The sequence below is a fragment of the Clostridium aminobutyricum genome, assembly GCF_017255415.1.
Lineage (GTDB): Bacteria > Bacillota > Clostridia > Peptostreptococcales > Anaerovoracaceae > Aminipila > Aminipila aminobutyrica.
Map to the genome: position 1 here is coordinate 1 of NZ_JAFJZZ010000010.1, position 82,658 is coordinate 82,658.

Here is an 82,658-nt window from a genome sequence, read left to right on the forward strand (position 1 = left end):
GGCTGACATCAAGATGTCAGCCTTTTATGTTTGGAAAAGGGTCTTTAGAGAAAAACCCTGTCACCTTATAGATTTAAAAGACCCGCACCTTGTGCATTTGTTGGCACTTCACTTAAAGGTACGGCACTGGACATGAGGATTCTTTTAACTTGTGCCGGTGATAGCTTTGGATAGGCTGCATGCAGGCACGCAGCAGCACCGGCAACTGCGGGAGCAGACATAGAGGTGCCGGACTGTCTCAAATACTGTTTACCGGTATTTGCGGACAGGGAAAGGATCTCTACACCGGGGGCAACTATGTCCGGTTTGGTCGTTCCGTTTGCGGTGGGGCCCCTGCTTGAGAATTCCGGAATGGACCATTTCCAAGAATCAGAGTCTTTTCCTTTATCGTAAGCTGCAGAGCCCACCGTGATCACGTAGGGGCTGGTTCCCGGTGAGGAGATCGTCCCGCCCTCAGGCCCGCCGTTTCCGGCAGCGGTTACCACTGTAATCCCTTTGTTCACAAGGGCATTTGCACCTAAAACTAAGGGATCCGCTACATCGTCAATGCCGTCTCCGTTTATGTCAAAGCTGGTCGCATCAATACCTAAGGAAAGGTTCACAACGCGAATATTGTATTTAAGATGGTTATCAGCAACCCATTGCATAGCCGCTAAAATATCTGAAGTACTCCCATTGCCTTCTTGATCTAAAGCTTTTAACGCCACGATTTTTGCATTGGGGGCTGTTCCCATGCAAGCGATGTTACACACTTGCTCCGGTGAAAGCATTTTGAGCAATTCAAAAATATCCGGACCGCCCAATAGATAGCCGCTTCCTGCCGCGATTCCGGCTACATGCGTTCCGTGTCCGTCATCGTCATAAGGAATAAAAGCATTATTGACAAAATCTTTAAAAGCAAGGATTCTGTTGGTAGGCTTGATCACATCATAATGAGGAGCTAATCCCGTATCTATAATAGCAATCGTAACGCCGTCTCCCCCGCAAGAATTGCTGAACGTGCATTTTGTTGCTTTCGGTTTGGAACTGTTAAGCTTTTTAAAAAGCTTTGATAAATTATTATTTAAGCTTGAAATACCGAATCTGGAAAGCTCGGTTTCTGTATCGGTTTCGGGAATCGGAAGCTTTGAGACAACCGCATCCTTGGATATCAGAGCAATGTCCGCATTGCATTTTATATATCCAAGTTTTTTAGCGGGGACCTCAACACAGAGTGCATTAATAAAAGGTAATTCATATTTAATTGTTCCGTAATTCTCGAGTACACAATCTCTTATAGAATCAATCGTACGTTTTGAATATATAATCACGGGCATTGTGCCCTTGCCTGATTTCATAAGGAACCTCCTTGTTGAACATTCCATATCGGAATGGATATATCATAGTATGCAGAAAGATTCTATTCTGTTAGCGCAGCTTATTGATTGGCGGGAACGTTTAGTGAATAAGTTTACGGGTAAAGATAATAAAAATAGAGATCATTTCATACCACATCAAAGTAAGGCTATACCAATACAGTGATACAATTTTAAAATGTATATAATAAATATACGATTAATAAAAACAAAGAAAAGAATAGTTTTGGGGGTTTTGCATATACCTAATTAAAAAGCGGGAGGGAAAAAATGAAAAATGTAAAAGCTTTCGTGATAAGTCTACTGATCAGTTTAGGAATAGGGGCCTTGTCAGGATTTTTGACCAGAAATTCGATGGAACTTTATAATCAGCTGATTATACCGAAATATGCACCGCCAGGATTTGTATTTCCGGTTGTGTGGACAATACTATATACATTGATGGGAATTTCTGCATATTTGGTTTTTATTTCAAATTCACCTTATAAAAAGAAGGCCTTACTTATGTACGCTCTTCAGCTTATGCTAAACTTTATATGGCCGATTATTTTTTTCAATTTAAAAATGTATTTTCCGGCTTTTTTTGTATTATTGCTGTTGTTAATTACTATTGTGCTAATGATAAAGCGTTTTTATAGAGTAAACAAAACGGCGGCGTTCTTACAGATTCCTTATTTGTTATGGATACTATTTGCCACCTATTTAAACTTTGAAATTGCCATGTTTAATTAAAAGATAAAGCAAGAAGAGGCAGGAAGAATCATTCTGCCTATTGCTTTTTAGTTGGGGTTTACAGGATAAAGACAAAATCATATTGACAAACAAAAAGGAATCAGTTATAGTCTAATTCGTATAAAACAAATACGTTTTATATATTTAACGTGATCGAGCGAATAAAATAAATTACATAAATAAGCAATAGTACCTTACAAATTTGATAATGAAGGGGAGAAACAGAATGATTGTACTAGAAAATATAAGCAAAACTTTCGATACTGAGAAACAGACCGTTTATGCAGTGAATAATGTTTCTCTTACCATTCAGCAAGGTGAAATTTATGGTATCATCGGTTTTTCCGGAGCCGGTAAATCAACCTTGGTTCGGTGTATCAATCTGCTTGAAGTTCCCACATCAGGAAAGGTTTTCGTAAATGATACAGAGTTGACAGGGTTGTCTGAAAAAGAGCTGCGCAAGGCCCGAAAAAAAATTGGTATGATCTTTCAGCAGTTTAACCTCTTCGCGTCTAGAACCGTGTTTCAAAATATTGCCTACCCGCTGAAAAGCAGCGGACTCACGAAAAGCGAAATTCGAGCGAAGGTGTATTCCTTATTGGATTTGGTGGATTTAAAGGATAAAGAAACAGCCTATCCTTCTCAGCTTTCCGGCGGTCAGAAACAGAGAGTCGCCATAGCCCGTGCCCTTGCCAACGATCCTCAGATCTTGCTTTGTGATGAGGCGACCAGTGCACTGGACCCTCAGACGACACTGTCCATTTTAAAGTTGTTGAAAAAATTAAATCAGGAGCTGGGACTGACTATCGTGATCATCACGCATGAAATGCAGGTCGTAAAAGAAATTTGCGATAAAGTAGCCGTCATGGAAAAAGGAAGTGTTGTAGAAAAGGGAGATGTTTTTTCTGTATTTGCAACGGCAAAGCAAAAAATCACTCAAGATTTTATTGATACAACGTCTAATTTATCTAAAATTTATTCGTTGATAGAGGAAGAAGCCCCTATAACAAACTTAAAGGCAGGGCAGTGCATTTTAAAACTGAAATATTTAGAGAGAAATGTTTCGGAAGCGCTGATATCCCAAATATCAAGACAGTTTCATATAGATGCAAATATTATCTTTGGAAACATTGAATTAATCGGCGAAGAGCCGCTGGGCGGTTTAGTAGCAATCATCAGCGGTGAAAAGCAGAATATCGACGAAGCGATTTCTTATCTGCAAAGTAAAAATGTTGGAGTGGAGGTGATTTTAGATGCAAGAACTCTTACTTAATCTTATTCCAAATGTGATGTCAAAGCTGCCGGTGTTTTACGCGAGTATTGAACAAACGCTAATCATGCTCGTTTGGTCCGGATCGATGTCCTTCCTTTTAGGACTTTTATTTGGGATGGCGATTACAGTGACAAAGAAAGACGGCGTTTTAGAAAATGCGTTTATTTATCAGATTCTCGATAAAACAACGAATTTTTTCCGTTCCATTCCTTTCATTATTTTACTGGCAGCGTTGGTTCCTTTGACCAGATGGATTGCAGGAACTGCCATAGGTGTTGAAGGTGCTATTGTTCCGTTGGTATTTGGAACGGTTCCCTTTTTTACCAGACAAATTGAAAGTGCACTGGCGGAAATGGATTATGGTTTGATTGAAGCAGCTCAATCCATGGGATCAAGTCCGATAGAAATTATCTTTCGCGTTTATTTAAAGGAAAGTGTGGCAGCAATCACCAGAGCAACCACAATCATGTTGATTTTTTTGATTGGATTGACGGCCATGGCAGGAGCTGTGGGAGCTGGAGGGCTTGGAGACTTCGCTATAAGATTTGGGCATCAACGAAACCAAATCGATGTCACCTATGTCACTGTACTGGTGCTTGTTCTCCTTGTTACGTTGATTCAAATTACAGGAAATTTCATTGAGAGAAAGAGTACGCACTAGAATAAATATAAAATGTTGTATAGGAAAGGAAGATAAGATGACCAAAGAAGAATATCGAAATTGGATATCTGAGTATTTGGATATCGGAAAAGAAGTGTTATATCTGACACAAGAAGATGTTCGGAAAATACCCCTCTCACCAAGTGAGGTGCTGGAACTGACCGAAAAGGCCCTAATTGCTTATAGTGCAAAAAAGACCGATATGCCTGCCAAAATAGGAATTCATCCTTTACCGGAGACCTTTTTCCATGCGATGCCGGCTTACGTTCCGGAAGCTTATGCGGCAGGGATTAAGTGGGGCTCTTGTTATCCGGAGAATAAAAAACGCTATGGATACAGTCAGGCAAACGGCTTAATCCTATTTAACGACCATTTATCGGGGGTTCCCCTTTCTATTCTGGATTGTATCTATGTCACGGAAATTCGAACTGCGGCGGTAAGCTATGCCTCTGCGAAAGTATTGGCGGATTCCAATGCAACGACCTTCGGAATGATCGGCTGCGGTGTAGAAGGCAGACAACATGTGAAAAACATCAGTGACGTACTTCCAAAATTAGAGAAAATCATCATTTATGATATTTGGGAAGAAGCTGCCGACCGTCTCATTCAAGACTTCCAACCGGAGATTCAGGCAAAGATCATAAAGGCAAAGTCCTTTGAAGAAATTGCGAAGAGTTCAGAGGTTCTGACTTCGGCGACGGTTATCACTGAAAAGCCGGAACCTAAGATTAAAGATGAATGGATCGGCGCAGGGCAAACCCTTCTATTGTGCGATTGCCACTCGCTCTATGAAGACAAAACCATTAAACGTGCGGATAAATATTTGGTGGATAGTATTGAACAGCATCAATTATTGCAAGGCTATGGTTATTATCCGGACGGGCTTCCGGCGATTTACGCGGAAACCGGAGAAGTGGTCGGCGGAACGAAGAAAGGCAGAGAGAGCGGAGATGAACTCATTGTGTGCAACAATGTTGGTATGGCGGTTGAAGATATGTTCGTCGTACGGTCGCTGTTTGACAGAGCCTTGGAAACCGGAATCGGACGAAAACTGCCGCTATAAATAGTAAATGTTTATATAGAAAAAGGAGGAAATGAAAATGAAACTTAAGAAATTATTGGCACTAGCTTTAGTGCTTACGTTAGCTGTGAGTGTAGCAGCCTGCGGAAAGAGTTCAAAAGACAGTGAAGAAAATGCTGACAAGGTAACCGTAAAGGTAGGGGTAGTAGGAGAAGACAACGCGATGTGGACTCCGATCATTGAAAACCTTGCCAAAGAAGGAATCGACGTTCAGCTGGTAAGCTTTTCCGATTACACCACACCGAACCAAGCCTTAGACAATGGTGAAATCGATCTGAATGCGTTCCAGCACCATGCGTATCTGGATAGTGAAGTACAAAATAACGGGTATAAAATTACCTCAATCGGCGATACGTACATCTCCGCGATGAATATCTATTCTAAGAATATTAAAGATATCAGCGAAATCAAGAAAGGGGATAAGATCGCCGTACCGAATGATGCATCCAACGAAGGAAGAGCGCTAAAGGTAGTGGCATCGGCCGGACTCATTAAATTGGATCCAAACGCAGGCGACAGCCCTGAATTAACAGATATTACCGAAAATCCGCTGAACCTTGAGTTCGTAGAAGTAGACGCTGCCAACGTGTATACTTTACTTCCGGACGTGGCTGCCGGCGTTATTAATTGCAACTATGCATTAGACAGCGGATTAAATCCGGGAAAAGATTCGATTTTCCATGATGATGTGAATTTTTATACCGGTAACAGCTATAACAATCTGATTGCTGCAAGAACGGAAGATGCAGACAATGAAGTATATAAGAAAGTGGTAGACGCATACCAGTCGGAAGAAGTAAAGGCCGTATTTGCGGATGTATTCAAGGGTGCATACATTGCAGCTTGGAAGTAAATTGATAATCGACTAAGAAAAAGGGGGATCAGTAATAAAATTTTTCTGATTCCCCTTTTGATTTCCGTAAAAATATCGTAAGATGGTCCTATGACGATTCAATTCAATGACTTTTTAGCGCGTGTAAGTTTTCTCAATTTTAATTTAATCAGGAGGAATGACTATGCCACAACTTTCAGATAGAACGAAAAATTTTACCGATTCGGTTATTCGGCGAATGACTCGGATCTCCTTGCAATACGATGCCGTCAATCTTTCTCAAGGATTTCCGGATTTTGCACCGCCCCGAGAGATTTTAGAGCGGCTGGCGGAGCTATCACCGGATGGCCCGCATCAATATTCGCTGACTTGGGGGGCACAAAATTTCAGAGAAGCACTTGCCGAAAAACAAATCCCGCGGATGGGCATTCCACTGGACCCGAACAGTGAGATGGTGGTTACCTGCGGAAGCACGGAAGCGATGATGGCGGCGATGATTACGGTAACGAATCCGGGGGATAAGGTGATTGTCTTTTCCCCGTTTTATGAAAACTACACAGCCGATACGATTTTATCCGGAGCGGAACCGATTTATGTTTCCCTGCACCCGCCTACTTTTGAATTCCGTGTAGATGAATTGGAGGCGGCCTTTAAACAGCGTCCCAAAGCATTGATTTTGTGTAATCCCTCTAATCCTTGCGGTAAAGTTTTCACCTATGATGAGTTGAAAATCATTGCTGATTTCGCAGAAAAATACGATACGTTTGTGATTACAGATGAGGTGTATGAGCACATCATTTATGAGCCGCACAAGCACGTGTATTTTGCCTCTCTTCCGGGTATGTTTGAACGAACGATTTCCTGCAGCTCTTTGTCAAAGACATACTCCATCACCGGATGGCGTCTTGGGTATATTATTGCACCGGCCCGCGTTATTGACGTCGCTAAAAAGGTACATGACTTTTTGACCGTCGGTGCGGCTGCACCGCTGCAAGAAGCGGCCATTGTCGGGCTCAAATTCGGAGAGGAATATTACCTTGACTTACAGAAGAAATATACACAGAAAAGAGAGTTGCTTATCAGCGGACTAGACTCCATTGGTATTACACATACAAATCCGGAGGGTGCGTATTATATATTGTTGGACGTATCTGAATTTGGCTATACAAACGATTTGGAGTTTTGTGAAGTACTTGCCCGGGAGGTAGGGGTTGGAGCCGTTCCGGGGTCAAGCTTCTTTAAAGAGGATATTCATCACTTAATACGGCTTCATTTTGCCAAAAAAGAGGATACATTGAACGAAGCATTAAACCGATTGCAGCATATTCGGACCAAGCTTTTGAAGTAAAAATACCCATAAAAGAAAATCTTGTTTATAATGGAAGAAATTCCTTTCCGTTGAGATCGCAGTATTTTTTGACGAAATGGCGTTTATTTGATATAATTATGTCGGTTGCGCAGACAATCTAGTATTGGGGAATAAAGGGAGGTCGCATTATATGGACTCAAAAAAGGTATTGATTATTGAAGATGAGAAGGCTATTTCAGATATCATCCGATTTAATCTGACGAAAGAAGGATTTGACGTAGAGGCTGCTTATGATGGGCAAGAGGGGTTAGACAAGGCCGTGAGAATGGAACCGGATCTGATCTTATTGGATGTCATGCTTCCTTTAATGGATGGATTTCAAGTATGCAAGCGTGTAAGGGAGTCCAGTGTTGTACCGATTATCATGCTGACAGCCAAGGAAGAAGAAGTCGATAAGGTTTTGGGACTGGAGCTGGGGGCAGACGATTACATAACAAAGCCTTTTGGTATGAGAGAATTGATCGCACGAATCAAAGCCAACCTAAGAAGAACGGATTTGACTGCTGGTGTAAAGGGTGAACCTTCCAATGTTCAAGACTTTGCTAATTTGTCCATAGATATGAACCGGTATGAAGTAAGAAAGAACGAGCAGGTTCTGGAATTGACTTTAAGAGAATTTGAACTGTTAAGATACTTGGCAGAGAGAGAAAATAAGGTGTTTTCGAGAGAGCAGCTTTTGGAAGAAGTATGGGGTTATGAGTATTACGGCGACATTCGAACGGTAGATGTAACAGTAAGAAGACTCCGGGAAAAGCTGGAGGACGATTCCAGCGATCCAAAGTATATTATGACAAAGCGAGGAATCGGATATTACTTTAGGAGGCCTTAATTGATGGATGTTAAAAACTTCGGCCGTAGTATGCGTTGGAAGCTCGTATTGATCTACTGTTTACTGGTTTTTATTGCGATGACCATTATTGGGGTCTTTATTATTAATCAGCTGGAAGCCTATTATATTGATTCCACAAAGAACAATCTGACGAATACCGTAAAAGAAGGTACGCTGATTACTTCGTTGAAGAGCTATAAAAACTTGAGCCAGCATCAACAGGAAATTCAGTCCAATATCGACGCGTGGAAAAAGACCCTGCAAGAGGACATTTTCGTGGTAGATGATAACTATATGATTGTTGCTTCCACCAATGTCAATCAAGGTCAAAGTGCCATTGATGTACTGGATTCAAAAATAATTCTAACGGCTTTAGACGGACAGGTATCACAGTCTCAAGGCAATATCATGAGTCAGAATTCAACTATTCCCGTCATGAATATGGCGTTTCCTATAGAACGTGGAGATATTATTTCGGGTGTTATTTATATCCGTGCAGACATGAGCAGTATTTATGAGAATATTACATACTCTAAACTAATTTTTGTAAAAGCGATGGCAATCGGCTTAGTGATTACCGTATTGCTTGGGGTTTTTATTGCAAGAAGCATCACAACGCCTATTAACGATGTGACGGAAAAGGCGGAGAAAATGGCCAAAGGCGACTTTTCGCAGGAGGTCAGCGTCAAATCAAATGATGAAATCGGTCGACTGGCAGAGATGTTCAATCTGCTCCGAACCCAGCTCGATGCGACGCTTTCGGAAATTTCCAGTGAAAAGAATAAAATGGAGACGATTCTTCAGCACATGGGCGATGGCTTGATTGCGGTGAACCTTTCCGGGCAGATTATTCATGCCAATCCGGCCGCATTAAATATGCTTCGGACGACGGCCGCAGAGCTGAACCTGCGAAGCTATGACAGTTTGATTCAAGAATTAAGTGAAGAACTGACGTTAGAGCAGCTCATGAAAAAATGTACAGAAGGAGATCTTTCAGGGATATTTGAAAAAGGCGGATTTACCTATGCCACCCGATATGATTGGTTTAAAGATGAAAGCGGGAATGACATGGGCATTATCCTGCTCCTGCAGGATATTACCCAGAGGCAGAAGCTGGAAAATATACAGATGGACTTTGTCGCAAATGTTTCTCATGAGTTAAAAACTCCGTTGACCACCATAAAAAGTTATACGGAGACGTTATTGGACGGCTGTGTGGAGGATGCAGAGACCGTAAGCAATTTCTTGGAAATTATCAATGCCGAAGCAGATCGAATGAATCGATTGGTGAAAGACTTGCTTCAGCTTTCCAGACTGGATAACAATCAAGAAATCCTCAATCGAAAAGAAACTAATTTGGTCAGCTTGATTAAAGCGGCAGTGAAGAAGGTTGAGATCACAGCGAACAATAAGAAACAACACTTAAATTGTTTGTTCAATCTAGAGGAGCGAATTCCTGTTGACATGGATAAGGATCGGATTGAACAAGTGATTTTGAATATATTGAGCAATGCCATCAAATACACAAAAGAGGGCGGAAGAATCGATATTGATGTGTTGAAACTGGGGAAAAATGCAGTGGTCACTGTTACGGATAATGGAATCGGGATCCCGGTAACGGAACAGTCCAGAGTATTTGAACGGTTTTTCCGTGTGGATAAAGCACGTTCCAGAGATCTTGGCGGTACCGGCTTGGGACTCGCTATATCCAAGCAGATCGTGGAAGCGCATCAAGGAACCATCAAACTGGAAAGTAAAGACGGCAAGGGAACAAAGGTTACTATTGCCCTTCCGCTTTCCTTAAAAAAAGGTGTTCGTAATATAGAGTAAAAAATCCCATATGAAAAATCAAGGCTGTCTTTAAAGGCAGCTTTTGCTCTTGCCGAGAGAAATTGTGCTTACGATAGGTAATCGTTCTATTTTCCTCTCTTTTTGAATAGTATAAAAATAGAGGGGGCGATTGTATGGAAAACCATGTTTTAAATATTGATAATCGTGAGCGGTTGACGGTAACGGAAGTCGCAGACGTAGACAGTTTCAATGAAGACACGATCTTAATTACGTTAAAAAACGGGGGATTAGTTGTAAAAGGACAAAAATTGCATATTCAAAAGCTCGATCTTGCAGAAGGAAAGGTGATTATCACCGGAGAGTTCAATTCGGCATCCTATACAGAGAAAAAGAATAAGAGTGAAAAAAGCTTGTTAAGAAGGATTTTAGAATGACGGAATCCGCTATTAGCGCAGGATTTGTGATGACTGACCTGATACGGTCTCAGGTTCTTGAGAGCGGCATAATGCTTTGTGCGGGGATGACAATCGCGTTGCTCTATCAGCTTTTTTGCCGCTTTAAACTATTGATTATAACGAGAAGATGGATGGCTGCCTTTTTTGAAATCCTCTTTTGGGTTGCAGCTGGTGTCATTACCAGCGAATTCTTGTATTACTGCAGTTTCGGAGAGCTAAGTGTACATGTAATATGTTCATTTATCGTTGGAGTTTTGTTGTGGACTTTTTTCTTTTGTGGTAAAATATCAAAGGGTGACTGCAAATGTTTAAACAAAGGAAAAAGAGAAGAAGCAGGGAATTCAAGAACTTAAACAAAGTAATCGATCTGGAGCAAGCCAGAGAAGAAAGAAGAAACAGAAGAAAAGAAATTGTTCAGAAGCGGCAAAGCAAAGATCGACCAAATGAGAAGGAAGAACTCTCCGAAAGAAAAATCGTTAAAAGGAATCGAAAGAGACTGATCTATATGGGGATATTGCTTGGCATTATCGCAGTTATAGGTGTCTCTGCTTTTCATGTCATTTCGCTGCAAAATGAATATAGAGACATCGTTGCTCAAAATAAAGAGCTGAAAGATAAACGGACTGAATTAAACGAAGAATTAGGGAAAGTAAATGATCTTGAGTATATAGAGCAGCAAGCGAGGGAACAGCTAAAAATGGTCAAGCCGGGTGAGGTCTTGTATATTCTCCCAGATGAGAATTCGACAGGAGCTGCGGTAAGTACAAAACCTGCTGTCACCGATACGCTGCCGGGCAGCGGCGGGGGAACGACTCAAGATAACACCGTGCCGGCTGAAGAGGATATTCTGTAAGCAGAGCTGCCGGAGAGCATGAGGTAAAAATGGAAAGCATCAAAGAAGTCATTGTAGTAGAGGGCAGGGATGATCAGGCAGCGATAAAAAGGGCACTTGATACGGAGACCATCGCTACCCATGGATATGGAATAAAAAAGTCAACATGGGAACTGATCGAAAAAGCTTATCTCACCCGGGGCATTATTATATTTACGGATCCGGATTTTGCCGGTGAAGAAATTCGAAAAAAAATAAAGGCGAAATTTCCAAATGCGAAAGAGGCCTTTCTATCCCGTGCCGATGCCACAAAGGATGGAGATATCGGAATTGAAAATGCTCGGCCTGAGTCGATTATTGAAGCACTGGAGAAAGCACAATGTACGATGGGACAAGTACTCATCGAATTTGACATGTCGGATTTAATACGCTATGGTTTGGTCGGCGGAAGCGGTTCCTCTGAAAAAAGGGCAAAGCTTGGCAAGGCACTAGGTATCGGATACGGAAATGGTGCTGCATTTTTGAACAAATTAAATCAATACGGTATTTCAAGAGAACAGTTTGAAGAAAAGGCACAACGGCTTTAGAACCGTATTAAATACGCATAAAAGAGGAGAAATGCATGAAATTATATGCACCATCAACCATTAAGCAAATTAAGGAACAATATGATTTTAAGCTGTCTAAAAGTTTAGGTCAGAATTTCCTGACAGATAAAAATATTATAGATAAGATCATCGAGGATTCTTTCATCGGAGAGGACGATTTGGTGATTGAAATAGGCCCGGGTATCGGTGTATTGACAGCGGCCGCCGCAGAAGTGGCAGGCAAAGTGATTGCGATTGAGATCGATCGAAATCTTATCCCGATTTTGAAGGATACGCTGACGGAATATGACAACATAGAGATCTTGAATCAGGATATTTTGAAGACGGATTTAAATCAAATCATTGAGAGCAATACAGAAATAGATGGCAGAAAGACAAAGAGCGTACGCATCATCGGAAATTTACCGTATTATATTACCACCCCCATTATCATGAAAATTCTTGAAGAGGGTGTAAAGGCGGATAGCATCACCATTATGATGCAGAAAGAGGTTGCGGACCGTATCAAGGCAGAAGCCGGCAAAAAGGCATATGGGGCGCTTTCGGTGGCTGTTCAATATTACTGCAGTGTTGCATCCGTTGCAAATGTACCGAAAGAAGTATTTGTTCCTCAGCCTAAGGTGGATTCTTCTGTAATAAGATTGGATATTCGAAAAGACAAACCGGTGGAGCTTTTTGATGAAAGAGTTTTTTTTGAGTGTGTAAGAGCAGGGTTTGGGCAAAGACGAAAGACGATGCTCAATTCGCTGTCGGGTGTATGTGGTTTATCGAAGGAAGCAATCGCTCAGGTAATGCAATCAATCCATATTGATTCAATGAGAAGGGCTGAGACGATGAATATAGAAGAGTTTGCATTATTGGCAAACGAAATTTACAATTACCAAAGGGGCTAAGCGGCAGCTTAGAAGGTAAAATGGGAAAAAGAAGAGGAAAAGGTAGTGGAAAAGTTAAAAGTATTTTATAAGAAATATTTGCATAATGCAGGGGTTTTATGCATTGTACTAGCATTTGTATTAAATCTTTTTATTGAATCGTTTGCTAGACATTCTTTGGCTGGCGGTTTATTGTTTTTTGTGCATTCTCCATTAGTGTTTATGTACAATGTGTCGATTATATTTACAACGTTAACCATAGGATTGATCATTAAGCGCAGAGTGTTTACGTATATTATAGTATCTATTTTGTGGGTAACCCTGGGGGTAGTCAATGGGGTCATTTTAAGAGAACGTATGACACCGTTTACCACAAAAGACCTCGCTGTATTTGATGATGGTTTATCCATCGTGACAAACTATTTATCGAAAGTTGAGATTGGTTTAATCATTGGCGCAGTTGTTTTAGTAATGATTGTTGTAAGCCTGCTTTTTAAGTTTGCACCAAGGAAAAAAGAAGCGATCAATTATAAGAAGAATTTAATCGTGCTGTTGGCCATCTGCCTAGGATTGGCGGGTGTTTCGGATTTAGCCGTAAAGACAAAAGTAGTGGATACGTTCTTTGGAAACTTAGCGTATGCTTATCGGGACTATGGCGTGCCTTATTGCTTTATTAATACATGGCTCAATACCGGGATTCGCAGACCTCCGGGCTATTCGGACCAGAATGTGCTCAATACCTTTAATAAAGGGGAATTGGGGCCGAATAATTATTCTCAGCCAACCGTGAAGGATGATGGAGAAACACATCCGAATGTAATATATTTACAGATGGAATCCTTTATTGACCCAACCATGGTGAAGGATTATACATATTCACAGGATCCGATTCCGAATTTCAGAGACTTATTGGAAAATTATTCGTCCGGTTATTTGACGGTACCGGCTGTAGGTGCGGGAACCGCCAATACAGAGTTTGAAGTGTTAACGGGAATGAATGTAAAATTTTTCGGCCCAGGAGAGTATCCCTATAAATCCATTCTTACCGAAGAAACCTGTGAGAGTATACCGTATGATCTGAAGAGTATCGGCTACTCTACTCATGCGATCCATAATCACAGAGCCGTTTTTTATGGAAGAAATGTAGTATTTAGGAATTTAGGATTTGATACCTTTACCTCTGTAGAGTATATGAATCACGTCGTTAAAACGCCAAAGAATTGGGCGAAAGACAGCGTATTGACGGAACAGATATTAGATGCACTGAATTCAACAAAATCCGAAGACTTTATTTATACTTGTTCGGTGCAGGGACATGGAAAATATCCAACGGAGCAGGTGATCCAAGATCCTGCGGTCCAAGTTCTTTCCGCACCGACGCAAGAGTTGAAGTGGCAATATGAGTACTATGTGAATCAAATATATGAAATGGATCAGTTTATCGGAAAATTAACGGAAATCCTTAAGAATTATGACGAGAAAGTGGTTCTGGTTATTTACGGAGATCATTTACCGGCCCTTGAAATGACAGAAGACGAGATGAAGGATGGTTCTTTGTTCCAGACACAATATGTGATTTGGAGCAACTACAAGATGAAGCAGGAAAACAAGGATCTGTCCTCCTATCAATTATCTGCTGAAGTATTTGACCGGTTGGGCTATCACATGGGCGTAACCACAAAATATCATCAGGAGTATAAAGACAGCCCGACCTATTTACGGGGATTGAAGATGATTCAATACGATATGCTTTACGGAAAGAATTATATTTTTAACGAGAAGAACCCGTATGAACCTATTGACATGAAGATGGGTGTGAAACCAATCAAGGTAGACGAAGTAGTGAGAGTTGGAGACAGCCTCTATATTAAGGGTGAAAACTTTACAGAATATAGTAAGATTTCTTTAGACGGCAAAATCTTGAAGACTATTTTCTTAGGGCCTTCGGTTTTAGGTTTAAAAGAAGAAGTGGACCCTTCTGCTGCAAGCAGAATGAAAGTAAGCCAAGTAGAAAAGAACAAAGAAATTTTAAGTACAACAGAATAGGAGTTCATATGGTGAAAACACTTGAGACGGAAAGACTAATTTTAAGGGCTTTTAGCAGAAAGGATGCAGAGGCGTTATTTGCCTATGCAAAGAACCCAAATGTAGGACCGCATGCGGGATGGAAACCCCATGCAAATGCAAGAGAATCCAGAAGGATCATCGTTGGTCTGTTCCTGTCCAGTCAAGTGTGGGCTATCGTAGATAAAGAAACGGGAACCTTAATAGGAAGTATCGGCTTAGAAGCCGATAAGAGAAGACCGGGAATTAACAGCAAGGAATTAGGTTATTCGTTGGCGGAAGAATACTGGGGAAGAGGAATTATGACCGAAGCAGCCAAGAGAGTAATCCAGTATGCTTTTGAAGAAATGCAGCTTGACATCGTCGCTATTTGCACCGGAACGTTCAATGACCGGTCGTCCAGAGTGATTGAAAAATGTGGATTTAAATATGAGGGGACAGAGCGGTATTGTTATCTGATATATGATGGAAACGTTAGAAGTTCTAAGTGCTATTCGCTTTTAAGAAGCGAATGGGAAGAACAAAATAATTAAGGTTGTGGTTGTATGCCAATAAAAGTGGAAGGGTTAACGAGAATTAAAGAAAAAGAGAAAATTTTCTCTGTCTTGCTGGAAGCCTTTGAACGATATCCCAGAGTATCCGGCGTTTTTCCGGATAAAGATCGCAGGCAGCTGGTGACAGAAGCCTCGTTAAGATATCATGCTTCTTATGATATGCGATATGGAAGGGCATATTCTTTAGACAGCAGTTGTAAAGAAGTTGTGCTGCTGTTAGACTCTAAAAAATTGCAGCATTCAAAGCTTCGGGAACTGCTGGCTGGCTGCAATTCTTCAAGATACAGATCGTTAATTCATCAATTAACCGAAGAAGAAAAGGCTTGCCGAACAGAACTTTTTCGGGAAATGGAAGAAATGCAGCGGGACTTGAGCTTTCCTGACCACTTTATTTATATTGATTTTTTAGCCGTCAGAACTCCTTATCAAAGGCAGGGCAGGGGGAAGATGCTGCTGGAAGAGATTATTTCATATTCGGAGAAAGTTCATCTTCCTCTCATGTTATTTACCGATGCGACAGAACAAGTTCATTATTATCAAAATCTTGGTTTTCGTGCTGTAGGCATAACCAGTTCAAAAAAATTTAAGTATATAAATACCTATCTTGTGAGGGAGGTTCACAGTGGCAACGATTAAAACAAATGCCGTAAGAAAGCTAGATGCGAAGAAAATAAAACATCAAGTATACGAATACGAAGCTCCTGAGGGATTTCTGGATGGTGTTTCCGTAGCAAAAGCAACCGGGATGCCGGTGGAACGAGTGTATAAGACCTTAGTGACTCAAGGAACCAGCAAAGAGCACTATGTTTGTGTAATACCGGTTGCCGAAGAATTGGACTTAAAAAAAGCAGCCAAGCACTTTGGAGAAAAGAAAATTGAAATGATTCCGGCGAAGGATATTACTGTTGTGACGGGATATATCAAAGGCGGCTGTTCTCCAATCGGTATGAAGAAGCAATTTAAAACGGCTATCGATAAGAGTGCGGAAAATATGGATCAAATTATCGTCAGTGCAGGGAAAGTGGGACTCCAGATGGAGCTGGCGGTAAGTGATTTATTGTCAGCAGCCAATGCAGAATTGGCCGATTTAATTGTTGAGAAGCAGTAGAGAGTCGATTCGGAACAAAGGAGAAAAAAATGACTGGAATATGGATTTTGATTGTTGGTTTGATTTTGCTGTTAATCGTCTTTTTTTGCGCGACAAAATCAGATAAAAAGAAACCATCAGCAGATATTTCTCCTGAACTACAGGCAGCCTTTAAATCTTTCGCGGAAGATGTGGTAAAACCGCTTGGGATAGGAATAGAGGAATCACGCATAGAAAATTTAAAGCTTCTGTCGGAAGTGCCTTTTGAAGATGGGGTCTTCCGGTACTATAGCTTTGAATACGGTATTATTCCAACGAATGCAGTGGAAAATGAACAAGGAATTGTACTAAACTCTCAAGAAATACTGGAACAGGCGGGGTTAGCCGGGAATCCTGTATTGCTTTATTTTGAAGTAAATAACAAAATCTCTGAGATATCCGTGCTGCCAGACAGCAGAATCGCAGAGGCTGGCTTTGTCGGGTACATAGAAAACCGATATGCCCATATAAAAGATTGGGAGATTAAAGAAGAGTACTCGTTTCTGATAGAAGATGATAAGTTTTCATTGTGGGAGAACTTGGCAGCAACTTCTTTGCTTTCGGAAGCGTCGAAGATACGGGAGCGTACGACACCTCCGCTGAGTTATTCCGCACAATATATAGATACTTGGGAAACAGAAGACATAGAAATTCAGTCCATGGTATTTTTTGAGGGTAAAAAAGAACTGATCTACTCCATGAAGACAACCAGCTCGAGGACAAGCACATTCAGGGGCATTTGTGTAGGCTGCTCGGTGGATGAATTAAAAGAAAAATACCCTAAGTTTTTATCTTACAGCGAATTGTTTATGGAAAAGGGCCCTTGTTATGGGTTTATTCCCAGAGATCAAACCGCTCGATATATTGCCTTTTTCGTAGATGAGAAAAAAGTCTGTGAGATTTGGATCGCCGACGCTTTTGATGAGAGATCCTTTGAGGAACAAAACGGATATGTGGACGAAGACATCGAATGGGTGAATTATGATTATTCGGATAAATTAACTGAACGATATGCCAGAGAGATTTATTTAGGAAAACATAGGGATGTTTTTGACCCATGGCAAGTTTTTCATAATTATATTATACATGAAATCGGTACAGCGGATATTACAGATAAGGGCTTATGGCGGGGCAGCGATGATGAAAAACTTTTTTTTATTGTTTATAGAGAAACAGCGATAGATAAGAAAACCGCCGTAGAAGTAAAAATGAAGAAAATTACGTTGGAGAAAACGACGAACAATGCGCAGATATGGGTAGTCACAAAGCATCGAAGACAAGAAGACTATAAGTGAAATAGTGGGCAGTTGCCCACTATTTCTTTAATCACTATACGTATGCAATGGTTTCGATTTCCACAAGAACATCCTTTGGAAGTCTTGCAACTTCTACAGCGGAGCGGGAAGGATAAGCCCCTTCACCAAAGTAATTGGCATAGATGGCATTCATTTTGGCGAAGTCATTCATATCTTTGATAAATACGGTTGTTTTTAATACTTTATCGAAGGAACTTCCGGCTTCTTCAAGGATTGCTTGAATATTCTTAAAAACTTGTTCAGTCTGTTCCTCAATGGTTGTACCAACAATTTCACCCGTTGCAGGATGTAAAGGAATCTGACCTGAAGTAAAAATTAAATTCCCGAAAATATTCCCCTGTGAATAAGGCCCGATCGCAGCAGGAGCTGCTGTTGTACTGACAATCTTTCTCATTACGATTTCCTCCCAATATTATAGCTTGTATAAATTTTTAAATAAAAAACAAGCAAAATGCAGATAAAAAGTTTATCTACTTTCCATTATATAAAGAAGGGCTGGAAGATTCAAGAAAAACGTTTCAGTTAATGATGTCTTATCGATGAAATGCTTCTATTCATATTGACCGGGATGGATATTTTAATAAGCGAGGAGAATTCAGATAAAATGAAAGAAATGAAAATTCTAGAAAAAAAGAACAACAAAAAGGCGCAGATAAAACCTTTATTTTCACACAGCATTTATCTGATTGGATTTATGGGCTGCGGGAAATCAACAGTGGCATCCTATCTAAGCGATTTGCTTGTTTTGGATATGGTTGAATTGGATGAGCTGCTTGCAGAAAAAGAAGGGTTGAGCATTGCGGATATTTTTTCCCAATACGGAGAAGAGTATTTTAGAGATCAAGAGAGCAAGCTGATTATGGACCTGGAAGGGGTAACGCAACGCATTGTCTCGTGCGGCGGCGGTGCCGTACTCAGAGAAGCCAATGTAAAAAGCATGAAGCAAAACGGACGAGTTGTTTTGCTGACCGCATCCCCGCAGACTATTTATGAAAGGGTAAAAAATACGGCAGAACGTCCTCTTTTAAATGACAATATGAGTGTAGAACATATTTCCGAGCTAATTGAGAGAAGACGTGAGAAATACGAACGAGCAGCAGACCTTGTTGTGACAACCGATGACAAATCGATTCCTGAAATTTGTCAGGAGATCATGGATAAAATGACTGAGCTGGAAGGTTAACAGTTGGATTATAGAACAATAAGAGAAAGAGGACTGAGGGATAGGAGGATTTCATGATAACTTATCGGGAACATATTACAGTGGAAGAATACAGCAGATTAAGAGAGGCTGTAGGCTGGCATAAATTGGACGAGAAACAGGCTGAAAGGAGCCTTCAACATTCTTTTTATTTGATTGCTGCGTATGAGGAAAACAGGGCGATCGCGTCTGCCAGGGTAATCAGTGATAGCGGCTATATGGCGTTGATTGCGGACGTTATGGTGGCTCCCGACTATCAGCGAAAAGGGATCGGCACGGAGATGCTGGAGAGAATCATGAAACACCTAGAAAGTTCTATTTCAGAGGAAGAAATCTTAATGATCAATTTAATGTCCGTTCCGGGTAGAGAAAAATTCTACAGTAAGTTCGGATTTGTGGAACGGCCGAATGAGACAATGGGTGCCGGCATGGTGAAGTGGCTTCATGTGTAACCTTTAAAAGGGAGAAACAATAAATCCAATAAAGAGAGTGTGAATGAATATGAACATAGTACAGGTAAGAAATATCAAGCTTGGTGAAGGGTTGCCTAAGATTTGTGTGCCGATTGTGGGGAGTACAAAAGAAGAAATCTTGCAGCAAGCGGAAGAAATCGTAAAGTTGGACATAGACATCATCGAATGGAGAGCAGATTGGTTTGACGGCGTGTTTGACGCTGAAGCAGTGCACGAAGTTCTTTGTGCATTAAGAAAGCTTCTTGAGGAAACTCCTCTTTTGTTTACTTTCAGGACAGCAAAGGAAGGCGGGGAGAAAGAGATTTCTTCAAGTGACTATTTAGACCTGAACAGGAAGGTGGCGGGAACAACGCTGGCCGACCTGATCGACGTGGAGGCTTTCTTTGAAGAGGAGACGGTCAGAACATTGATAAAACTCGCTCACGAAAAAGGGGTGAAAGTCGTTGCATCGAATCACGATTTTGAGAAGACCCCCGTTAAAGAAGAAATTATAAACAGGCTAAGGAAAATGCAGGAGTTAGGCGCAGATCTACCGAAGCTAGCGGTTATGCCTCAATGTAAGCAAGATGTTTTAACTTTGCTTTCAGCCACCTTAGAGATGCATGAAAAGTATGCGGACAGGCCGATCATTACCATGTCGATGGCAGATGACGGAGCGATCAGCCGGATGGTGGGAGAAATTTTCGGGTCTGCACTGACGTTTGGTTCAGCGAAAAAAGCTTCTGCACCCGGCCAGTGGGAAGTCAGTGAGCTAAAGCAGGTTCTGGAAATCATTCATAATCGATTAAAGGGATAAATATAAAAAGACTAGCATTGAGCTGACCTCCCAAAAGTTAGATTTTTAGGTCTACCTTTTGGGGATCAGTTCACGATTCAATCGTCGCTAGTCTTTTTTTATAACAGAAATAAAGCGGAAGACCCATGAAACAGCCATAAATCATTGGTGGTGTAAATGAACTGTAAATTTCAATGGGCTGCCGTCTTTATGAACTGTAGCGATTACAAATGCTTATAAGGAGGCCCTAAGCTCCTCAATGATCTGTTCGTTCTTTGTACTCCACCCATCCTGTCCGGTAAAGTATTTTGCGGCTTCGGTAGCTTGAGCAACCAGCATGGAGAGTCCGTTTGCATGAGGAATTCCCAGATCTTTTGCCTGCTTTAGAAGTGTCGTATAATACGGATTGTATACGACATCAAATACGCCGGAGCAAAGAGGAAAGTCTCTGAGATCAATCAAGGAACCGCCCACATTGGGAAACATGCCGATGGGGGTTGTGTTTATGACGATTTCCACATCCCTGTGAAGGGATAAGTTTTCGTAGTTGGTGGTAGTGCAGGAAATCGCCTGACCCCTTGCAATAAAGGTATCTTTCTTATCGGCTGAGATTTTTCTCGATCCGATGATGACTTCCTTTGCACCGCTGTCAAGAACGGCTTTTAAAATCGTTTTGCAGGTTCCGCCGTCACCGAGAATTAATATTTTTTTGCCCTCAAACGTAATATGTGCCATTGCTGCGGCCTGCAGAAAACCGATATAATCCGTATTGGTACCGCAAAGGCGGCCTTCCGGATCAAAGTACAACGTATTGACTGCTCCGATCTCCTGTGCAAGGGGAGAAACATAGTCGCAATAGGGAATAACGGTTTCCTTGTAGGGAATTGTTACATTCAGCCCGTCAAATTTTCTTTCTTTCAGAAACCGATCTAACTCTTCTACGGTTAGCGGAATCAGTTCGTACGAATATGCTTTCAGTTTTTCATGTATTATTTTGGAATAGCTGTGACCCAGCTTCGCTCCGATTAATCCGAACATGATGTTAAACCTCGATGTAGCTTCCCAGGAATACGAATAATTCCGGTTCTTGTTCCAGTTCACAAAGGAGACTGATGACCTCCGACGAATATAAAGACGCTTCCATGTCGAAGTAAAACATGAACTCGAAGTCGCTTCCCGGAATCGGCCTGGATTCAAGTTTCGTTAAATTCAGACCTAAAGCAGAAAATTTAGCGATCATATGGTATAACGATAAGGGACGATGCGGTACAGATAACATCAAACTTAATTTATTGGAACCCGGATAGATTTCAAGATTCTTGGAAATACAGATAAAACGAGTATAGTTGTTATCACTGATTTGAATGTCTTCTGTCAAGATATCAAGCTGATATAATCCCGCACAGTTCTTAGAAGAAATGGCAGCGACATCGTGGCGGTGGCTGTTGGCCACTAGTTCTGCAGCCATTGCTGTATTTTCGCATACTGTGACCTTTACGTCTTTTAAGCCCTTCAGAAACTCAGCGCATTGACCGATGGCCTGCTCGTGAGAATAAATTTCCCTGATGTCGGAAAGTTTCGTACCGGGCTTTACAAGGAGAGCATGAGAAATTCGAAGCTTGATACCACGGGCAATATGGAAATTGTAATTTTTCATTAAATCATAGACTTCACCCACCGAACCGAAAGAACTGTTTTCAATAGGAAGAACACCATACTGGCAAAGTCCTTTTTCTACTGCATTGAACACATCCTTCCAACTGTTAAAATACATGATGCTGGGGAACTCAAACAGCTTGTCGGTTGCGATCTGAGAATAAGCGCCGGGAATGCCTTGACAAGCAACCACCGCTTTTTTCGGAAATAGATTCGGCGTTTCTGCCAGAGCAGTTTCGATCCTCTTTTTCAACTCCGTTTCAGGATGTAAGAATCTGGTTTGATAGGAACGGCTGAGATCAAAAACGGTGTTAAATAGGATTCGGACATAGCCTTCCAGCTCTTCGCCGGACTGATCGGAAACTCTGGTGAGGATATCTTTTTCTCTTGCAGAATTCAAGACAGCGGAATTAGAGCCCAACTTTTCTTCTGCGATTTTCTTGACTACTTGCATTCGCTGAGTGAATAAGTCCACCACCTGTGTATCGATCGCATCAATTTCTTTTCTCAATTCTTCTAAATTCATTTTTAATAATCCTTTCTTGTGACGATATGTTAGCATTTATGAATTCATCTCCCTTTCGGAGTTCCATTCAAAAATAAATCCAGCAATCCGATCGCTGTAGCTGCTTCTACAACAGGCACTGCACGAAGAACAACGCAAGGATCGTGTCTTCCTACTATTTCCAGTTGTTCATCGGTGCGCTTGCTTAAGCTTACAGAATCTTGTTTTTTTGAGATGGAAGGAGTGGGTTTAAAGGCCAATCTGCAGATAATCGGCATGCCGGAGGATATACCGCCCAGGATGCCGCCATGGTGATTGGTTTTTGTTTTAACCGTATTTCCATCCATATAAAATGCATCATTATTGACAGAACCGCGAAGTTTTGTGCTTTCAAATCCTGCACCGAATTCGACTCCTTTGACAGCCGGAATGCCGAAATAAATGGAGGATAGAAATCCCTCGATGCCGTCATACATCGGACCGCCGATTCCAACAGGAAGGCCTAAAGCACAGCATTCCACGACTCCGCCTACAGAATCCCCTTCCGCCATAGCGGATTGGATAACTTCTTTCATCTTCTCTCCTTGGATTTCATCTAATACCGGGAAATCACTGTTTTTCAGCGCATTTAAAGAAGATACGGCGATGTTTACCGGATCAAAAGGGGTATCATGCACCTTTTCAATGGAAGAAATGTGAGCACCAATTTGTATTCCGTGCTCCTCTAAAAGCTGCAAGGCAATCGCACCTGCAATGCAAAGAGGGGCGGTGAGCCTAGCCGAGAATGGACCGCCGCCGGCCATATTGACCGACTTTCCGAATTTAACCGAAGCGGTATAATCTGCATGAGCCGGGCGGGGGATATCACGATGCTTGCCGTAATCTTGTGATCTCGTATTGGTATTTTCTATAATAATGGTCAGAGGCTCTCCGGTGGTTTTGCCGCCATCAAGTCCCGCTTGAACGATTGGTTTATCCGCTTCCTTGCGAGGCGTCGCATAGATGCTGTTGCCAGGCGCTCTTCGCGCAAGAAATGCTTCCATTTTGTTAAAATCTATAGCAACACCTGCCGGAAGTCCCCGCAGGGTCACTCCTATAAAGGGCTCATGAGAGCCGCCGAATATCGTCACGCTGAGGTTGCGGCCAAAAGTGGAAGCAACGCTATGGGTGTGCTGATTTACATTAGACAAGTTGGTATTCACCTCCTAAAGATGCAAAATCTTCAAAAAATGTCGGATACGATTTGTTCACTGCTTCCGCACCGTTTATGATGACCGGTTCTTCGCACAGGATGGAAGCGATCGCCATGGACATCACCATTCGATGATCGTTGTAACCACTCACCCGGCCGCCTTTCAATGTTCCTGTCCCCCGGATAATTAATCCATCGGGCAGTTCGGTCACATCCGCGCCAAGGATCTGCAAACAATCTGCCACAGCCAGTAATCGGTCACTTTCTTTGATTCGTAATCTGCCGGCATTGATAATGCGGGTGGTCCCCTTATGAGAAGCGGCTAATACGGATAAGATCGGAACCAAATCCGGAATATTAGAGGCATCGATGATGTGCTCCTCGGTGTCTGAAATGCTACGGTTCTTTTCGGTCGTTACAGCAGTCGGCTCGAGTTTTACCTTATGGTGATAGCTTTTTACGATATCCACAACAGCCTTATCTCCCTGGAACGAATCTTGAATTATATTTTCACACCGAAGTGCACCGCCTAGAGCACCGGCGACTACCCAAAATGCTGCATTCGACCAATCGCCCTCGGCCGTTACTTCTTTTGGGGCCCGGTATGATTGATTCCCTCTGATGTCAAAGGTATAGGCTTTTTTATCTTCGATGGAAGGTTCTTTCTTTATTTGTACATCAATGTGAATGCCAAAGGTCTCTAAAACCTTTAACGTGAGAATCACATAATCTACGGATTCCAATTTGGACGTGATAATGATTTTACTATCTTCTTCTAATAATGGCAGGGCGAATAACAAGCCTGTGATATATTGGGAACTCACATTTCCTGCTAATCTAAATTCACCGCCTCGAAGCCTGCCGCTGACGGTATAGATTTCGCGTGTTTCTTTCTCACCTGAAAAAGCAGGTGAGATAATCTGCTTTTCAAAGGTACAGCCGTGTGCTTCCATTTCTTCTTTCAGCGGAGAAAGCGGACGCTCCGGAAGTCTGCCTGACCCAAGGAAAACAGCCTTTTCTTTCAGCACCATTGCGATGGGCAGCAGAAAGCGCAAGGTTGAACCGCTCTCTTGGCAGTTCAGAATCGGCACTTCATCGTTCAATGACGATAAACAGTCTGATGTGGCCTTCAAATCTTCATTGGTATTTTTAATATGCACCATGCAAGGCTCTTTACAAAGAGCTGACGCAATTAAAAGCCGATGTGCATGGGATTTTGAGGTGATGGAATGAATCGTGCCGGATAAGGGCCTTGGATTTATTTTTACATTCATACTATTTCCCTATTCCTATTATTCAGATAAACCTTGAGCAATAAAGTGTTCCAGTTCCGATATCTTTGTTTTTTGGAGATAACATTCTCCTATGACCGAAGGAAGCACCAATGTGATCTCTTGACCGGAACGCTTTTTGTCGTTGAGCGCAACGGCGGCCAGTTCTTTGGCCGTATACGGACAGTGAAGCGGATAGCGATATTTTTTTAAACTTTCTTCGATTGCCGGGGCACAGTTTTCTTTGGAATAGCCAAGCTTAAAAGCGGCTCTTGCGGCAATCAGCATACCGATCGCTACCGCATGACCATGCGAGATAGTATAATGGCTGCATTTTTCAATCGCGTGACCGACCGTATGGCCAAAATTCAAGAGCTGCCTGCGACCGGTTTCTTTTTCATCTTCTTCTACCACCTCACTTTTTATACGAACACAGTGAGCGGTGATTTGCTCTAAGACCGAATCGGAGAAAATGTCTTCCTGCGCAATAAAATCAAACAAAACAGAATCAACAATAGCGCCATATTTGATGGCTTCGGAAATACCGTCAAGCATCAAATCGTAGGAGAGGCTTTTAAACGTATCGCAGTCACAGAGAACCAAAGAGGGCTGCCAGAAGGCACCGACTAAGTTTTTCCCGCTTTCCAGATTGACTCCTGTCTTACCGCCTACGGACGAATCGACCGCGGCGAGTAAAGTGGTAGGAATCTGAATAAACGGAATTCCTCTGAGATAGCTGGCGGCCGCAAAGCCCGCCATGTCTCCTGTCACTCCGCCTCCAAGCGCAACGACGGCATCGGTACGGGTCAGATTCTCACTCGCCATATACTCTAAAATCTGAGAATAAGTCGTCACGTTCTTTGACAGTTCTCCATGGGCAAAAACATATTGGCAGAGTTCAAAACCCTCTTCCTTTAGGGAAGCGTGCAAAGGTTCGGCATAAAGCTTCGCCACGGTGTCATCCGTGATGATGCACAGTTTACAAGGCTTTAGAACGTTTGCTATCCATTTTCCGGCATCTTTTAATAGATTCCTGCCGATGAGTACTTCGTAGTTTCGAGATGCATTAATTTGTATGTGTTTCATATCTACTCCTTCGGTTTGTGATTAGAACTTTTCGCCGTCGATTAACGCTTTTCTTTCGCGACCTTCCTTTAATAATTCTCTTAGGGAAGGCGCATCCTTTGATTTGAGAGCGTTGCTGTATTCCGTCAATCGATTGATGATGCCATCAATTTCCTCTTCTAAGAATTCGGAGTTGTCGAGAAACAATTCGGTCCACATGTCTTCATTCAGCGTTGCGACCCTCGTCATATCCTTGTAGCTCCCTGCTGAGAACCCCTTATGCTCCAACGCGGAAGGGCTCTTGATATAGGCACTGGACACTACGTGAGCGAGCTGAGAAGTAAAAGCGATGACTCGATCGTGTTCTTCAGGAGAGGCAATCTGGGTATTGGTAAAACCAATCTGCATGCAAAGCAGTTTAATTTTCTGTACCACTTCAATTTGCGTACCGGTTGCCGGAGTGAGAATCATCGAAGCATTGTTAAACAGCGCTTTTTTGGAATGGGTAAACCCTCCGTGAGCGACCCCGGCCATCGGATGACCGCCCATGAAAAGAAATCCTTTTTCTTTGGCAAGAGGTTCTAATGAAGCGCATACTACTGCTTTTACACCGCTGCAATCCATTACGATAGCCCCTTTTTTTATCTGGTCACAATGGGCATGAACATAGTCAATGGTGGCCTGTGGATATAATGCAATGATTAATAAATCACAATCCGGGAGAATTTCTTCTGTCAGCGGTTCGTCGATGGCCCCCACTAAAATCGCCTTTTTGATAACCGTTTCCTGGAGGTCATAGCCATATATTGTATGGGGCGTGTTTTGTTTCAATGCCTTCGCCATGGAACCGCCGATAAGGCCAAGACCGATAATTCCTATATTCATGGGCGTTTCAAGATTTTTCATATAAATTCTCCTACTCTATTAACCTTTGTAGCTGAACGGCAAAATTTGCTGAACGGCATCGGCGACATCCTTAAATGCTGCCGGAGTCAGGGACTGCGCTCCGTCGCAAAGGGCGTGGGCGGGGTCATTATGAACTTCAATCATCAGACCATCTGCGCCGCAAGCAGTGGCTGCAAGAGACATTGGCTTCACGAGTTTGGAAATTCCTGTTGCATGACTTGGATCTACAATAATAGGAAGATGTGTCATGGACCGGAGAAGAGGAACACTTGCTAAGTCTAATGTATTTCTGGTAGCTGTTTCAAAAGTACGGATACCTCTTTCACAAAGAATAACCCGTTCATTACCGCCGGCCATGATGTATTCCGCACTCATCAGAAATTCCTGCAATGTATTGGATAACCCTCGCTTTAAAAGGATTGGTTTATCTAATTTTCCGACTTCCTTCAGTAACTCAAAGTTCTGCATGTTTCTTGCGCCTACTTGAATAACATCAACGTCTTCAAAAAGTGGAAGGTGAGAAAGATCCATAACTTCCGTTACGACAGGTAATCCGGAAGCTTTTTTGGCTTCAAGAAGAAGTTCGATTCCTTCTTCTCTCATGCCCTGGAATGCATAAGGAGAGGTTCTTGGCTTGAAAGCGCCGCCTCGGTATAGACTTGCGCCGGCTGCCTTTACATCTAAGGCAATCTGGCAAACTTGCTCTCTGGACTCAATGGAGCAAGGACCTGCGATAATTTGAAAATGTCCGCCGCCGATTTTTACACCGGCAATATCCACAATGGTGTCTTCCGGATGGAATTTTCTGTTGGCATTTTTGTAGGGTTCCTGAATACGTCTGACGGCTTCTACTATATCCAGTGCATTGATCAGCTCCATATCCACTGCCGTAGTGTCTCCGATGAGCCCTATAATCGTAGTACTAGCACCCTGACTCATATGAATGTCAAGGTCCATACTTCTTAACCATGAAATTAAGTTCTCCAACTGTTTCTGGTCTGGATTGTTTTTCAAAATAATAACCATAATTTTCTCTCCTCTACATTGTGCTTACTTTTGTAAGATGCAATTGCATCTGATCCACTATTAAAATCTTCTAGGTAATTAAAAAAGCCCCGCAAGTGAATTTCACCTGCGGAGCTTAAACGTCATCCTGATTGTTTTATAAACCTACTTAACCAGAGTGCCCATATTTGCAGAGAAATTCAAATAAGCCTTACTTCTAAAATAGAATGTAAAGCTAAACCAAAAATATTCTACTGCCAAAATTAAATTCTTTAACATGGGTTTTTTCCTCTCGTTTTTTTATTATTGTAGTTCATATTATCACCAACTAGAACGGTTGTAAAGCATTTTTTTTAATTTTACACAAAAAAACAATAATATTTTGGTATTTTCCCTAATAAGGCAAGGTGATTTCGCCTGTTACAGCCGCAGCTGCCGCGGAAGCAGGCGAAGCCAAATAGATTTCAACTTTCGAAGTCCCCATTCGGCCGAGGAAATTTCGGTTATTTGTTGCTACCACACGCTCCCCGTCACTTAAAATACCTCCGGTGCGACCGCAGCAAAGTCCGCAGCCCGGATGCGTTACGATTGCTCCGGCTTCGGTCAATGTCTTAATAATACCTTGCTGAGCAGCTTCGGTGAATACTTTACGGCTGGCAGGGGTTACGATCAGTTTTACAAAAGGCGAAACTTGTTTACCTTTTAAAATTTCTGCCGCAACCGCTAAATCCTCTAAACGGCCGTTTGTGCAGGAACCGATAAACACTTGATCGATTTTCGTGCCTTGAAGTTCACTTACCGGTTTGATATTGTCAACCTGAGAAGGACAAGCCATCACCGGTACAAAATCCTCCGCTTTATATTCCATTACTTTAAAATAAGTTGCATCCGTATCGCTTTTTAAATCACGGTCTTCATCCGTCAAAGAAATCTGACAGTATTCTGCGGTCTTCTCATCCGGTGTGAACAATGCACATTTTGCACCCGCTTCAATGGCCATATTGGCAATGGTCATGCGGCTGGAAATGCTCATATTTTCAACGGTGTTTCCGGTAAACTCGAGGGCTCTGTAAGTGGCTCCGTCTGCTCCTAAATCACCGATTAAACGCAGGATAATATCTTTTGAAGATACATTGGCAGGGAGGTTCCCTTCAATATTTACCTTTATGGTTTCAGGAACTTTAATCCACATAGTTCCGGTACCTAAGATGCTGGCCATTTCCGTATAGCCGATTCCGGATGAAAATGCGCCCACACAGCCATATGTTGTCGTATGGCTGTCTGTACCGAAAACTACATTGCCGGGTTTTACATAAAGCGCTTCGGTCATCAATTGATGGCAAATCCCGTCAGAACGATGAACATTCTTCAAGCCATATTTTTCAGCGAAAGCATCACCGATTTTAAAATGGCGGACATCATCTACTTGACTGGCAGGTACCAGATGGTCATAGATCAAAACAACCCGATCTGGATCCCAAAGCTTGCTAAAGCCCATTTCTTCAAACTTCTCTGCTACAAAAGGGATAAAAATATCGTGAATCATGACACGGTCTACCTGAACGGTTACGATATCTCCTGCTTTTACGGAGTCTGCCTGTATATTTCTCTTTACTAACTTTTCAATAAATGTATATCCCATTTCGCCCCTCCTATTCTAAACCGTTTTTCTTGCGCATCGCTTGTACCAGACCGCCGGCATTGATGATATCCATCAGATTCTGCGGAAGGGAAGTGATTTCATAATCGATGCCTTTATGGCTGATCGAATGGTTCACATGAACTTCGATTTCATCCCCTTCTGTTACGGCATCGCGAAGGGTAGGGTTTTCAATAAGCAGAAGGCCATTGTTGATGGCATTTCTAAAAAATATTCGCGCAAATGATTTAGCGATTACGCATTTAACGTGGAGGGCCTTGATAATTTCAGGAGCCTGCTCCCGGGAGGAGCCGCAGCCAAAATTTTTCCCCGCAACGATGATATCGCCGTCTTGAATCAATCCGGCCAGTTCCGGTCGAAGGGGGGAGAAGGCATATTGTTTCATATCATCAATGGTTTTAAGGGCGAGATAGTCGGTGGGAATAATGATGTCCGTATCGATATCATCACCCAAAACCCATACGTTACCTTTAAAAGTTTCCATGGTATAGCTCCTTTATAGTATATTTATAGAATTCAAAAAACAAATCCGGAAGGCTTTGATGAACTAATGTAATTCCTTTAAGGCTCCTTACTAAAGTTGATCCTCTGTGGCAATGGCCCCTTTAATGGCAGAGGCTGTTACGGTTGCCGCAGAACCAAGATAAACCTTGGAGCTTGGATGTCCTGCGCGGCCCTTGAAGTTTCGGGTTCCGGTACTGATAAGCACTTCATTTTCACCGATGACCCCTTGGCAGCTTCCCCAGCAAACACTGCAGTTGGCATTCATCACGATTGCGCCGGATTCCATGAACGTTTCTATCAGCCCTTCTTCGAGAGCTTGAAGATACACTTCGTTACTAGCCGGAACGATCAGGAAACGAACATGCGGATGAACTTTACGTCCTTTGAGCAACCTTGCAGCGACGCGCATTTCATCAATCCGGCCGTTATTGCAAGAGCCTAAAAATGCTTCATCGATAGAAATCCCGCAAGCCTCTGAAGCCGGAATAACATCATCTACAAAATCAGGCTTTGCCACGATCGGCTGCACTTCAGAGAGGTCAAAGGTATATTCATTGAAATAAACGGCATCCGGATCACTTTGGAATACATGTTTCGGCTTACGTCCGCGTTCTTCCAGCCACTTAAGTGCGATTTCATCCGCTTCGAAAACAGCAGACTTGGCACCGGCTTCAACCGCCAGATTGCAAAGCACCATTCGGTCGTTGACGCTCAATGTCTTTGCGCCTTCTCCGGTAAATTCCATCACTTGATAATTGACGCCGTTTGCTCCGATCTTTCCGATGATGTGGAGCATCAAGTCTCTGGCATATACCCCATCACGGAGCTTTCCAGTTAAGTTAAATTTGACGGTTTCAGGAACAAGTACCCAGGACGTTCCGGTTACCATGCCATATAAGAAGTCGGTACAGCCAACGCCCGTTCCGAAAGCACCAAGCGCACCATAGGTGCAAGTATGGCTGTCTGCGCCGAAAATCAATTCCCCCGGACATACGTAGTTCTCCATCATAATTTGGTGACAAACCCCTTTGCCTTCCCAGAAATCAATATGGTGTTCCCGTGCAAAATCACGCATTTTTTTATGAGAAGCAGCCGTCTTCGGGTTGTCAGCAGGCACATTATGATCGACGATAAAAACAAGTTTTTTACTGTCTGCAATCATCGGATGTTTCAGCTGCTGATTGTACATATCGATGGTTAAATGAGTAGTGCCGTCGTTACTCATCATTCTGTCAAGCGTTACAGTGTGAATATCGCCCGGTTTGACGTTTTCCACTCCTGCCGCTGCAGCGATTATTTTTTCTGCAATCGTCATACCCATGATTACTCTTCCTCCTTATTCAAAAATGAGATCAATCCGCCGTTGTTCAGGATATTTTGCATATATTCCGGTAGCTTTGTACAGGGATAGGTCTTTCCTCCGTAGGTCGCAAGACCTTCGCTCAGAGAAAGCTCCATGGCATCGCCATCCTTTACATCGTCGTAAAGGTCTTTGCAGACGATAACAGGAAGGCCTATGTTGATGGCATTTCTGTAAAAAATGCGGGCAAAGGATTTAGCGATGACTGCCTGAACCCCTACGGCTTTCAGTACACTGGGTGCCTGCTCCCGGGAAGAACCGCAGCCGAAATTTTCTCCGCCTACGATAAAATCACCGGGGTTTACCTTCTTTGAGAAATCCGGATCGACGGATTCAAAGGTATGTGCCTTCATCTCTTCAATAGTCGGCAACAACAAATATTGTGAAGCAATAATCTGGTCTGTATCCAAATCATTGTGGAATTTAAAAATACTACCCATGAAAAAACCTCCTTATAAGTAGACCCGAAATAAAGTAAAACCATTTTTGGGATAAAAAATGAAATTTTTCCTACTATTATATATGTCCCTTTTTATCTATTTTAAAAAAAGCGCTAGTGGCAAAGCCAAACAGCGCATTAATTTTTTGCCCGAAAAGCAGGCTAGATTTCTGCTGCGATTAAATCTCCGGCTTCTCTTGTGCCGATTGCTTTCATTCCCTCCGTAAAGATATCGGGTGTACGATATCCTTTTGCCAGAACGGATTTTACGGCAGTTTCCATATCATCTGCTTCCGCAGAAAGCCCAAACGTATAACGAAGCATCATGGCAGCGGATAATATAGTAGCCATCGGATTTGCTTTGTTTTGACCTGCGATATCCGGTGCGGAACCGTGAACCGGCTCATACATACCGAAATTGCCTTTTGCTAAGCTTGCGGAAGGAAGCATACCGATGGAACCGGTAATCATGCTGGCTTCATCGGAAAGGATATCCCCGAAGATATTGCTTGTTACGATGACATCAAACTGCTTCGGATTCTTTACAAGCTGCATGGTAGCATTATCGATATATAAGTTTTCCAGCGTCACTTCCGGATAATCCTTTGCAACTTCCGCAACCACTCGTCTCCAAAGTCTGGAGCTTTCCAAGACATTGGCTTTATCGACGCTGGTCACTTTCTTGTTTCTCTTCATGGCCATGTCAAAAGCAACGACAGCGATTCGGCGAACTTCTTCTTCCGCATATTGTTCTACATCGTAGGCAGCAAGACCTAAATCGGTTTGTTTGAAGCCTTTTTCTCCGAAATAAATCCCTCCGGTCAATTCTCTGACTACGACAATGTCAAGTCCGCCCTCCACAATCTCCGGTTTAAGCGGGCAAGCGTCAGCTAGTTCATCAAACAAGATGGCCGGTCTGAGGTTTGCAAATAAACCGAGCTCTTTACGAAGACCGAGCAAGGCTCTTTCCGGCCTCTGGTCACCGGGAAGCGTATCCCATTTCCAACCGCCGACGGCACCAAGCAGTACGGCATCACTTTCTTTACAAGTATCGATGGTTTCCTGGGGCAGGCAAGCACCGGTTTCATCGATGGCGCAGCCGCCGGCCAATACTTTTGTATAGTCAAATTGGTGCTGATATTTTTCAGCGATTTTATCTAATACTTTTACTGTTTCAGTCACAACCTCCGGGCCTATTCCGTCGCCGGGGATTAGGGCTATTCTATAATTCATATTTCCTCCTTTGTTGTTGCTTGCCTTTGTTTCCGTATTAGCCGGGTTTATCTCATATCATGCTCAGTTACGTACCTTATGTACGCGCCTTCGCATTCAATCGATAAATCCGGCTAATACGAAAAAAATTCTGCGCAACAAATATCTTATCAATTGGTTGTTGCTTTTATTATTTTGCCGTTAAGGGCTGAACCTTTTTCTGGCGGTTAATGGCACTAACCAGTGCATTAATGGAAGCAAGAATAATATCTTCATGAATCCCTACGCCCCAGAAGATTTTTCCGTCCTTATCGGCAATGGCGACATAAGCAACGGCTCTGGAGCTTGAATTTGCTTCCAATGCATGCTCAGAATACGTTACAAATGTATAGTCAAAAGCATAAGGGCTCTCTTTCAGCGCATTGCTTACCGCATCCAATCGGCCGTTTCCGGAGGCTGTCAGATCGTAGTCAACGCCGTCTATGGTGACCTTGATATCAACAATCATTCCATCATCGCTTTTGTACGTGGACGCTTTTCTAAAGGTAGCATCCGTGATGTCCACCGGCGTAAATACATTGATATACTCTGTTCTAAAGGCTTCCAGAATTTCCTCATGGGATAATTCTTTATGCTGACGATCGGAAACGTTCTTGATGAAGTAACCGACTTCTTCCCGCATTTTCTGAGGAATTTCATAGCCATAACTCTGTTCCAGGATGTAAGCGATGCCGCCTTTACCGGACTGACTGTTGATCCGGATGACGTCGGTTTCATATTCACGGCCTACATCCCGGGGATCGATTGGCAGGTAAGGGACCGTCCATTCAATGAGATTTTTCTTATTCCGCCAATCCATACCTTTGGCAATGGCATCCTGATGGGACCCTGAAAATGCGGCAAATACCAATTGCCCGCCGTAAGGCTGTCTTGGATGCACTTTTAAATCGGTATACTGTTCATATTTATCTACGACTTCCGGCATATTTGAGAAATCAAGTCCCGGATCCACACCGTGTGCAAACATATTCATCGCAACCGTAATGATATCTACATTTCCTGTTCGTTCGCCGTTTCCGAATAAGGTTCCTTCCACTCGATCACCGCCTGCCAACAGGCCAAGCTCAGCATCTGCAACGGCAGTACCTCTGTCGTTGTGAGGATGAAGAGAAATAAGTACATTGTCTCGATCGTGTAAATGATCGCTCATATATTCAATCTGGCTTGCGTAAACGTGCGGCATGGACATGGATACGGTCGCCGGCAGGTTAATAATCACCTTGTTTTTTGGGGTTGGCTTCCAGATGTCGATAACGGCATTGCAAATGTCCAGTGCAAACTCCATTTCCGTACCGGTGAAGCTCTCCGGTGAATATTCAAAAGAAAAATCGGTTTCCGGCATCGTTTCCTTGTACTTGTTTAGCAGTTTTGCTCCGATTGTTGCGATCTCAATGATTTCTTCCTTCGACTTTTTAAATACCTGCTCACGCTGAGCGTAAGAAGTAGAATTATATAGATGGACAATCGCTTTCTTTACACCCTTTAAAGACTCAAAGGTCTTTTTGATAATATGTTCTCTCGATTGAGTCAGAACCTGGATCGTTACATCATCCGGAATAAGATTCTTTTCAATCAATGTTCGTAAAAATCGATACTCTGTTTTAGAAGCGGCCGGGAAGCCAACCTCTATTTCTTTAAATCCGAGGCTGAGGAGGAACTGAAAATACTCAACTTTTTCTTCCAGACTCATGGGTACGATAAGAGCCTGATTGCCGTCACGCAAATCCACACTGCACCAAACAGGCGGTTTCTTAACGTGGTCTTTTTTTACCCATTTCATTTCGTTGATCGGCGGCATATAATAGCCTACCTTGTACTTTTCATAATTTTTCATAATCTTGCCTCTCCTTGAATTTAAAAATCTATAAAATCGTCTTCGACGAATTTTAAAACAAAAACAAAAAACCTTCGTCAATTGCATATTACAAGAGACGAAGGCTAAATACATAGAAATATTAAAGCTTCCGCGGTACCACTCTTCTTGGTATCTATCAATACCCACTCATCAGTGTTCTTGCTCCAGGGTGAGACACTATATGAACGCATGTGATTTCACACCGACCAATCACTCTCTATAATGCGTAGACAACAGCTTATTCCTATCATCGCAAGTCTATTTAATTGTATGTGACGGCCTAAAAAATAGACCGCACACGTCTGCTTAATTTATTACTATAATAGAACGATACGGCTTTGTCAACAACTATTTTGCATTTTTTGTGAATTATCACAAAAAAGCGTTGACTTTTTAAGTGATAACTATATAATTAGAGTTAATTATCATTTTAACCGACACAATTTAACCGATTTTTTGCGATGAGACTATTGTATGGAATGTATCATTCCATGGTTGAAAAAAATCTCATGAACGGTGTAAGGTTATAAAGTAATGGGCAAAGTATTTAGGCAGACAGAAATGAAATGTATTGAGAAAAGGAAGAGATGAAAATGAAACGAAAAGGATCTGAGATTGTAGCAGAAGTATTGCTGGAACAAGGCGTTGACACTGTATTTGGTTACCCGGGAGGTACTATTTTGAATGTCTATGATACGCTCTACAACTATCAGGACAAAATTAAACACATCTTAGCTTCCCATGAACAGCATGCGGCCCATGCTGCAGACGGCTATGCCAGAGCGACCGGAAAGACAGGTGTTGTATTTGCAACAAGCGGTCCGGGAGCGACGAATCTTGTAACAGGTATTGCGACTGCATTTATGGACAGTATTCCGATGGTGGCTATCACTTGTAATGTACCGGATACGCTGATCGGCAGAGACGCATTTCAGGAGATTTGCATTACAGGAGTTACGATGCCTATTACAAAGCATAATTACTTTGTGAACAAGATAGAAGATTTGGCAGACACTCTGCGAAACGCTTTCAGAATCGCTGAGAGCGGAAGAAAGGGACCTGTTTTAGTAGATATTACGAAGGATGTTACGGCCGGATTTGCTGAATTTGTAAATAAGGCACCTTTCATAGTGAAGGAGCTTCCGAAGGCGGAAATGAGCGATATCGAAGAAATTGCAAGGCTTATCAATAAGGCGCACCGTCCTGTTGCCTATTTTGGAGGGGGCGTGGCAGCTTCCGGAGCATCCAAAGAATTGGCAGAATTATTACAGAAGGCAGATATGCCGGGTACATATACGATGATGGCAGCCGGCGTCTTAGGCTATGATGATAAAAAGAACCTGGGACTGATCGGTATGCATGGAAGTATTGCTTCCAATAAGGCTGTCGACCGAGCCGATTTAGTTCTTGCTCTTGGAACCCGATTCAGTGACCGTGTAGCCTTGAATATGAGCAACTTTGCGAAAGGCGCGAAGATCATTCAAATAGACATTGATAAGAGTGAAATTAACAAGAATGTTTTGGTTGATCTCAGCGTTGTAAGTGACGTAAAAGATGCGTTAATGAAGCTGATTCCATTAGTGGAAAAGGCCGATAGAAGCGAATGGATCGAAAAGGTTTCCGAATGGAAAAAGACGAAAGGGGATTGCAAGGTAGAAGGTGCGGAATTACATCCAAGTGAGATCATCTCTTCCGTTTGTGAGTTAACCGACAAGGAAACCATCTATGTGACGGACGTTGGACAGCATCAGATGTGGGCTGCTCAGTATCTGAAACATGAAAATACAAAATGCTTTTTAACCAGCGGCGGGCTTGGAACGATGGGATTCGGCTATGGCGCCGCCATCGGTGCACAGATTGGCTGCCCTGAAAAAAGAGTCATTCACTTCACCGGGGACGGATCCTTCCATATGAATTTAACAGAGGCGTGTACAGCCGTAAGCAACAAGCTGCCGATTATAACCGTCATCATGAATAATAGCGTTCTCGGAATGGTATATCAATGGCAAACGACTTTCTATGGCAGACGTTTCTCTTCCACGACGCCGGAGCGATGCACCGATTTTGTAAAAGTGATAGAAGGCTTCGGCGGAAAAGGATACAGAGCCAGAACACCGCAAGAATTTGAAGAGGCATTTACAAAAGCATTGAAGGAAAACGGTCCTGTCTGGATTGATGCAATCATTGATCGGGAAGAACGGGTTCTGCCGATGATTCCAAACGGCGGGACGGTTGAGGATATGATAATAGGTTAAGGAAAGGAGCATATTGCCATGACCATGAAGAAGGAAGTAATCAGTATTTTTGTAGATAATCAGGCAAATGTACTTACCAGAGTGGTGAGCCTATTTGGAAGAAGGGGTTTCAATATCGACTCCCTGACTGTATCTGCAACAGATAATCCGGCTATTTCAAGGATCACCATTGTATTTACCGGCAATGACCAGTCCTTGAACCAAATTCTGACTCAGACTGAGAAATTGGAAGTTGTAAAAGAAATATTTATGCTGGAAGAACAAAACAGCTTGTACAGAGAGCTGTTGCTTGTTAAGATTAAATCAGACAAGACGAATCGAACGGCACTCCGAGAAATCGTGGAAATTTACAGAGGTAAAATTATTGATTTGTCTAAAAACAGCATGATTGTAGAGCTGACAGGTGCGCCTGAAAAGCTGGATGGCTTTATGCGCATGATTAACTGCTATGAAGTAGTGGAAATGTGCAGAACGGGTATCACCGGCATAAAAAGAGGCACGGAGGACGGTATTTGTTCTGATGATTAAGAGACAGTCATCACCCCCGTTTTTGTACACAGGCTGGTAAGATCACCGGTCACGTTAAATTTGTCATATCACACAAGCGGCATCGCCGTGTGATTCAATAAACGCTACCTTACGGAAATACCAGATTTGATTTGTAGCGTTTATTATACTATATTGTTTTTTAATACTGCCAAGTATATTTTAAAGGAGATAGAGGAAATGATTAAAAAGTATTATGAACCTGATTGCAATTTAGGACTATTAGATGGAAAAACCGTTGCGATTCTTGGCTTTGGTAGCCAGGGACATGCGCATGCACAGAATCTTCATGACAGTGGAGTGAATGTGGTAGTTGGCCTTAGAAAGGGTTCAGCCCACACTGCAAAAGCGGAAGCGGCCGGACTAAAGGTAATGGAAATTGAAGAAGCTGCTGAAGCCGGAGATGTTGTTATGATGCTGGTACCGGATGAAATGGCTGCAAATATTTATAAGACACAGGTTGCTCAGCACATGAAAGAAGGCAATGTGCTTGCCTTTGCTCATGGCTTTAACATTCATTACAATCAGGTTAAGCCTGCTGCGAACATCGATGTTATCATGATTGCACCAAAGGGACCTGGACATACTGTAAGAACTCAGTATCAGGAAGGAAAGGGTGTTCCGAGCTTGATCGCTGTTCATCAGGATGCAACAGGAAAGGCAAAGGATGTTGCACTCGCTTATGCTGCCGGAATCGGTGCTGGCCGTGCAGGTATTCTTGAAACGTCCTTTAAGGAAGAAACAGAAACAGACTTATTCGGTGAACAGGCGGTACTTTGCGGTGGCGTAACGGAATTGATGAAGGCTGGGTTTGATACATTGGTAGAAGCCGGATATGAACCGGAAATGGCATACTTTGAATGTATTCACGAAATGAAGCTGATTGTTGACTTAATCAACAGCGGTGGATTTGAAATGATGCGATACTCCATCTCCAACACGGCTGAATACGGCGACTACAGAACAGGAAAGAGAATCATCACGGAAGAAACTCGTAAGGAAATGAAAAAGGTTCTTTCTGAAATCCAGGATGGTACTTTTGCAAGTGAATTCATTCAAGAATTCAACGCGGGCGGTCAGGCGAAGTTCTTAGCAACAAGAAGAAAGGAAACCGAACATCTTCTTGTAAAGGTTGGCGGAGAATTAAGAAAGATGATGAGCTGGCTTAAGAAATAACGTATAGAGTAAGTATAGGTTGTATCAAAAAACGGTAGTGCACTTAAGCTTTCGTCTTGATGCAACCTTTTTTGCATCTTTTAAAATTAGGGTATTGTGCAATAAACTGCGCGGTGCCTAGATCTAATAGGATAAAAAATGCTCCATTAAAGATAAAGAATATACGGAGGTAAATGAGATGGCATTGAGAAGTGCAAACGTAACGCAAGGCATTGAGAAAGCTCCTATGAGAAGCTTGTTCTATGCGATGGGTTACACAAAAGAAGAATTAGACAGACCTCTGATCGGCGTAGTATCTGCACACAGTGAAATCGTACCGGGTCATTATCATTTGGATAAAATTGCAGAAGCCGTAAAAGCAGGGGTAAGAATGGCAGGCGGAACGCCGATCCTGATTCCTTCCATCGGTGTCTGTGACGGAATTGCAATGGGCCATATCGGAATGAAATACAGCTTAGCCAGCAGAGAGCTAATTGCGGACAGTGTGGAAACCATGACGATGGCCCATGCCCTTGATGGATTGGTACTCGTTCCAAACTGTGATAAAATCGTTCCCGGTATGGTCATGGCCGCAGTAAGAATGAATATTCCGGCGGTCGTATGTTCCGGCGGGCCGATGATGGCAGGGCTTGTAGATGAAGAAGAAATCAGCTTGTCTAAAATCTTTGAAGCAGTTGGAGCAAGAAAAGCAAATTTAATTGACGATGCAAAGTTAGAAGAATTTGAACAGGGCTGCTGTCCGGGCTGTGGTTCTTGCGCAGGTATGTATACGGCAAACAGCATGAATTGTTTATGTGAAGCGTTAGGAATTGCTCTTCCAGGTAACGGAACCATTCCGGCAGTACACAACGGGAGAATCCGTCTTGCAAAGATGGCAGGTCAAGCAATTATGCAACTGGTAGAAAAAGACATCAAGGCAAGAGACATCATTAATGAAAGATCGATCAAGAATGCCCTAACATGTGATATGGCACTTGGATGTTCTTCTAACAGCGTACTTCACTTACTGGCGATTGCCAATGAAGCAGGAGTGCCCCTTGATCTGAATATGTTTAATCAGACCAGTGAGAAGACGCCAAACCTTTGTCATTTGGCACCTGCAGGAGATACCCATATGCAGGATTTAAATATTGCAGGCGGTATTCCGGCGGTTCAGACAGAACTGGCGAAGAAGGGGCTGTTGGACTTGAGCGTGATTACCGCAACAGGGAAAACTCTTGGTGAAAATATCGAGGGCGCCAGAAATAAGAATCCGGAAGCGATCCGACCGATTGAAACGCCATTCAGTGAAACAGGCGGCATTGCGATTTTATTTGGTAACTTAGCACCGGAAGGCTGCGTGGTAAAAAGAAGTGCGGTTGCTCCGGAGATGTTAAAGCATTCCGGACCAGCAAGAGTATTCAACTCCGAAGAAGAAGCCATTGCTTCCATCTATGCCGGAAAGATTGTGCAGGGCGATGTTGTGGTGATTCGCTACGAAGGACCAAAAGGCGGACCAGGTATGAGAGAAATGCTCGGTCCTACCAGTGCCTTAGCCGGCATGAAGCTGGATAAATCGGTGGCACTGATTACAGACGGACGTTTCAGCGGCGCAAGCAGAGGGGCTTCCATCGGACACGTTTGTCCGGAGGCTGCAAGCGGCGGAAGCATCGGCTTGATTGAGGAAGGCGACATCATTGAGATTAATATTCCTGAATATGCGATCAATGTGCAGGTTTCCGATGAAGAGCTTGCGAAGAGAAAAGCTGCGTATGTTGCGCCTGAACCAAAGGTAAGAAGCGGTTGGCTTGGACGATATGCAAAATTGGTGGATTCCGCCGCAAAAGGCGCCATCATGAAGCAGGATTTATAAGATTTTATACAAAGGAAGGAACTCTCTTTGATAAAAAGAACGGCTGAATAAAAATAAAAAGGAGATGATTAGCTCAAAATTAAGCTCATTATCTCCTTTTATCATGCTGTTTTTCAATGGCTGTTTAGGCGTAAGTTTTATCCGGAATCATTTTCAGCTGTATCTCTAAAATCTGTTCGGAAAGTTTGTTCGGGTCTGCCTGATCTAACCAATAGAGATATGTCGCAGGGTAATGCATTTCAGTAACGGATTTCTTTATAAAATCACCGTGCAAAAGAATCAGTGCCAGATTATCATTATAGAAATCCTGAATAGTCGGGGCCATACTCTCAAGATCCGATAAAAGCTTCTGAGAAGCCGCTAGGCTTTCTGCCTGAATCTTAGACTCTTCCGGTAAGCTATAAGTAACCCCATATTTGCTGTAACCCCATTTTTCTAACGGAATCTGGGTGATGATATCAGCCGGATTTACCCCATTAAAGATGTTTGGATAGTTGTTCTCGTTTATTTTAGCAACATTCGGCGTTGCAAAGGTATAACCGTAAATATTCGATTGATCCGCCAACTGCTCTGTTTCAGACAAATCGGCCGCCAGTAAGTTGGCAACGGCAGCTCCTCTGCTGTGTCCGGTTATTAAAAACTTTGTCGTGGCTCTGTTCAAATGCAAGCTTTCTGCGTATTGGTTTAAATGAACAAGCAGCGATTTTTCTGCTAGGCTGAAACCTTCATGTACAAAAGGATTGTCACCTGAGTTATTGATATTAAAGTTACTGATCCATTCGTTATCTCCGCTGGTACCTCGGATCACGACGGCTACGAGGGTATATTCTTTATTGTTTACTTTTATTTTTTTACTGGCAAAAGAATATCCTACCGCATCATGGCCTTCTTTTGCGCTCGCCTGATACGAGTCACTGTCATAGATGCTGTCATTGGTGAAGCCAAACGCCGACAGCGCATTCTCTATAAATGACGGCGTACTTCCGTAAGCGGCAGTGCTGAAAGCTAAGGATAATGCTGCAGGTCCTTGCCCATAGTTGGAGGAATCATCGCTAAAAAAGGAATCACTATAGGTCACCTTTTCTATTGTCGTATCTTCACCGTTTGGGCCCAGTATGGTTACATCTTTGCTCAGTGTGCTTGCTGCAAAAGCTTCATTTTGGCTGAGGGGAAAACGGGTCAAGGTCATCAGCAGTAAAAGAACAAATGATAGACATAAAATTTTTCGTCTCATTAGGAGTCTCCTTTCTTCTATGGTTTTTTAATCATGTAACGTTAGGGCTGTAAAATCCCTTCACTCTTCTGTAAAATGCTCTGCGTTTGTACAAACTGTTTCGCCGTTCTTGGACTTCTGCCGCCATTTCGAATGGCAAAGGCCTCTGCTTTTACAAACAAACTGTCCTGAGGCAAAGTCAGACCACTTTCCTTCGCAAGATGAAGCACGATATCCAGATAGTCTTGTTTATCCGGTACTTGAAATGTGATTTTAAGGCCAAAACGGGCAGACAAGCTCAATGTTTCCTGTAAAGTATCGTTCAGGTGAAGGTCGTCCCCATTTCTATCGGACATATTTTCTTTCACCAAGTGACGTCGGTTACTGGTTGCATAAATGGCGACATTATGACTTCGGGAAGCTACACTGCCTTCAAGCACCGCTTTTAACGTGGAAAAACTGTCATCATTGCTGCTAAAACTTAAATCGTCAATAAACAATATGAATTTTAGCGGGTTAACGGACAGCTCTTCTAAGAGATTCGGCAGTTGAAGCAACTGATCTTTTTTTATTTCGATGAGCCGCAGCCCCTGATCTTTAAATTCGTTTAAAATAGCTTTAATGGTAGAGCTCTTACCCGTTCCTGCATCCCCATAAAGCAGCACATTATTGGCACCTGTCCCATGGAGAAGCGAAAGTGTATTTTGAATGACAAGGTTTCTTTCTCTTTCATATCCTTGGAGCTGTGAAAGGGATTGAGGATCCGGATATTTTACAGGCATGATCCCTTCTTCTGTCAGAACAAAAGCGGCATAACGCACATAAATCCCGTAGCCGGTGACCGGTAAATTTTTAATTCGCTCGTAATATAATGAGCGGATATCGATATCTTTATTGATCCATTCTGGTAAATAATCCGCGTATGGAATAGTCGTTTTTGTTTCTTTGGCGGTTAGTGCGGCTAGCTGATTCAAAATATGAAGTTCATTTTCGAGACAGTCCTCCACAACAGGGTCAAATTCTTTTCCGGCGCCTTTTCCAACGATATAAAAATTCTCATCGTTCATAGCAAGCTCGACAATATAGTCGCTGAGGCAGCAGGTGTTGTTAAAAAGCGCGGATACAAAGCTGCCATAGGACTTAATGATTTCCTCGGAAGATTTTAAATGATAGGTTTCTCCTGCGAGAGTTTGCAGGGATTTAATTACAGGATTTTCTAATAAATTTCTAAAAATCACGAGGGTATTTAGCTTTGTAGATAGGCTGTATAGTTTATTCATTTTAATGTACTCCTGTTTACAATTGGGTTATTTGGAACACAATTATAATGATTGCTGAAAGCGTGCGGAAAGGAATGGCCATGCTGCGGATACTTTCTCAGGCAATCCGTCATTGTGCTTATTCACATTAGTGTATATCTGTGATAAAATGGTAAAATAATTATAATAAAGTTATGTGATGTTCAAATTCATAGTATACCACATTTAAATAAAGGAGTAAATTGTTATGCTTACGTTAGATAAAATATACCATGCCGCTTTTGTCCTAAAAGAAGTGGCAAGGAAAACCGATTTAATCGTAGCTCCCGCCTTGAGCGGAGAAAATACGGTCTATCTAAAAACAGAAAATCTTCAAGTGACAGGAAGCTTTAAGCTGAGAGGGTCGTATTACAAAATCAGTCAGCTGACGGAAGAGGAAAAAGAGCGAGGGATTATCGCCTGCAGTGCGGGCAATCATGCACAAGGGGTGGCACTGGCTTCTCAAAAAAGTAATATTCCTTGCCTGATTTGCATGCCGGACGGCGCCCCTATCAGCAAGGTAGAAGCCACAAAGCAATATGGTGCAGAGGTTTGTCTGGTAAAGGATACGTATGATGATGCGTATGCGAAAGCAATCGAAATACAGAAAGAAGAAGGCAAAACCTTAATTCATCCGTTTGATGATGATGATGTCATCGCAGGGCAGGGTACGATTGGGCTTGAAATATTAGACCAGTTGGCCGATGCGGATGCGGTTATCGTTCCAATCGGCGGAGGCGGATTAATAAGCGGAGTCTCTTTTGCCATTAAAAGCCTGAATCCGAATTGTAAAGTGTATGGTGTTCAGGCAGCAGGGGCTGCCAGTATGTATAACTCGGTAAAAGGCGGTGAACTTCTTACGCTGGATTCTGCTAATACGTTTGCAGACGGAATCGCGGTAAAACGTCCGGGGGATAAAACCTTTGAATTGATTTCAACATACGTAGATGACATCGCAACCGTTTCTGATGATGAGATTGCGGCAGCTATCTTAGCACTAATGGAAAAGCAAAAGCTGGTTTCAGAGGGTGCAGGCGCTGTTTCTGTCGCTGCTGCCATGTTTAATAAGTTTGATTTACATGGAAAGAAAATTGTTTGTTTAGTAAGCGGCGGAAATATTGATGTAAACATTTTAAACAGAGTGATCACCAGAGGTCTGATTATGAGCGGAAGAAGAAGTACCTTAACGGTTGCTTTAGTGGACAAACCGGGCCAGCTTCTTGGTGTGAGTGAAATAATCAGTCATCTTGGCGGAAATGTAATTGCCGTTCATCATGACAGCAGTGATCCGAATATGGACATTAACAGCTGTTTCCTTCGAATTGTTATGGAAACCAGGGATGAAGCACAGGTTCAGCAGATCAAGACTGAGTTGATAAGCGCAGGCTTCCATTTGGTATAAGCAGGGTAAGGAGATTTATCTAAAGTGGTATTATATAGGGGGAAAATAAATAAATAATGATCGTAGTAATGAATATTATCGTTGTGCTCTTGCTTGTCTTCATGAATGGCTTTTTCGTGGCTACAGAGTTTGCGGTAGTAAAAGTAAGAAAATCCAGAATAGAAACATTAGTGCTGCAAGGAAATAAGAGCGCAAGACATACGTTAAAAGTGGTGAATGACTTGAATTCGTACCTATCAGCGTGTCAGTTAGGCATAACGTTAGCCTCTTTAGGGCTAGGTTGGGTAGGAGAACCTGCCGTTTCGAGGATGTTAATGCCGATTTTTAATTTGTTTCATGTCCCTGAAAGTGTTCTGCATTCCGTTTCCTTTATCGTGGCATTTTCCATTATAACGGCGTTCCACATCGTATTGGGAGAATTGGTTCCTAAATCACTGGCTATTATTAATGCCGAAAAGATTGCGATGCATACAGCTCTGCCTCTCATCCTTTTTTATAAAATAACGTATCCCATCATGTGGACCTTTAATCACAGCACGAATCTGGTTTTAAAATTGTTTCATATGTCTCAAGTGAATGAACATGAGGCGGCACATACCGATCAAGAAATCAAGCTGCTGGTTGAGGAAAGTTATAAGCATGGTTTAATCGACCAGACGGAATTAACCTTTGTGGATAATATCTTTGATTTTTCAGAGACAACTGTTAAAGAAATTATGATTCCGCGTACGGATATGGAATGCATTTATCTGGATCATTCTTTCGAAGATATATTATCGTATGCCTTAGAAAAACAGCTGACAAGATATCCGGTATGTAATGGCAATAAAGATCATGTGATTGGTTTTATACACATTAAAGACTTATATAAGATGAAAATTGAAGGCACTACTCAGAACCTTGAAGGAATCATCCGCAGCCTTAACTTTATCCCGGAATCCTTTTCAATCAATCAATTGCTAAAAATGTTTAAAGAAGAAAAATCACAAATAGCGATCGTTATTGATGAATATGGAGGCACTGCGGGATTAGTAACCGTTGAAGATATTTTGGAAGAAATTGTTGGGAATCTTACGGATGAGTTCGATGAGGAAGAGGACGAGATCTCAACGGATAAAGACGGCAATTATATTCTGGATGGAAAGGTTATGATTGAAGATGTGAACGATCTGCTGCACATTAACATCGAGGCAGAGCATATTGATACGATAGGCGGATGGCTATATTCAAGACTCGAATCGGATCCTCAAATCAGTGAGAAAACCTTCTATGGGGATTATGAATTTATTATTTTGGAATGCGACAGAAAAAGGATAAGCAAACTGCTGGTTAAAAAAGTGACTTAAAGACAAGCAAAAATAGGAAACTCTTAAAACACTGTAATAAGTTTTAGGAGTTTTTTTGTTTGTCGTAAACCGTGCGCTAAATCCAGCAATCAGGGACGATTTGTTCAATGCTGCATAAACTGTTACGGTGACTAAATAATTGGAGGGTCTTGACATGTATGCATTTTTCCTTGCATTATCATTAAATATTGATAGCCTCAGTATCGGAGTAAACTATGGGCTAAGAAAAATTAAAATAAGTATTCCGGCCGTATTGACCATTATAATGATTTCCTTAGGGGCCCTTACCCTTTCTTATTTAGCAGGCTATGTTGTATTTTCATTTATTTCAATTTTTGCATCCAAAATAATAAGCTCATTCCTGCTAATGGCCTTAGGCTTTTTTTTGTTTGTTCAAACAATCATCAACATCCGCTATCCGATAGAAAGCGAAGCGTTTATTATTAAAAAAATCAGAATAAAACCTCTCCATCTCATTGTAAACATAGTGCGGGAACCTTCCGCCGCGGATATGGATCATTCGGAGGTTATAGACATGAAAGAAGCGGCCTATATCGGCGCGGCACTTTCGATAGATGCCTTAACGGTAGGTTTATCTTTAGCCGCTTACCAAATAAATCTGCTCGGGTTTTTACTGTTGTCAGCGGTGATAAATTCTTCCTTTCTAATCGCCGGAGAGCTAGCGGGCAGATTAGCAGGAAGATTTATCTCTGAAAATAAGCTGAAGTTAGCAGCAAGCTTAACGATTATCCTATTGGGATTAACGAAACTCGCGTAAATAACCAATGACAGGCTGAAAAAAAAGCCCTGACCGTAGAGTTTTGTAATCAATTTATATACTTCCTTTGCGTCCGGCCATTCGTATAAGCATTTTTCTTGTCAAGTCAACAGGAATAACGGTAAAGGCAAGCAGCAATACGATTTGCAGTTCAATGAAGGTTAGCCCTGCTGTTCGGAAAACGGAACCGCCTAAGTAAATCAATAATAACTGTACGACAAAAATAAAGGATACGACAGATAAAAATAATTTATTCTTCCCGATATAGGCCAGTAAATTTAATCGATAGGTACGTGCATTAAAACTATTAAAGATACTAGCAAAGATAAATAGGCTGAAGAAAGCGGTCATTAAATAGTGACGGCCTTCAGAACCGCGGAATAATTCGCTGAAAATAGGCAGCTTTAAGAAAATCAAGCATAAAAAAGCGGTGTATATTCCTGTAAACAGTATTTGATTCCACATGTATGAATTGATAATCGGTGTATCTCGGCGCTTAGGCGGTTCATGCATGTACTCTTCCAGTGCAATTTCTCCGGAAAAGGCAAGTCCGGCTAAGGTATCCATCACCATGTTGATCCATAACATTTGGATGACGGTAATCGGTGCGGCCACCCCTATAAATGGGCCGATGATAGAGATAATAACGGCACAGAAATTATTCGTCAGCTGAAATATGATAAACTTACGAATACTTTTAAATATGGTTCGGCCATAAAGAATTGCTTTGGAGATGGAGAGAAAATTATCATCCAATACCACAATGTCACTGGCCTCTTTTGCGATTTCCGTGCCGCTGCCCATGGAAAATCCCACATCTGCTTTTTTTAATGCAGGTGCATCGTTTACCCCGTCGCCGGTCATTCCGGCAACCAGTCCCATTTCCTGAGATACATTTATAAGCCTGCTTTTATCGGAGGGAAGAGCTCTTGCTATGACCCTTAAGTTTGGCAGAATCCCCTTTAATTCATCGTCACTCAGCTGAGATAATTCGCTGCTTGTGATAATCGCCTGATCTTGTCCGTCCCGGATCAATCCCGCTTCTTTAGCAATTGCTGCTGCGGTATCCCTATTGTCACCGGTTATCATGACGACTTGAATGCCGGCATGCGTAACCTGGTGGATGGCTTCCACCGCTTCACGCCGGAGCTCATCCTTAATGCAAATAATTCCTACCAAAGTCAACTCGTTTAAATCAGAGGCTTTTCTCACCGTAGATTCGCTTATTGCCAATGCGAGCAGCCGGACTGACCGATTAGACATGTTGTCCATCGTTTTGCGAAGAGCGGATAATCCGGACAGCGGACGAACCACACCTTGTTCATCGTAATAGCTCGTACAATTTGCAAGGATCAACTCAGGGGCACCTTTAATAAACACCAGTTGCTTATCCTCCGAGATGATCTCAGCCGCAGAAAATTTATCGGTGCTGTTAAAAGGTATTCGAGTGAGTACCTTACCGCCTTTCGGTGCAGAGGAATGGTTTAAAACAAAGTCAAGGATAGCTCTTTCGGTTGCATTTCCGCCAATAACTTGTCTCGTATTTTCTTTCGTACTGATTGATGCGCTGGTATTATAGAGCGCCGATAAGTAAAATAAATGACAAAGCTCTTGTGAATCCGCCAGTTCAGACATAGAATTATATTCCATGCCATTGGCAGTGATAAAGGCTGTCACTTCAAGCTTTCCTTTTGTAATGGTTCCGGTTTTATCTGTAAATAAGATGTTCAGGCTGCCGGCAGTCTCTATTCCGACTAATTTTCGAACCAGCACATGATCCTTCAGCATCCGCTTCATATTAGAAGACAAAACAACGGTAATCATCATCGGGAGGCCCTCCGGAACGGCAACTACGATGATTGTAATTCCCAAGGTCAACGCATGCAGAAGAGCCCCGACAATAATGGCGGGTGTTGTAACAACTTCCATTATTTTAACGGGATCGAAGCCCTGACTGAGTACGACAGAATTAAACAGATCGGCTGCGGCCACTATTATTGCCCCAACGTAGCCGAAATTGCTAATCGTCTCAGCCAGTTTTCTTAATCGGAATTTAAGCGGGCTGTCTCGCGTTTCATCCTGTATTTCATGAGCAATTCTTCCGTAGAACGTATTGTTTCCGACGTGTGTTACCTCTAGGACTCCTTCCCCTGAGCAAACGATGCTGCCCCGAAAAAGTTTGTTTTTCTGCATGAAATTGGAGCCAACGAGGGAAGCGGCGCCTGACGGTATTTTCGTGGTTTCTTTTGATTCACCGTTTAAGGCGGATTGATCTACTTTTAACTCGCCGGATAGAAGGATTCCGTCTGCGGCTATCTTTTCACCCGCTTGTAATACGATGTAATCCCCAACGACTATCTCCTGAATGGGCAATTCCAATAACCCTTCGGCCCGTTTTACTCTGCATGTCATCTTGTCCGCTTCTTCCTGAAGCTTTTCAAACGCAGATTCGCTGCCGTATTCAGATAAAGTAGAGACAAAGGTCGCTATAAAAATAGCAGCAGCAATACCTGCCGATTCATACCATTCAAAGTTTTTAAATAATAGGATAAGATTAACGGCAAGCACTATAAGCAGAATTTTGATAATGGGATCATCAAAATTCTCAATAAATTTTCTAATAAAGGTTTTCGTTTTTCTGCGGCCTAATTGGTTGTCTCCATATTTTTCTCTCGAAATGGATACTTCGTCAGCAGTAAGTCCCATTATAGAATTTGGTTGAACAGGTACCGAGTTTAACATAATTTAAATCCACCTCCTTCGAAAAAGATATTCAGACAAGCCTAGATATATAACCGAAGTTTATGCTTTTCTGTTTTTTACTTCCCATTCGTTCCATGCAAACGAAAGCAACAAGGAGGACCTGCAACAACAATAAAAAAGCTTTGAAAATAGCACATTTCAAAGCTTTTTATTCATACATTATATATTTAAATTATACCATGAAAGCGCTAGGATTCGGTTCTAGAAACCTGTTTATTTCGTTTTGCATGAGGGCTAACGCAATAATGGAAAAGCCTATAAGGCAGAAGATTAAATAGAGGGCACCATTTGCGGAACCGCCTGCTAAGCCATGTTTTTGCCGAAGCCTATAAATACGGTCTCCCATTATATAAGACCAATAAAGTCCGTAAATACCAAGCGTTATAATGGTAAAAATAAGCACCCAGCCGCCGTTGGTACCCCGTTCTGAAGATAATTCCAAAGAATCATTGGTGAGGCAAATGATCCAATAAAGTCCGTAAATACCAAACGTTATAATTGTAAAGAGAATGCACAGCGCAATATTTTTTTCTCTCATGAAGAAACTCCTTTCAAAAATGGCGCAAAATAGTATAGTACATCACACTCTTAATTTACAATACAAGTGTAAAAACACCATATGCTATTATATTGTCATTTAGTGAAAAGATACTATAAAGTACATCATAGATTGTCCGGTTTGTGGTGTTATTTTTAATGTATCAAGCTCATGACGAGGTATAATTATTCATGATAAAGCGATGTCGTAATAAAGCGAAAAATAATTAATGAGACAACATAATATTGTTGTGAAAAAAGAAAGAGAAAAAGTTATAAACCGTTGATATGGTAAGACGATATGGACGGATTGAATTAATTTTTAGAAAATTTAAAAATAATTTTTGCAAAGATATTGACAAGTTTGTCATAATGCGTGATGATAGAAATAGAATAGATAATATGTATAAAAATTCATAAACAATGAATAAATATTTATATTTATTCATAAAAACTTAAATTTATTCATTCGGGATTCCAAGAGGGCTTTGCTGATTGCCTTCGAATAGTAAGAACGCTAGGAAAGACAGCTTTTATAAAAGGGAGAGGATAACAATATGTCTATTATTATTAATGGAATGAAGTTGACGGTTGAAGAAGTCATCCGTGTCGCAAGAAATGGCGAAGAGGTTTTGATTGCACCTGAAGCGCAGGAGGCTGTCAAAAAGGCCAGAGCGTATGTAGATAAAAAACTGAAAGAGGGTGCTGTCATTTACGGACTCACCACTGGTTTCGGAAAGTTCGCCGATACTTATATATCAACTGAGGAAGCGGCAGATCTTCAGAGAAATCTGATCATCAGCCATACTTGCGCGATGGGTCAAGCACTTCCAAAAGAAGTGGTAAGGGCAGCTATGCTTCTGCGTTGCAATGCCCTTTCAAGAGGACATTCGGGCATCCGTCCTGAAACGTTGCATACCTTGCTGGACATGTTAAACAAAGGGGTTCATCCGATCATTCCGGAGAAAGGGTCACTGGGTGCAAGCGGAGATTTAGCACCGCTGTCACACATGGTATTAACCATGATCGGGGAAGGCGAGGCAGAATATAAAGGAGAGCTATTGCCAAGTAAAGAAGCGATGGAAAAAGCAGGCATACCTCTCGTTCAGCTGGCTGCCAAAGAAGGGCTTGCCTTAATTAACGGAACTCAGATCATGACCGCTATCGGGATTAACGTACTGTGGGATGCGATGGACTTAGCAAAAACAGCGGATATCGTTGCTGCAATGACAGCAGAGGCACTGAATGGAATTACAAAAGCATATGATCATAAGGTGCACGATGTCAGAGGACATCAGGGGCAAAAAGAGTCAGCGGCCAATATGTTACAGATATTAAATGGCAGTGAAAATACGAAACCTGTAAATCCTAAAAAGGTGCAGGACCCTTATTCACTGAGATGCATCCCGCAGATTCATGGTGCTTCCAGAGATGCAATACAATATGTTTATGAAGCCGTATCGAAAGAAATAAACGCTGTTACGGATAATCCGATTATTTTCCCGGATGAAGATGAAGTCATATCCGGCGGAAATTTCCATGGGCAGCCGATGGCTCTAGCGTTTGATTTCTTGAAAATGGCCGTTGCAGAATATGCAAATGTATCGGAAAGACGTTCGGAACGGTTGATCAATCCGCAGCTTTCCGAAGGCTTGGAACCATTTTTAACAAAGCATGGCGGCGTATGTTCCGGCTTTATGATTGCACAATATGCAGCAGCTTCTATGGTTTCGGAAAATAAGATTTATGCGCATCCGGCTTGTGTGGACTCCATTCCTTCATCGGGAAACCAAGAAGACCATGTAAGCATGGGAACAACGGCGGCGAGAACGGCCGCATTGATTATCGATAATTCGCAAAAAGTTCTAGGAATTGAATTGTTCGCAGCAACACAGGCCATCTGGCTGAGGGGAGAAAAGAATCTTTCACCAACCACCCAAGCGGTTTACAATTTTGTGAGAAAAACCGTCGATCCGATAGATCAAGACGTTGTCATGTATAACGAATTAGTGAAGTTTGATGAGATGGTTAAGCAGCACAAGATTTCTGACGTTGCGGAAAAGGTTTGCGGAAAGTTAAGGTAGAAGGAGGGAACAACATGTTAACCAATACAGATATTTCGAACGCGATGACGATAAAGCTGGGGAAGGAGCTGCCTGAATATCCGGCTTTCGAAGAAGGAAAGAGACGGGCTCCGGACAGGGGGTTCCGGCTAACGCCGGAACAAACAAAGGTGGCATTAAAGAATGCTCTTCGGTATATTCCGGAGGAACTGCATGAGACTCTTGCTCCTGAATTCATGGAGGAGCTGAAAACCTATGGCAGGATTTATGCGTACCGCTACAGACCGGCAGGCAGGATCTATGGAAAGCCGATTGAAGAATATAAGGGGAACTGCATCGAAGGAAAAGCTTTTCAAGTGATGATCGATAACAATTTAGATTTTGAAATTGCCCTTTATCCCTATGAGCTGGTTACGTACGGAGAAACCGGTCAACCATGCCAGAACTGGCTGCAATACCAACTAATAAAAAAATACTTAGAAGAATTGACAGTGAATCAAACCCTCGTTGTGGAATCCGGGCATCCTTTGGGTCTGTTCCCATCAAAGCCGGAAGCTCCGCGGGTGATTATTACCAATGCCATGATGATCGGCATGTTTGACAATTCAGCCGACTGGGAAATTGCGGAGGAAATGGGCGTTGCAAACTACGGCCAGATGACGGCCGGAGGCTGGATGTACATCGGCCCTCAGGGAATCGTTCACGGCACGTTTAATACCATACTGAATGCAGGAAGAAAATATCTAGGCGTTCCGGAACAGGGAGATCTGACAGGACATACTTTCGTATCTTCCGGACTGGGAGGTATGAGCGGAGCACAGCCGAAGGCAGCCAATATCGCCAGAGCGGTGGGCATCTTTGCGGAAGTGGATCGTTCCAGAATCCAAACCAGATTGGACCAAGGCTGGGTAGACGTCATTCTGGATGATCTGAACGAAGTATTTAAGCTTGCAAAAGAAAAACAGCAAGGAGGCGAAACCGTTTCCATCGCTTATCATGGAAATATCGTCGATTTGCTTGAAAAGGCAGTAGAAACAGGCTTCAAAATTGACTTATTATCGGATCAGACTTCCTGTCACAACGCATATAACGGCGGCTATTGCCCGGCAGGGTTGACCTTTGAAGAAAGAACGGCGTTATTGCATGATAACAGAGATATATTTTGTAAGAAGGTAGATGAATCTCTTCATAGACATTTTAAAGCAATAAAAGCGTTGAGCGAAAACGGCACCTACTTCTTTGACTATGGGAACTCTTTTATGAAAGCCATGTATGATGCAGGCGTAAAAGAGATTTCAAAGAACGGATACGATGAAAAAGATGGATTTATTTGGCCGTCTTATGTAGAAGATATCATGGGTCCGATGTTGTTTGACTATGGGTACGGCCCGTTCCGCTGGGTTTGCTTATCCGGCAAGCCGCAGGATTTGGATAGAACGGATCAGGCTGCTATGGACTGCATTGATCCGAATCGGCGTTTTCAAGACAGAGATAACTGGGTTTGGATCAGAGATGCAAAAGAAAATAAATTAGTGGTCGGCACCCAAGCCAGAATCCTCTATCAGGATGCGGAAGGCCGAACAAAAATCGCTCTCCGGTTCAATGAATTGGTAAGAGAAGGAAAAATCGGACCTGTTATGATCGGGAGAGACCATCATGATGTAAGCGGTACCGATTCCCCTTTCAGAGAAACAGCTAACATCAAAGACGGAAGCAATGTCATGGCGGATATGGCAGTTCAATGCTTTGCCGGTAATGCAGCCAGAGGCATGAGTTTATGCGCCTTGCATAACGGCGGCGGCGTTGGCATCGGAAAATCCATTAACGGCGGATTCGGTCTCGTGTTGGACGGAAGCGAACGAATCGATGCGATTATTAAATCGGCCATGATGTGGGACGTTATGGGCGGTGTAGCAAGAAGAAGCTGGGCAAGAAATGAACATGCGCTGGAGACGTCGGTGGCTTACAATCAGAATTATGCAGATCAGGGTCATATTACGATTCCGTACGTGGCAAGTGATGACTTAGTCAATAAGGTGGTTGCGGAGTATCTAAAATAGGGAGCCGCAAAAGGCACAGGTTATGCAGAAAGGAATGATACGCACAAAATGAACAAAACATTGCTGATTAAAAATATAGGAATCTTGCAGACCCCCATCGGAAGTGAAAGCCATCGAGGGGAGAAACAGGGTGAAAATATTAAAATGAACGATGCCGCGATCCTGATAGAAGATGGAATTATTAAAGAGATCACCGAAAACGGACAGCTGCCGTCAGGGGCAGAAAATGCGGATACAGTGATCGATGCCGAGGGCAACTTGGTTACACCGGGATTGGTGGAAGGCCATACGCATTTAGTCTTTGGCGGGTATCGGCAAAATGAAATCCCGCTGAAACTGGCAGGAGCGACCTACCTTGATATATTAAAAGCAGGCGGAGGTATATTGGATACGGTTCGCAAGACGAGAGAAGCTTCTTTCGAAGAACTCTATGAAAAGAGTGAAGCTTTCTTGGATGAGATGCTGGCTTTAGGTGTGACTACCTGTGAAGCGAAAAGCGGATATGGCTTAGACCTGGAAACAGAATTAAAAATGTTGAACGTTGTAAAGGCTCTTGATAGAAACCATCCGGTAGATATGGTGCCTACCTTTATGGGAGCACATGCTATCCCGGAGGAATACAAGGGCCGAGCCGACGAATTTATTGATTTGCTGTGCAATCAGATGATGCCGGAAGTAAAAAAGCAAGGATTGGCAGAGTTTTGTGATATTTTCTGCGAAGACTCTGTTTTTGATGTGGCACAAAGCAAAAGGTATTTGCTTAAGGCAAAGGAACTGGGATTTGGTTTAAAAATTCATGCGGATGAAATCGAAGAGATCGGCGGTTCGGAGCTGGCAGGAGAGGTAGGGGCCATTTCTGCGGAACATTTAATTGCTGCGGGAGAAAAAGGATTGGCTTCTATGGCAGCAGGAGGAACGACAGCGATGCTGCTTCCTGCGACGTCGTTTTATCTCGGGAAAACCTTTGCACCGGCCAGAAGGATGATTGAGCTCGGTATTCCGGTGGCCATTGCTTCAGACTTCAATCCGGGGTCATGCCCTTCCTTAAACCTTCAATTTGCTATCAATTTGGGGTATTTGCGATATAAGCTGACACCGGAAGAGATCTTAACGGCCGTTACCATCAATCCGGCTTGTGCAATCGGCCGGGGAGAGCGTGTGGGGACATTAGAAGTTGGTAAACAAGGCGATTTGGTGATTTGGGATGCCCCGAACATGGAGATGCTCTGTTATCGGTTCGGCTCGAACTTAGCTATGCAAGTCATCAAAAAAGGTATATTGGTTTAGGAGAATTCAATAAAAAATAAAGGGAGAAAAAAATGAAATTAGTAGAGATGACGGTCAATGAATACTTGGATGTATTGAAGTCCGATGCACCGGCTCCCGGCGGCGGTTCGGTCAGTGCGTTGGCAGGTGCGCAAGGAGCAGGGTTGTTGATGATGGTGTGTGATTTGACCACCGGAAAGGAAAAATACGCAGACTATCAGGAAATCTGTGTCCAGGCAAAGACACAAGCAGCTGCCTTGCAGGAGGCATTAACCGAGGCTATTGATAAGGATACGGAAGCCTTTAATCTCGTCTCGGCTGCCTTTAAAATGCCGAAAGGGTCGGATGAGGAGAAAAGAGCAAGAAGCCAGGCTATTGCGGAAGGCACGCTGGTTGCTACAGAAGTGCCGTACAGCGTAATGACGCTGGCCTATGAAGGATTACAAGAAGTAAAGAACATCTTGGGAAAATTCAACACGAATGCCGCCAGTGATTTGGGGGTAGCCGTATTAAATCTGATGACTTGCATCAAGGGGGCCTGGCTGAATGTAAAAATAAATTTACCCGGCGTAAAGGATGAAGCAAAGAAAAGAGTTTTTCAGGAGGAAGGCGAAAGCCTTGTACGGGATGCTGAAAAGCTTGCGGATGAGCTATATCTTGAAATCGCAAAATCATTAGAATAAGAAAATAGAGGAGGGCCCTAATATGGCAATGATTATTGAAAGTGTACCGAATATCAGTGAAGGAAAGAACAAGGATATTATAGAGGCTTGTGTAGATCAGATTCGAACGACGGCAGGATGTACCTTATTGCAGTACACCTCTGACCCAAGCCACAACAGAACCGTTATCACCTATATGGGAAGTGCAGAAGCTTGTGAAGAAGCCAGCGTAAAGCTTGCTAAGAAAGCAGTTGAGCTGATTGACCTCACCAAACACGTGGGAGAACATCCAAGAATGGGCTGCGTGGACGTTATGCCTTTCATTCCGATTAAAGAGGCAACCACAGAAGACTGCGTGGAGCTCTCAAAGAGAGTGGGTGAACGAATTGCAAAAGAAGCAGACCTTCCGGTATTTCTATATGAACAATCTGCGAGTGCAGCTCACCGGGAAAATCTAGCGTCAATTCGTAAGGGACAGTTTGAAGGAATGGCGGAAAAGGTGAAAGCGGAACAGTGGATTCCGGATTTCGGCGGACAGCGGATTCATCCCACCGGAGGCGTGGTGGCAGTAGGTGCAAGACCGCCGCTGATTGCCTTCAATATTAACTTAAGCACCTCCGATTTAACGGTTGCAAATAATATCGCTAAAATTATCAGACGGTCAAGCGGCGGTTTTGATTGTGTAAAAGCGATGGGCGTTATGCTGGAAGAAAGAAACATCGCACAGGTTTCCATCAACATGACCGATTTTACAAAAACGCCATTGTATAGAGTAGTAGAACTAGTGAAAGCAGAAGCTGCTCGATATGGGGTACATGTAGTGGGAACAGAGATTGTAGGACTTTGCCCGATGAATGCGTTGTTTGATACAGCGGAATATTATCTTCAAATTGAAGATTTTAACCCAGCTGTACAGGTAATTGAAAACCACTTGTTATAATACCAAACAGGGGCTGCCCCGGTGCTTCATGGCCGACGGGCAGTTTTTGTATAATAATCTTTTAAAAATCATTTGGTCATCCTTAAATATCCGACAATGGAACTTTTCTGCAATTTGACGGATTCGTGGTTTTTATAAAAAAATTGTGCTATTATAATGATATATAAAAAATGGAGAGGTGCAGGACGATGGATACAAACTTTTCAAATAATGGCTCCTTGACAGATGAAATCGTGGATGTTTTACGAGATCGAATTTTAAAAGGAGAGTATGTCATCGGAGAAAAATTAATAGAAAATCAAATAGCTACAGAGTTTAAAGTGAGCAGAACCCCTATCCGAGATGCTTTTAAACTGCTTGAAGAGGAAGGCCTGATTGACTATATTCCAAACAAAGGCAGCTTTGCAAAGGGTTTTACAAGACAGGATATGGAAGACATTTATGCGGTTCGAAAGGCGTTAGAACAGCTGGCTGTGGAATGGGCGATTGAAAGAATAGGAGAAAAGGAAGTCCGTGAATTGGAACGGCAGGTTGAATTGATGGAATTCTACACGAAGAGAAAAGAGTGTGAGAAGGTTATGGAGATCAATGTTTCCTTTCATGAACTTATTTATAATGCGACGAGAAGCAGATTTCTCGCACACATCTTGAAATCGTATCGGCAATATGTTCAGCAAGCGAGAAAAGCGACCATATCGGAAGAAGAAAACCTGGAGGTTGTCGCAATAGAGCATAAAGAGATCTTAAAAGCAATCAAAGCAAAAGATGTTGACTCAGCAAAAGACAAGATTGCCCGCCATTTGGATAATTCCAAAAACCGTGCACAGGTAATTTGGCATATTGTATAATTCTAGCGTAGAATCCTTGAAAGGCAATTAACGAATATGGTATAATATATTCAATAAATGAAAGAAGGGAATAAGCTTTATGGCGATTTATGAGTCAGGTGAAGATTATTTAGAAACTATATTGGTAATTCAGAAAAGGAACGGTACGGTGCGCTCCATTGATGTAGCCTCCGAATTGAATTTTTCAAAGCCAAGCGTGAGTCGGGCAATGGGTATTCTAAAAAAAGCAGGCTATATCCTGATTGACGAAAAAGGGCATATTACTTTTACGGAAAAGGGCAGAAGCAAGGCGGAAGCCATCTATGAAAGGCATAACTTGATTGCGGCTTTTTTAGAGCAGGTGTTGGATGTCAGTGAGGAAAATGCACTGAAGGATGCTTGTCGTATTGAACATGATTTATCGGATGAAACTTATGAAAAAATGCGAGAGATGCTAGATAAACAAGACTAATATTCTCACACGGTACTTCGCGTGGAAAAAAGAATAATAATATATAGGAAAAGATAAAAGCTTGTGCATGAAGATGCCAGGCTTTTTTATTTCGTACCGGTTTAAGATGTACTCCGGGGGTTGAAAAAAGGGGATTTCGAGTATATAATTTAGCAGGGAAGCAGCAATGCTGGAAAGGAACGGATAGAAATGATACGAGAAGCTATTAGGCCTGTGTGGGCAGAGATTAATCTTTCGAACTTAGACTATAACATTAAAAATATTATCGCAAAGGTAGGTGCTGACAAGCAGGTCATCGGAGTGATCAAAGCAGATGCTTATGGTCATGGATCGGTTGAAGTGGCTAAGGTGCTACGAGCAAATGGCGTCAAAACATTCGCGATAGCTACGTTGCAGGAAGCCATTACCCTTCGGGAAGGAGGGGCAACGGAAGAGATTATCATGCTGGGACTTACGCCGAACCTGTATGCGGATATTCTTGTTCGGTATAACCTTACGCCGGTTGTTTGTGATGTTGAAAATGCAAAGGCCATTTCAGATGCGGCGGAAGCAGAAGGCAAGATTTTGCATGGGTTTGTTGCAGTAGACACGGGAATGGGCAGAATCGGGTATTTGCCTGAAGATCCTTCGGCGATAGAGGATATAAAGAAGATCGCAGCGCTTTCACATTTTAAAATAAAAGGTTTATTTTCCCATTTTGCGACGGCAGATGCATTGGATAAGTCTTTTGCAAAAATACAAGAGAAGCGGTATACCGAATTCCATGAAAAATTGGTGCGTGCGGGCGTGATAGTTCCTCTTCGAACCTTTGCCAACAGTGCTTCCATCATGGAGATCCCCTCTGTTTATTATGATGCGGTAAGACCGGGGATCATCTTATATGGGTGTTATCCTTCCGACGAGGTGGATAAAAATCAGCTGCTTATTAAACCGGTCATGTCGGTCAAAGCAAATATTGTACATTTAAAGAAAGTAAGCACCGGTTTTTCAGTAGGCTATGGAAGAAGATTCATCGCTGAACGAGAGAGCTTCATTGCGACCATTGCCTTAGGATATGCAGATGGTTACCCTAGACCGTATTCGTCTCACGCAAAAGTGATTGTAAACGGAGTCATGGCCCCTATCGCGGGAAATATCTGTATGGACCAATGCATGATCGATGTGACAGACGTACCTGATGTAAAAGTAGGCGATGAAGTTATTGTCATGGGAAGCGATGGGAAAAATACCATCTTAGCAGATGATATCGCGAATGCTACCGGAACGATAAATTATGAAATTGTTTGTGCTTTTGGACAAAGACTGCCGAAAGTGTATTGCAAATAAAAAGGAGAACGTATGATTTTTGGATTGTTTAAAAAAGATGAAAATGCTGATTTAGTTTTTGTCAATGGAAGAGTTTATACGCAAAATCCCGATTTCCCATGGGCGGAGGCAATAGCTTGCAAAGGAAGTAAAATTATTTATGTCGGAAGCAGGACAGATGCGGAGAGCATTGTTGGCTCAGAGACCTGCGTTATTGACATGAAAGGCGGATTTATGTTTCCGGGTTTGATTCATACACATAGTCATCCGGCATTACGCGTTTTTGAGGATATCTATATTCCCTTTTCAGAGGGATTGGATTTAGAAGAAGTTCAAGGAGTGTTGACGGACTATATTTTGGAGCACCCGGATCGGGAATCCTACTTCGGCTATGGTTTTGCAGGGCATTTGTTAGACAGTATGAGCGAAGAAGAGGCAAAACAATTATTGGACGAGCTCTATAATGAAAAACCGGTTGTGGTGCTAAGTTCAGGGGAGGAAAAGCTCTGGCTGAACAGCTGTGCTTTTGAAGCTGTGAGGGCCGCAGCGCAAGCAGATGGGGTTGCAATGATTACGACCTCGTATTTGATGCATGTGGTGGCTCCGATCGAATATGATGAAATTTTAAAGAAAGTAGCTTCTACTGTTACCGCCTATTGTGAAAAGGGTTTTACAAGCATCTTTAATGCGGGGGCACCGGAATTTATGAATGAAGTCTATCAGCAAGTGTTGGCCGCTATGTACCAGCAGGGAGTTTTAAAGCAAAGGAACTTTGACAGCTTTCAAGTTGTCAGAGATGTTGTGCCGGAACGAGTAATTCAAAGATTGATGCAAAAACGAACCAATGCTACTGAAATGGATGGTTTTATAAACTGTGAAGTATTAAAACTTATCCTAAAAAGTGATGCAGAAAAGTATTTGATATCCCCTTCTGTTTTAAAGCAGCTGATGCGTCAAGCGTCAGATAGGAACTTCAATATCCATGTGGATGCGGAAGGGAAAATGGCATTTCAAGAATGTATGAAAGCCATTTCTGAAACGAGAAATGCCGGCTATAGAAAAAACAGTTTTACCGTCGCTTGCGAGCCGGAGGTGTATACTTCAGATGGCGAATTTCATTTAGAAGATATGCATTGTGATAATGTATTCTTTCAGGTGCCGACTTTATGTGAACCGAATTTTGAGTATGCAGCTTTGGAAGGGGCAAAAAATGTAGAAGAAATCATTGACCGGTTAACGATTGATGCCGCAATAGCGTTAGGAATCAATGATAAGCTAGGTTCTATAGAAAGAGGGAAGCTGGCGGACCTAGTTATTTTTGACGAAAATCCTTTTGAACTGATTGAACCTGGTTTGTTTAAAAGGTTGTCGGCATCGATGACGGTTTTAAACGGTGAGGTTGTCTATGATGCAGAAGAAGAAAACTTGCAGGAATGGTACGATTTAATGGCTGCTCAACAGCTATAATAAAAAATAATTAAATTATCATAAGATGCACACATAACCTTCACAATTAATAGCTATACTAATAGTCGAAGGGGAGCATTGGGACCCCGAAATTTTGTATCTTCCTTCGAAGGTACAGGTTTCCTTCTTTTATTAGATACACACACACTAAATAAGACCTTTCGATAGTCGAAAGGTCTTATCCCTTTTTGCGCACCTATCCTCATTTTCAAAGAAAATGTTTGGAAGGTTCCATACAGAAATTGCCTAGCTTTAACTAGAGTGCAATTTTTCAGTTTGACAAATAAGTTACTTCTTCTAAATATCGCTATAGATGCGTTCTTTGATTTCCTGCATCCGGACATCGGTCTGTGAAATAATATCTGCACATTCTTTCAGCTCCAAGCCTACTTCCTCCGCATTCTGCAACTCCTTTTTATACTTTAATTGGCTATCCAAACTAGCCCAAAAGTCCATTGCAATGGTTCGGATTTGTACTTCAACGCGCATCATTCTCTTATGGTTTGAGAAGAATACGGGTGTTTCAATAATTAAATGAAGACTCCGGTACCCATTTGGTTTGGGATGCTTGATGTAATCTTTTTCAGTGATTAAAAAAATGTCATCCTGAGCGGTCAGCATCTTTGCCACATCATAAATATCTCCGATAAAAGGACAGATCACTCGAACCCCTGCGACATCATTCAAATTTTCTACGATGGAGTCCACCGTAATCGGATAGCCTAGCTTCTCCAGTTTATTGGCGATGCTTTCAGGCTTCTTGATCCGATACGTGATGAATTCAATCGGTGTTCTCTTGGTGGTTATAGACAATTCTTCGTTCAGAATGTCCAATTTTGTTTTAACTTCTTTTATGGCACAGTTATACATCATCATTAACTGCTGAAATTGCGTGGATTGCGGTAAAAAGTAATCTTGGAACCGGTTAACTGTATCGTATCCCAAAAATGCTTTTGTAATTTGCGTGTTCATATGTTTTATTATTTCCCTTTCTCTATCCAATGACCTCAATAATCTGATTTTATTACAATAATTTTTAACCAATGGTAAAATTCAAGTAATCTGCTCCCACAATAATTCTACCATCTAAGTCTTGATTTTAAAAGAAAAACAGGTGATAATAATATTTATTGAAGCATTGCGGGTATAAACTTGTCAGAGAATAGAACAAAGGAGGCCATTTATTTGAGTAAGATAAATAGAGAGCAAGCATGGGCATTGCTGACCGAATATAACAAAGAGGATTTTCATTTAAAGCATAGTCAGATAGTAGAAGGCTGCATGCGATATTTTGCAGAAAAGCTGGGCTATACAGAGGAAGCCGATTTTTGGGCAATCGTTGGACTTCTTCACGATTTGGATTTCGAGATGTATCCGGAAGAGCATTGTATCAAGGTTCAAGAAATTATGAAAGACAGAGGGCTGGATGAGGAACTTATCCATGCCGTAGTCAGTCATGGATATGGTATAACTGTGGATGTGAAGCCGGAACATGAGATGGAGAAGGTGTTGTTTGCTGTTGATGAATTAACGGGATTGATTGGGGCTGTTGCTTTAATGCGTCCTTCCAAAAGTGTACAAGACATGGAATTGAAATCGGTTAAAAAGAAATATAAAGATAAGAAATTTGCAGCGGGCTGCTCCAGAGATGTCATCGAACAAGGGGCAGAAATGATGGGCTGGGAATTGGATGATTTAATCAGTGAGACCATTTTAGCGATGCGCACCTGCGAAGTACAAGAATAATGCGGTATAACCAATCCTGCAAAAGCCTCTATCCGCAAGAGCGAAAAGTGGTTAAGCGTATAGAAAATGTTTTTTTATGTTTTTTTGCTTTGAATTCATATACAAAATGTAGTGGTTAGGTATAAAATAATTACTAGATGATGTTTGAAGCTTTATTTTGATGGGTAAGATATGAACATCAAGGCAAAACTGTTTGAAAACAAAAAAACGAGGAGGGTTGATATGGGTATTGCGATAACAGGTGACGTTGATAAAAAAGAAGCGGACGCCTATGTGGACTATTTACAAAACAAATACGGACGAAAGCTGGAAACACTGGATATTAAAGTAGACGGAGATTTTGTCGATTTAAAATTTGAATTTGAAAAGGTTTCTTTTGACCGAATCAGAAGAATTACCGGATACTTAGTAGGGACAATGGATCATTGGAATGATGCGAAAACGGCAGAAGAAAGAGATCGGGTAAAGCATGATGTGGGTGGAGCTTGCGATTGCGGACTCGAGAGAATATAAAATAACATGTAATGAAGAGGCCTCACAAATGTGGGGCCTTTCTTTTGGAGAAACCTTCGATAACAGTTCAATTCAGGATTTTCAATAGTGCGATTGAGAAAACTGATGGGATGATTTCTAGTAATATCCTTGTGTTTTACCCCTGAAAATGATAAAATATATGGGTTCTAAAGGAATTTAGCGTAGTGAAGAAAGGAAAATTAAACGATGAATGATAATTACACTAGCCCTTTATCGGAACGGTACCCTAGCAAGGAAATGAAGTACTTGTTTTCACCGGAGATGAAGTTTCGTACTTGGCGCCGTCTTTGGATCGCTTTAGCCGAAACGGAAAAGGAACTTGGATTAGAAATTACGCAAGAACAGATTGATGAACTCAAGGCGAATGCACTAAATATAAATTATGACGTGGCAAAAGAGCGTGAAGCGATTGTACGGCATGATGTGATGTCTCACGTTTATGCTTACGGACAGCAGTGCCCGAAAGCAAAGGGAATCATTCACCTCGGCGCGACCTCTTGTTATGTCGGAGACAATACCGATCTTATCATCATGACGGAAGGCCTTAAACTGATACGAAATAAAATTATTAATGTATTGGCACAACTTGCCAAATTCGCAGTGGAATATAAATCCCTGCCGACTCTTGGTTTTACGCATTTTCAACCGGCTCAGCCGACCACTGTAGGAAAGCGTGCAACTCTTTGGATGCAGGAACTGCTACTAGACTTGGAAGATATTGAACACTTAATCGGTACGATGAAGCTGCTTGGTTCAAAAGGCACGACAGGCACACAGGCAAGCTTTTTAGAACTGTTTGACGGAGACCATGAAAAGTGTAAGAAGCTGGATCAGTTGATTGCGGAAAAGATGGGATACAGCGGCTGCTATGCCGTTTCAGGCCAGACCTATTCCCGAAAAGTTGACAGCCGTGCACTGAACGTATTAAGCGGAATCGCACAAAGTGCCCATAAGTTCTCCAACGATATCCGGCTCCTTCAGCATTTGAAGGAAATTGAAGAGCCCTTCGAAAAGAATCAAATCGGTTCTTCTGCGATGGCATACAAGAGAAATCCGATGAGAAGCGAACGAATTGCTGCACTGGCAAACTATGTGATCGCCGATGCGACCAATCCGGCTATCACTGCGGCAACCCAGTGGTTTGAAAGAACACTGGATGACTCTGCCAATAAGAGAATCAGCATACCGGAGGCATTCCTCGCGATAGACGGCATCTTGGAACTTTACTTGAATATCGTAGACGGACTTGTCGTGTATCCGAAAGTCATTCATGCCCGTTTGATGCAGGAATTACCGTTTATGGCGACTGAGAACATCATGATGGACGCGGTAAAGGCCGGCGGAGACAGACAAGAACTCCATGAACGAATTCGTGAGCATTCCATGGAGGCAGGCAAGCGTGTAAAGGTAGAAGGAAAAGAAAACGATCTGCTCAAGAGAATTGCAGAAGACCCTGCATTCAATATGAGCCTTGAGCAGCTGGAAAGCATTATGGACCCTTCCAACTTTGTGGGAAGAGCACCGGAGCAGACCGCAGAATTTATTCAAGAGATTATTCAGCCGATTATTGAGCAGAATAAAGATATCTTGGGTGTGAAAGCTGAAATAACCGTTTAAACATAGATGATGAGTTATCGTAAAGATGTTAAGAAAGAAGGTGTAACAGTGGTAAAAGCAATCGTAGGCGCCAACTGGGGCGACGAAGGTAAAGGCAAAATCACAGATATGTTAGCAAAGGAATGTGACATTATTGTTCGATTCCAAGGAGGAAGCAATGCAGGCCATACAATCGTAAATGATTATGGCAAGTTCGCATTACATCTTCTTCCATCCGGGGTATTTTATGACCATACAACAAGCGTTATTGGAAATGGTGTAGCATTAAATATTCCATATCTGGTAAATGAAATCAATTCACTGGTAGAAAAGGGTGTACCAAAGCCAAAGGTACTGGTTTCCGACAGAGCACAGATTTTGATGCCATACCATATCTTATTCGACCAGTATGAAGAAGAAAGATTGGGTGGAAAATCCTTCGGCTCCACAAAGTCCGGCATTGCACCTTGCTACTCCGATAAGTATGCAAAAATCGGTTTCCAAGTCAACGAACTGTTCGACGACGAAACCTTAAGAGAGAAGATTGACAACGTTTGCGAACAGAAAAATATCATTTTAGAACATTTATATCATAAACCGCCGATTGATAAAGACGAGCTTTATAAGCTGATGGTAGAATACAGAGAAATGGTTGCTCCATATATTTGCAATGTTTCTGCTTATCTATACAAGGCAATCAAAGAAGGCAAGACCATCCTGCTGGAAGGTCAGCTGGGTGCATTGAAGGATACGGACCACGGCATTTATCCAATGGTTACTTCTTCTTCCACATTGGCTGCTTTCGGTGCAATCGGTGCAGGTATTGCTCCTTATGAAATTAAGGACATCATTACCGTTGTAAAGGCATACTCCAGTGCAGTCGGTGCAGGTGCTTTTGTCAGCGAGTTATTTGGTGACGAAGCGGAAGAACTGAGAAAACGAGGCGGCGACGGCGGCGAATACGGGGCAACAACAGGCCGTCCAAGAAGAGTAGGTTGGTTTGATGCAGTGGCGACTAAGTACGGATGCCGTATTCAGGGAGCTACAGAAGTGGCACTTACGGTACTGGATCCTCTTGGCTATTTGGATGAAATTCCGATTTGTGTCGGCTATGAACTTGACGGTGAAATAACGACAGACTTCCCGAACACAACTGCGCTTTATAAGGCGAAGCCGGTACTAAAGAAGTTACCGGGCTGGAAGTGCGATATCAGAGGAATCAGGGAATTTGACAAGCTTCCAATCGAATGCCAGAACTATGTAAATGAAATCGAAAAACAGATTGGTGTTCAGATTACCATGGTTTCGAATGGCCCTGGAAGAAATGATATCATCATCAGAAAATAATATCAATTATATCAATGGGATTTCCTGTACAGGTAATGTATAGGGAGTCCCCTTTTTTTATCTGCAAATCTAAAGAAAACTACACAAAACTTTCACAGAAAGAACATATTGGTTTCCAAATTTCTCCACCTAGTCTATATATTATTAGAGTAAAGAAAGATGAAGAAAATGCGTTACAAGGATGGTGACGTTCGAAAGAGAGGTAAGAAACCAGTGACAGAAAGCAATAAGTTGGGTCGATTGAAAAAGATGTTAGGAAGACTCTTTTCAACAGTAAAGAGAGTGGGATTAAAAATAGAAACTCTACTGGCTAAGATCCCTGTTATCAAAAAAATTACGAAGTTAAATACAAAGAAAAAGCGCACTGCATACGTTGCGTTGGCACTAGCCGTTATAGTCCCGGCAGCCTATGCTTTAAACACTTTTGCATTTAGCAAAGAATCGGGTTTTAACTACACGGAGTACACCGTAAAAAAGGGGAATGTGGAAGATACCATCAGCGGGACCGGAACCGTTACGCCGATTAAGCAATATACGGTGAGATGTCTTGTAGAAGGGGATGTCCTTTCAGATACGTTTGAAGAAGGCGATACGGTTCAAAAAGGTGATATGCTTTATGTCGTTGATGCGGAAGAGATGGAGAACAGTCTTCAGAAGGCAAATATCGCTCTGGAAAAGCAGCAAATGAGCTACAAGAACAGTTTGGAAGCATACGCCGGATTAGCGGTCACCTCTCCGATTAGCGGTATGATCGATGAACTGTATGTAGCAAAAGGCGATACGGTGCAGAGCGGAACGAAAATCGCAAAGGTTGTAGACAACACGACCATGACTGCTCAGATTCCTTTTAGTGAAAACGATGCCGAAAGTCTATATGTGGGAGAATCGGTTACGGTTACAGTAGAAAATACATTTGAACAGCTAACCGGAAAGATCAGCAGAATTTATAACTCCAAGAGAGTACTGGATGGCTACATAACCGTTACGGATGTGGATGTGACCGTAAACAATCCGGGATATTTACAAACCGGAACCTATGTGTCAGCAACTGCTAACGGAATTGCATGCTATTCTCCGGGCGAGTTGGAAGCGAGCAGTGAGAAAATTGTCACTGCTAAAACCTCCGGAACTATTTCAAAAATATCCGTTGAAGGCGCTTATTTGAAAACAGGCGGTCAAATTGCTGTTTTAGAAAATGACGACGCTTCTGACGAACTGAAAAGCAGTCAGTTATCATTGCAAGAATCACAGCTGTCTTATAACACAACGCAAAAACAATTGGATAACTACACCATTACGGCGCCTATTTCCGGTTCCGTGATTTCGAAGACGGCAAAAGCCGGAGACACGATTGATTCCGATACGACTACCGAAATGTGCGTGATCGCCGATATGTCTACGATCACCTTTGAAATGAGTGTAGATGAGCTTGATATTGCCAGCATGAAAGTCGGGCAGGAAGTTTCTATCACAGCGGATGCACTGGCGGATAAAACCTTTACGGGCTATGTAGATAATATTGGATTGCTCGGTACAGCCACGGATGGCGTGACCTCTTATCCTGTAACCATAGTAATTAATGATGGGGAAGGCTTATGGCCGGGAATGAATGTGACCGGTGAAATTGTGGTTGATTCAGCAGAGGATGTATTGATGATCCCGGTAGATGCGGTAAACAGAGGTGATACCGTACTGGTAAAAGAAACAGGAAGTGTATCTTCCGGTTCAGCAACTAATGCTCCAAGTGCAGGCGGTGAAGAGACCCATCAAAATAACGCACCGGATGGGTATAAATATGTAAAAGTTTCATTGGGTTTGAACAATGATTCCTACATAGAAGTTACCGGAGGATTATCGGAAGGCATGGTCATTCTTGTTCCAAAACTAACGGTTGATAACAGTTCCTCTAATACAAAAATGCAAGGCAGCGCAATGGGCGGCGGTATGCAAGGCGGAGGCATGCAAGGCGGCGGTACCCCACCATCCGGCGGCGGACGATCCGGTGGTGGTGGCGCACCGGGAATGTAGGTGAGTGAGATGATTAAGCTAGAAGAAATCTATAAGATCTATGCGATGGGTGACACCGAAGTACACGCCTTGGATGGCATATCGTTAGAAATTCGAGAGAGGGAGATGGCTGCCATCATCGGAACATCAGGGTCCGGAAAATCTACCTGTATGAATATCATCGGGTGCCTTGATGTACCGACGAGTGGCAAGTACTATCTAAACGGCATGGATGTCAGTACCTTAAATGATGATGAGCAGGCTGATATTCGCAATAAAACATTGGGTTTTATTTTCCAGCAGTACAACTTGATTCCCAAACTAAATGTTCTTGAAAATGTTGAATTGCCGTTAATTTATAAAGGGATTCGGGAAGAAGAGAGAAAAGAACAGGCAATAAAGGCTTTAAAAAGAGTAGGCTTAGAAACAAAAATTTTAAATATGCCTTCCCAGCTTTCCGGTGGACAGCAGCAGCGTGTGTCCATTGCAAGAGCCTTGGCGGGAGACCCTTCCATCATCCTCGCCGATGAACCGACAGGAGCATTGGACACGAAAACCAGCAGAGAAGTGCTTGAATTCTTACAGCAGTTGAATGAAGAAGGGAATACCGTGATATTAATTACTCACGATATGGGAGTTGCGGAAAAAGCCAAACGAATTATTCGAGTTTCGGACGGAAAAATTATTGAGGATTCAGGCCATTCTGTATCGGAAGAGAGAACCTTTGTGACTCCGTTAAAGAAAGCGCCTGTGAAGAGTGCTGTGGCGAATACTATGGATAGAATGGTCTCTGAGCTTCCGGTCATTGGAGGTGGTACCAATTGAATTTTAAGCAATCCTTTCACTTAGCGCTTAAAAGTCTAAAAACCAGTAAAATGAGAGCCTTTCTCACGATGCTGGGGATCATCATAGGGGTAGCCTCCGTTATCATCTTGGTAAGTCTGATGAACGGACTTTCCGCGGATATGACTTCTCAATTTGAAAGTATGGGAACCAATACCATTACGATTAATCTGGTTGGGCGCGGAGGAAACCGGACTTTTGAGGCAGAAGATGTAGAAAAGCTAGTAGAAGAGAACCCGACGTACCTGTCAAACTACAGCCCTTTAGTAACAGCCTCCGTTACTGCAAAAAGCGGAACGGATTCGGTGAATACCACGGTAAAAGGAGTAAATGAGTACTATAAGGAGATGCAAAATATTGAATTGACCGCGGGGCGGTTTATTCAATATATCGACTGCTCCAGGAGACAAAATGTCTGCATTATAGGCAGCTATATTGCAAATGAATTATTTGCAGGAACCAATTCCGTGGGGCAGACTCTCAAGATTAACGGAATTTCCTATAACATCGTCGGCGTCTTGGAAGAAACGGCTGATTCGGAAGAAAGTTCGGGAGATGATGTGATTTATGCACCCTACTCTGTTGCGACAAGGCTATCTTTTAATGGGCGGATTAGCACCTACTATGTATCGGCTGTCGATACGGACAACATCGATTATACGGTAGCAATTATTAAAAATGCCCTATATGATGCATACGGCAGTGAAGATGCATACCGCGTCACCAGTATGACAGCCATGATCGATCAGGTCAACGAAATGACGGGATCCATTGCTGCCGTATTGGTCGGTATCGCAGGCATTTCGTTAGTGGTGGGCGGTATCGGAATTATGAATATCATGTTGGTTTCCGTAACGGAGCGTACTCGCGAAATCGGTATTCGGAAAGCATTAGGGGCCAGACGTAAAAATATTATGCAGCAATTTATTATAGAAGCAGCCACGACCAGTGCCATGGGCGGAATCATCGGAATATTCTTTGGTATATTCATGGCGTTTGCGGCAGGTAAAATCATGGATATGACGGTTATCATATCGGCCGGTGCGGTACTTGTCGCCTTCTCGGTTTCTGTTGGAATCGGCGTGGTCTTTGGGTATTTCCCGGCCAATAAAGCAGCAAAGATGCGACCTATCGATGCATTGCGATACGACTAAAATCTGCTAACATTATTGAAATATCAGGAGGAAATTATATGAATAGTTTTATACCACCGAGGAAAGCCCGACCGGGCAGGCGTATCCTATCTGTCTTGCTTGTGATAGCAATGCTTGCAACTTCAAATATCTTGTCTGTGAGCGACGTATCTGCGGCAACGGAAGAATCGTCAAGCGCCGCAATGATGCTGGAAGCCATAGGGGTGATATCGGCAGACAGTACAGGGAGTTATGATTTAAATACAACGCTGACCAGGGCACAATATGCGAAAATGCTGGTAATGGTGTCCAAATATAAGGATCAGGTGGCAAGCTCCGCCTATTCCTCTCCTTTTAAAGATGTAAATACCAGCAATTGGGCGACTCCTTATATAAAGCTGGCAGCACAAAATAACATGTTATCCGGATACAGTGACGGTACTTTCCGGCCGAATAATCCGATAACCCTTGAGCAAGGTGTCAACAGTGCGTTGATTCTGCTGGGTTATACCCAGAGTGATTTTAAGGGGTCTTTTCCCTATATTCAGATGAACATGTTTTCTTCCCTTGGACTTTCCTCCGGAATAAATGGTGGAATCGGAACCCTTATGACAAAGGGGATGGCCGTACAACTTCTTTATAATACACTGAAAGCGGATGTAAAAGATGCGACGACTACCTATGCACAAAGTTTAGGGTATACCTTGAATTCGAACGGGGAAGTGGATTATGCAACCGTGGTCAATGACAACATGAACGGACCGTATACCGTGACTTCTTCCAATTGGTATGATACCTTTGGTATCAGCGCAAGCGCATCTGTTTATAAAAATGGAAGTAAGGTAAGCGTCTCCAACGTAAAAACATATGACATCATCTATTACAATGATGCAAAAACAACCGTTTGGGCATACGATGATAAAATTACCGGTGTTTATGATTCCGCCTCGCCAAGTCAGGATGCGGTTACCAGTGTAACGGTTTCCGGCACGACTTATACGTTAGGATCAACGAGTGCCTTTACGGCACTATCTTCCAGCGGAAACCTGAGGATCGGGGATGCCATCGTATTGTTACTCGGAAAGAATGGAGAAGTGGCGGATGCCATTTCCATTTCAAACTTCAAGAATGACACGTATTTATATGTTACGGAATCGGATACAACATCGATTACAGGGGTGACTCCTTCCGGTTCCACGGTAAGCTATAAGGTGGATAAGAATACGATCTACGATCCGGGAGATATGATAAAAATAAGCTTTACGACAAACGGCGATATGAATATCAGCAGTATTTCTTCCGCTGTTGTATCGGGTAAAGCCAGCGCGGCAAATGGGACGATAGGAAACTATAGTGTCTCCCCGACGGCTAAGATTATAGATACGTATGAAGGCAGCTATACGGTAACTTCCATGAGCCGACTAAGCGGACTGACTATTGCCAGCGGAAAAGCACTTTATGCGGCGATTGAAGATGGAACGATTACAAATCTGATTTTAAATGATGTCACCGGGGATGCCAAGCAATACGGTGTGGTTACCTCAGCTACCTCAAACAGCAGCGGAAGCAATACCTATGTATACGATATCAACGGAACCAGCAAGACCTTGACCTTGTCCAATACCAATTTAAATATCAGCAGGGGGCCGTCGATGATGTACGGCGATGGAGGCAGTATTGACACCATTAAAAATCTGACAAAGATATCTTACAAGATTTTAGGCTTTACAGGAATGTCGTTGAGTGCAGCAGATACAGACTATATTGTGTCTGCAAATGTTAAAGTGTATAAACGCAACGACAGTGTTTATACCTACAAATCGCTAAGCGATGCGGTAACGGCTTACCAGTCCGGCGAAAAGGTGGAATATTATATTGATAAGTCGTCTTCATCCGGCGGCCAAGTCCGAGTTATTATCTATGAATAAATTCGGAGGCGAGTTTAGTAACAAGACGGTATAAAGAATGATAAATAAAAACGGTATATCCCTTTACAGGGTATACCGTTTTTGGTTGACTTTAACGTTAGACATCTCGCAATAAGGTAAATGTCCGAAGAAGATTTAATCTGCCGTATCCCCATTGATTATTCGGATAAACCAGAGTTTCGTTGCGTGTGCAGCCTCTGATTAAATACGCTTTAATCTGATACGTGCTTAAAGCCGGATCATTTCCTCTGCCGATGCCCCATTGCATTAGAAGAGCGCTGGCTCCCGCTGTGATGGCTGCAGCGACACTTGTTCCGGTCATTGCCCCATAACCGCTGGGATAATAGCCCCCTACATTCACTCCCGGTGCGACTAAGTCAGGGGTGATGATCATGGATCTCGAAGGCCCCCAAGATGAATTTAAGTATAAGCTGTTATTAGTCGTATTGTAAGCACCGCTAGTAAGCGAAGAGGGCATAGTGGAAGGGAGTACCGCAGTATAATATGGGGTTGCTGCAAGAAATTCGGTTTCCGGAGAAACAAAACCTGTTATTGGAAGCCATGCATGGTAGGTGCCATCCAATATAATATCTCCGTATACCGTAATTGTCCAAACCCCGGGTGTCGGGTCAATGATTCTTATAAATGTGAGCTGACCGCCGTTTCCCTCAAAAGGGAAGAAATAGTTCACGGTTACGCGTGTTCTTTCAAGAAGCAACTTATTGTCAAATTGTATGCCGGCTCTTGCAGGAATACGATTAATTAATTCACCGGTAGGAGAACGAAGGGATATAGAGACCCGATCGGAAATCCCGGTTACCAGCGAGAGGCAAAAACTTCCGGAACTGTCACCAACCTGTAAATCAATATCAGAGGTGGCCCCGGTTTGAGCGATTTGCCCCTGTGTATGATGCTTCGCTTGCGCTTCATTTCCGGCTGCGGTGCAAACGCACACGCCTCTTATACTGGAAACATCCGTTAAATATTCTTCAAATATGCTGAAGCCGTCATGGGTTCCAAAGCTAGTACCGATACCAAGGCAAATGACTACCGGAAGGTTCAGTTCTCTGGCTTTTATTAATACATATTCTACACCTATCATCACTGCCGTGGCCTCAAAGGCATTTGGCTGATCCGGCGGTATCAAAAACCGTTCACGGTAATAAGGCCTTGCCCCTTTCAGTTTAACGACAATCAAATCCGCATCAGGCGCAGCTCCGATGTAATCCGCGGTTTTGCTACCTGCAGCTACAGAAGCCAAAAATGTACCATGCCCGACGGTGTCTGTCTGAGGTACAATCTCATAAGGATTTTCTGAATTTAATGCTTCATTGATTTGTGCATTCGTATATTCCGTACCGATATAAAATCCAGCCGGCGCATTGCCTCTTGTGGTCTGATCAAATATATATTGTATTTTGCTGGTGCCGTCTTCCCGTCTAAAGACATCTAAAGTGTAATCAATACCTGTATCCACAATGCCGATTAAAACCCCTCTGCCTGTCAAGTTCAGAAAGTTTGGTTGATGCAGTTGGATGATTCCGGCAGCTTCTAGATTAGGAGCATCTAAAAGCCCAAGTGGGATTGCAGTGGAACTGGCGGCACTTGCTCCCAACCTGCTTCGCACAAGTTCATAATTTTCTGGATTCGCATATCCGATTACATATCTCCCCGATAATGTTTGTGTCATTAATACGTTCGGGTTAGATTGGGCGAATGCATCAAAATATTCAGTTCTTCTAACAACAAAATCCACTGTATCCGGATCGTCTATAAACTCTTCCAGACTTGAATATGAATTCAACGTCAGATACCCCCTTCCTCTAAAACTCTCTATTTAAACGTCCCGCATGAATGTAAAAGTACGTAATAAATTGAGCCTGCCATAACCCCATTGATTATTGGGATAAGATAATGTTTCCGTACGCGTACAGCCCCGTATCAAGTAAGCTTTAATCTGATAGGTGCTTATAGAGGAGTCATTTCCATCCACGATGCCCCATTGCATGAGAAGAGCACTGGCTCCGGCAACGATGGCTGTTGCAACACTGGTTCCGGTCATGGAACCGTAGCCGGTCGGGTAATAAGCTCCTACGTTTACGCCGGGCGCAACTAAATCCGGTGCGTTGACCATTGCTCTGGTGGGGCCCCATGAGGACCGTACATAGAGGCTGTTATTGGCCGTGTTGTAGGCACCGCAAGAAATAGAAGCCATCATGGTCGAGGGAACCACCACCGTATAATAAGGAGAGGATTCGAGAAATTCAATATCCGGTGCAATAAAACCTGTGATAGGTAGCCATGCATGATAAGTGCCGTCCAAAATAATGTCTCCATGCAGCGTAATATTCCAAATACCGGGGGTAGCGTCGATAATCCGGACGGCGGTAAGTTGACCTCCGCTTCCTTCCACAGGGAAATAGTAATTTACCGTTACACGTGAATTTTCAAGAATCAGTTTTGTGTCCAGTACAGAGCCGGATTTTGCAGGGACGCGCTCAATTAATTCTCCGGTCGGAGATCGTATAGAAACGGAAAGACGATCCGATATATTATTCCATATGGAAATAAACGCATCACCCGACGTATCACCTACTTTCAATTCAATCGTTGATGTTGTTTCCGTTGCGGAAACTTTGCCTTCGATATGGTGCCTGGACTGCGCTTCATTACCGGCCGCAGTACAAACGCAAACGCCTCTTAGACTGGAAATCCCCGAGAGATATTCTTCAAAGACGCTATAGCCGTCATGGCTGCCGAAGTTGGTCCCGAGACCGAGACAGATGACTACAGGCCGATCTAATTCTCTGGCTCTGGTTAATATATAGTCGATTCCCACCATAACCGCACTGGATTCATAGGCGTTTTCTTGTTCCGGTGGAATCAGATACATTTCGCGGTAAAACGGTCTTGCGCCTCTCAGTTTTACGACAATCAGCTCTGAGTCCGGTGCCGCCCCGACAAAATCAGTGGTTTCTCTGCCCGCAGCTAAGGAAGCCAAGAAAGTACCGTGGCCCACCGTATCCCTCTGGGGGACAATGTCGTAAGGGTTTTCTGACTGCAGTGCTTCATTGATCTGTGCATTGGTGTATTCGGCACCGATAAGAAAGCCAAGAGGACTATCGCCCCTGCCGGTTTGATCATAAATATACTGTATTTTACTGGTACCGTCTTCATATTTGAATACATCCAGCGTATAGTCAATGCCTGTATCTACAATGCCTACGATTACTCCCCTGCCGGTCAGATTAAGGTAAGGCTGCTGCTGCACTTGAATGATCCCGGAGGCTTCCAAATTAGCAATATCCAAAAGGCCTAAGATAAGAGATGCAGAACTAATGAATCCTGTACCTAGGGTCTGAAACAGAGAATTAAAATTAGCGCGGTCAATATATCCAATCACATATCGTCCCGCTAAAGTTTGTGTTAATACGATATCTGAACTGGATTTGACAAATTGATCAAAATATTCACTTCTTCGAGTAATAAAGTCTACGGTATTGGGACTTTCGATGAACTCTTCAACAGAACTATACTGCCTCAATCAATAATTCCTCCTCTCGGCTTATTATACATTTCTCATCAACGTGAAAGTGCGCAGCAGATTCAATCTTCCGTACCCCCATTGATTGTTTGGATAAGTGAGTGTCTCACTGCGGGAACAACCTCGTATCAGATATGCTTTTATTTGGTAAGTACTTAGAGCCGGATCGTTTCCATTCACAATACCCCATTGCATTAAAAGTGCGCTGGCTCCTGCAGTAATAGCGGTGGATACACTGGTCCCGCTCATGGCGCCGTATCCGGTTGGATAATAACCGCCTACATTGACCCCGGGTGCGACTAAATCGGGCGCAATTGCCATTGTTCTGGTGGGTCCCCACGAAGAACGGACGTACAGACTGTTATTTGCGGTGTTGTATGCACCGCAGGCAATAGAACCTAACATAGTGGATGGAACTAGTACGGTATAATAGGGCGTTGCCGCAAGAAATTCTATGTCCGGAGAGATAAAGCCTGTGATGGGCAGCCATGCATGATAAGTACCGTCCAAGATGATATCCCCATAGAGTGTAATCGTCCAAATTCCGGGTGTAGCATCGATAATCCGGACAACGGTAAGCTGACCGCTGCTCCCCTCCACAGGGAAATAATAATTGACGGTTACTCGTGAATCTTCGAGAATTAGCCTCGTATCCAGCTGAGCTCCTGTTCTGGCGGGAACGCGGTCAATGAGTTCTCCTGTCGGAGAGCGGATCGCTACAGAAAAACGATCAGAAATACCGTTCCATATGGAGATAAAAGCACTGCCTGAACTATCTCCTACTTTTAAATCGATGGCAGCGGTGGCTTCTGTTGCAAGGACTTGGCCTTGGGTATGATGTTTTGCCTGCGCTTCATTTCCGGCAGAAGTACAGACACAAACGCCTCTCAAATTGGAGATTCCGGTTAGATATTCTTCGAATATGCTGAAGCCATCATGACTCCCGAAGCTTGTTCCGATGCCGAGACAGATGACTACGGGGCGATCCAACTCTATGGCCTTTGTAAGAATATATTCAATCCCAAGCATCACGGCACTGGACTCAAAAGCATTTTCCTGTTCCGGCGGAATTAGAAACATCTCTCGATAAAACGGTCTTGCTGATTTAAGTTTAACTACAATCAGTTCAGCATCGGGAGCGGCTCCGATAAATTCAGGTGTTTCACGACCGGCAGCTAAGGAGGCTAAAAAGGTACCATGCCCATCGGTATCTGTCGTAGGAACCACAGAGAAGGGATCCTCTGAATTTAATGCTTCGTTAATTTGAGCATTGGTATACTCCGTACCGATATAAAATCCGGCAGGTGTATTGCCGCGAATCGTTTGATCAAAGATGAATTGTATTTTGCTGGTGCCGTCCTCATATTTAAATACATCCAAGGTGTAGTCAATACCGGTATCCACCATACCGATAATCACGCCTCTGCCTGTCAGATTAAGATAAGGCTGCTGTTGTACCTGAGTAATTCCGGAGGCTTCCAAACTGGCGATATCCAAAAGTCCTAGGATAAGGGAAGCGGAACTAATAAAACTTGTTCCTAAGCTTTGAATGACAGCATTAAAATTATCTCGGTTGGTGTATCCAATGACATATCTTCCCGCTATGGTTTGTGTCAGTAATATATTTGCATTTTCTTTTGCAAAGGCTTCGAAATATTCTGTTCGTCTAGCCACAAAGTCAACTGTATTAGGAGAATCGATAAATTCTTCTATGCTCGAATATGAATTCAAAAAGTAATCCCTCCTCCACTTGTATACTCTACTAGATAGTCCATTGTGGTACATAAACTGAGCGTACCATATCCCCAAATCGGATTCGGGTAGGGTATCGGAAATTGCCGTTGAGCCCCTTTTTGAAGAAATGCTTTAACGCGTTGACCGTATAAAAAGGGATCGTGCCCGCGAATGATTCCCCATTCCATCATTAATGCGGCGGACCCTGCGACAAAAGGGGCGGCCATACTGGTGCCGGTAAAACTATCGTAGCCCCCGCCTACTTTCGCGGTGTTGATATTGACCGCCGGTGCGACTAAATCCGGTTTAACGAACACATCGTTTAACGTATAGCCTCGACCTGAAAAATTGGGGCTGATTTCGATAAGCGCATTATAGCCTCCAACGGAAATGACACGTTGTGCGGTGGAAGGAATGGTAAGCGTTGTTTCTTCACTGGGACGTAAGAATGTGGTATCTCTTGTGACATCCTCAATGGTTGGAAGCCAAATATTCACTCTGCCGTCTACAATATTTTCTCCCCTCATGATAAGGCGCCATACGCCCGCAGGAATCGTTCCCGTCGTAGCGTTTAGAGAGAAATAGACTTCTTGATTCGTTGTATAGTGAGTGGGTTGACCGTATATAACCGAGACGAAAACACCGTCAAGCGTTTTATAAGTGGCATTTTGTATGGGACTCATGATTCCGGTGGACCTGCCACTGGGAGAGATAAGTTCTAGTGTAATCGTGTCTACAAAATTTTTCCATAAGGTCATATATGCTTGATCGATATTGCCTGTAGTGGCGATTTCAACCTCTACAGTTTCACCTTGCTGAAGTCTCACCTCAAAATGATGCCCGGCAGACCCTTCATTGCCGGTGGCAACTGAAAAAACGGTTTTCCATCTTTCCGCCATATCATCAATATAAGTTTCAAATAAAGAATTACCATCGTGGGCCCCGTTATTTGTTCCATAACTTAAATTAATGGAAACAGGCATATTAAGAGCTTCCGCTCTATCAATGATGTATTTAATAGCGCGCATGATATCGGTACTGCGCCCTGTAGTTTGACTTCTAACATCTCCAAGTTTAACGATGATGAGAGAAGCTTGCGGAGCGACGCCTCTTTGCACTCTGCCGTTACCGGCTGCAATGCCGGCTACAGCGGTTCCATGGCCGAGAAAATCAGAACTCGGTATAACGGAATAGGGCATTTCAGAGTTTAGTGCTTCATTGATCTCACTGTTGGTATATTCTGTTCCAATGGTAAAACCAGTCGGGGGGGCTCCGGGGAAGGATTGATCCCATAAATAGAGGATGCGACTTGTACCGTCTATGTTTCTGAAATCCGGGTGGGTAAAATCGATTCCCGAATCAATAATGCCGACAATGACGCCATTGCCGCTTAGACCGAAAGACTCCGGACTCTGCACTGAACTGATACAGGCTTTGCTTAAACTTTGCCTTAAAAAAAGAACGAGAGTTTTCGGAAGTTCAATGTACTCTACTTCCCTCTGTGCTTGAAGTGAAGCGATATTGTCTACGTTAATAGTAATAATGGCATAGTTTTCGTTTAAGATTTCAACCTCTGCGTTTAATTCAACGCCTACCCTTTCAATATCCCCGTTATATTTTACGATGATTTCTACTCTGCCCAATTCATCAACTATGCCGGGTTCTAAACGAATAAGTTGATTCACATCTGTCACTTGCTTAGTAACAATATGTATCACCTCCTAAGCTAAGGTTTATTTATACGATGCAAGGATAATACTAGAGAAAGAGATGTAATTAATCTGCTTACATTATATGAAGGCTACGATTTAAAATAACTTTTATATTGTAAACTCAATGGAAATCAGGATTAATTTCCTTAAGAGAAAAGTAAAAAGTTGAGGTCAAGTGGCTTAATTCGATCGATCCATTCATATATTAGCGGAGGAGGTGATTTGTTATATGCGAAATCATTTTAGATTTAAACGCCAATTATCCGATCAAGGGCGGCTTCAGGTAAATGCATTTGCACTTGATGTAGGAAAGCCTGCCAGTGATGCAAGTGTTGTCATAACGTCAAGAGATACAAACGAAGTAGTAGATGAACTGATGACCGATTCTTCAGGGCAAAGCGCGATCATCGATTTATCGGCCCCCCCTGTGGATTTCTCTTTAGAACCGGAATCGGAAGTACAGCCTTACTCAGAATATGACGTATCGGTTAATTTAGAAGGGTATGAGCCGGTAAGATTGGATGGAGTACAGATTCTGTCCAGTACAACTGCTTTGCAAAATGTCAATCTGAGGCCAATCGTGAGGGATGAGGTGCAGCCTCAAGATATTGTTATTGACCCACATACCTTATGGGGCATTTTCCCGCCAAAGATTCCCGAAGATGAAGTCAAACCACTGCCCGAATCGGTAGGATTTGTTGTATTGCCGCAGCCTGTTATTCCCGAGTTTGTTATCGTACATGAGGGGGTTCCCACTAATACTTCTGCACGAAATTTATGGATACCATTTAAAGACTATATTAAAAATGTAGCCAGCTGTGAAATTTATTCCACTTGGCCGGGAGCAAGCATAAGGGCAAATGTTTTAGCTATTTTGTCCTTTACGCTCAACAGGATCTATACAGAGTGGTATCGAGGCAAGGGTTTTGATTTTACCATTACAAATTCCACTGCTTTTGATCAGGCGTTTACATACGGACGAAATATTTACCAGGAAATATCGCTTATTGTAGATGAGCTATTCACCAATTTTATAACCAGGCCGGATATCCGCCAGCCTTTATTAACACAGTATTGCGACGGTTCGAGAGTGAGATGCCCGAATATGATGGAACAATGGGGCTCAAAAACCCTTGCCGATCAAGGATATGACGCGATAGGGATACTCCGATATTACTATGGGCAGGATATTTTCTTAATGCAGGCGGAAAAGGTTGCGGGTGTACCGATATCTTATCCGGGAACGGCACTTCAAATGGGATCTACAGGGCCTAGTGTACGTACGATACAAGAACAACTAAATACCATTTCAAATAATTATCCCGCCATTAATAAAATAAGAGTAGATGGGGTATTTGGAGACCAAACCAGAACTGCCGTGGAAACTTTCCAACGGATATTTAATTTACCGGCAACGGGGATTGTTGACTTTGGAACTTGGTATCAGATTTCAAATATTTACGTGGCAGTGACTAAAATGGCAGAACTCGCTTAAAGGAGAGAACGAACGATAGCAGACAGCGGGCAATCTGTCTGCTTTTCTCTTGTGCTTTTTTATTTTTCTGTTATACTTAAGCATAAAAAAGAATCAGTGCAGTGAGGTGATAATGGTGACAAACGATTTTAAAAGTGATGCCGCCTTGCGTGAAAAGAGTAATTTAGAAAACCTGAAAAATAACAGCAATGAACGTGCAATAAGAGACATAAAAGTCCCGTTAGGGAGCATTATGGATGCAGTGCGGGATGCTATTGTTATTTTGGATGGGCTTGGCAGGATCGTTACGTTGAATTTGTTAGCAGCACAATTCTTCGGATATTCGCATGATGAAATGATAGGCACAAAACTTTGTGACTATGTTCTCTCAGACGAAAAATTTGATGAACATTATCGAAATTCTTTTATAACTTTTCAAGAGGATGAAGAGAAAAAGCTTTTTAGAAAAGGAACAGAATTGAAAATAAAGCAAAAGGAAGGAAAAGAGATTGAGGTGAATCTTTCCTTTTCTTTCTTGGAGATTGGAAATTCTCGGTATGCGATGGGGATTTTTCGTGATACCACTGATATAAAAAATACGTTGATTGAACTGGAGAACAGTCGGAAGCAATACGAACAACTCACTGAAAATGCTCCATTGGGGATCATAAGTTGTGATGAAGACGGCAACATTGTTTACGTCAATCAAAAAACACTGGAGATTCTCGGATCGCCTAGTGTAGAAGAAACAAAAAAAATTAATTTAAGAGAACTTCCGTTATTGGTAGATGCCGGATTTTCCACAGTCCTTACGGACTGTTTAGAAATGGATAAAACCGTTTCCTATGAGATGGACTATGAATCTAAATGGCACAAGAGGGTCTGGCTTCGCGTTCATATTAAGCCGCGTGTTGACCGCGGTACAGTAATCGGTGCACAGATTATCATTGAAGATATTTCGGAGAAAAGAAAATTTGAAGAGGAAAAACGCAATGAACAAGAGCGGCAACGCAGGATGCTGAAAGGGATCCCGAGTCCTGCCTGGCTTATTTCAAAGGATTTCCGGATTTTAGCTCAAAATGATGTGGCGATGGCCTTATTTAAAAAGAAAATCGGAGACGATTGCAGGAATGAAAGTTCTTTAGGGGAAGCAAGCTTCTTTTACCAAGAGCCATTCGATATAGGGGAATCAAATAATAAGGAAGTTCAATGGGAAGATTCGGTGTGGGACACTTGGTGGATTCCTGTTGGTGAAGACGTGTACCTGTACTATGCAACTAATATTACAAAATACAAGAAAATTGAAGAGAAGCTTTTTCAGCTTTCAGTGACGGATGAATTAACGAATACGTATAATCGCCGCTATTTTGTGCAAAGGCTGGAAGAAGAAATTGAACGGGCCAATAGAGCAGAGGGTAAGTTTTCCTTAATCATGCTGGATATTGATCATTTCAAGGAAATCAATGATACGTTGGGGCATAATGTAGGGGATTTGGTATTAAAAAGATGCACGCAAGAGGTTCTTCAAAACAGGATTCGAAGAATTGATAAACTAGCGCGCTGGGGGGGCGAGGAATTTGTCCTTCTTTTGCCCGGAACGACGATGAGCAATGCCATTATTTTAGCGGAAGATTTAAGAGAAAATTTAAGCAAACTGGAGATCGAAGAAGTGGGACGAGTGACGGCTAGCTTTGGAATTGTTGAATTTACAGTCGGGGATACGGTTGAAACCATTATTCAAAAGGCGGATGAAATGATGTACAAAGCGAAAGCCGCAGGCCGAAATTGTGTTCAATATGAATAGGGCAGATGAGTCCGTACGGAGAGCACCCAGAGAAAAGCGGATTCCTATCTGCTTTTATTACACTATTTAAAGCAAATTGATGCCCTCCGCGACGAACAGGAAGCGTAAAGCAGACACAAAAAAACACCGTAAAGGTGTT

71 protein-coding genes are annotated in these 82,658 nt (G+C 42.6%); 47 read left to right on the top strand and 24 right to left on the bottom strand.

The window, feature by feature from the left end; all coding sequences use genetic code 11:
• Positions 1-65: 65 nt before the first annotated feature.
• Positions 66-1,337, bottom strand: a complete 1,272-nt coding sequence (locus JYB65_RS13960; protein WP_206583310.1) for a S8 family peptidase — start codon at positions 1,335-1,337, stop codon at positions 66-68.
• 288 nt (positions 1,338-1,625) lie between these two features.
• Here JYB65_RS13960 and JYB65_RS13965 point away from each other — a divergent pair, with 288 nt between their 5' ends.
• The 18 genes from JYB65_RS13965 (at position 1,626) to JYB65_RS14050 (ending at position 17,729) form a co-directional block, all read left to right on the top strand.
• A complete protein-coding gene (locus JYB65_RS13965; protein WP_206583311.1) occupies positions 1,626-2,087 on the top strand; it encodes a TspO/MBR family protein in 462 nt (153 codons plus the stop codon).
• A 226-nt stretch (positions 2,088-2,313) separates the two neighbouring features.
• Positions 2,314-3,360 carry a methionine ABC transporter ATP-binding protein gene (locus JYB65_RS13970; protein WP_206583312.1) on the top strand — a complete coding sequence of 349 codons (1,047 nt, stop codon included), beginning with the start codon at positions 2,314-2,316 and terminating at the stop codon, positions 3,358-3,360.
• The gene (locus tag JYB65_RS13975; protein WP_206583313.1) at positions 3,341-4,021 is read left to right on the top strand and encodes a methionine ABC transporter permease; all 681 of its coding nucleotides are present in this window, start codon (positions 3,341-3,343) and stop codon (positions 4,019-4,021) included. The genes JYB65_RS13970 and JYB65_RS13975 overlap by 20 nt, the downstream gene beginning before the upstream one ends.
• Before the next feature lie 37 nt (positions 4,022-4,058).
• A complete protein-coding gene (locus JYB65_RS13980) occupies positions 4,059-5,084 on the top strand; it encodes an ornithine cyclodeaminase family protein (RefSeq protein ID WP_206583314.1) in 1,026 nt (341 codons plus the stop codon).
• A 37-nt stretch (positions 5,085-5,121) separates the two neighbouring features.
• Positions 5,122-5,955 carry a MetQ/NlpA family ABC transporter substrate-binding protein gene (locus tag JYB65_RS13985; protein ID WP_206583315.1) on the top strand — a complete coding sequence of 278 codons (834 nt, stop codon included), beginning with the start codon at positions 5,122-5,124 and terminating at the stop codon, positions 5,953-5,955.
• Between the two features lie 163 nt (positions 5,956-6,118).
• Positions 6,119-7,282: a pyridoxal phosphate-dependent aminotransferase gene (locus JYB65_RS13990; RefSeq protein ID WP_206583316.1), complete on the top strand. Its 1,164-nt coding sequence runs from the start codon at positions 6,119-6,121 to the stop codon at positions 7,280-7,282.
• Positions 7,283-7,433: 151 nt separating this feature from the next.
• Positions 7,434-8,132: a response regulator gene (locus JYB65_RS13995; protein WP_206583317.1), complete on the top strand. Its 699-nt coding sequence runs from the start codon at positions 7,434-7,436 to the stop codon at positions 8,130-8,132.
• Between the two features lie 3 nt (positions 8,133-8,135).
• Entirely contained in the window at positions 8,136-9,962 is a 1,827-nt protein-coding gene (locus JYB65_RS14000) for a sensor histidine kinase (RefSeq protein ID WP_206583318.1), read from the top strand.
• A 134-nt stretch (positions 9,963-10,096) separates the two neighbouring features.
• A complete protein-coding gene (yabP, locus tag JYB65_RS14005; RefSeq protein ID WP_206583319.1) occupies positions 10,097-10,357 on the top strand; it encodes a sporulation protein YabP in 261 nt (86 codons plus the stop codon).
• Positions 10,354-10,731 (top strand): spore cortex biosynthesis protein YabQ, encoded by a 378-nt coding sequence (gene yabQ, locus JYB65_RS14010; RefSeq protein ID WP_206583320.1) that lies wholly within the window; start codon positions 10,354-10,356, stop codon positions 10,729-10,731. The genes yabP and yabQ overlap by 4 nt, the downstream gene beginning before the upstream one ends.
• Entirely contained in the window at positions 10,683-11,231 is a 549-nt protein-coding gene (locus tag JYB65_RS14015; RefSeq protein WP_206583321.1) for an FtsB family cell division protein, read from the top strand. The genes yabQ and JYB65_RS14015 overlap by 49 nt, the downstream gene beginning before the upstream one ends.
• A 29-nt stretch (positions 11,232-11,260) precedes the next feature.
• Positions 11,261-11,797 carry a ribonuclease M5 gene (gene rnmV / locus JYB65_RS14020; protein WP_206583322.1) on the top strand — a complete coding sequence of 179 codons (537 nt, stop codon included), beginning with the start codon at positions 11,261-11,263 and terminating at the stop codon, positions 11,795-11,797.
• 35 nt (positions 11,798-11,832) lie between these two features.
• Entirely contained in the window at positions 11,833-12,711 is an 879-nt protein-coding gene (gene rsmA, locus JYB65_RS14025) for a 16S rRNA (adenine(1518)-N(6)/adenine(1519)-N(6))-dimethyltransferase RsmA (RefSeq protein WP_206583323.1), read from the top strand.
• 45 nt (positions 12,712-12,756) lie between these two features.
• Entirely contained in the window at positions 12,757-14,736 is a 1,980-nt protein-coding gene (locus JYB65_RS15005) for a sulfatase-like hydrolase/transferase (protein WP_206583324.1), read from the top strand.
• 8 nt (positions 14,737-14,744) lie between these two features.
• A complete protein-coding gene (locus JYB65_RS14035) occupies positions 14,745-15,287 on the top strand; it encodes a GNAT family N-acetyltransferase (RefSeq protein WP_206583325.1) in 543 nt (180 codons plus the stop codon).
• Positions 15,288-15,299: 12 nt separating this feature from the next.
• On the top strand, positions 15,300-15,944 hold the full coding sequence (locus JYB65_RS15235) for a GNAT family N-acetyltransferase (protein ID WP_206583326.1): 645 nt from the start codon (positions 15,300-15,302) through the stop codon (positions 15,942-15,944).
• Positions 15,931-16,416 (top strand): Cys-tRNA(Pro) deacylase, encoded by a 486-nt coding sequence (gene ybaK, locus JYB65_RS14045; RefSeq protein WP_206583327.1) that lies wholly within the window; start codon positions 15,931-15,933, stop codon positions 16,414-16,416. Before JYB65_RS15235 ends, ybaK begins: the two co-directional genes overlap by 14 nt.
• A 29-nt stretch (positions 16,417-16,445) precedes the next feature.
• Positions 16,446-17,729 carry a hypothetical protein gene (locus tag JYB65_RS14050; protein WP_206583328.1) on the top strand — a complete coding sequence of 428 codons (1,284 nt, stop codon included), beginning with the start codon at positions 16,446-16,448 and terminating at the stop codon, positions 17,727-17,729.
• A gap of 34 nt (positions 17,730-17,763) precedes the next feature.
• On the opposite strand, the gene JYB65_RS14055 is transcribed toward JYB65_RS14050, so the two are convergent.
• On the bottom strand, positions 17,764-18,144 hold the full coding sequence (locus tag JYB65_RS14055; RefSeq protein ID WP_206583329.1) for a RidA family protein: 381 nt from the start codon (positions 18,142-18,144) through the stop codon (positions 17,764-17,766).
• 210 nt (positions 18,145-18,354) lie between these two features.
• Here JYB65_RS14055 and JYB65_RS14060 point away from each other — a divergent pair, with 210 nt between their 5' ends.
• From JYB65_RS14060 to aroD, 3 genes are read left to right on the top strand one after another with little or no spacing between them, the layout of a single operon-like run.
• A complete protein-coding gene (locus tag JYB65_RS14060) occupies positions 18,355-18,933 on the top strand; it encodes a shikimate kinase (RefSeq protein WP_206583330.1) in 579 nt (192 codons plus the stop codon).
• A gap of 53 nt (positions 18,934-18,986) precedes the next feature.
• Positions 18,987-19,403: a GNAT family N-acetyltransferase gene (locus JYB65_RS14065; RefSeq protein WP_206583331.1), complete on the top strand. Its 417-nt coding sequence runs from the start codon at positions 18,987-18,989 to the stop codon at positions 19,401-19,403.
• A 49-nt stretch (positions 19,404-19,452) separates the two neighbouring features.
• Positions 19,453-20,220, top strand: coding sequence for a type I 3-dehydroquinate dehydratase (gene aroD / locus JYB65_RS14070; protein WP_206583375.1), 768 nt, complete (start codon positions 19,453-19,455; stop codon positions 20,218-20,220).
• A gap of 213 nt (positions 20,221-20,433) precedes the next feature.
• On the opposite strand, the gene JYB65_RS14075 is transcribed toward aroD, so the two are convergent.
• The 13 genes from JYB65_RS14075 to JYB65_RS14135 all read right to left on the bottom strand — a co-directional run bounded on the left by JYB65_RS14075 (position 20,434) and on the right by JYB65_RS14135 (position 34,868).
• Positions 20,434-21,237, bottom strand: a complete 804-nt coding sequence (locus tag JYB65_RS14075; RefSeq protein WP_206583332.1) for a shikimate dehydrogenase family protein — start codon at positions 21,235-21,237, stop codon at positions 20,434-20,436.
• Between the two features lie 4 nt (positions 21,238-21,241).
• On the bottom strand, positions 21,242-22,417 hold the full coding sequence (locus JYB65_RS14080) for a bifunctional chorismate mutase/prephenate dehydratase (RefSeq protein WP_245156692.1): 1,176 nt from the start codon (positions 22,415-22,417) through the stop codon (positions 21,242-21,244).
• Between the two features lie 8 nt (positions 22,418-22,425).
• A complete protein-coding gene (gene aroC / locus JYB65_RS14085; protein ID WP_206583333.1) occupies positions 22,426-23,550 on the bottom strand; it encodes a chorismate synthase in 1,125 nt (374 codons plus the stop codon).
• Positions 23,543-24,826 carry a 3-phosphoshikimate 1-carboxyvinyltransferase gene (locus JYB65_RS14090; protein ID WP_206583334.1) on the bottom strand — a complete coding sequence of 428 codons (1,284 nt, stop codon included), beginning with the start codon at positions 24,824-24,826 and terminating at the stop codon, positions 23,543-23,545. Before JYB65_RS14090 ends, aroC begins: the two co-directional genes overlap by 8 nt.
• Positions 24,827-24,844: 18 nt before the next feature.
• Positions 24,845-25,909, bottom strand: coding sequence for a 3-dehydroquinate synthase (gene aroB, locus JYB65_RS14095; protein ID WP_206583335.1), 1,065 nt, complete (start codon positions 25,907-25,909; stop codon positions 24,845-24,847).
• Between the two features lie 21 nt (positions 25,910-25,930).
• Positions 25,931-26,794, bottom strand: a complete 864-nt coding sequence (locus tag JYB65_RS14100; protein ID WP_245156693.1) for a prephenate dehydrogenase — start codon at positions 26,792-26,794, stop codon at positions 25,931-25,933.
• 18 nt (positions 26,795-26,812) lie between these two features.
• The gene (gene aroF / locus JYB65_RS14105; RefSeq protein WP_206583336.1) at positions 26,813-27,820 is read right to left on the bottom strand and encodes a 3-deoxy-7-phosphoheptulonate synthase; all 1,008 of its coding nucleotides are present in this window, start codon (positions 27,818-27,820) and stop codon (positions 26,813-26,815) included.
• A gap of 373 nt (positions 27,821-28,193) precedes the next feature.
• Positions 28,194-29,441 (bottom strand): 3-isopropylmalate dehydratase large subunit, encoded by a 1,248-nt coding sequence (locus tag JYB65_RS14110; RefSeq protein ID WP_206583337.1) that lies wholly within the window; start codon positions 29,439-29,441, stop codon positions 28,194-28,196.
• Positions 29,442-29,451: 10 nt separating this feature from the next.
• Positions 29,452-29,943, bottom strand: a complete 492-nt coding sequence (locus JYB65_RS14115; protein WP_206583338.1) for a LeuD/DmdB family oxidoreductase small subunit — start codon at positions 29,941-29,943, stop codon at positions 29,452-29,454.
• A 90-nt stretch (positions 29,944-30,033) separates the two neighbouring features.
• Positions 30,034-31,284 carry a 3-isopropylmalate dehydratase large subunit gene (locus JYB65_RS14120; RefSeq protein ID WP_206583339.1) on the bottom strand — a complete coding sequence of 417 codons (1,251 nt, stop codon included), beginning with the start codon at positions 31,282-31,284 and terminating at the stop codon, positions 30,034-30,036.
• A 2-nt stretch (positions 31,285-31,286) separates the two neighbouring features.
• Positions 31,287-31,763, bottom strand: a complete 477-nt coding sequence (locus tag JYB65_RS14125) for a LeuD/DmdB family oxidoreductase small subunit (RefSeq protein WP_206583340.1) — start codon at positions 31,761-31,763, stop codon at positions 31,287-31,289.
• A gap of 161 nt (positions 31,764-31,924) precedes the next feature.
• The gene (gene leuB / locus JYB65_RS14130; protein WP_206583341.1) at positions 31,925-32,995 is read right to left on the bottom strand and encodes a 3-isopropylmalate dehydrogenase; all 1,071 of its coding nucleotides are present in this window, start codon (positions 32,993-32,995) and stop codon (positions 31,925-31,927) included.
• Positions 32,996-33,164: 169 nt separating this feature from the next.
• Entirely contained in the window at positions 33,165-34,868 is a 1,704-nt protein-coding gene (locus JYB65_RS14135) for a 2-isopropylmalate synthase (RefSeq protein WP_206583342.1), read from the bottom strand.
• A gap of 614 nt (positions 34,869-35,482) precedes the next feature.
• Between JYB65_RS14135 and ilvB the strand changes: the two genes are divergently transcribed.
• From ilvB to ilvD, 4 genes are all read left to right on the top strand, one after another.
• Positions 35,483-37,144, top strand: a complete 1,662-nt coding sequence (gene ilvB, locus JYB65_RS14140; protein WP_206583343.1) for a biosynthetic-type acetolactate synthase large subunit — start codon at positions 35,483-35,485, stop codon at positions 37,142-37,144.
• A gap of 18 nt (positions 37,145-37,162) precedes the next feature.
• Entirely contained in the window at positions 37,163-37,672 is a 510-nt protein-coding gene (gene ilvN, locus JYB65_RS14145; RefSeq protein ID WP_206583344.1) for an acetolactate synthase small subunit, read from the top strand.
• Between the two features lie 198 nt (positions 37,673-37,870).
• On the top strand, positions 37,871-38,866 hold the full coding sequence (ilvC, locus tag JYB65_RS14150) for a ketol-acid reductoisomerase (protein ID WP_206583345.1): 996 nt from the start codon (positions 37,871-37,873) through the stop codon (positions 38,864-38,866).
• 178 nt (positions 38,867-39,044) lie between these two features.
• The gene (ilvD, locus tag JYB65_RS14155) at positions 39,045-40,718 is read left to right on the top strand and encodes a dihydroxy-acid dehydratase (RefSeq protein WP_206583346.1); all 1,674 of its coding nucleotides are present in this window, start codon (positions 39,045-39,047) and stop codon (positions 40,716-40,718) included.
• A gap of 124 nt (positions 40,719-40,842) precedes the next feature.
• Here the strand turns inward: ilvD and JYB65_RS14160 are convergent, their stop codons facing one another.
• On the bottom strand, positions 40,843-41,952 hold the full coding sequence (locus JYB65_RS14160; RefSeq protein ID WP_206583347.1) for a lipase family protein: 1,110 nt from the start codon (positions 41,950-41,952) through the stop codon (positions 40,843-40,845).
• 41 nt (positions 41,953-41,993) lie between these two features.
• Positions 41,994-43,211, bottom strand: coding sequence for an ATP-binding protein (locus tag JYB65_RS14165; protein WP_206583348.1), 1,218 nt, complete (start codon positions 43,209-43,211; stop codon positions 41,994-41,996).
• Between the two features lie 226 nt (positions 43,212-43,437).
• On the opposite strand from JYB65_RS14165, the gene ilvA reads away from it, so the two are divergent.
• The 3 genes from ilvA to JYB65_RS14180 all read left to right on the top strand — a co-directional run bounded on the left by ilvA (position 43,438) and on the right by JYB65_RS14180 (position 46,755).
• Complete coding sequence (ilvA, locus tag JYB65_RS14170) at positions 43,438-44,631, top strand: threonine ammonia-lyase (RefSeq protein WP_206583349.1); 1,194 nt, start codon at positions 43,438-43,440, stop codon at positions 44,629-44,631.
• A gap of 56 nt (positions 44,632-44,687) precedes the next feature.
• Positions 44,688-45,977, top strand: coding sequence for a hemolysin family protein (locus JYB65_RS14175; RefSeq protein WP_206583350.1), 1,290 nt, complete (start codon positions 44,688-44,690; stop codon positions 45,975-45,977).
• 154 nt (positions 45,978-46,131) lie between these two features.
• Entirely contained in the window at positions 46,132-46,755 is a 624-nt protein-coding gene (locus JYB65_RS14180) for a manganese efflux pump (RefSeq protein WP_206583351.1), read from the top strand.
• A 54-nt stretch (positions 46,756-46,809) separates the two neighbouring features.
• Here the strand turns inward: JYB65_RS14180 and JYB65_RS14185 are convergent, their stop codons facing one another.
• Both JYB65_RS14185 and JYB65_RS14190 read right to left on the bottom strand, forming a co-directional pair.
• The gene (locus JYB65_RS14185; protein WP_245156694.1) at positions 46,810-49,497 is read right to left on the bottom strand and encodes a calcium-translocating P-type ATPase, PMCA-type; all 2,688 of its coding nucleotides are present in this window, start codon (positions 49,495-49,497) and stop codon (positions 46,810-46,812) included.
• A 193-nt stretch (positions 49,498-49,690) separates the two neighbouring features.
• On the bottom strand, positions 49,691-50,056 hold the full coding sequence (locus JYB65_RS14190; protein ID WP_206583352.1) for a DUF4234 domain-containing protein: 366 nt from the start codon (positions 50,054-50,056) through the stop codon (positions 49,691-49,693).
• Positions 50,057-50,612: 556 nt separating this feature from the next.
• Between JYB65_RS14190 and hutH the strand changes: the two genes are divergently transcribed.
• The 9 genes from hutH to JYB65_RS14235 all read left to right on the top strand — a co-directional run bounded on the left by hutH (position 50,613) and on the right by JYB65_RS14235 (position 61,117).
• Positions 50,613-52,139: a histidine ammonia-lyase gene (hutH, locus tag JYB65_RS14195; RefSeq protein ID WP_206583353.1), complete on the top strand. Its 1,527-nt coding sequence runs from the start codon at positions 50,613-50,615 to the stop codon at positions 52,137-52,139.
• 14 nt (positions 52,140-52,153) lie between these two features.
• Positions 52,154-54,178 (top strand): urocanate hydratase, encoded by a 2,025-nt coding sequence (locus JYB65_RS14200; RefSeq protein WP_206583354.1) that lies wholly within the window; start codon positions 52,154-52,156, stop codon positions 54,176-54,178.
• A gap of 48 nt (positions 54,179-54,226) precedes the next feature.
• Positions 54,227-55,465 (top strand): imidazolonepropionase, encoded by a 1,239-nt coding sequence (hutI, locus tag JYB65_RS14205; protein WP_206583355.1) that lies wholly within the window; start codon positions 54,227-54,229, stop codon positions 55,463-55,465.
• Between the two features lie 32 nt (positions 55,466-55,497).
• Entirely contained in the window at positions 55,498-56,127 is a 630-nt protein-coding gene (locus JYB65_RS14210) for a cyclodeaminase/cyclohydrolase family protein (RefSeq protein ID WP_206583356.1), read from the top strand.
• Positions 56,128-56,149: 22 nt separating this feature from the next.
• Entirely contained in the window at positions 56,150-57,046 is an 897-nt protein-coding gene (ftcD, locus tag JYB65_RS14215; RefSeq protein WP_206583357.1) for a glutamate formimidoyltransferase, read from the top strand.
• 188 nt (positions 57,047-57,234) lie between these two features.
• The gene (locus tag JYB65_RS14220; protein ID WP_206583358.1) at positions 57,235-57,894 is read left to right on the top strand and encodes a GntR family transcriptional regulator; all 660 of its coding nucleotides are present in this window, start codon (positions 57,235-57,237) and stop codon (positions 57,892-57,894) included.
• Between the two features lie 79 nt (positions 57,895-57,973).
• Positions 57,974-58,345 carry a metal-dependent transcriptional regulator gene (locus tag JYB65_RS14225; protein ID WP_209010529.1) on the top strand — a complete coding sequence of 124 codons (372 nt, stop codon included), beginning with the start codon at positions 57,974-57,976 and terminating at the stop codon, positions 58,343-58,345.
• Between the two features lie 189 nt (positions 58,346-58,534).
• On the top strand, positions 58,535-59,671 hold the full coding sequence (gene alr, locus JYB65_RS14230) for an alanine racemase (RefSeq protein ID WP_206583359.1): 1,137 nt from the start codon (positions 58,535-58,537) through the stop codon (positions 59,669-59,671).
• A 12-nt stretch (positions 59,672-59,683) separates the two neighbouring features.
• Positions 59,684-61,117, top strand: coding sequence for an amidohydrolase family protein (locus tag JYB65_RS14235; RefSeq protein ID WP_206583360.1), 1,434 nt, complete (start codon positions 59,684-59,686; stop codon positions 61,115-61,117).
• A gap of 297 nt (positions 61,118-61,414) precedes the next feature.
• Here JYB65_RS14235 and JYB65_RS14240 read toward each other — a convergent pair whose 3' ends face one another.
• Positions 61,415-62,089 carry a GTP pyrophosphokinase gene (locus JYB65_RS14240; protein WP_206583361.1) on the bottom strand — a complete coding sequence of 225 codons (675 nt, stop codon included), beginning with the start codon at positions 62,087-62,089 and terminating at the stop codon, positions 61,415-61,417.
• Positions 62,090-62,302: 213 nt separating this feature from the next.
• Between JYB65_RS14240 and JYB65_RS14245 the strand changes: the two genes are divergently transcribed.
• From JYB65_RS14245 to JYB65_RS14280, 8 genes are all read left to right on the top strand, one after another.
• Positions 62,303-62,863 carry a hydrolase gene (locus tag JYB65_RS14245; protein WP_206583362.1) on the top strand — a complete coding sequence of 187 codons (561 nt, stop codon included), beginning with the start codon at positions 62,303-62,305 and terminating at the stop codon, positions 62,861-62,863.
• A 222-nt stretch (positions 62,864-63,085) separates the two neighbouring features.
• The gene (nrdD, locus tag JYB65_RS14250) at positions 63,086-63,376 is read left to right on the top strand and encodes an anaerobic ribonucleoside-triphosphate reductase (protein ID WP_206583363.1); all 291 of its coding nucleotides are present in this window, start codon (positions 63,086-63,088) and stop codon (positions 63,374-63,376) included.
• Positions 63,377-63,583: 207 nt separating this feature from the next.
• Entirely contained in the window at positions 63,584-65,014 is a 1,431-nt protein-coding gene (gene purB, locus JYB65_RS14255) for an adenylosuccinate lyase (protein ID WP_206583364.1), read from the top strand.
• Positions 65,015-65,062: 48 nt separating this feature from the next.
• Positions 65,063-66,340 carry an adenylosuccinate synthase gene (locus tag JYB65_RS14260; RefSeq protein ID WP_206583365.1) on the top strand — a complete coding sequence of 426 codons (1,278 nt, stop codon included), beginning with the start codon at positions 65,063-65,065 and terminating at the stop codon, positions 66,338-66,340.
• Positions 66,341-66,499: 159 nt separating this feature from the next.
• Positions 66,500-68,368, top strand: a complete 1,869-nt coding sequence (locus tag JYB65_RS14265; protein WP_206583366.1) for an RND family efflux transporter — start codon at positions 66,500-66,502, stop codon at positions 68,366-68,368.
• A gap of 9 nt (positions 68,369-68,377) precedes the next feature.
• Positions 68,378-69,172, top strand: coding sequence for an ABC transporter ATP-binding protein (locus JYB65_RS14270; protein WP_206583367.1), 795 nt, complete (start codon positions 68,378-68,380; stop codon positions 69,170-69,172).
• Positions 69,169-70,344 carry an ABC transporter permease gene (locus JYB65_RS14275; protein ID WP_245156695.1) on the top strand — a complete coding sequence of 392 codons (1,176 nt, stop codon included), beginning with the start codon at positions 69,169-69,171 and terminating at the stop codon, positions 70,342-70,344. Before JYB65_RS14270 ends, JYB65_RS14275 begins: the two co-directional genes overlap by 4 nt.
• Positions 70,345-70,382: 38 nt before the next feature.
• Positions 70,383-72,251: an S-layer homology domain-containing protein gene (locus JYB65_RS14280; RefSeq protein ID WP_206583368.1), complete on the top strand. Its 1,869-nt coding sequence runs from the start codon at positions 70,383-70,385 to the stop codon at positions 72,249-72,251.
• Between the two features lie 97 nt (positions 72,252-72,348).
• Here JYB65_RS14280 and JYB65_RS14285 read toward each other — a convergent pair whose 3' ends face one another.
• The 4 genes from JYB65_RS14285 to JYB65_RS15240 are packed head-to-tail and all read right to left on the bottom strand — an operon-like array spanning position 72,349 to position 79,214.
• On the bottom strand, positions 72,349-74,055 hold the full coding sequence (locus JYB65_RS14285) for a S8 family peptidase (RefSeq protein WP_206583369.1): 1,707 nt from the start codon (positions 74,053-74,055) through the stop codon (positions 72,349-72,351).
• Positions 74,056-74,088: 33 nt separating this feature from the next.
• Positions 74,089-75,795: a S8 family peptidase gene (locus JYB65_RS14290; RefSeq protein ID WP_206583370.1), complete on the bottom strand. Its 1,707-nt coding sequence runs from the start codon at positions 75,793-75,795 to the stop codon at positions 74,089-74,091.
• A 24-nt stretch (positions 75,796-75,819) separates the two neighbouring features.
• Positions 75,820-77,526: a S8 family peptidase gene (locus tag JYB65_RS14295; RefSeq protein ID WP_245156696.1), complete on the bottom strand. Its 1,707-nt coding sequence runs from the start codon at positions 77,524-77,526 to the stop codon at positions 75,820-75,822.
• Entirely contained in the window at positions 77,523-79,214 is a 1,692-nt protein-coding gene (locus JYB65_RS15240) for a S8 family serine peptidase (RefSeq protein WP_206583372.1), read from the bottom strand. The genes JYB65_RS14295 and JYB65_RS15240 overlap by 4 nt, the downstream gene beginning before the upstream one ends.
• A gap of 256 nt (positions 79,215-79,470) precedes the next feature.
• Between JYB65_RS15240 and JYB65_RS14305 the strand changes: the two genes are divergently transcribed.
• Both JYB65_RS14305 and JYB65_RS14310 read left to right on the top strand, forming a co-directional pair.
• Positions 79,471-80,736, top strand: a complete 1,266-nt coding sequence (locus JYB65_RS14305; RefSeq protein ID WP_206583373.1) for a peptidoglycan-binding protein — start codon at positions 79,471-79,473, stop codon at positions 80,734-80,736.
• Positions 80,737-80,848: 112 nt separating this feature from the next.
• Entirely contained in the window at positions 80,849-82,519 is a 1,671-nt protein-coding gene (locus tag JYB65_RS14310; RefSeq protein WP_206583374.1) for a sensor domain-containing diguanylate cyclase, read from the top strand.
• The last annotated feature ends 139 nt before the right edge of the window (positions 82,520-82,658 follow it).

Coding starts and splice junctions, on each gene's coding strand:
- JYB65_RS13995 (WP_206583317.1), top strand. CDS start 7,434: ATGGACTCAAAAAAGGTATTGATTATTGAAGATGAGAAGGCTATTTCA.
- JYB65_RS14265 (WP_206583366.1), top strand. CDS start 66,500: ATGAAGAAAATGCGTTACAAGGATGGTGACGTTCGAAAGAGAGGTAAG.
- JYB65_RS14075 (WP_206583332.1), bottom strand. CDS start 21,237: ATGTTCGGATTAATCGGAGCGAAGCTGGGTCACAGCTATTCCAAAATA.
- JYB65_RS14225 (WP_209010529.1), top strand. CDS start 57,974: ATGGCGATTTATGAGTCAGGTGAAGATTATTTAGAAACTATATTGGTA.
- JYB65_RS13985 (WP_206583315.1), top strand. CDS start 5,122: ATGAAACTTAAGAAATTATTGGCACTAGCTTTAGTGCTTACGTTAGCT.
- JYB65_RS14000 (WP_206583318.1), top strand. CDS start 8,136: ATGGATGTTAAAAACTTCGGCCGTAGTATGCGTTGGAAGCTCGTATTG.
- ilvD (WP_206583346.1), top strand. CDS start 39,045: ATGGCATTGAGAAGTGCAAACGTAACGCAAGGCATTGAGAAAGCTCCT.
- JYB65_RS14185 (WP_245156694.1), bottom strand. CDS start 49,497: ATGTTAAACTCGGTACCTGTTCAACCAAATTCTATAATGGGACTTACT.
- JYB65_RS14115 (WP_206583338.1), bottom strand. CDS start 29,943: ATGGAAACTTTTAAAGGTAACGTATGGGTTTTGGGTGATGATATCGAT.
- rnmV (WP_206583322.1), top strand. CDS start 11,261: ATGGAAAGCATCAAAGAAGTCATTGTAGTAGAGGGCAGGGATGATCAG.
- alr (WP_206583359.1), top strand. CDS start 58,535: ATGATACGAGAAGCTATTAGGCCTGTGTGGGCAGAGATTAATCTTTCG.
- JYB65_RS14055 (WP_206583329.1), bottom strand. CDS start 18,144: ATGAGAAAGATTGTCAGTACAACAGCAGCTCCTGCTGCGATCGGGCCT.
- JYB65_RS14190 (WP_206583352.1), bottom strand. CDS start 50,056: ATGAGAGAAAAAAATATTGCGCTGTGCATTCTCTTTACAATTATAACG.
- yabQ (WP_206583320.1), top strand. CDS start 10,354: ATGACGGAATCCGCTATTAGCGCAGGATTTGTGATGACTGACCTGATA.
- aroB (WP_206583335.1), bottom strand. CDS start 25,909: ATGAAACACATACAAATTAATGCATCTCGAAACTACGAAGTACTCATC.
- JYB65_RS13970 (WP_206583312.1), top strand. CDS start 2,314: ATGATTGTACTAGAAAATATAAGCAAAACTTTCGATACTGAGAAACAG.
- JYB65_RS14125 (WP_206583340.1), bottom strand. CDS start 31,763: ATGGGTAGTATTTTTAAATTCCACAATGATTTGGATACAGACCAGATT.
- ilvN (WP_206583344.1), top strand. CDS start 37,163: ATGACCATGAAGAAGGAAGTAATCAGTATTTTTGTAGATAATCAGGCA.
- JYB65_RS14035 (WP_206583325.1), top strand. CDS start 14,745: ATGGTGAAAACACTTGAGACGGAAAGACTAATTTTAAGGGCTTTTAGC.
- JYB65_RS14210 (WP_206583356.1), top strand. CDS start 55,498: ATGAAATTAGTAGAGATGACGGTCAATGAATACTTGGATGTATTGAAG.
- yabP (WP_206583319.1), top strand. CDS start 10,097: ATGGAAAACCATGTTTTAAATATTGATAATCGTGAGCGGTTGACGGTA.
- hutI (WP_206583355.1), top strand. CDS start 54,227: ATGAACAAAACATTGCTGATTAAAAATATAGGAATCTTGCAGACCCCC.
- JYB65_RS14165 (WP_206583348.1), bottom strand. CDS start 43,211: ATGAATAAACTATACAGCCTATCTACAAAGCTAAATACCCTCGTGATT.
- ilvB (WP_206583343.1), top strand. CDS start 35,483: ATGAAACGAAAAGGATCTGAGATTGTAGCAGAAGTATTGCTGGAACAA.
- JYB65_RS14270 (WP_206583367.1), top strand. CDS start 68,378: ATGATTAAGCTAGAAGAAATCTATAAGATCTATGCGATGGGTGACACC.
- hutH (WP_206583353.1), top strand. CDS start 50,613: ATGTCTATTATTATTAATGGAATGAAGTTGACGGTTGAAGAAGTCATC.
- JYB65_RS14240 (WP_206583361.1), bottom strand. CDS start 62,089: ATGAACACGCAAATTACAAAAGCATTTTTGGGATACGATACAGTTAAC.
- purB (WP_206583364.1), top strand. CDS start 63,584: ATGAATGATAATTACACTAGCCCTTTATCGGAACGGTACCCTAGCAAG.
- ilvC (WP_206583345.1), top strand. CDS start 37,871: ATGATTAAAAAGTATTATGAACCTGATTGCAATTTAGGACTATTAGAT.
- JYB65_RS14200 (WP_206583354.1), top strand. CDS start 52,154: ATGTTAACCAATACAGATATTTCGAACGCGATGACGATAAAGCTGGGG.
- JYB65_RS14110 (WP_206583337.1), bottom strand. CDS start 29,441: ATGGGATATACATTTATTGAAAAGTTAGTAAAGAGAAATATACAGGCA.
- JYB65_RS14305 (WP_206583373.1), top strand. CDS start 79,471: ATGCGAAATCATTTTAGATTTAAACGCCAATTATCCGATCAAGGGCGG.
- leuB (WP_206583341.1), bottom strand. CDS start 32,995: ATGAATTATAGAATAGCCCTAATCCCCGGCGACGGAATAGGCCCGGAG.
- aroD (WP_206583375.1), top strand. CDS start 19,453: ATGAACATAGTACAGGTAAGAAATATCAAGCTTGGTGAAGGGTTGCCT.
- rsmA (WP_206583323.1), top strand. CDS start 11,833: ATGAAATTATATGCACCATCAACCATTAAGCAAATTAAGGAACAATAT.
- JYB65_RS15235 (WP_206583326.1), top strand. CDS start 15,300: ATGCCAATAAAAGTGGAAGGGTTAACGAGAATTAAAGAAAAAGAGAAA.
- JYB65_RS14015 (WP_206583321.1), top strand. CDS start 10,683: ATGTTTAAACAAAGGAAAAAGAGAAGAAGCAGGGAATTCAAGAACTTA.
- JYB65_RS13975 (WP_206583313.1), top strand. CDS start 3,341: ATGCAAGAACTCTTACTTAATCTTATTCCAAATGTGATGTCAAAGCTG.
- JYB65_RS14310 (WP_206583374.1), top strand. CDS start 80,849: ATGGTGACAAACGATTTTAAAAGTGATGCCGCCTTGCGTGAAAAGAGT.
- JYB65_RS13990 (WP_206583316.1), top strand. CDS start 6,119: ATGCCACAACTTTCAGATAGAACGAAAAATTTTACCGATTCGGTTATT.
- aroF (WP_206583336.1), bottom strand. CDS start 27,820: ATGGTTATTATTTTGAAAAACAATCCAGACCAGAAACAGTTGGAGAAC.
- JYB65_RS14220 (WP_206583358.1), top strand. CDS start 57,235: ATGGATACAAACTTTTCAAATAATGGCTCCTTGACAGATGAAATCGTG.
- JYB65_RS14280 (WP_206583368.1), top strand. CDS start 70,383: ATGAATAGTTTTATACCACCGAGGAAAGCCCGACCGGGCAGGCGTATC.
- JYB65_RS14065 (WP_206583331.1), top strand. CDS start 18,987: ATGATAACTTATCGGGAACATATTACAGTGGAAGAATACAGCAGATTA.
- JYB65_RS14160 (WP_206583347.1), bottom strand. CDS start 41,952: ATGAGACGAAAAATTTTATGTCTATCATTTGTTCTTTTACTGCTGATG.
- JYB65_RS14080 (WP_245156692.1), bottom strand. CDS start 22,417: ATGCTAACATATCGTCACAAGAAAGGATTATTAAAAATGAATTTAGAA.
- JYB65_RS14175 (WP_206583350.1), top strand. CDS start 44,688: ATGATCGTAGTAATGAATATTATCGTTGTGCTCTTGCTTGTCTTCATG.
- JYB65_RS14120 (WP_206583339.1), bottom strand. CDS start 31,284: ATGGGTATGACGATTGCAGAAAAAATAATCGCTGCAGCGGCAGGAGTG.
- ilvA (WP_206583349.1), top strand. CDS start 43,438: ATGCTTACGTTAGATAAAATATACCATGCCGCTTTTGTCCTAAAAGAA.
- JYB65_RS14100 (WP_245156693.1), bottom strand. CDS start 26,794: ATGAAAAATCTTGAAACGCCCATGAATATAGGAATTATCGGTCTTGGC.
- JYB65_RS14060 (WP_206583330.1), top strand. CDS start 18,355: ATGAAAGAAATGAAAATTCTAGAAAAAAAGAACAACAAAAAGGCGCAG.
- JYB65_RS13980 (WP_206583314.1), top strand. CDS start 4,059: ATGACCAAAGAAGAATATCGAAATTGGATATCTGAGTATTTGGATATC.
- ftcD (WP_206583357.1), top strand. CDS start 56,150: ATGGCAATGATTATTGAAAGTGTACCGAATATCAGTGAAGGAAAGAAC.
- JYB65_RS13965 (WP_206583311.1), top strand. CDS start 1,626: ATGAAAAATGTAAAAGCTTTCGTGATAAGTCTACTGATCAGTTTAGGA.
- JYB65_RS14090 (WP_206583334.1), bottom strand. CDS start 24,826: ATGAATGTAAAAATAAATCCAAGGCCCTTATCCGGCACGATTCATTCC.
- JYB65_RS14235 (WP_206583360.1), top strand. CDS start 59,684: ATGATTTTTGGATTGTTTAAAAAAGATGAAAATGCTGATTTAGTTTTT.
- JYB65_RS14180 (WP_206583351.1), top strand. CDS start 46,132: ATGTATGCATTTTTCCTTGCATTATCATTAAATATTGATAGCCTCAGT.
- JYB65_RS14135 (WP_206583342.1), bottom strand. CDS start 34,868: ATGAAAAATTATGAAAAGTACAAGGTAGGCTATTATATGCCGCCGATC.
- nrdD (WP_206583363.1), top strand. CDS start 63,086: ATGGGTATTGCGATAACAGGTGACGTTGATAAAAAAGAAGCGGACGCC.
- JYB65_RS14050 (WP_206583328.1), top strand. CDS start 16,446: ATGACTGGAATATGGATTTTGATTGTTGGTTTGATTTTGCTGTTAATC.
- JYB65_RS13960 (WP_206583310.1), bottom strand. CDS start 1,337: ATGAAATCAGGCAAGGGCACAATGCCCGTGATTATATATTCAAAACGT.